Here is a 111,656-nt window from a genome sequence, read left to right on the forward strand (position 1 = left end):
CCCATAGGTTCGATCGTAGGCTGACCGGGTGGCCGATCGGCAATCGTTCTCCTCATCTGGGGGATCAGAGGACCCCTCCGGCCTGACGGGCAGCAAGGTGGCCACCCGCGACCAGCTGCTCGCCGGACGGCGTCGGCGGTCGCTGGCCGAGGTCGGTGAGGCGGGTGCGGAGATCGCCCGACACCTCCTGGCGTCGGAGGAGGTACGCAGGGCGGCGACCGTGGCGGCGTACGTCTCGATGGGCACCGAGCCCGGCACGGGCCTCCTCCTCGAGCAGCTGCTCGAGTCCGGGCGGCGGGTGATCCTGCCGGTGCTGCAGCCCGACAACGACCTCGACTGGGGGGTCCACACCGGCTCGCTCGTGTCCGCCCGGCGCGGGCTGCTCGAGCCCGCCGGGCCCCTGCTCGGCCCGGCCGCCGTGGCGACCGCCGATCTCGTGCTCGTGCCAGGGCTCGCCGTCTCCCCCGCCGGTGAGCGGCTCGGCCGCGGGGGCGGGTCCTACGACCGCGCGCTGGCCCGGGTGCCGGTCGGCACACCCGTCTGGGTCCTCCTCTACGACTCCGAGGTCGGGGTCCCGGTGCCGGTCGAGCCGCACGACCGTCCGGTGACCGGCGCCGTCACGCCGTCGGGGATCTCGCGACTGCGGCCCACGGCGTAGGACGCGCTAGACTTGGCAGTCGCCGGCGGCGAGTGCTAAACGAGACGTCGGTTCGGCCTTGACCGGTCGAGCTCGTCGAGACCCAGGAGTGATCGTGCCCACCTACCAGTACGCCTGCACCGAGTGCGGCCACGCCTTCGAGCAGTTCCAGTCCTTCTCCGAGGACGCCCTGACGGTCTGCCCCGCGTGCAGCGGCAAGCTGCGCAAGCTCTACAACGCGGTCGGCGTCGTGTTCAAGGGCTCCGGCTTCTACCGGACCGACAGCCGCAGCACCACGTCGAGCGCGTCGAGCGCGTCGAGCGCATCGGGCTCGTCAACGGAGTCGTCCTCGCCGTCGACGTCCTCCTCGTCGGCTTCGTCGGGCGGTTCCGCCACCCCGGCCGCGGCCGCCTCCGCCGACTGAGCGGCTCCTGTGGAGAGCGCGACGCACGGCCGGCGCATCCGGCCTAGCGTCGTGACGTGCCTCGCCCACTCCCCGGTCGCGTCCTCTCGGGCGTACGCCGTCGGCTGCTCGCCCATCGGCGCCTGCTCGCCGGGCTGCTGACCGCCGTCGCGGTCGCGGCCGGCCTGCGCGCCGTCGCACCGCCGGGTCCTGAGACGGTCGCGCTCACCGTCGCCGCCCACGACCTGGCCGCGGGCTCGACGGTCGCGGCCGCCGACCTGACCACGACCGACGTGCCGCCCGCAGCGGTTCCGGACGGAGCGCTCGCCGACGCCGCCGGCGCCGTGCTCGCCGCACCGCTGCGACGCGGCGAGCCGATCACCGACGCGCGACTCGTCGGGCCGGCCCTCACCGCCGCACATCCCGACCTCACGGCGCTGCCGGTGCGCCTGCCCGACGGCGCCATGGCGGCGATGCTGCGGCCGGGCGACCGGATCGACCTCTACGCGGTCGCCACCGCGGGGGATGCGGCGGCCGCGTCCGGCGAGGCGACGCGGGTCGCGGCAGGCGTACTCGTGCTCGCCGTGCCGCCGCAGGAGGAGTCCGCGAGCACCGCGTCGGCGGGACTGAGCGGACGCCTGATCGTCATCGGGGTTGCCGACCCGGCCGTCGCACGAGTGACCGATGCGTCGGCGCGGTCCTTCCTCACCTACGCGTTTGTTCACTAAGGTCCAGCGACCAGGAGGGAACTTCACTCAAATCGACGAGCATGGAGATCAACATGAGCGGTTTCAAGAACTTCTTGCTACGCGGCAATCTCATCGAGCTCGCAGTCGCCTTCATCATGGGTGGCGCCTTCGCCACCGTCGTCACCGCGACGGTCGCGCTCATCATGGACCTCATCGGCAAGGTGGGCGACTCGCCTAACTTCTCCAACTACACCCCGAGCGGCATCCACGTCGGCGCATGGCTGACGGCGCTCATCTCGTTCCTCATCCTGGCCGCCGTCGTCTACTTCCTGATCGTGGTGCCCTACACCAAGGCCAAGGAGCGCTACTTCCCGACCAGCGACGAGCCCGGCACGCCTGAGGACGTCGCCCTGCTCACCGAGATCCGCGACCTGCTCGCCTCGCGCCCGACCGTCTAGCCGCACCGAGCCGGGGAGCGCCGGTCAGGAGCCGTGGTGCGGAGGCACCTGTGCCCTGAGCCAGGCGTCGGATCCTCGATCGTCGATCTCCGGCTCGTCTCGCTCGTCCCCCGTGGTCTCGGGGAGGACGTCCCCGAAGATCCGCGCCAGCCGACGCTTCCGCTCCCAGTCGGACTCGGCCCCCTCGCCGCGACCGGGGTCGGATCCGGCCGCGTCGGTCACGTGCAGAGCCCGACGTACTCGCGGTCCTTCTTCTCCTCCTCGGAGAGACCGCCCGCCTGGTCGCCGCCGGTCGGGGACGCGGACGTGGACGTGCCATCGGTCGGGGTGGTGGACGGCGTGGAAGGGCTGGACGGCGCGGACGGCGACGCCTGGTCCGTGGCGCCCGAGGTGGGCTTGCCACCGGGGACGTTGTCGACCCGGATCGAGTTGGCGGTGAGGACGTCGCCGAGCGCCTTGTCGTTCTTGATCCGGTCCCAGATCGTGTCCGCGTCGGAGGTCCACAGGACCCGGCCGCTCTCGTCACCGGTGCCGTAGACGAACGGCACCGTGAGGAACTCGACCTTGTCGAGCCCGATGTTCTTGAACTGCAGCGCCAGCCCGGCCATCTCCTTGAGGTTGCCCAGCCCGGTCGAGCCGACCTCGGAGAGCTCGAGCGACTTCGTCGCGGCGCGCAGGAACTTCACGACCTTGAGCGGGTTGGCGAGCGTGTTCGCCGACATCACCTGGCTCACCATCGAGGCGATGAACGCCTGCTGGCGTCGGGTGCGGCCGATGTCGGAGCCGTCGCCGATGCCGTGCCGCACGCGGACGTAGGCGAGCGCCTTGTCGCCACTCACCTTGTGGGTGCCGGCCTCGAAGGTGGTGTTGGTGTAGCTGTCGTGGAACGTCTGGGGGACGCAGATGTCGACGCCGCCCACGGCGTCCACCATCCCCTTGAAGCCGCCGAAGTTGACGACGACCGAGTAGTCGATCGGGATGCCGGTGTCGTGCTGGAACTGGCTGATCGTGCACGCGGGGCCGCCGTAGGCGAACGCGGCGTTCCACATCGTCCGGCTCGAGCCCGGGATGACCTCGCCGCTCTTGTCCTTGCAGTCGGGCCGCTCGACCAGCGAGTCGCGCGGGATGCTGATGCCGTAGGCGTGCTTCCGGTCGCGCGAGAGGTGCAGCAGGATCGTGGTGTCGGAGAGGCCAGCGGTCTTCTCGTTGTCGACGCCACAGCCGTCGCAGTCGCGGGAGTCCTCGCCCATGATCAGGATGTTGATCGGGTCCTTGGGGCCCGTGAACTGCACCTTCTTCGGCGCCTTCTCGACGAACTGGTCGCCGTAGTCGGCGATCGTGAGGTTGCCGTTGAGGTCGCGGTAGAGATAGGCCACGCCGAGCGCGGTGACGATCGCGAGTACGACGAGGGTGCTGGTCACGACCTTGAGGACGGTGTGGCGGCGGCGCACCCGGGCCCGGCGGCGGCCGCCGCGCGTCGTGCGTGACGCGGTGCGCCGGGCGATGCGCGGGTCGACCGGGCGCTCGACGGTGTCGTCGATGCCGCGGGCCGAGGGGTCGCCGACGTGGGCAGGCTGCTGCTCGACGTCGGTCATCGGTCACCATCACTCGGGGTCAGTCGCGGGCGTGTACCTCACGCGTCCATCGAGAATGTACGCGGGTGGGTCAATTGTGACCGGCAGGGCCGGTGATCCCCAAAAACCCGCGCGACGGGTGGCGGTTTCGTCCCGGGCCGAGCCCGATGCCAAGATGTCTGCGTCCCGCCCCTATAGCTCAGAGGATAGAGCGCCGGTTTCCTAAACCGGGCGTCGCAGGTTCGATTCCTGCTAGGGGCACCACAGGTCGCAGGTGCCACCCCGTCTCAGACCCCGGGGCCCCGCTCGTCGCGTCCGTCCGGGTCCTGCCGCTCACGAGGGATCGAGGTCGGCCCTTGCGGGTCCACGTCGAGCCGCTCGCGGTCGTTGGCGACGTCCGCGCTGCGTCGTCGGTCGATCACGAAGGCGGTGATGTACCACCCCGCCCAGAGGACGACGATGAGGATCGCGATCGGCAGCAGCAGCCACATGCTCATGACGACGCCTCCGTCGGTCCAGCGCCTCGGGCTCGTACGGCGGGCAGCACGTCCTTGCCGAACGCCTCGATCATCTCCCGGTAGTGCGGGCCGATGTTGGCGACGTAGATCTCCTCGAAGCCGGCCTCGACGTACGGCTGGAACGACTGCACGTGCCGGTCGACGTCCGGTCCGCCCACGATCGCCTCGCGGGTCTGCTCGCGGGTGACGAGCGTCGAGGCCTGCTCGAAGTGCTTCGGCGACGGCAGCACCTGGGCGAGCTCACCGGGCAGACCGGCGTTGGCCCACAGCCGGTGGGCGTGGTCGACGCCCTCGTCCTCGGTCGGGGCGTACGCCGCCTTGAAACCGGCCATCGCGGGCTTGCCGCCGGACACCTTCCGGAACTGCTCCAGCAGGTCGGTGTCCGGCGTGGTCGTCACGTAGCCGTCGCCGATCCGGCCGGCGAGCTCGGTCGCCTTGGGGCCGAACCCGGAGACGTAGACCTCGGGCATCTCGTCCGGCAGCGTGTAGATGCGGGCGTTCTCGACGGTGTAGTGCCGACCGCGGTGGTCGACCTCCTCGCCGGTCCACAGCTTGCGCATCACCTCGACGGCCTCCTCCAGCATCTCCAGCCGGATGTCGGCCGAGGGCCACGGGTCGCCGTGGATGTGCTCGTTGAGCGCCTCGCCGCTGCCGACGCCCAGCCGGAACCGGCCCTCGTGCAGCACCGCGGCGGTGGCGGCGGCCTGCGCGGTGATCGCCGGGCTGATCCGCATCGTCGGGCAGGTCACCGCGGTGGTCACCGGGAGCTTCGTGGCCTGCGCCAGCGCGCCGATCACGCCCCAGACGAACGGGCTCTCCCCCTGCTCGTCGTTCCAGGGGTGGAAGTGGTCGCTGATCCAGAGCGCGTCGAAGCCCGCCTGCTCGGCGAGCACGGCCTGCTCGATGAGCTCGTGCGGTCCGTACTCCTCGCAGGACAGGAAGTAGCCGATCTTCATGGCGCGCCAGTACCCCGCCACCCGAGCCCATGCACCACCCGAGTCGGCAGAAGCTCCCGCCCCACAACGGCCGAGTCGGCAGAGGCTCGCCGTTGCTTGCGAACTTCTGCCGACTCGAGGCTCGGAGAGGGGAGCTTCTGCCGACTCGGCGGTCAGTAGACGAAGGACGCGACCTGCAGGCGGAGGTCGGCGGCCATGCGGGCGAGCTCGTCGGTCGCGGTCCGCGACTGGGCGACGGCCTGCGTGGTGCTCGCGGCGGCACTCGCGACGCCACCGATGTTGAGCGCGATCTCGCTGGTGCCGGTCGCGGCCTGGGCCACGTTGCGGCTCATGTCCATCGTCGTCGCGGTCTGCTCCTCGACAGCCGACGCGATGGTCAGCTGGGACTCGTTGATGGTGCCGATGACCTCGGTGATCTGGCCGATGGCGTCGATGGCGCCGCTGGTGTCGGCCTGGATCGTGTGCACCTTGCCGATGATCTCCTCGGTGGCCTTCTGCGTCTCCTGGGCGAGGTCCTTGACCTCGTTGGCGACGACGGCGAAGCCCTTGCCCATCTCGCCGGCGCGGGCCGCCTCGATGGTGGCGTTGAGCGCGAGCAGGTTGGTCTGGGCGGCGATCGAGGTGATCGCCTTGACGACGTTGCCGATCTCCTCAGAGGAGGTGCCGAGCCGGCGGACGCTGTCGTTGGTGACCTGGGCGGCCGAGACGGCGGTCGAGGCGACGCGGGCGGCCTCGGTGGCGTTGCGGGCGATCTCGCGGATGGAGGCGTCCATCTGCTCGGAGCCGGCGGCGACCGTCTGCACGTTGCCGGAGACACGCTCGGAGGCGTCGGCGACGACGCCGGCCTGGACGCTGGTCTCCTCGGCCGCGGCGGCGATCTGCACGGAGGACGCGGAGAGCTCCTCGGCGGAGGCGGCCACCGCGTCGGCACTGCCGACGACACCGGCCATGACCTCGCGGAAGTTGGTCTGGGCGCGCTCCAGCGCGGCAGCCATCTGGCCGATCTCGTCCTTTGTGGTCACGCCCACGGGCTGGGTCAGGTCACGCTCGGCCATCGCCTCCAGGGCGCCCTGCACCGAGCGGATCCGGCGCTGGATGGCGCGGGAGATCACCAGGCTGAGGGCGATCGCGAGCAGCAGGCCGACGACGAGGATGGCGAACTGGCGCACCACGCGGCCGTCCGCGTCGTCCACGGCGGCCTTGGCACTGGTCTCGAAGAACTCGATGCCGGTCGCGTCGGCCGCGTCCATCGAGTCGGCCATCGCGCTGACAACGGGGGCCATCTTGGCGTCGTACGCCGCCGTGAAGGCCTTGTCGTCGTTGAGGTTCATGGCGGCCGAGAGGTCGTTGTCACGCACCTGCTTGAAGTCGGCCCACGCCTTCTTGAACGTGCCCCACCAGGGGTACGGCTTCAGCATGGCGTCGACCTGGGCGATCCCCTTCTCGACGTCGGCGTCGTTGGAGGCGATGTCGGCCCTCCACTTGCCCCGGGCCTCATCGGTCGTCTGCGTGGCGAGCATCGCCACCTGCATCCGCGCCTTGATCTCGTTGGCGTGGATCTCGGCGAGCGGGGTGGCGACCGCGCCCTGGGTGTCGGCGAGCGTGGTGATCTCGTCGCTCGCGTGGTGCAGGCTCGATGCGGCGTAGATGGTGCACGTGATCGCGACCGCGCCCAGGACCGCGACCGTGGTCAGCAGCTTGGTCTGGATGCCGCGGTCGGCGAACCAGGCGACGAAGCGACGGGCGACGCCGAGACGTCGTACGTCCGGCAGCGTTGCGGCACGGGGCGGAATGCTCACGGCAGTCATGGAGGACCTCGGGGGACGATGGGGCCAGAAACGTGACCGAGCCGGTCACCGATGCTCCCTTCGGCCGGGCCGCCCCGGACCTGAGCGACGCGCCTGAGTGACGCGCGTCCGGCTCAGGAGATCCGCTCGAAGCGAATCCCCGCCCGCTGAAGTCGCTCGAGCAGCCGGTCGCCCACGGCCTGGGCCGTGGTCACCTGCCCCGCGGTCGGCGGGTTGTCGTCGAGGGCGAGGGAGAGGGCCGTCTCGGCGAGCATCTTCGAGGTCTCGGTGTAGCCGGGGTCGCCACCGGACACGCGGGTGTGGATCCGGCGGCCGCCCGTCTCGCCGACGAGGTCGACGGTGAAGTACGACTTCTCCCTGCGCCGCTCGGAAGGCCCGTCGCCCTGGGGCAGCCGGCGCCCGATCGCCTCGCGCAGGGGTCGCAGTTGGGCCGCTGCGGCGATCGCGCCGACGACCGCGGCGCCCCCGACCGCGTAGCGCAGCGTCTTGGTCCCGGCGAAGTGCGAGTAGCGGAACTCGGGGCCGTACGCCGGCAGGGCCCGGCCGCTACGGGCGATGATCACGGGGTCGATGGTCGGCAGGGGCACCAGCCAGTAGCCCAGCTCGGCGTCGCGCCCCGGCCGGCCCTGGACCGACCGCGACGAACGATCGCCCGGCCGCTGCTCGGCGCGCCGGCGGGCCTTGGCCGCCTCGGCCATCGGGCGGGCGCGGGCGAACTGGCCGAGCGCGGAGTGCAGCGTCCCGCCCGAGGCTGCCGCGTTGCTGCGCACCACGCCGCGCACGGTGAGCGGCTCGGTGACCGGGCCGCTCCTCTCGAGCTCGCGGACCAGGTGCAGGACGCCCAGGTCGTGCGGGACGGAGTCGAACCCGGCCGCGTGCACGAGCCGGGCTCCCGTCCGCTCGGCGGTCGCGTGGTGGGCGACGAACATCCGGTCGACGAACTCCGGCTCACCGGTCAGGTCGACGTAGTCGGTCCCGGCGTCGGCGCACGCGCGCACCACCGCCTCGCCGTGCTGGAGGTAGGGGCCGACGGTCGTGGCGACGACGCGGGTGCGCGCGGCCACCGCCGCGAGCGACGCGGGGTCGGAGACGTCGGCGTGGAGCAGCGGCAGGTCGGCGTACGCCGGCCCGAGCCCTGCCCGCACCTGCTCCAGCCGCTCCTGGTTGCGGCCGGCCAGCCCCCAGCGCAGCCCCTCGGGGGCGTGCTCGGCGAGGTAGGCGGCGGTCAGCGCACCGGTGAAGCCGGTGGCACCGAGGAGGACGATGTCGAGATCCCGGTCGAGATCCCGGTCCAGATCCCCGTCGAGGTCTCGGTCGGGGCTGGGGTGCTCGCGGTCCGTGGTCACCGGGCCACCTTGCCATGACTCCGGGCGGTTTCCTACCCACCAGTAGGCTCGGGTCGGGACCTACGTCCCGAGTTTGCCGATGCGCGTCACCTCGCCCGGTCGTCCTCGTTGGTGAGGCGGGGTCGAACGGTCGCATCGCGGACGCGGAGGAGGGGACATGCAGAGCATCGAGGTGGAGCTGGGCGACTTCAGCCTGCGTCGCCGCTCCCTGCTCGTCTCCCACGTCGCCGCTGACCTTCCGCGAGGACTGGAGCCCGGCGAGCAGGTCCTCCTGCACGACCGCGTGCGTGGCTACTTCTCTGCGCACGTGGCCGACCTGGACTTCACGGCGGGTGACACCGTCTACCGGGTCGCGATCCGGAGGGGCCTGACCGACGATCAGGCGCTCGAGCGGATGCGCGGGACCTTCGCGCCGACCGGGGGACGGATCACGAGGACGGACCTCGTCGACCTGCTCGGCCAGCTCCGCGGGACCGTCGCGGCAGCTCCAGCGCCGGTCCCGGCGACGGCGACCCGTCGCAGCGGCGTCAAGTAGCCGCACCTGGCCCGTTCGGGCTACCCGATGCGGCGTTCGGGCGATCCTGGGACCGGTGTGCCCATTCACCTGCGGAGACGCTGTCCGGATCGGGAGAATCTCCCCCATGGGTGGTCATATCCGCGTGTTCCTCGTCGACGACCATGAGATCGTCCGACGGGGTGTGAGGGATCTGCTCGAGTCGGAGGGCGACATCGAGATCGTCGGCGAGGCGGCCACCGCCGCCGGCGCGACCGAGGCCATCCTCGCCGTCCGCCCCGACGTGTGCGTCCTCGACGCCAACCTGCCGGACGGGTCCGGCATCGACGTGTGCCGCGACGTGCGGGCGGTGGACCCCTCCATCAAGGGCCTCATCCTGACGACGTACGACGACGACAGCGCCATCTCGGCGGCCATCCTGGCCGGTGCGGCCGGCTACGTCCTCAAGCAGATCGAGGGCAGCTCGCTGGTCAGCGGCGTCCGTCTCGTCGCCAGCGGCCACAGCCTCATCGACCCCGTGGTCGCCACCCGGGTCGTCGAGCAGGTGCAGTTCCACCGCCGCTCGGTCGACCTGCTCACCGACCTGACCCCGCAGCAGAGCAAGATCCTCTTCCTCATCGCCGAGGGACTCACCAACCGCCAGATCGCCGAGCGCCTCTACCTCGCCGAGAAGACGGTCAAGAACCACGTCACGGGGCTGCTCGCCCGGCTCGGCGTACGTCACCGCACCCAGGCGGCCGTCCTCGCGCTCAAGCTGCGGGGCGAGGGCCAGGCGGCCGCGCCGGTCAGCATCCCCCGCTCGCGCCCGGTCGTCCCCGTCACCGAGGCCGCGATCTAGAGACACCGGATCCCGGGTCCCGCCCTCGTTCCAGGCAGGGCCCGGGATCAGTCGTGTCCGGGGGCGGCAGCACAGGTGACTCAGGGTTCGCCCCGCTGGACGTCCGTCGGAGCGGACTGCCAGAAGGACGAACCCTGAGCTGCACCTGGCGGTCAGGCGGCCAGGACCTCGACGGCGCGGTCGGAGTCGAGGACCAGGAGCAGGCTGTCGGCGAGCGGCCGGACGGCGTGGACGACGTCCTGGACCTTGGCCGGCAGGTTGGACGGGATCGGCTCGAAGCTGAGCCCGTCGGTGTCGACGACGTCGCCGATGTCGTCGACGAGGAGGCTGATGACCTCGCCGCGACTGCGCACGATCACGTTCATCGGCAACCGCTCCCCCGTGCGCGGCGGGAGGCCGAGCCGGAAGCGCAGGTCGACGGCGGTGACGATCTGCCCCCGCAGGTTGATCAGGCCCTTGACGCCCTCGCTCGCACGCGGGACCGGGGTCATCGGCTGGTGCCGGAGCACCTCCTGGACGTCGTCGACGTCGACGCCGAAGAAGAGCCCGTCGATCCAGAACGTGCAGTACTGAGCCACGTCGGTCAGCGCCTTCATGCTTCACTCCTTCCGCACACGGCGGTCGCGTTCATGGGGATCACGCGGACACTCCGGCCCACGCGACCACCGAGTCGAGGTCGACCAGGTCGGTCACCCGGTCCTGGACGACGGCGGTGCCGGTCACGCCGGGACGGTTGCCGACGGGCGAGGACGACACGGCGGTCTCGACGACGTCGAGGACGCGGTCGATGACGATCCCGACCGCGCGGTCGCCGATCTCGTGCACGACGACCGACATGGTGTCCTGACCGTCGGACGTGTCGGGCAGCCCGATCGCCGGGGCGAGCCGGACCAGCGGCAGCAGGCCGCCGCGGTATTGCACCACCTCGGCGCTCCCGGACCGCTCGACGCGATCGCGGCCGAACTCCTCCAGACGCGCGACCGCGGCAAGCGGCAGCGCGGCCCGGCGTCCGCCGGCGAGCTCGAGCACGAGCAGTGCCCGGCGGTCGTCCTCGGTCGAGCGCAGCTCGGCCGTGTCGGCCACCGTGGGGTCGATGCCCTGCTCACGGGCCAGGCCCGTGACGTCGAGGATGAGAGCGACCCGGCCGTCGCCCATGATCGTGGCGCCGGCGTACATCGCCAGGCTCTTGAGCTGGCGGCCGATCGGCTTGACCACGATCTCCTGGGTGTCGTGCACCTCGGAGACGCAGAGGCCGAACCGTACGTCGTCGGCCTGGAGCACGACGACGGTGAGCGCACCGAGGTCGCCGCGGCGGGCCGCCGCGTTCTGGCCCTCCGGAGCGAGCGCCTCCCCGAGGGAGACGAGCGGCAGCAGCCGGCCGCGCAGGCGGAGCACCGGTGCGCCGTCGAGGCGCTCGAGGTTGGGGTCCCCGACCTCGAGCCGGACGAGCTCGACCAGGTTGGCCTGCGGGATCGCGTAGCGCTCCATACCCTCGCCGACGACGAGCGCCGGGATGATCGCGAGCGTCAGCGGGATCCGCACGCGGACGGTCGTCCCGCGACCGGCCTCGGTCTGCAGGTCGACCGAGCCGCCGATGCGCTCGATGTTGGTGCGCACGACGTCCATGCCGACGCCACGCCCGGAGACGTTCGTGACCTCGCTGGCCGTGGAGAACCCCGGCCGGAAGATCAGGTTGACGATCTCGCGCGAGTCCATCCGGGCGATCTGCTCGCGCGAGACCACTCCGCGGGCGATCGCGACGGAGGCGATCGTGTCGGCGTCGATGCCCTTGCCGTCGTCGGTGATCTCGACGACGACCTGGCCGGACTCGTGGAAGGCGCGCAGGTGCAGCCGGCCCGAGCGAGGCTTGCCGGCGGCGGCCCGGTCGTCGGGCCGCTCGATGCCATGGTCCATGGAGTTGCGGACCAGGTGGGTGAGCGGGCCCTTGAGCGCCTCCAGGAGGCTCCGGTCGAGCTCGGTCTCGTGGCCTTCCATCACCAGGTCGACCTCGCGACCGAGCTGGTGGGACAGGTCGCGGACCATCCGCGGCATCTTGGCCCAGACCTGGCCGATGGGCTGCATGCGGGTCTTCATGACCGACTCCTGCAGCTCGCTGGCGACCAGGTCGAGCCGCTGGCTCGCGCGGGTCAGCTCGACGTCCTCGGCCAGTGCGGTGCGCTGCAGCAGCTGGTTGCGGGTCAGCACGAGCTCACCGACCAGGTCGACGAGCTGGTCGAGCAGGTCGACGTCGACGCGCACGCTGGCGTCGACGATCGTCCGGCGCTCGACCGGGTCCTCGTCGGCCGGGTGGGCCGGCTCGATGGGCTCGACGGGCTGGACCGGCTCCGGAAGGTGGACCGGCTCGGCGGGCTCCTCGGCGACGGGCGGGACGACCGGCTCGGCCGGCGTACGCTCCTCGCGGCTGGCCGGCACGGAGACATCGGTGTCCGTCGGGCCCGTCACGTCAGGCGCGTCGGGGCGCTCGAGCAGGGCGACGGCCTGCGCCACCCCGTTCACGGCCCCGTTCGCCGAGCCGTTGACCGTGCCGTTGACAGCACCGCTGACAGCACCGTTGACGGGCTGGGTCACTGCCGCGACGGGGGCCTCGGCCACGTGGCCGGCCAGCAGCGCCTCGATCGCCGCGATGACGGGATCCACGTCGACCGACGGGTCGTCGTCCCGGCCGGTCCGCTCGATCACGTCGAGCAGCGCGCGGACGGTGTCGACCATCCGCAGCAGGGCGCCGGTGAGCGGCTCGGTCATCGTCCGCTGGCCGTCGCGCAGCTGCGACAGCAGCGTCTCGCCGACATGCGTGAGCCGCTCCAGCCGGCCGAGCGCTAGGAACCCACTGGTCCCCTTGATGGTGTGGATCGTGCGGAAGATGCTCGACAGCAGCTCCCGTGATCCGGGGTGCTGCTCCAGCTCCACCAGGTCACGGTCCAGCTGGTCCAGGTTCTCGTGGCTCTCCACGAGGAACTCGGCGATGATCTCGGCGTCGTCGTCCATGTATACGGCCTCCTCGCCTGGTCTATCGGCGCTGGGCCACGGCTCCTGAGCCGGTCCGGCGGCCGAGTCGGCAGAAGTTCGCGTCCCTGGAAGGCCGAGTCGGCACGAAGTGCACGGGACTCGGCGGGTCAGGGGCGCGGGCGGAGGACCTTCGTGAGCTCCTCGGACAGCGACGCGACGGCGTCGCCGCTGGGCGAGGCCGACTCCTGGTTGCTGGCGGCCAGCTCGACGAGCAGCTCGGCGCGGTGCACGGCGACCGAGCGGGGCGCGTCGATGCCGATGCGGACGACGTCGCCACGGACCTCGAGGACCGTGATCGTGACGTCGTCACCCACGACGATGCTCTCGCCGACGCGACGGCTCAGGACCAGCATGGGTCCACGCTATCGTGCGCGCCCTAGCCGAGCAGCGGGGCGGCCACCGGCAGCGACGGGTCGTCCAGGATCACCTGGGCGGCGCGGCTGGTCACCATGTTGACCACGATCGGCGCGCGCAGGTTGACCGTGGTCGACGCCAGGTCGCGGCCGGCGTGCACGACGAGCAGCACGAGCGCGTCGTCGGCGGTATCCAGGCCGAGCTCGGCGGCCGCCTCGTCGTCGATCTCGGGCGCGTACGTCGGGTGGAAGTCGCCCGGAGGCACCACGAGGAACCGCAGGTCGGCGTGGTCGAGGGACCGCAGGGCGCTGAGCACGCCCGACTCGTCCAGCGGCTGCAGGGCGAACCGTTGGGCGGCCGGGAAGCCCGGCATCGGTCGGACGAGTTCGATGACGGGCACCGACGGCGTGTGCGCCGACGGTCCGGACGGCCTGGTCATGGTGGCGATCATCGCAGGAAGTCCAAGAGACTGGGCTGGATGGTCTTGCCGGTCGCCGCCAGCGCGGCCTGGTAGGCGACCTCCTGCGTCTGCAGGTCGACGGTCGCCGCTGCCAGGTCGACGTCCTCGACATCGGTGAGCGAGGTCGTCAGCTGGAGCACGGACTGATTGGCCAGGTCACTGGCGTGGGTGATGCGGTTGTAGCGCGCACCCTCACTCGCCTCGGCCCCGCTGAGGTTGGTGAGGTCGTCGGCCAGGTTGGCGATGCCGTCCTGGATACCGGCCGAGTCGCCAAGGCGCAGCGACTTGGAGAGGTCGGCCAGGTGGCTGAAGACGTTGTCCCCGTCCGCCCCGAAGGTCTCGATCCCGTCGGCGTCGACCCGGACGGTGACGTCGGCGCCCACGCGTCGCATCACGGATCCGCCGTCGCCGGCATAGGTGCCGTCCTCCTTGAAGGCGAGCGACCCGTCCGTCGTCCCGCCGAAGACGGGACGGCCGAGGTACTGGGTGTTGGCCTGCTGCAGCACGCTCTCCCGGATCTGGTCGACCTCGGTCGCCAGCGCGTCGAGCGCGGCCTGTGACAGCGAACCGGTGTTGCCGCCCTGGAGACCGAGCGTGTGCGCCCTCGTCACCTGGGTGACGATGCCGCTCAGCGTGCTGTCCACGGTGCCGAGCCAGGCGACACCGTCGGCGGCGTTGCGGATGTACTGGTGCTGGTCCGCGAGCGAGCTGCGCACCCGCAGGGCGGTGCCCGTGTCCGCGGGCGAGTCCGACGGCCGATTGATCCTCTTGCCGGTCTGGAGCTGCTCCTGGACCTTGGCCATCCGGTTGAGGCCGCTCTGCACGGAGGTCAGCGACCGCTGGGAGAGCATCCGCTGGGTCACGCGAGTGATCGCCATCAGTGGGTCACCCCCGTGCGGTTGATGAGCGTGTCGAGGAGCGAGTCCAGGACCGTCATCACCTTGCTGGCCGCCTCGTAGGCGTGCTGGGCCGCGACCATGTTCACCGTCTCCTCGTCCAGGCTGACGCCTGCCATCTGCTCGCGCTCGTCGTCGACCTGACCGGTGAGCGCCTGCTGGGTGGTCGTCTGTCGGTTGATGCTGGCGACCGTGCCACCGAAGCTCGTCACGAGGGCGGCGTAGTCGGACCCGACGGTGGTGGCCGTGCTCAGGGCGTCGGCGTTGCCACCGTCCTTCGCTCCGCCGGAAGAGGCGGCGAGCAGCTTGCCATCGGTGAACGCGACGGACAGGGACCCGGCCGGGTCCGCCGGGTCGAGTGTGAACAGGTCGCCTCCGGCGACGCCGTTGAGGTCCTTGCCCGCGCGGTGCTGCGCGTTCATCTGGTCCATGAAAGTCGTGGCGATGTCGTCGAGGGACTTCTGGTACGCCGGCAGGGTGTCGTTCAGCGCGTCCAGGACGCCACCGAGCTCGCCGCTGACGCCGGCCGGCACGGGATCACCGGCGATCGCAAGCGCCGTCGGGGTGCCGCTCGCGGTCAGCTGCCGGGCGGTGTCGCCGGTGACCAGTGCGACGCCGTTGACCGCGACGTCGTACTGCCCGTCGGGCTGCACCTTCACTTCGGCGCCCGTGAGCTTGGCGAGGTTGAGCGCGAGCAGGTCGCGCTGGTCCGACAGCGAGCCGACGTCGGTCTTGTTGACCTGGGCGATCCTGATGGTCTTGTTGAGGCGCGCCAGCTCGGTGGCGGTGTCGTTGACCTGCTGGACGGCGGTCGCCGCGTGCATCTGCTGGTCGGCCATCTCGGTGGTGACGTTGTCCGACTGCGTCTTGAAAGCGCTCGCGACGGCGCCCGCCTTCTCGAGGACCACCTGGCGCGCGGCCGCGCCGCCGGGGTCGGAGACGAGGTTCTGGAACGCCGAGCGGAGATCGAGGAGCGCAGCGGAGAGCCCGTTGGGGCCTGGCTCGTTGACGCCCGTCTCGACCCGGTTGAGGATCGTCTGCTGGGTCGACAGGTAGGACAGCGAGCCGTTCTCGCGGCGGGAGCGGGCGTCGAGCAGCGGGTCGACCAGGCGGGAGACCGACTGCACGGCGACGCCGTCGCCGTGGCCGACATACTGCGACCACATCGCCGGCTGGTCGGGCGCCGCGACGGCGCCGGACTCGGCCCTGCGGCGGACGTAGCCCTCGGTGTTGACGTTGGCGATGTTGTTGTTGGAGACGTCGAGCGCGACCTGCTGGTAGCGCAGGGCGCTCAGCGCGGTGTTGAGGCCACCGAAGGTGCCGACCATCGTCACAGGCTCCGATCGATCAGGTGGCGGGTCGGCGTAGCCGCAACCGCCGCGCCGTCGGGGGTGTAGCCCTCGGTGGTGCCGCTGATGGCGAGCAGCGTCTCCTGGGCGGAGCGGTAGCCGGTCGTGATCAGGCCCTTGGTGGCGTCGGAGAGGTCAGCGATCTGGCGGGTGATCACCAGGAATGCCTCACGGTGGTCGAGCAGGATGGTGCGCCACGGCTCCTCGGCCGCCTCGGCGAGCATCGACAGGCCCGGGTTGGTGTCGAGGCCGACCTCGTGGGCCGCCTCGTCGGTGGCCATCGCGCGCAGCACCTCGGTCTCGCGGAGCGTCACCAGGACGTCCTCGACCTCGCGGTTGGCGCGGCTCAGCCATCCGCTCTGGCCGCCGGCCAGCACAAGCTTCTCGACCTCGAGCTTGTAGGCGAGCAGCTCGAGCAGCTCACGCTCGCGCCACAGGATGAGCGACAGCTTCTCCATGTCCGGACCTTTCGATTCTGGGACCCTCCCGTCGGGTCTCAGAGGACAGATCGCCCGGTCCGGACGAAAACTGAGGCCTTGTTGCCATCGGGTTGATTTCGCACCGGAATGGCCACGTCTAGTCATCAAGTAGTCCGTCCGGGTGGTGCGGGAGGTGGTCTGACTAGGACCAGGGGCCCCATTTCATGGTGCGAACGAGGGAAGTCCGTGGATTTCGCCTCGTTTTGGTCAACAGGCTTGCAACAGTTCTCCACGTGACTGCTACCCACGACGGCCTCGGCGTCGACCACCTGATCACCAGCAACATGCCGCTGGTCGGACACATCGTCCGCGAGACGATGGGCCGGGTCCCGTCGCACGTCAACCGCGACGACCTGACGTCCGCCGGCCTGACCGCGCTGGTCCAGGCCGCCCAGGCCTTCGACGCCGAGCGGGGCGTGCCGTTCGAGCGGTACGCCGCCACGCGGATCCGCGGGGCGATCGTCGACGAGCTGCGCAGTGTCGACTGGGCCTCCCGCTCGGTCCGCCGCCGGGCCCGCGATCTCGACGACACCCGGTCGCGGCTCGCGTCGTCGCTGGGCCGCACGCCCTCCGTGGCCGAGGTCGCCAGCGCGATGGGCCTCTCCCCCGACGAGGTCGTCGCCAACGACGACGACGTCAGCCGGGCCCAGGTCCTCTCCCTGCAGGGGGCGACCACGTCGTCCCTCGACGAGCTGCTGCCGACCCAAGCGCCCAGCCCGGAGCAGCTGGTCGAGCACCAGGAGAAGCTCGCCTACCTGGTCGAGGCGATCGCCGAGCTGCCCGAGCGGCTGCGCGTCGTCGTGCAGGACTACTTCTTCGCCGAGCGTCCGATGGCCGACATCGCCGCAGACCTCGGGGTCACCGACTCCCGCATCTCCCAGATGCGCGCCGAGGCGCTCGTGCTGCTGCGCGACGCCCTCAACAACGCCCTCGAACCCTCGCTCGTCAAGCAGTCCGGCAAGCCCGGCGGCTGCGCGAGCCGCCGACGCGAGGCCTACTTCGCCGCCGTCGCCGCGCGCCACGCCGAGGGCGCCCGTCGCTCGCCGCAGGTCACCGCCCAGCTCTCCCGTCAGGTCGCCGCGCCGGTCGCCCCGGCCCCGCGCCGACTCGACGTCGCTGGCTGACGCTCCACGTTCGTCCCGCTCCTCGGCCCGCTGCGCTCGCAGCGGGCCGAGGGCCATTTCGGGGCGACCGGGCCGGCACGTCCGACTTCTTCTGAAAATTCTCGCGATTCCGGCTCAGACCGGTCCCGCCGGGGCCGAACAACCCACCGGCAGGAGACCACGGACGGACTCCTCGAACACACCCAGGCTTATTCAGGAAGGAACCTCTCATGAGCCTCCGCATCAACACCAACGTCGACGCCCTGACCGCGTACAACAACCTCAACAAGACGCAGCAGTCGCAGTCGACCTCCAACGAGCGTCTCTCCTCGGGTCTGCGGATCAACCGCGCCGCGGACGACGCCGCCGGTCTGGCCATCTCGCAGGGCCTGACCTCGCAGATCAACGGCATCGGCCAGGCCGTCCGCAACGCTCAGGACGGCATCAACGTCGTCCAGACCGCTGACGGCGCCCTCTCCGAGACGCACTCGATCCTGCAGCGCATGCGTACCCTCGCCGTCCAGTCCGCCAACGACTCGAACGACACCGCATCGCGCAACGACATCCAGACCGAGGTCAACGCGCTCAGCACCGAGCTCGACAAGATCGCGGACAACACCACCTTCAACAACATCAAGCTGCTGGACGGCAACTTCACCAGCAAGAAGTTCCAGGTCGGCTACGCCGCCAACGACACCCTGGACGTCAACATCAGCCAGGGCGCCAAGGCCGCCTCCGGCGTCTTCGCCGCCGGCAGCTTCGCGGGCACCGCCGCCGCCGTCGTGCTGACCCACGGCGGAGTCGTGACCACGACCACCGCCACGATCAGCAACGCCGACACCGCCGCCGCCGCGGCTGACAAGCTGAACAACGACGCCGCGTTCAAGGCGAACTACTCCGCGAGCGTCGACAAGAACGGCGCCCTGGCGATCACCGCCAAGGACGGCATCGCCACCGCCTTCACCGCGACGGGTGGTGCCGGTACCGGCGTCACCGCCGCGGCCGGCACCGGCGGCGGCTTCAAGGCCACCGACCTCCTCGGTGGCTCGGTCGACCTGACCAGCCAGGTCAACGCCGAGGCGGCCATCGGCAAGATCGACACCGCCATCCAGAACGTGTCGACCGCCCGCGCCACCCTCGGTGCGACGCAGAACCAGTTCCAGCACCACATCAACAACCTGACGGTCACGCAGCAGAACCTGCAGGCCTCGAACAGCTCGATCCAGGACACCGACATGGCCCAGGAGATGAGCAACTTCACCCGCACGCAGGTGCTGCAGAACGCCGGCATCTCGATGCTCGCGCAGGCGAACCAGTCCTCGCAGGGCATCCTCAAGCTCCTCGGCTGAGCCTGAGGCTGCGCCCAGGCGCAGCAGCAACACCCCGACGGGTGCTGCCGGCGATCCCGGCAGCACCCGTCGTCCGTTCTCTAGAGCAACTCCGAGGAGCAAGCGATGGCGAGTGCAATCACCTTCACCGGCCTGGGCAGCGGGCTGGACTCGGCCAGCATCATCAGCCAGCTCATGGCCATCGAGAAGGCGCCCCAGGACCGGCTCAAGACGACGCTCGCCAGCGAGCAGACGACGGTCGGCGCCCTGCAGGGCCTCAACACCGCGCTCGTCGCGCTCCAGAAGAGCGCCGACAGCTTCGCCACCGGGTCGACCTGGACCAAGCTCACCGCCACCTCGTCGAGCACCGCGGTCAAGATCTCCGCGTCGAGCTCCGCCAGCCAGGCCAGCGTCTCCATGACGGTCAACGACGTCGCGACCGCGGCCAGCAACACCTACACGACCGCGGCCGGCCTCTCCGACACCGTCACGTCGGCGACCAGCCTGGACGTGAAGCTCTCGGACGGCACCACCGCCTCCGTCGCGCTGGCCGACGGCAAGCTCTCGACCGTGATCAGCTCGCTCAACGGGCTGAAGGACGCCAACGGCACCCCGCTCCTGAACGCCACCGCGGTCAGCACGGGCAACGGCCAGTACCGCCTGGTGGTCAGCCAGGTCGCCACCGGACAGGGCAACCTGGACATCACCGAGCCGTCCCCCGACGGCATCCAGCCGGCCGGCGCCCTCATGGGCGGTCCCGACACGACGATCGCCGGCGGCCGCGCCGCCGGCACCGACGCCGACATCACCGTGGGCGGTGTCCACCTGGCGCCGCAGCGCAGCAACACCTTCACCGCCCTGATGCCCGGGGTCGACGTCACCCTCACCGCCGCGGCGAAGGGCGCCGGCCCGATCACGCTGGCCGTCGCCGACGACGGCTCCAGCCGAGCCGGCGCGCTGAGCGCGTTCGTCAGTCAGATCAACGGCGTCATCGACCAGATCGCCGACACCACGTCGTACGGCGTCATCGTCGCTGGACAGGCGCCCTCCGGCGGCGGCGTGCTGCCCGGGGACACGACCCTGCGGGCGATCTCCGACCAGCTGCTCAACACGATCTTCCCGGGTGGCGGCGCGACGCTGGCGAAGATGGGCCTCGACCTCAACACCGAAGGACACCTGACCTTCGACCAGTCGAAGTTCCAGACGGCCTACCAGACCGATCCGAAGGGCGTTCAGGACGCCTTCATCGGCGCGAACGGCTTCACCTCTCGGGTCGGGAGCATCGCCAAGTCGCAGAGCGACTCGAGCACGGGTGCGCTGACGCTGACGATCAAGAGCGAGAACTCGCAGATCGACCGCTACAACGACGAGATCGCGGCCTGGGACGAGCGGCTCGCCATGAAGCAGACCTCGCTCACCAAGCAGTACACCGCCCTCGAGACGGTGCTGAGCAAGCTCCAGAGCCAGTCCAGCTGGCTGACGACGCAGCTCAAGAGCCTGACCAGCAGCTCGGACGACTGAAGGCCCGGAGGGAACGATGAACTACGCCAAGCAGAGTGCACGGAACGCCTACCAGGGCAACGCGGTGGCCACGGCCAGCCCTGCCCGGCTCCTGGTGATGCTGTTCGACCGTCTCGTGCTCGATGCCGAGCGCGGCGAGGCCGCGCTCGCCGCCGGTCTGCACGAGGAGTGCAACTCCCAGCTGCAGCACGCGCAGGCGATCGTGACCGAGCTCCAGTCCACCCTCGACGTCGACAGGATGCCCGCCGGCGCCGAGATGATGGCGCTCTACGACTACCTGCAGCGCCAGCTCGTCAGCGCCAACATCGCCCGTGACCGGGCGGCTGCGGCCGAGGCGGTCAAGATCGCCCGCGAGCTGTGCGACACCTGGCGCCAGGCCGCCCTGCTGGCCGCGGTGAGCGCCTGATGTCGGACCGGCTGACGGCCTGGGCCGCGGTCCTCGACGAGCTCGAGCGGTCGGTCGCGGACGCGCAGCGCTCGCTCGCTGCCGGCGGGACCGAGTCGTACGCCGCCTGGCAGCCGCCCGCGGACCTCGGACCGCTCCCCCTCGAGCTCGCCGACCAAGCCTCTGAGCTGGTCGAGCGCCAGCGACGCACCCTCGACGAGGGCGCCCCGGTGCTCGCCGCCGCGCGCGGCGCACTCGACTACACCCGGCGCGCACGCCGCGCCGCCGTGCCGGCCACCCACCGGGCCGCCACGTCGGTCTACCTCGACGTCACCGCCTGAATCCGGACGCACCCCAGCGTCGCTTGGCCCGATCGGGCAAGCGCCCGGGACCCCCGGGGCCCGGTGGACGGAGTCCGAACGGACCTGCCGGCGGGTGCCGGCTCCGGCCTAGCATCGCCGTGTTCCGTCGCGACCCGCGACGCCGGGCGAGGAGGTGCTGATGGCCGAGCGCGACGCCATGCCGGCGGCTGAGTGGGAGCCGGCCCTCGACCGACTCGAGCTCCAGGTGAGCCGGGCCGAGCAGCTGGGCGTCACCGACGCCGACCTCGACCTGCGGCTCCCCGCGGCGCTCAGCACGATCCCGCGCTACCTGCTCGACCGCGCCCAGAGCCTCGTCGAGCGACACCAGCGACTGGTCGGCGAGCGGTCCGGGCAGGCGCGGCACGACGAGCGGCCGATCGACACCCGGACGCTGCACGACCGGGTCGGTCACCTCACCACCGGCGCGCGGTCGCCCGTCTCCCCGGACTTCCTCGAGGCGCTGCAGGTCGAGCTGCCCGCGGACTAGCGCAGCGCGGCGACGAGACGACGCGGCAGCTCCGGCAGCGGCACGACCTCGTCGGCCAGGCCGGCGAGCGCGACCGCGCCCGGCATGCCCCACACCACCGAGGTGGCCTCGTCCTGGACGATCACCCGCGCACCCCGAGCCGTCAGCGCCCGGACGCCCACGAGCCCGTCCTGGCCCATACCTGTCAGGACGGCGGCGAGCACGCGGCCGCCGTACGTCTCCGCCGCGGAACGGAACAGGACGTCCACGGCGGGGCGGCAGAAGTTCTCGGCCGGCCCCTGGTCGAGCCGGACGCGGACGCCGCCTCCGCCGGACGCGAGCCGGACGTGGAAGTCGCCCGGCGCGATGAGCACCTCGCCGGCGCGGAGCACGTCGCCCTCGGCCGCCTCACGCACGGCGAAGGGCGTGCTCCGGTCGAGGCGCTGGGCGAGCATCGTGGTGAAGACGGCAGGCATGTGCTGCACGACGACCACCGGCACGCGAAGATCGGCCGGCAGCTGCCCGAGCAGGCCGGCCAGCGCGTCGGGGCCGCCCGTCGAGGAGCCGATCACGAGCACCTGCGGCGAGCCGGCGGCCGGCTTCACGGGGGCGGTGACGGGCCGCTGCGGGACCGGCCGCGGCGTGAGCATCCGGACGCCGGCGAGGGCGCGGATCCGCGGGACCAGCTGGTCGCGCACGCTGGCCAGGCCCTCGGCCACCGAGCCGGTGTTCGACGGCTTGGTGACGTAGTCCGAGGCGCCGCGGGAGAGCGCGTCGAGGGTTGCCGAGGCTCCCCGCTCGGTGAGCGTGGAGAACATGATGATCGGCAGCCGGCGGTGCCGCTCGCGGATCCGCACGAGGGCGCCGAGCCCGTCGAGCCGTGGCATCTCGATGTCGAGCGTCACGACGTCCGGCGTCAGCTCCTCGACGAGGTCGACCGCCTCGAGACCGTCGCGGGCGGTGCCCACGATCTCGATGTCGGCGGCCCCTGAGAGCGCGGTGGAGATCAGGCGACGGATGAGGGCGGAGTCGTCCACCACCAGAACTCGGATCACGCGACGACCATCGGCCCGCCGGAGCCGCTCCTGAGCCTGCCGCGACGCACGGTGCAAGATGGATCACGCCCGCAGGTTCGGCTCAGGAGCGAGAAGCGCCGTCCGATCAATACGCCGTGACCATCTCCTCCTCGAGCTTCCAGCTGATCGCCGCCCTCGTGCGTCGCGAGACGGCGATGGTCTACGACGCGGGCAAGGAGTACCTCGTCGAGGCTCGGCTGATGCCGCTCGCCACGGCCGCGGGCTGCCCCGACGTCGAGGCCTACATCGCGCGGGTCCGCACCGACCTGAGCGAGCGCCGCAACGCGCTGGACGCCCTCACCATCAACGAGACCAGCTGGTTCCGCGACCAGACGCCCTACCAGGCCTTCACCGACCTGATGCTGCCGAAGCTCCTCGAGAGCCGGTCGCTCACGCGTCGGCTGCGGATCTGGTCGGCGGCGTGCTCGAGCGGCCAGGAGGCCTACTCGATCGCGATGCTGCTCGACCAGCACCTGCCGGCCGGCTGGACCGCCGACATCCTCGCGACCGACGTGTCCACCGCGATGCTCGCCCGCGTCGACGCCGGCCGCTACAGCCAGGTCGAGATGAACCGCGGCCTACCCGCCGCCACCCTGGTCCGCCACTTCGCCCGGGCCGGGACCGAGTGGGAGGTCAGCCCGCAGCTCAAGCGGATGGTCCGCACCCAGCACCTCAACCTGGCCGACGCCTACGCGTTCACCACCGTCGGGACCTTCGACGTCGTGCTGCTGCGCAACGTCCTGATCTACTTCGACACCCCGACGAAGTACGACGTGCTGCGCCGGATGCGCCCCCACGTCGCGACCGACGGCTACCTGCTGCTCGGCTCGTCGGAGACGACCCTCGACATGCCGCCCGACGTGGCGGCGCTCTGGAGCCGTGAGCAGCTCGGCCGGGTCCCGTCGCTGCGTCCCGCGGCCGGCGTACCGCGCACCGCGTCGACGCACACGCCGACCAGGCCCTTCGGATCCTCCCTCACCACTGCCACCACCACTTCCGCACGGATCGGAGCCTGACATGCGCGCGATGATCATCGACGACTCCCGGGCGATGCGGAGCATCCTGCGCCGCATCGTCGCCGGCCTGGAGTTCGAGACCCTCGAGGCCGGCGACGGCCAGCAGGCGCTCGACCTCTTCGAGTCCGGTCAGGTCCCCGACCTGTGCCTGGTCGACTGGAACATGCCGGTCATGGACGGCTACACCTTCATCACCCGCGTGCGCGCGAACAAGGAGTGGCGCCACGTCACCTTGATGACGGTGACCACCGAGAGCGAGCAGGGCCAGATCGTGAAGGCGCTCGCGGCCGGCGCGCACGAATACGTCATCAAGCCCTTCACCCCCGACGCGATCGTCGAGAAGCTCGAGCTGCTCGGCCTGCTGCCCGTGGAGGCGCTCGCATGACGCTCGCACCCGCACTCACCGACGTGCACGCCATCGTCGACCAGGTCTGGACGAGCTTCCTCGGCGAGGTCGAGCCGCTCCTGCCGGCCGACGTCGCACCGGGTGGGCCGTTCCCCGCGGGCCAGGCCTGGTCGGCCGCCGTGTCGGTCTCCGGCGGCTGGGACGCGACGGTGACCGTCGAGCTGTCCGCCGCGCTCGCGGTGTCGCTGACCACCACCATGCTCGGCCTCGAGGGGCCCGAGGCCCCCGACGACGCCGACCTCGCCGACGCGGTCGGCGAGCTCGTCAACATGGTCGGCGGCAACCTCAAGAGCCTCATGCCCGGACCGAGCGCCCTCTCCCTGCCTGCCGTCGCGGCCGGCCGCGCCGCCCACGCGTCGGGCGCGACCGAGATCGCGTGCTTCGACGGGGTCTGGGCCGGCGAGCCGGTCCGGGTCACCGTCCACGTCGTCACCGACGCCCCCGTCGACCTCCTCCCCCAGCCCATCTCCTGAGACTGGAGTCATCCCACATGAAGATCATCGTCGCCGACGACAGCAGGGTCATGCGCCAGATCGTGATCCGGACGCTGCGACAGGCGGGCCACGGTGGCCACGAGATCGTCGAGGCCGAGAACGGCCGCGACTGCCTCGAGAAGGTCGCCACCGAGCAGCCCGACCTGGTGCTCTCGGACTGGAACATGCCCGAGATGAACGGCATCGACTGCCTCGGCGCGCTGCGCGCCTCCGGCTCGCAGGTGCCGTTCGGGTTCGTGACCTCCGAGGGTTCCGAGGAGATGCGCCAGCGTGCCGCCGCGGCGGGCGCCCTGTTCCTCATCGCCAAGCCGTTCACCGCCGAGACGTTCGGCGATGCGCTCAGCGAGGTGCTCGGCTGATGCCGTCCCACCTCCCGCTGCCCAAGCAGATCAAGGACCTCTTCGAAGGCGTCCTCGGTCGGGACGTCACGCTCTCCCCGTCGGCGCCGTTCGCGCCCGGCCCGAAGGCGCCCGCCAGCGTCGCCGTGTACGTCGACGACGCGCTGCGCATCACCGGGCTGATCGTGTGCGACCTGCGCGTGTCGGCGTACGCCGGCGGAGCGCTCGGTCTGGTCCCGCTCGGGGGCGCCGACGCCGCCGTCGAGGCGGGGGCGCTCACCGAGACGCTCGCGGAGAACCTCTACGAGGTGCTCAACATCGCCGCGTCGATGTTCAACGAGCCCGGCGCCGACCACCTGCGCCTGCACGAGCTGCACCCGGCCGGCGTACCGCTGCCGCCGCTGGTGCGGGCCCAGACCCTGACGCTGGGCCGCCGTGAGGACGTGTCGATCGACATCGCCGGCTACGGAGCCGGACAGCTGTCGGTCGTCATGGTCGCCTGATCCCCTCGGTCCTCCCGGGCCCCAGGCCCAGGACGTCCTGCGGGGTGGTCGCTCAAGCAGCCACTCCGCAGGACGTCTTCTGCATTTCCCTCAGGTGGGCGCGCGATGCGCCGAACCGTCACGTGAGCACGGACTAGCTCGCCCAGATCGCCGACGGACCGGCACTCGACCAGCCTTCATCCCCGGAGGGGACAGCCGTGTCTTTCGCCGTGTCCGATGCGGTCAGCCTTGCGCTGCACACCGCGCTCAACGGACTCTCGCAGCGCCAGAACGTCATCGCCGACGACATCGCCAACGTCGACACGCCCGGATTCCGGGCGCGGTCCGTGGAGTTCGAGTCGAGCCTGCGCGAGGCGATCGACAGTGGCTCCTTCGAGGCCGGCCGGTCAGGTGCCTCCCCCGTCGCGGCGACCGAGGTGCCGAGCGACACCCCCGTGGGTGCCAACGGCAACAACGTCGACCTGCGCAAGGAGACCATCGCAGCGATGCAGACGCAGTACAGCTACCAGATCCTCGGCCGGGCGATGACCGACCACCTCGCTCTGCTCAAGACGGCGGCGGGCTCCTGATGGGCGCCTTCGACATGCTGAGCATCGCCAACACCGGTCTGGGCGCGCACCAGACCTGGCTGGACGCGCTGGGCGGCAACATCGCCAACGTCAACACGATCAAGCCGATGACGGAGAACGCCTACCAGGCCAAGTTCGTCGTCTTCCAGCCCCGTGCCGACGGCGGCGTCGACGTGGCCGGCCTCGCGCAGAGCAGCGCTGAGGGCCGGGTCACCTCGATGCCCGACAGCCCGCTCGCCGACGCGGACGGCTACGTCCGCGCCCCCGACGTCGACATGGCCAGCGAGATGAGCCAGCTGATCATGGCCCAGCGCGGCTACCAGTCCTCGGTGCAGGTCACCAAGACCGCCCAGGACACCTACGGCTCCGCCCTCAGCATCGGGGAGGGCCGATGAGCTCGATGGGCATCGAGGCGCTGAGCTTCCCGCAGCTCCCGTCCACCCCGACCGTCGGCGCCACCGACACCACGCTCGGCGCCGACCGGCCGCAGGGCCCGGACGGTCCCAGCGGCGACTTCGGCGACCTCCTCGTCAAGAGCCTCGACTCGGTGGAGTCGATGGGCGACAAGGCCTCCGACCTCTCCGTCCAGGCCGCGACGGGCGACCTCAACGCGATCCACGACTACACGATCGCCGCGACCGAGGCCCAGGTGGCGACGCAGCTGACCGTCGCCGTCCGCAACAAGGCGGTCGAGGCGTTCACCGAGATCATGCGGATGAGCGTCTGACATGCGCGACAACATCACCCGCACCCTCTCGCGCTACCTGCGCGCCTTCAGCGACTTCACCAACGGCCAGAAGGCCGTCGCGATCGTCGGCACCGCCGCCCTGCTGCTGGCGAGCTTCCTCGTCTTCCGCTGGGTCGCCGCGCCGTCCTACGCACCGCTCTACTCCAGCCTCTCCGGCGAGGACGCCTCGGCGGTCGTCGACGAGCTCGACAAGGAGGGCGTGAAGTACGAGCTGACCAACGGCGGCACCACCGTGATGGTGCCGCAGGAGCAGGTCTACTCCGCCCGCGTCGCCCTGTCCGGCAAGGGGCTCCCGGCCTCCAGCGACGAGGGCGGCTACTCGCTGCTCGACAACGCCGGCCTCTCCACCTCGGAGTTCCAGGAGCAGACCTCCTTCAAGCGCGCGATGGAGGGCGAGCTCGCCAAGACCATCGAGGCGATCAACGGCGTCGACACTGCTGTCGTCCACCTCGCGCTGCCCGAGAAGCAGGTCTTCACCGACGAGCAGGACCCGGCCACCGCGTCCGTGCTCGTGAAGACCCGGGTCGGCAGCAGCCTCACCGACGAGCAGGTCCAGGCCGTCGTCCACCTGGTCGCGTCCAGCATCGACGGGCTGGACCCCAAGGACGTCACCGTCGCGGACGCGACCGGCAAGGTGCTGACCCTGCAGGACGACACCACCGCCGGCGCGGCCAGCAACCGGCTGCAGCAGGTCAACGAGTTCCAGGACCAGATGCAGGGCCGGATCCAGTCCGTCCTCGACACCGTCGTCGGCCCCGGCCACTCGACGGTCAACCTGACCGCGGACCTCGACTTCGACCAGGCCACCACCAAGACCAAGAAGTACACGTACAACCCGAAGGTCGTCCCGCTCTCGCAGTCCGAGAAGACCGAGAAGTACAACGGCAACGGCACCGGCCTCAACAGCGCCGCCGGCGGCGTCGTCGGCCCCGACGGGCAGATGGACACGACCACGACCAGCGGCGGCGGCGCGTCGACGTACGAGAACGGCAGCAAGACGCAGGACAACGCGGTCGACACCACCGAGGAGGAGCGCGTCGCCGCCCCGGGCGGCGTCAAGTCGCTGCACGTCGGCGTGATCCTGGACGCGGCCTCCATCGGCACCGTCCAGCCGCAGGACCTGCGCGACGTCATCGCCGCCGCCACCGGCATCAACACCACCCGCGGCGACACGATCGACGTGAGCAGCATGCCGTTCGACCACACCGCCCAGAAGACGGCCGCGAAGGAGCTGGCGAAGGCCGACGCCGCGAAGGCGAACGCGCAGCGGATGACGCTCTACCGCAACATCGGCATCGGCGCCGTCATCGCGCTGATCCTGCTGCTCGTCTGGCTCCGGTCGCGCCGCCGTGCGAAGGCACGCGTCGAGGCGACGTCGTACGTCGTCGAGCAGCTGCGTTCGGACGCCGCCGCCCGGGCGCAGGCCGAGGAGATCCCGGCCACCCAGCTGCTCGGCGAGCTCGAGCCGCCGGCCGCGCCGAACCCGGCCGACGAGATCCGCGTCGAGCTCAACGCCCTGGTCGAGCGCCAGCCCGAGGACGTCGCCGCACTGCTGCGCGGCTGGCTGGTGGAGCCCAAGTGACCACCGCACCCGGCTCGCTCCGCCACGCACTCCCCACCACCGATCGGGAAGCCCGATGACAGTCGCAACGATGACCCCGGCACTCGCCATGATGTCGGCGAACGGCAACAGCTCGCTGGCCGGCACGCTCGGCCTGCGCAAGGCAGCGATCCTGCTCATCCAGCTGGGCCAGGAGCGCGCCTCGGCGGTGCTGCGGCACCTGTCCGACAGCGAGGTCGAGGCGGTCACCGCCGAGATCTCCCGCCTCGACGCCATCTCGTCGGCCGAGACCGACGAGGTGCTCGGCGAGTTCCACGGGCTGATGGTGGCGCGCTCGCACATCGCTCAGGGCGGCTTCGGCTTCGCCCAGCAGCTGCTGCAGAGCTCCATGGGCGACGAGCGCGCCCAGGAGATCATGGAGCGACTCCACGCCGCAGCCGTCCAGATGCCCTTCCAGTTCCTGCACCGGGCCGACCCGGCCCAGCTGCGTGGCTTCATCGCCGAGGAGCACCCGCAGGTGATCGCGCTCGTCCTCGCGCACATGACCCCGGACAAGGCGTCGCTGCTGCTCTCGGGCCTGCCCAACCACGTCCAGGCCGTCGTCGCCCACCGCATCGCGGTCATGGACCGCACCTCCCCCGAGATCATCCGGGCGGTCGAGTCGGTCCTGGAGCGCAAGCTCTCCTCGATGCTGCAGCCGACCGAGGTCTCCCGGGTCGGCGGCGTCGACCCGCTGGTCAACATCATCAACCGCTCCGACCGGCCGACCGAGCGGCTCATCGTCGAGGGCCTCGAGGGCCTCGACCCCGCGCTCGCGGAGGAGGTGAAGAGCCGGATGTTCATGTTCGAGGACATCGTCGGGCTCGACGACCGCTCCGTGCAGCAGGTGCTGCGCCAGGTCGACACCGGCGAGCTCGCGCTCGCGCTCAAGGGCGTCAGCGCCCAGGTGCGCAACAAGATCACGGCCAACCTCTCCGAGCGTGCGGCGGAGAACCTCCTCGACGAGGTCGAGCTCCTCGGCGCCGTACGGCTGGCCCAGGTGGAGGAGGCCCAGCAGGGCGTCATCCGCACCATCCGCCAGCTCGAGGAGCAGGGCCAGATCACCGTGCGCCGCGGCAACGACGAGGAGTTCGTCGTCTGATGGGCGTCGTGACGCCGCTGCCGCTGGCCGACCTGCCCCGGTCCGGGTGGGCCGACGGGACCGAGCTGGCCCGGACCGTGCTCGCCGAGGTCGCCGAGCGGGCGCGCACCGAGGCCCAGGCCCAGGGGTACGCCATCGGCTGGGCGCGCGGTCGCCGCGACGCGGCCGCCGCCGCCGCCGAGCAGGCCGCCGCCGATGCCACCGCCACCGCCGAGGCCGAGGCCCGGCGCGAGGCCGAGCACCGCGCGGCTGTCGCTGCGCTCGCGTCCGCCGCCGAGCAGGTGCGCGACGCGCTCGCCGTCCTCCAGGAGCAGGTCGCCGCCGAGGGCACCGACCTCGCGCTCGCGCTCACCGAGACCCTGCTCGCCCGGGAGATCTCGACGCTCACCGACGCCGACGTCGTCCGCCGGGTGCTGGCCGCGTCGCCCGCACCGGCGGCGAAGGTCCGGCTGCACCCGCTCGTGGCCGGCTCGGTCGACGCGAAGGAGCTCGCCGACGCGGGCCTCGTCGTCGTGCCGGACCCGACGCTCGACACCGCCGACGCCGTCGTCGAGGGCGACGGCTCGGTCACCGACCTGCGCATCGGAGCCGCGATGGAGCGGCTCCGCGAGGCGCTCGCGTGACCCGCCCATGAGCCTGCTCACCAGCACCGTCGCCGAGCGCGCCCTCGCCGCGGCCCGGCCGTTGACGCTGGGCACCGTCACCGAGCTCGTCGGCCTGCACCTCGTCGTCTCCGGGCTCGAGGTCGCCGTCGGCGACCTGGTCGAGGTCGCGGCCCGCGGGGCCGGTCTGCTTGCCGAGGTCGCGGCACTGCGCCCGGGCTCGGCGGTGTGCCTGCCGCTCGGGCCGGTGGCCGGCGTCCGGATCGGCGACGTCGTGCGCCACACCGGCGGCCCCCTCCAGATCCGGGTCGGCGACGAGCTGCTCGGCCGCGTGCTGGACGGGCTCGGCCGCCCGATCGACGGCGGCGAACCGATCGACCACCTGCCGCAGGTCGGCGTCGACCTGGCCGCCCCGTCGGCGTACACCCGGCCACGGATCCAGACCCCCCTTCCCCTCGGCGTGCGCGCCCTCGACGCCCTCGTGCCCTGCGGCAGAGGTCAGCGGATCGGCATCATGGCCGGCTCCGGCGTGGGCAAGTCGTCGCTGCTGTCGATGATCGCGCGCGGCGGTGACGCCGACGTCAACGTCATCGCGCTGGTCGGCGAGCGCGGCCGCGAGGTGCGCGAGTTCCTCGACAACGACCTCGGCCCGGAGGGGCTGGCCCGCTCCGTCGTCGTCGTCGCGACGTCCGACGCCCCCGCCGTCGAGCGGATGCGCGCGGCGTTCGTCGCCACCCGGATCGCCGAGTCGTTCCGCGACTCCGGACGCGACGTCGTGCTGATGATGGACAGCGTCACCCGGGTCGCGATGGCGCAGCGCGAGATCGGCCTGTCCGCCGGCGAGCCGCCCGCGACCCGCGGCTACCCGCCCTCGGTCTTCGGCCTGCTGCCGCGGCTGCTCGAGCGGGCCGGCACCTCGCCCGCCGGGTCGATCACCGGCCTCTACACCGTCCTCGTCGAGGGCGACGACCTGCAGGACCCGATCGGCGACACCGCCCGGTCGATCCTCGACGGTCACGTCGTCCTGTCGCGCTCGCTCGCCACCGGCGGCCACTTCCCCGCCGTCGACGTGCTCGAGTCGATCTCCCGGCTGACCGGCGCCGTCACCACGCCCGACCAGCAGGTCCTGGCCCGACGGCTGCGCCGGCTGCTCGCGGCCCACCGCAACGTCAAGGAGCTCGTCGAGATCGGCGCCTACGCGTCCGGGTCCGACGCCGACGCCGACACCGCGCTGGCGCTGCTCCCCCGCATCGACGCGTTCCTGCGCCAGCGGATGGACGAGCCCGCCGGGGACACCTGGGCGGCGCTCGCCGAGCTGCTCGGCTGACGCGCCTCGGCGTCCCGCACCGGTGACACATCGGTGACAGAACGGTGACAGTCCTCCTCAGGTGCCCGGCGGCCGGGCCGATGGACAGGTCGAGCAAGGAGCGCTCACCCCGTCTTGCCGATGGATCGGCAGCCACCCGAACCAAGGGACAGGACCGTCTCCATGCCGTACGCCGGGTCGAAATCCGGTCGCCGCGAAGACCTCGGCCTCAACGCCGTCGCCCGTGTGCGCGAGGTCGCTGAGCAGCGCTCCCTGCTGCAGATGCAGCGGGCCCTCACCGACCGCGACGACTGCCGCCGCGAGCTCGACCGGCTCGAGCTGCAGCTGAGCTCCGCGGCGTCACTCGAGGCCGACATCCTCGGCTCGACCGGCAGCCCGGGCGCGCTGCTCACCCTGCGGATGACGCTCGGCCAGCTCGCCGAGTCGAGCCGGCTCGTCCGCGACGAGCTCCACTCCGCCCAGGGTGCGGCCGACGCCGCGCGTGGCCGGTGGGAGCAGGACAAGGCCGAGCTCGCCGCCGTCGCGCAGCTGCTGGAGCGGCGTACCGCCGAACGGCGACGCGAGGCGCGCCGCGCCGAGGACCGCCAGACCGACGAGACCGCCGCCCAGGGCTGGCTGCGCCGCACCGACGGAGGCCACCGATGAGCATCGCGACCGTCACCGACCGGATCCAGCAGATCCAGTCCCAGATCTCCCAGCTGCAGACGACGCAGGGCAGTGATCCCACCTCGGCCGCGGCGTTCGCGACCACGCTCGACGAGGCGTCGGCCACCGGCGACGTCGCTCGCGTCTCCGCCACGGACCCCACCGCCGCCACCGCCGTCACCGACCCGACCAGCACCGTCGCGCCGACCACGTCCCAGAAAGCGGTGGTCGACGAGGCGAAGCAGTACCTCGGTCTTCCCTACGTCTGGGGCGGCACCTCGAAGTCCAAGGGCGTCGACTGCTCGGGACTGGTGCAGTCGGTCTACAAGAGCCTCGGCTACGACCTGCCGCGCCTCTCGGCCGACCAGGCCCGCTCCGGCCGTCCGGTCGCGTCGATGGCCGACGCGCAGCCCGGCGACCTGATCGCCTGGAACAACAGCTCGCGCAACAGCGGCGCCGACCACATCGCCATCTACATCGGCAACGGCAAGATGATCGAGGCGCCGCACACCGGCGCGCAGGTGCGGCTCGCCGACGTTCCGTCCACACCCGACTACATCCGGCGGATCCTGCCCGACTCTGTCAACGGCCCCGCGTCGCGGGCCGGGCTGGACGCCTCGCGGGCGTCCTTCGACCTGCAGTCGCTCCGCTCCGCCGCCGAGAAGCTCCCCGGCGGTGCGTCATGACCGTGACACCCTTCGCCGCGACCGCCACCCCGACTCCGGCCGCCAAGGCCGGGCGCCCGGGCAAGGGAGTGTCCGAGGAGACCGACGCCGCGCCCGACGCGATGGACGCCTTCCTCGCCACCCTCAGCACCGCGCTGGCCGCCGTCGCCCAGCCGGTCCAGCTTCCCGCCGCCGGGGCGACCCCCGCTTCCTCCGCTTCCTCTGCTTCCTCCGGGACCCCCGCGGGGGCGACGCCCGCCGGGCTCCCCGCCGGTGCCGGCACCTCGCTGGCCTCGGCCGTTCCGGGCATGCTCGCCCCCACCGGCTCCGTCAGCGGTGAGCCGTCAACCGTTCCGGCCGGCCAGACGGTTGCCCCGTCACCGCTGGACGCGGCAGCCACCACCGGCGGTGAGGCAGCACCCGTTCCGACCGGCCAGACGGTTGCCCCGTCACCGCTGGACGCGCCCGCCTCCGCCGGCGGTGAGGCAGCACCCGTTCCGACCGGCCAGGCGGATGCCCAGCCACCGCTGGGCGCAGCCACCGGCGCGAGCACCGTCACCGGCGCCGAGGCCACCGCCACGACCCCCGGCGTACGCCGACCCGGTGACGAGCAGCCGACCGCGGGTGACCAGGGGGCCGACGTCGCACCGCCGCCCGGGGTCACGCCGATGACGGCCACGTCCCAGACCCAGCAGGGTGCCGACGCCGCGACCGGCAGCCAGAAGACCACGGCGGTGCTCCGCCAGGTGTTCCCCGAGGTCACCCGCGTGGCGACCCATGCCGGGCCGGGCACCCACCGCATCTCCATCACGCTCAACCCGGAGAACCTCGGCGAGGTGAAGGTGACGCTCGTCGTCCGAGCGGGTGGCGTCCACGTGCACCTCGCTCCCGAGAGCGGCGACGCCCACCAGGCGCTGCTGCAGGGCGCCCCGGAGCTGCACCGGCTGCTCGAGGTCACCAACGGGGACGCCCGGGTCGTGGTCAAGGACGGCTCGACCGGCGCCGACCCGCAGCGAGGTGGCGACCCGCGCGGCGACACCCAGCGCGGCGACACCCAGCGCGGCACGGACGGACGTCAGCCGACGCCGCACCAGGCCGCCGGCGACCGCGACGGCAACGGCCGCGACCGGTCCCGCGGACGGCAGGCCGCCGCCGCCGTCGACGAGCCGCTGGCCGCGCGCCCCACGACCGACCGGGGCAGCCGCCCCGCCGCCGACCCCGGTCGTCTCGACCGGCTGATGTGAGGAGGACCCATGTCCGTCACCGCCACCGAGAGCGTCAACCCTGGCCTGCTGGCCATGGCCGGCTCGCCCGCCGACTCCGCGAAAGGAGCTGCTGACCAGGACATGTTCATGCAGCTGCTCGTCGCGCAGCTGAAGTACCAAGACCCGATGAACCCGGCCGACACCACCCAGATGATGTCGCAGAACGCGCAGTACAGCGCCCTGCAGGAGATGCAGAAGGTCTCCGCCGGCATGAACCAGCTGCTCTCGGCCCAGCTCTCCTTCGGCGCCGCCGGGATGCTCGGCCAGCAGGTGTCGTACCTCGACGCCAACGGCGTGTCCCAGTCCGGCGTCCCGAGCGGCGTCAGCTTCCTGCCGACCGGCCCGGTCCTCACCATCGACGGCGCCGATGTCCCGGTCAGCTCCATCACCTCCGTGGGGACGCCGTCCGCGGCGCTCCCCGCAGCAACGTCCACCTCCACGTCCACCCCCGCCTGACCCCCGACAACCCAGGAGTCCACCATGCTTCGCTCGCTCTTCTCCGGCATCAGCGGCCTGCGCGTCAACCAGACCATGCTCGACGTGACCGGCAACAACATCGCCAACGCCAACACCACCGGCTTCAAGTCCAGCAGCACCGTCTTCCAGGACACGCTCTCCCAGATGCTCACCGCGGGTGCAGCGGGCAATGCCCAGCGCGGCGGCACCAACCCGATCCAGGTCGGCCTCGGCGTCCAGATCGCCGGCACCTCGGGCAACTTCACCCAGGGCTCCAACCAGACCACGGGTCGCCCGACCGACATGATGATCAACGGCGACGGTTTCTTCACCGTGCAGGACGGCAACAGCCTCACCTACACCCGCGCGGGCGCCTTCCACTGGGACGACGCGGGCAACCTCACCGCGGCCGACGGCAAGTTCGTCATGGGCTACGCCGCCGACCCGACCACCGGCCTCGTCGACACCACCAAGCCGATGGCCCACGTCAACCAGTTCATGAACGGCATCGGCACCGCCACCCCGAAGCTGCTCTCCTACGAGATCAGCAGCGACGGCATGGTCCGCGGCGTCTACGACGACAACAGCCAGCACAACATCGGCCAGATCGCGATCGCCGACTTCGTCAACCCGCAGGGCCTCAACAAGGTCGGCGACACCCAGTTCGCCGCGTCGGCCAGCTCCGGCACCCCGACGTACGGCGTCCCCGGCCAAGGCGGCAACGGCACCCTGACCGTCGGCAGCCTGGAGATGTCCAACGTCGACCTGGCCCAGGAGTTCACCAACCTCATCCTGGCCCAGCGCGGCTTCGAGGCCAGCTCGAAGGTGATCACCACCTCCGACCAGGTCCTCGAGGACCTCGTGAACATCAAGCGCTGACCGGCTCAGGTAGGGCCGACCACGGCCGAAGAGTCAGGAGACCCGCCACGGACGGCAGGTCGGCACGGCAGACCGCACAAGGATGGTGCAACCCATGATCACGCTCACCCGGTTCTCCGGTTCGGTGTTCCTCCTGAACGCCGATCTCATCGAGCGCGTGGACAGCACGCCCGACACGGTCATCACGCTCATGGACGGCAAGAAGTACGTCGTCTGCGAGCCGATGAGCGAGGTGCTCGACGCCGTCGTGGCCTACCGGGCCGAGATCGTCTCGGTCAGCGCCCTGCTCGAAGCCGCCCATGCCGCCCGCCAGCTGGCGCCGCCCACGCCGCGCAACGAGTCGAGGACGCGGCTCGCAGCCGTCGTACCCGTGGCAGCAGACAACCGCGCCGGAGGAGACGTCTGATGGATCCCGCACCCGCGATCGGCATCGGCCTGGGCTTCGCCGTCATCATCGGCTCCAACATCATGGAGGGCGGCAACCCGGCCAGCCTGTTCATGCTGCCGGCCATGCTCCTGGTCATCGGCACCACCGTGGCGGTCTGCGTCGCCGGTGGCACGATGCAGGACGCGAAGAACGTCGTGTCCAGCTTCAAGCGCGCGTTCACCAGCAAGGTCGAGCCGGCCGGCGCCATGGTGCCGGTCGTCGTCTCCCTCGCCGAGCGTGCCCGCCGCGAGGGCCTGCTCGCCCTCGAGGACGGCCTCAAGGACATCGAGGACCCGTTCCTCGTCAAGGGCGTCACCATGGCCATCGACGGCACCGACCCCGAGGAGGTCCGCGACATCCTCGAGGCCGAGGTGCACGCCAAGAAGGCCGAGGACAAGCACGCCGCGAAGTTCTTCTCGGACGCCGGCGCCTACTCGCCCACCATCGGCATCATCGGCACCGTCATGGGCCTCGTGCACGTGCTCGAGCAGCTCGCCGAGCCCGAGAAGCTGGGCCACCTCATCGCCGGCGCGTTCGTCGCGACCCTGTGGGGCGTCATGCTCGCCAACGTCGTGTGGTTCCCGATCGGCAACCGGCTCAAGCGGCTCGGTGCGCTCGAGGCGGCCCGGATGGAGATGGCCATCGAGGGCATCTCCGCCATCCAGGCGGGCTCCAACCCGCGCCTGGTGGCCGAGAAGCTGCGCTCGCTGGTCCCCGCCGGGGAGCAGGAACGCGAGGCGGCCTGATGGCCAGGAAGCGCCGCGAGGAGGAGGAGGAGCACGAGGAGGGCGCCGAGCGCTGGCTGGTCACCTACGCCGACATGCTCACCCTGCTGATGGTGCTCTTCATCGTCCTCTTCGCCATGTCGAACGTCGACACGCAGAAGTACGAGAAGCTCAAGGCCGGCCTGGCCGACGGCTTCGGCCGCTCGGTCAGTGTCCTCGACGGCGGGCAGAAGACGATCCTCGACAAGGGCAACATCGAGGACGACGCCTCCAGCTACGCCCAGGCCGTCGAGGCGCTGCCGCAGAACCCGGCACAGGTGCAGGCGATCGTCGACAAGTCGGCGCAGCAGCGGATCCAGCGCCAGTACGCCGACGCGAACAACGAGGCCGACCGGCTGAAGTCGGTCTGGCGCCGGATGCAGGCGGCCCTGCGCGCACGCGGCCTGGAGGAGGACGTCCAGGCGAAGATCGACGAGCGTGGCCTCGTCGTCAGCCTGGTCTCCCGCCACGTCGTCTTCGCCCCCAACATGGCCGACCTGACCGTCCGCGGTCGCAACATCCTCGACACCCTCGCGCCGGTGCTGGCGTCGCTGACCGAGCCGATCGAGGTCGACGGCCACACCAACCAGGTGAAGGTGAAGCCGAAGTACTACCCCAGCGACTGGGAGCTGTCCTCGGCGCGAGCCATCACCGCGCTGCGCTACCTGGAGGAGACCCGCCACCTGCCGGCCCGCCGGCTCACCGCGTCGGCCTTCGGCCACACCAAGCCCCTGGTCGACCCGCACACCCCAGGCTCCCAGGCCGTCAACAAGCGCGTCGACATCGTCGTGCTGTCCCAAGTGCCCGCGGAGACCCGCGAGAAGCTCACCGAGATCGGAGGAACCCTATGACCGTCACCGCCATGCCGAAGGGCGAGGAGGAGCAGGCCGAGCAGGACGGGAAGAAGGGCAAGCGGGTCAAGCTGATCGCCTTCGTGCTCGTCCTCGTCGTCGCCGCAGCGGCCGGCTACTTCCTGGTCCTCGCGCCGAAGAAGGGCGGCACCCCGCCGAAGCCCGTCGCCGGCGCCGTGCTCCCGCTCGACTCCCAGCAGGTCAACCTCGCCGCCGGCCACTACCTGCGGCTCGGCATCGCCCTCCAGCTCACCGAGAAGGCGGGCGAGGAGGTCGACGGCAGCAAGGCCCTCGACGCCACGATCGACGTCTTCAGCGGGCTGCCCGTCGAGGAGGTCACCAAGAAGGGCGGCCGTGAGGCGCTGAAGAAGAAGCTGCTCGCGGACCTCGAGAAGCGCTACGAGGACGAGGTGATGGACGTCTACTTCACCGAGTTCGTCACCCAGTAGGGGGCCCACCCGGGCTACCCGGACATCCACCGTTCGGGCCATCTGGGACCGTCCGTTCGACGGTCCCGGTTCCGCTCAGGTGTCCCCTCGCACCGCCGATCTGCCGGGCGTGACAGTCGCCACCCCTCCGACGCCCCGGCAGCGTCGGCGTACCCGGACCTCTGAACCGGTCCCCTACGACTTCCGCCGGCCCATCCAGCTCTCGCGTGAGCACTCGCGCACGCTCCAGCTCGGCTTCGACGGATTCGCGCGGCAGGCGACGACGGTCTTCACGTCGTCCCTGCGGACGGTCTGCTCGGTGACCCTCGCCGACATCGAGCAGCGCACCTACGCGGAGTACGTCGACTCGCTCGGCCAGAGCACCTACATGACGCTCTTCTCGGCCGAGCCGATGCCGGGCGTCGGCATGATCGAGATGCCGCTCTTCGCCATCTTCTCCAGCGTCGACCACATGCTCGGCGGCCCCGGCTCGGCCACCCAGCCCGACCGCCCGCTCACCGAGATCGAGAGCGGCGTCGCCCGCGGGCTCGTCGAGCGGCTGCTGTCGGAGATGCGCTACTACCTCGCGCCGGTCGTGCCGCTCGAGCCGACCGTCACGGGTGTCGAGTACAACCCGCAGTTCGCGCAGGTCGCCGGCACCGCCGACGTCATGGTCGTGGTCACCTTCGAGCTCAAGATCGACGAGCGCGACCACCGGATGACCGTCTGCCTGCCCTTCAGCGGGCTGCTGCCGCACCTTACCAGCGTCAACCAGGCCGGCCCGGTCTCCGACCGCGAGCGCACCCAGCGGGCCATGTCGGCCCAGCTGCTGCAGCAGCAGTTCGGCAAGGTGCCGGTGCAGGTCGGTGTACGGCTCCGGCCCACCATGCTCAGCCCCGACACGATCAGCGCGCTCCAGCCCGGCGACGTCGTCCGGCTCTCGCACGCCGCCGCCCTCCCCCTCGACGTCACCGTCGCGGGCGAGACCTTCGCCCATGCCACCGCCGGCGCCCGCGGGCAGCGCCTCGCCGCCCTCATCGTGGACACCCCCAAGGAGAACAACGCATGACCAGCCCTGAGTCCGGCTCCGCCATCGCGGCCGCTGCCGCCGAGGCCACGGCGACCGCCGCCGCCGAGGCCGCTGCCGAGGTCCTCCCCGCCGTCGAGCCGCTCACCGCCGGCCCCGCGCAGCCCGGTTCGCCGCACGTCGTCGCCGCCTTCGCCGGCGCGGCGCTCGCCGACCTGGCGGCCCCGGTGCCGGGCCGGATCGCCATCCTGGTCGGTCAGGACCTCGTCGACGCGCTCGCCGACAGCCCGCTGGGTGGTCTCGACCTGCACGCCGCCGTCCAGCCCGCACTCGAGGCGGTCGCCGGCCGGCTCGGCAGCCAGGTCCGCGACGCGCGCACCGTCTCCCTCGACGACCTGGTCGCCGAGCTCGCCGCCCCCGGCGGCGCCTTCACGACCGTCCCGCTCATCGGCGTGGGCATCGACGCCGCCGTCCTCGTGACCGACGACGCGCTGGCCGGGCCCCCTGCTGGTGGGTCCGCGAGCGACGCGGCCCAGCCTCCCGCTGCTCGAGTCGCGAGCGCTAGCGAGCGTATCGAGACCATCGAGAACACCCCCGCCTTCACCGCCCCGCTCGACGAGCAGCCGCGCCGCCCGTTCACCGCGATCTCCGGCCACCGCGGCCTGGAGATGCTGCACGGCGTCGACATGGAGGTGACCGTCGAGCTCGGCCGCACCCGGATGACCGTCCGGGAGCTGCTCGCCCTCTCGCCTGGCACCGTGCTCGAGCTGGACCGGGCCGCGGGCAGCCCCGCCGACCTCCTGGTCAACGGCCGGCTGATCGCCCGCGGCGAGGTCGTCGTGGTCGACGAGGACTTCGGTCTGCGCGTCACCGAGATCCTCGACGACGCCGCCGCAGTCTGAAGCACACACGATGGACATGCTCGGGCTCGTCATCCGCCTCATCTGCTCACTCGCCCTCGTTCTGGGCATCCTCCTGCTCATCGCCCGGTTCGCCGGCAAGCGCTTCCAGGGCCGCACCGGCGCACCGGTGCAGGTCGTGCACCGCCAGCCGATCAGCCGCGGCAGCTCGGTCGCGGTCGTGACCGTCGGCACCCGGATCCTGGTCCTGGGCAGCACGGAGCAGCAGGTCACCCTGCTGGCCGAGCTGGAGCCCGACGAGCTCGACCTGCCCGAGCCGGCACCTGACGCATCGAACGACGACGCGCCGAAGGACCGTTCGGAACCTCAGGTGGGCGGGATCGGACCGCTCGGCGGCTCGATCCTCTCGCCGCAGACCTGGAAGCAGGCGCTGGCCGCGGCCAAGCGCGACCTCCTTCCCGCCACCGCCGCGCCCATCACCGCGCCCATCACCGCGCCCATCGCCGCGCCCATCACCGCGCCCATCACCGCGCCCATCACCGCGCCCATCACCGAGGCAGCCGACACCCCGGAGATGCAGACGTCATGACCTTCCACAGACGACTCGGCCGCCGCCTCTGGCTGGTCGGGGCGACGGTCAGCGCCCTCGTCCTCGCTCCGGGTGCGGCGTACGCCGCCCCGAAGGGCCCCGACGGCCCGCGGACCCCGGCCGGCCCCACGGTGTCGGTCAACCTCGACGGACTGACCGACAAGCCCAGCAGCAGCCTCGTCACGATCATCGCGCTGACGCTGCTGTCCGTGGCCCCGGCGATCATCCTGACCTGCACCAGCTTCACGAAGATCCTGGTGGTGCTCGGCCTGACCCGCAACGCGCTCGGCCTGCAGCAGAGCCCGCCCAACCAGGTGCTCGCCGGGCTGGCGCTCTTCCTCAGCCTCTTCATCATGGCGCCGGTGCTCTCGGCCGTGAACGACGCCGGGATCCAGCCCTACCTCAACGGCACGGCGACGACGAGCCAGGCGTGGGACGCCGGCATCAAGCCGCTGCAGAGCTTCATGCTGGACAACACCGACGACGACGAGCTGAAGCTGCTCACCAGCGTCGCCAAGCGCGACCTGCCGAAGAACCGCGACGACGTGGCACTGTCCACGCTGGTGCCGGCCTTCGTGCTCTCGGAGCTGAAGGACGCCTTCATCATCGGGTTCATCATCTTCATCCCGTTCCTCGTCATCGACATCGTGGTGAGCGGGGCGCTGATGGCGCTGGGCATGATGATGATGCCGCCGGTGATGGTGTCGCTGCCCTTCAAGCTGTTGCTGTTCGTCCTGGTCGACGGATGGGCGCTCGTGATCCGGGCGCTGGTCGGGAGCTACGGATGATCGCGCATCTCGCCGGCCATCTCGCCGGCCATCTCGCCGGCCATCTGGTCGGCATGGAGCTGACCGACACCGCGATCATCAGCATCGCGCTCAAGACGATGCTGGTCGCCTTCAAGCTCTCGGCGCCGATCCTGGCGACGTCGCTGGTCATCGGATTCACGATCTCGCTGTTCCAGTCGATGACGCAGATCCAGGAGTTCACCCTCGCCTTCGTGCCGAAGGTGATCGGGGTCGGGATCGCGCTGCTCGTCTGCGGCAACTGGATGCTGCACACGATGGTGACCTTCACCCAGCAGCTCTTCGAGAGCATCCCCTCACTGCTGTCATGAGGCTGCGATGACGATCACCGTCCAGGGCGCGCCCCTGATGGCCTTCCTGCTGGCCTCGGTCCGGATCGTGGCCTGGCTGGCCGTCGTACCGCCCTTCTCCTCGAAGGCCGTGCCGTCCATGGCGAAGATCGTCATCGCGCTGGGGCTCTCCTTCGTGGTCGCGCCGTCGCTGGCGGAGGGCAGGCTGCCCTCCTCCACGCCGGAGCTGCTGATGGTCGTGGTCACCCAGGTCGCGGTCGGCCTCGGGATGGGCTTCGTGACGATGCTGCTCTTCAGCGCGGTCTCCACCGCGGGCGCACTGATCGACGTCTTCGGCGGCTTCGCGCTGGCGGCGGCGTTCGACCCGCTGTCGATGAACCAGAACACCATCTTCGGCAGCTGGCACCAGTGGCTCGCCACGGCGCTCCTGCTGGTCAGCGGCGGCCACCTGCTCGTGATCGGCGGCCTGCTGGAGACCTTCTCCTTCCTGCCGCTGACCGGCACGCCCGACTTCGCCGGGTGGCAGCCCGTGCTCATCACGGCGTTCCAGATGTTCTTCACCGTCGCCGTCCAGATCGCGCTGCCGCTCATCGCGGTGCTGTTCCTCGCCGACCTCGCCCTGGCCCTGCTGACCAAGGTCGCCCCGCAGCTGAGCGCGATCAACATCATGTATCCCGCCAAGATCGGCATGACCCTCCTCCTCGTGGGCCTCTCGTTCCCGGTCCTCCCCCACGCCGTCGACAGGCTGGTCGACTACTCGCTCCAGGCGATGTCGACCATGTCCGGGGCCTCCTGATGTCGTCGGGCGAGGACAAGACCGAGAAGCCCACCGCCAAGCGGCGCCGCGAGGCCCGCAAGGACGGCCAGGTCCCGCGTACGCCGGACCTCGGCGGCTGGCTCTCCGTGCTGGTCCTCGGGCTGGCCATCGGGCCGTTGCTCGACCACGAGGTCGGCGCCTGGCGCGAGCTGATCGTCGCCTCGCTGCGCTCCGCCGAGCGGCCCAGCGTGCCGCTCGCCCTGCACCTGCTCGGCAACGGCGCGCGGCACGCGTTCTTCTCGATCCTGGTCGTCTCCGGGATCGTCATGGTCGTCGGCGTGGTGTCGGCGGTCGGCCAGGGCGGCCTGGTCGTCTCCCCGAAGCTCGTCAAGCCGTCGTTCAAGAAGCTCGACCCGATCCAGGGCTTCAAGAAGGTCTTCGGGCCGAAGGCGCTCTGGGAGGGTGCCAAGATGCTGCTCAAGAGCGCCGTCGTGGCGGTGCTCGGCCTGCTCGCCGTGAAGTCGGTGATCCCGCTCGTCGGCGGCCTGGTCCCGATCGACACCACCATCGCCGTCGTGCACGACAAGGCGCTCGGCCTCGTCCGCAACGTCGCGCTGGCCGCGCTGGTGATGGCGGCCGCCGACTACGCCGTCCAGCGGCGGCGGGTCGAGAAGAAGATGCGGATGGGCAAGTCCGAGGTCAAGCAGGAGCACAAGCAGTCCGAGGGTGACCCGCTGGTCAAGAGCGCCATCCGGGCCCGCCAGCTCGCCGCCGCCCGCAACCGGATGATGGCCGACGTCGCCACCGCCGACGTGGTGCTCACCAACCCGACCCACATCGCCATCGCGCTGCGCTATAACGGCGAGGCCGCCCCGCGGGTCGTCGCCCGCGGCGCCGGCGCGATCGCCGCGAAGATCCGATCGGCCGCCGAGGAGGCGAGCGTCCCGCAGGTGCAGGACGTCCCGCTCGCGCGGGCGCTCTACCGCTCGTGCGAGGTCGGTCAGCAGATCCCGTCGGAGCTGTGGACGGCCGTCGCCCAGGTCCTCGCCTTCGTCATCAGCCGGCGCCGCTCCGGGCTCCAGGGCGGCCAGCACCGCAGCCCCCGACCGGACCGGCCGCTCCCCGACGTGCTCCCCGCGCGCCAGCGGCGTCGCCCCGCCCGCTCCGGCTCCTGACCTCCCGGTGCGGGCCCGCGGCACCCGGCTCGACAACTGCTGGCAGATGCCGGATTCCAGGGCGCCCGATCTGGCACCTGCCAGCGGTTAGTGCGGGAGGTGGGACCAGTTGGCGCGGACGCGCTCGAGGAGCGCCCGACGGCCGTCCGGGCGGTAGAGCGACTCCGCGACCAGCTGCAACCACGGACCGGGGTCGGACGGGACCGCTCGGCCGAGCGCCTCGTCAGCGGCGCGCAGGATGAGGTGGGGCTGGTTGAGCACCTCGGTCGCAACGTAGCCCCGGCGCTCGAGCTTGAGGTCGGCGAGGCCGCGCGCGCACGGACGAGGGCCTTGCGCTGCTGCCGGGCCTGCTGGTGGTCGGCGCCGTCGTACTCCTGGAGCAGGTCGGTGCCGACGACACGGAGGTCGGCCCTTGCGACGAAGCGGCCGTAGGGGTCGAGGATCTCGGGCTGGGGCTCGACGTCGATCCCGCACACGACGTGGAGGAGGCGGAGGAGGGTCTCCCACGCCGACTCCGACCGGCCGTCGGAGAGCCGGAGGGCGGCGCGGGTGGGACGGGCCCCCCGCACCCTCCGGCCGGCCGCGTCGACCAGCTCGGCGAGCGTGCTCTTGCCGAGCTGTCGGGCCGAGTCCAGCAGGACGACCAGGTCGAGCGTGGGGAGGAAGCGGCTCGTGGCGACGATGCAGTCGGGCACCGGGACGACGCGCACCCCGTCGATGGTCACCGCCAGCGGCGCCGAGGCGTGCCGGCTGATCGCCAGCTGGGGCCGCGCCACGGTGACCGCGCCTGGCACGGTTCCGGTGGCGGCGAAGCGCGGAAGACCCGGTGTCGGCGTCGGCATCCACAGGCCGTGCACCTCGGCCGCCGTCAGACCGGTCCAGGCAGCACCCGCCGGCATCACCTCCTGCCACGCCCGCAGCTCGGCGAGCAGCTCCGCACGACCGCTCAGCCCGCTCGGGATGCGCACGCCATGGCCGACGCTGGTCCACCCCACTCCTCGTCGGCGGGGATCCTTCGGGCAGTCGCTCACGGCTGCCAGGCTCGCCGCCACCGCCGACGATGCGGAGGCGTGCCCCATCGGCCTGTGGAGAGCTGCGCATGATCGGCAGGGTGTGGACGGGAAACGGCTTCGGACGGTGCCCTTGCCGGGACGCGGTTCAACTGACTGCTGTGAAGTGCCGGATCGCCGGCACCCGATCCGGCATCCACCAGCAGTTCCTGCGCCAACCGTGGCCCCACAACCGCTCAGGTCGCCCGTCGCACGGCCGATCACCTCCTCGAGGACCGCCAGGATGGTGGTCGAGCACGACAGCGCCACGGACGGCACTGACCTTGGACAACCGGCCCTCGGGCCATGCGAGAGAGCCGTCCCCCATGAAGTCGCTGACCAAGCTCGGCGTGCCGATCGGCATCGTGATGATCGTCGTGATGCTCGTCGTCCCGCTCCCGGCGGTGCTGCTCGACCTCCTGATCGCGCTCAACATCACGGCGGGTCTGTTGATCCTGCTGACCGCGATGTTCGTGCCGCGGCCGCTCGACTTCGCGGCGTTCCCGTCAGTGCTGCTCGTGATGACGCTCTTCCGCCTGGCACTCAACGTCAGCGCGACCCGGCTGGTGCTGCTGCACGGCTTCGCCGGCAAGGTGATCGACACCTTCGGCCACTTCGTGGTCGGCGGCTCGCTGATCGTCGGGCTGATCGTGTTCGCGATCCTGCTCGTCATCCAGTTCGTCGTCATCACCAACGGCGCCGGCCGCGTCGCCGAGGTGGGCGCGCGGTTCACCCTGGACGCGATGCCCGGCAAGCAGATGGCCATCGACGCCGACCTGAACTCCGGTCTCATCGACGAGGACGAGGCCCGCCGGCGCCGGGCCGAGGTGCACGCCGAGGCCGACTTCTACGGCGCGATGGACGGTGCCAGCAAGTTCGTCAAGGGTGATGCGATCGCGGCCATCATCATCACGATCGTCAACCTCATCGGCGGCTTCGCGATCGGCGTCGCGCAGGGCGGGATGAGCTTCTCCGAGGCGATCAACACCTACTCGCTGCTCAGCGTCGGCGACGGCCTTGTCTCGCAGATCCCGGCGCTGCTGCTGAGCGTCGCCACCGGCCTCATCGTCACCCGCTCGGTCAGCAACGGCGACATGGGCTCCGACATCCTCGCCCAGATCCTGCGGCGCAAGCTGCCGCTGCGGATCGCCGGGTTCGCCGGCCTGGCGCTCTGCCTCATCCCCGGCCTGCCCAAGCTGCCCTTCATCGTCGCCGGCGGCCTGATGCTGCTGGCCTCGAGCCGGGTCGACGAGAGCGAGCCCGCCGAGCAGCTCGCCCCGGCCGCCGAGCTCGAGCCCTCCCCCGACTCCCCCGAGATGCTCGCGCAGGACATCCTGGTCGACCCGCTCGGCCTCGAGCTGGCCGCCGACATCATCGACCTGGTCGACGCGAGCACGGGCGGCGATCTGCTCGACCGGGTCAAGGCGCTGCGCCGCAAGGTCGCCGGCGACCTCGGCGTCGTCATCCCGCCGGTCCGCACCCGCGACAACCTCGAGCTGCCGATGAACACCTACGCGATCACCCTGTTCGGGGTGGAGGTCGCTCGCGGCCAGGCGCCGCGGGGCACCGTCCTTGCGATCAGCGACGACCTGGCGGCGTTGCCCGGCACCCCGACCCGCGAACCCGTCTTCGGCCTCGACGCGAAGTGGATCCCCGCCGAGATGCGCCACCAGGCCGAGATCTCCGGCGCCACCGTCGTGGACCGGGCCAGCGTCATCACGACCCACCTCGCCGAGATCGTCAACACCCAGGCCGGCCGGCTCCTCGGCCGCGAGGACGTCCGGCTGCTCACCGACATCGTCAAGCGCAGCCACCCCGTCGTCATCGAGGAGCTCACCCCCGCGCTGCTCACCCTCGGCGAGATCCAGCGGGTGCTCCGCGGGCTGCTCGACGAGCAGGTGTCGGTGCGCGACCTGGTCAGGATCTTCGAGGCGCTCTCCCTGCGCGGGGCCGTCACCAAGGACACCGACCAGCTCGTCGAGGCCGCCCGTACCGCCCTCGGCCAGGCCGTGGTCGCGCCGTACCTCACCGATGGCGTGGTCTCGGCGATCAGCTTCGACCCGCGCCTGGAGCAGAGCATGCTCGAGGCCCTGCGGAGCACCGACCAGGGCGCCGTGCTCGCCCTCGACCCCGAGCTCGCCCAGAACATGCTGGTCCAGCTGCACAACCTGGCCACCGCGGGCGAGGACACCGGCGTGCGGCCGGTGCTGGTCTGCGCGCCGCAGCTGCGGGCTGCCATACGCCGCCTGGTCGCTCCGGCACTCGACCGGCTGCCGGTCCTCTCCTACTCCGAGATCGCCGGCGTGCACTCCGTGCAGTCCCTCGGCAGCGTGAGCGCGGTGCGGGCCGACGCGCCCGGCGCGGTGCTCGCCGTCTCGGCCTAAGGCTTCGCCCGGCCCGCGGACCGGGCCGTACGATGCCCCCGTGGCAAGCTTCCCGGCCGACGAGCCGACCGCCGTCGTCGACGTCGCACAGCGAGACCGGGCCGACCGGACCCGGGTGTCCCGCAGCTACGGCTACGTCGGCGGCGTCTGGCTGACCGTCCTCGTCTTCGGGGCCGTCGCCGTCGTGTGGTCGCAGCACGTCGGGGTCGGCTTCAAGGACCCCGGCGGCCGGATGTTCGTCGGCAAGTTCAGCTACTCGCTGAGCGCCCTCGCCATCGCCCTCGTCGCGGACCTCGCGTGGCGGTGGTGGCGCAGCCGGTCGAGCAGGGGTCTGGCCGCCACACTGGCCGCGCGGTGGACGCCGGAGCGGCTGCTGCTCATCGTCAGCGGGCTGCTCGCCTACCACCTCGTCTACTTCAGCTATCGCAACCTCAAGAGCTGGGACGCCTTCAACACCCCCCGCGACGACTGGCTCCTCGACGTCGACCGGCAGCTCTTCGGGGGCCACAGCCCCGCCGTGCTGCTCCACGACCTGCTCGGCACGCACACGTCGGCGTACGTCCTGATGGCGGTCTACAAGTCGTTCACCTACCTGACCGCGACGTCGGTGGTGATCGCGCTCGCCTTCAGCCGCACGGTGCGGCGCGCCTACGTCTTCCTCGTCGCCGCGATGTGGACGTGGATCCTCGGCACCGCCAGCTACTACCTCATCCCGAGCCTCGGCCCGTTCGCGAGCGCGCCGAACGAGTTCGCCGGGCTCCCGCACACGTCGATCACCGACACGTGGGCGCAGTACCTCGCCCAGCGCGAGACGTTCCTCGCCGACCCGACCGCCCCGGGGTCGTTCGTCAGCATCTCGGCCTTCGCCTCGCTGCACACGGGCTTCACCGCACTGGTCTGCTTCATGGCGTTCTACTACGGTCACAAGTGGCTGGGCACGGCGCTCGCGGTCTACCTGGTCGCGATCATGGTCTCCACCATCTACTGGGGCTGGCACTTCACCCTCGACGACCTGGCCGGTCTGGTCATCGGCGCTGTCGCCGTCGCGCTCGGGCACCTGATCGTGCGGCCCGACCGCCCATGACGACGCTCGTCGAACCGACCCGACGCGAGGTCCAGCTTCGGGCCGGCCATCCCGTGGCCGTGTCCTTCGTCGTCGGCCTGCTGCTCCACCTGCTCTGGCTGCTCGTGCTCGCCAACAGCGGAGGCGACATCGCGGCCCAGGACGCCTGGGCGGAGTTCGCCCGGGCGCACCCGGGCAGCGCCTACAACCTCTCCTGGTACGGCGGCATGCATGCCGCGTCCTACAGCCTGGTCAGCCCCTTCGTGATGGCGGCGCTCGGCGTACGCACCACGATGGTGGTGGCCGGCACGATCTCCTCGGCGCTGCTGGCGCTCCTCGTCGTGCGCAGCAAGTCCGTGCGACACCCGCTCGTCGCGTCGATCGTCGGAGCGGCCTCGCTGGCGGCCAACGCGGTCTCCGGTCGGGTGACCTTCGGTCTGGGCATGATGTTCGGCCTCGGCGCCCTCGCCGTCGTGTTCGGGTGGCCCACCGACTGGCGCACCGAGGGCTGGCGCTACCGGCTGCCGCGCGGGGCGCTCGCCGCTGTCCTCGCCGCCCTCGCCACCGCCAGCTCGCCGGTCGCGGGCCTCTTCCTCGGGGTGGCTGCGGCCGGTCTGTGGCTGGGGCGCCGCCACGCGGCCGCCTACTCGCTCGGCGTGCCACCGGTCCTCGTCGTGGTGTTCATCGCCCGCATGTTCCCGTTCTCCGGTCGCCAGCCGATGAGCTGGACCTCGATCATCCTGCCCGTCGTCATCGGTGCTTGCGTCGTCGCGCTCGTCCCCCGGCGGTGGCGTGCCGTCCAGCTCGGAGCGGCGGTCTACACGGCGGGAGTCGTGCTCTGCTGGCTGGTCCCGTCACCCGTCGGCACCAACGTCACCCGGCTGGCGCTGATCTTCGGCGGAGTGATGCTGACCGCCGTCGCGACGACCGGAGGCCTGCGCCGGCGCACGGCACCCGCGCTCGTGCTGGCGCTGATCACGTCGGCCGCCTGGCAGGTCAGCATCGCCGCTCGCGACGTCGTCACCACCGCCCCCGACGCCGCCTGGTCGGCCGACATCCACGCGCTGGTCCGCCACCTCGAGCGCACCGACGCCCGGCTCGGCCGGGTCGAGGTGGTGCCGCCGAAGTCGCACCGCGACGCGGCCGCCCTGGCGCCGTACTTCAACCTCGCCCGCGGCTGGAACCGGCAGGCCGACGCCGAGCGCAACCCGCTCTTCTACGACGGCGACGTCCCGCTCACCGCCGACGCCTACCGGAAGTGGCTGGACCGGTGGGCCGTCCGGTACGTCGTCCTGACCCCGGGCCGCGCGGACAACGCCGCCGTCGAGGAGGCCACGCTGGTCCAGGGCGGGCTTCCCTACCTGCGACCGGTCTGGTCCAACGCCTCCTGGCGCGTCTTCGCCGTCGAGGAACCCCGCCCGCTCGTGGACCCGCCCGGCGAGCTCATCTCCTTCGACCAGGCCCAGCTGACCGTGCGCGTCGTCTGGCCCGCGAAGGTGTGGGTGCGGATCCCGACGTCACCCTGGCTGACCCTCGTCGACGAGTCGGGCCGGGTGGTCCCGGCGCCCAGGACCCCGGAGGAGAACGTCGCCGGCTGCCTCTCCGTGCTCCGCGTCCCGGGCACCCCGGAGGACGACTGGGTGGTGCTGGACGCGCCGCATGCCGGGATCTACCGGATCACCGCCCCCTACTCGCTCCGACGCGGGACAGCCTGCCCGACGCCTGAGTCCTGAGTTTTACTCCTGCGTCCTGGCGACGTGGGTACCGGTCGCCCGGGAGGGATGACATGGCTACGTTCAGCATGGTCTTGATGATCGCCGTCGTGATCGGCGTGGTGGTGCTGATCCTGCTGTTCGAGCGCAGGCGGGCACGGCAGATCGAGCGCGACCTGAAGGCACGCGCGCAGCCGCGGCACGCACCGGGAGGGACCGAGCCGCAAGGGGTGCAGCCGCGCGAGAACGACCGGCGGGAGAGCTAGCCGCCGGCGCGGCTCAGCGCCTCGTCGAGCGAGGCCAGCAGGTCCGCGGGGTCGCGGTAGACCACGACGGCCCCGGCCGTGCGCAGCTCGTCCTCACCGAACCCGCCCGAGAGCAGCCCGATCGTCGGGATGTTCGCCTGCGAGGCGGCCTCGACGTCCCAGGTGGCGTCGCCGATCATCAGCGCCCGCGACCCGGACACCCGGTCGAGAGCGGTCTCGAGCAGCTCCGGGTCCGGCTTCGACTCCGAGGCGTCCTCGCTGGTCGTCCACGCGTCGGTGCGGTCGTCGGCGTCGAGCAGCTCCAGGGCGTGCTTGGCGTGCTTCGGCTGCGACGAGCTGGCGAGCACCACCTCGAGGCCGGCGGCGCGCAGCCCGTCGAGCAGCTCGCGGGCGCCCGGCAGCAGGCCGGTCTCGCCGATCAGCTCGTCGTACGCCTTGGTGTGCCGCTCGGTGAGCTCGTCCCCGAACCGCTCGGCGATCTCCTCCGACGACACCGCCGGGATGAGCCGGTCGCCGCCCATGCCGATGTGGCGGTGCAGCTTCCACACCGGGACCGGATGCCCGACGCCGGAGAAGGCGCGCGCCCACGCGATCGTGTGATGGTAGGTCGAGTCGAGCAGTGTTCCGTCGATGTCGAGCAGTGCCACCTCGAAGCCCATGAGGACCGCTACCCGCCAGCCGCCGAGGACATGCCGGGTTCCTGCCGGGCACCGGCCGCGACTGCCGGAGCCGTCGTACGTGCGCGTCGGGCGAGTGGGGTACCGACCCGGGTCCGGCGCCTGACCGGACGTCAGTGACGCGTGGGAGGAGACGACACATGGGAGACGCTGCAGAGGACCGCGCCAAGGCTGCGGAGCTGCCGGAGGGCGACGTGATCGCGGTGCTGCTGGAGCAGCACGCCCAAATCAAGGACCTCTTCGCCGAGGTCAAGCGCGCGAACGGCCCGGACAAGAAGGAGAAGTTCGACGCGCTGCGGGCGCTGCTCGCCGTCCATGAGACCGCTGAGGAGCTGGTCCTGCGTCCGGTGTCGGCCGAGCTCGCCGGTCAGGACGTCGTGGACGCCCGCAACCGCGAGGAGGCCGATGCCAACGCGGTGCTCGCCGACCTCGAAGGCATGGACGTGGAGAGCCCCGAGTTCGACATCAGGCTCGAGGCGTTCCGGAAGGCCGTCGACGAGCACGCGGAGGCCGAGGAGAAGGACGAGTTCCCCGAGATCCTGGCCGGCTGCGACGAGGAGCGGCGCCGCGACCTCGGCCGCAAGATCAAGGCCGCCGAGGCGATCGCCCCGACCCACCTGCACCCCGAGTCGGACCCCGGCTCGACGAAGCAGAAGCTCGTCGGCCCCTTCGCCTCGATGGTCGACCGGGTCCGCGACGCGATCTCCAAGGCGGTCTGAGAGGTGGGCGACCTCACCGGGCGCGTCGCCCTGGTGACCGGTGGTGGCAGCGGCCTCGGCCGCGCCACCAGCCGGCTCCTGGCCGCCTCGGGCGCACACGTCCTCGTCGCCGACATCGACCCGGCGGGCGCCGAGCAGACCGTCAAGGAGATCGACGAGGGTACGGCGGAGGCCGTCACCCTCGACGTCACCGACCGTGCCTCCGTCGACCGGGTGGTGGCCGAGGCCGCCGAGCGCCACGGGGCGGCCTTCGACCTGCTGGTCAACAACGCCGGGACCGACCGCGGCGCCGACCTGGTCGACGTCGACGACGACCAGTGGCACGGCGTCTTCGGCGTCAACCTGCACGGTCCGATGTACCTGTCCCGCGCGTTCGTGAAGCACCGCATCGCGAACGCGCCCGACACGCTCGGTGACATCGCCTGCGTCGTCTCGATCAGCGCGCTGACCGTCGGCGCCGGCGCGGGTGCCTACAACTCCTCGAAGGCGGCGCTGCTCAAGCTCGTCGAGGTGATCCAGACAGAGGCCCGCGAGCGGGAGTGGCCGGTGCGGGTCACCGCCATCAACCCGGCCGCGATGGCCACCCCGATGATGGACCAGTGGGGGCTCCCCGATGAGCGGATGATGGACCCGGCGATCGTCGCGAGCCTGATCCGGTATGCGGTCACCCTGCCGCCGGAGAGCGTGCTGCAGAGTGCCGTGATCACGCTCCGCAACGAGAGCTACCCCCGATGAGCGGGCTGGCCGGCCGTCGTACGGTCGTGACCGGCGGAGCCGGCTTCGTCGGCTCGTGGCTCTGCGAGCGGCTTCTCTGCGAGGGCGCGGTGGTGTGGTGCGTGGACGACTTCTCCACCGGTTCGCCGGACAAGGTCGCCCACCTGAGCGCGCACCCGAACTTCACGCTCGTCGAGTCCGACGTGAGCAGGGGCGTGCCCGACCCCGGCAACGTCGACCTCGTCATGCACCTCGCCTGCGCGGCCTCGCCCGTGCACTACCTGCGGATGCCGCTGGAGACCCTTCGCGTCGCCAGCGACGGGACGGTCAACGCCCTCGAGCTGGCCGAGCGGTACGGCGCGCGGTTCGTCCTCGCCTCGACCTCCGAGGTCTACGGCGACCCGCTGGAGCACCCGCAGCGCGAGTCCTACTGGGGCCACGTCAACCCGATCGGCCCGCGCAGCGTCTATGACGAGGGCAAGCGGTTCGCGGAGGCGACCACCGCCGCCTACCAGCGCACCCGCGGCGTCGACGTCGCGATCGCGCGGATCTTCAACACCTACGGCCCGCGGATGAGCCTGGACGACGGTCGCGTCGTCCCGGCCTTCCTCAAGCAGGCGCTGACCGGCGAGCCGCTGACGGTCGCCGGGGACGGCTCTCAGACCCGGTCGCTGTGCTGGGTGGAGGACACCGTCGACGGCCTGGTCCGGCTCGCCTGCTCGACCGAGCGTGGGCCGATCAACCTCGGCAACGACGAGGAAACGACGATGCTCGACCTCGCCCGGACGGTGGTGGAGCTGACCGGCTCGCGCTCGACGATCTCGCACGTCGAGCTGCCGGAGGACGACCCGCGGGTACGCCGCCCCGACATCTCCCTCGCCCGTCAGGCGCTCGGCTGGGTGCCGACGATGAGCGCCGAGGAGGGGCTCAAGCGGACGGCCCGGTGGATGGAGGAGACGCTGGCCGGCTGATCGCCGGACGTCCTGCGATGTGGTTGCTCCGGCCGCCAGATCGCAGGACGACCCACACCGTCAGGCGGTCCGGTTGCTCAGACCACCAGGTCGCAGGACGCCGTACGCCGCCATGAGGACCTCGTCCACGGTGATCTCCAGCAGGGCCGGGTCGGGGTCGGCTGCGTGCGGGTCGCCGACACCGGTGCCCTGCCACAGGACGGTGTGGGGGCCCGGCGGCGGGCCCCACCGGCTCGGGGGCGTCGGCCCGAAGAGCAGGACCGAAGGGGTGGCGTAGGCCGAGGCGAGGTGGGCGACACCGGTGTCGCCAGCCACGACGAGCCGCGCATCGGCGACGAGCGCGGCCAGGTGGCCGAGGTCGGTCCGACCGGCCAGCACCGCCTCGGGACGGAGGCCGGCCAGCGAGGCGACCCGCTCGGCCAGGTCCCGCTCGTCGGGCGAGCCGGTGACCACGACCTCCTCGCCGGCGTCGCGCAGGGCGGCCGCGACCGCAGCGAACCGCTCGGCCGGCCATCGCCGGCTCCCCGACGCCGCGCCGGGATGGACGATCGCGGCTCGTGCGACCGGTGGCGCGCAGGACGGTGGACGGAGGAGGACGTCGTCCGGATCCGCCCGGACGTCCCAGGCCGAGGCGACCAGCCGGCACCAGCGCACCCGCTCGTGCTCGTCGGGGTTCCACGTGCTCAGGTCGTAGGCCAGCAGCCGCCCGGGTGACAGGGCCTCCACCAGCGACCGGCTGGCGAGGCCGTTGCCGTGCAGGTCGATGCCGACCTCGGGGGGCGGGCCGTCCCAGGCGACCGGCTCCAGCTCGGCGGTCGGGATCAGCCGGTCGACGGCGTCCACCAGCTCGACGAGCGGTCGCTGCGACCCCGGCGCGGCGAGCACGATCTGATGACCGGGCAGCGCGCGGCGCAGGGCTCGCAGGGCCGGGACGCCGGTGAGCAGGTCGCCGAGGCCGATCGCCCGATAGACGAGGGCCCTCACACGAGGCACGCCCTCACGAACGGGCCAGGTCGACCAGCGACGTGGTCGATCGACCGTGCAAGTAGGGCAGCACGACCGCCTGGCCGCCCCACTCCCGGAGCAGCGGCGCCTCGGGCAGCTCGGCGCCGGCGTAGTCGCCGCCCTTCGCCCACACGTCAGGCCGCACCCGCCGGATCGCCTCGACGGGCGTGTCCTCGTCGAAGATCACCACGTCGTCGACGCACTCGAGGGCGGCGAGCACCCGGGCGCGGTCCTCCTGCGGCACGAGCGGCCGGGTCGGGCCCTTGAGGCGTCGGACCGACTCGTCGGAGTTGAGGCAGACCACGAGGCAGTCGCCCAGGGCGCGCGCGGCCTCGAGGGTCGCGACGTGACCGGCATGGAGCAGGTCGAAGCAGCCGCCCGTGGCGACCACAGTGCCGCCCTCGGCGCGCACCCGGTCGGCGACGCCGGGCCCGGTCTCCACCCGCCGCCGCGAGCCGTACGACGACGCGCCACCCGCCTCGACGAAGGCGGCCGCGGCGGCCACCGCCTGCTGGACGGCCTCCAGGGTGACCGCGCCGCCGGCGAGCGCGGCCAGTGCGGCTGTGGCGAAGCGGTCCCCTGCTCCGCAGGTGTCCGGAGCGTGCACCGCCGGAGCGGGCACGATCGACGGCGACTCCTCGCCGCGGCTCAGCAGAGCACCGCCCGCGCCGAGCGTCACGCACACCGCCTGGACCTGCCACTCCTCGACCAACGCGGCCGCGCGTCGGCTGACCCGGGCCAGCGGCGACCCGCCGGCCGTCGGGACGATCGGGACGGTCGCGACGGCCGCCTGCTCACCGCTCATCGCCTCGTCGCGGTTGGGGGTCGCGAGGTGGACGCCGGCGACCGGCACAGAGCCGCGCGGATGCGGGTCCCAGACGACAGGGCTGCGCAGGCCGGAGAGCGCGTCGCGCAGCCCGGGCACCGACGTGACGCCGTTGCCGTAGTCGGAGACCAGCACCCCCGACGCGCCCCGGATCGCCACCAGGGCAGCGGCGGTCACACCCCCGATCCGCCCGGGCGAGCCCTCGTCGAGCCGTAGCAGGGCGCGGCCGCCGGCGAGGACGCGGCGCTTGACCGGCGTGCTCCCGTCGTGGTCGAGGGCGACCACCCGCACTCCCTCGTCCTCGAGCAGCGCGGTGAGCCGTTCGGCAGCGGGGTCGGCGGACAGCGCCGTCACCAGGGTCACCTCGTGGCCGTCGGCGGCGAGCAGCGCGGCGGCCAGCGCCGCCCCACCCGGACGCGGGTGCTCGGCGAGGTCGGACAGCACCGGCGCCGGGGCGTCGGGCATCAGCCGGCCGGCCCGGCCGACGAGGTCGACGTCGAGCAGCGAGTCACCGATCACGACAAGGGGGCTGCTCATCCGGCCAGGTCCTCCAGCGAGCGGCGCGTGCGCGAGGCTCCGACGCCGAGGGTCCGGTCGAGCGCGGCGCACACGATGTGCAGGCCGACCAGGTGCAGCTCCTGCACGGTGGCGGTGTAGGGCGCGTCGACGGCGCAGACCGAGGTCGCCTCGGCGGCCAGCGCGTTCGGCAGCGGTCCGGTCATCGCCAGGACCTCCATGCCGAGCCTCTGCCCGCGACGAGCGGCCGCCACGATGTTGGGCGACGTGCCGCTGGTCGACATCAGCACCAGCGCGTCGCCGGCCCGGCCGTGCGCCTCGACCTGCCGGGCGAAGAGCTCGTCGGCGGGGTAGTCGTTGGCGATGGCCGTGAGCGACGACGTCTCCGCGGACAGGCAGATCGCGGAGAAGGGCGGCCGGTCCTCGCGGTAGCGCCCGACCAGCTCGGCGGTCAGGTGCTGGGCCTGCGCGGCGCTGCCACCGTTGCCCGCGGCCAGCAGCCGCCCGCCGCGCTCCAGGACGCCGGCGAGCCGGACGCCCCAGTCGTCGAGGACCTCGACGCAGCGGCCGAAGCGCTCCAGCGCGCGGGACAGCTCGGCGAGGTGCTCGTGGTCGCACGGGGTCGCGTTCATCGGGCGATCTCCTTCTCGCTGATGGCCCGGCCACGGACCACTTCCTCGTAGACGGCCTCGGTCCGGGCCACCACGTTGGACCAGTCGTAGAGCGAGACCGCCCGCTCCCGGCCCGCCTCGCCGTAGCGCCGGCGGCGCTCGGGGTCGTCCAGCAGCTCGCCGAGGACGTCGGCCAGCGCCTCGGGGTCGCGCGGCGGCACCAGCTCGCCGGTGCCGCCGGGGACGATCGTGTCGAGCAGTCCGCCGACGGCCGAGCCGACGACCGGCCGGCCGCAGGCCATCGCCTCGAGCGGGACGATCCCGAACGGCTCGTACCACGGCACCGTGACCACCACGTCGGCGCTGCGCATCAGATCCGGGACGTCGGCGCGCGCCAGACCGCCCAGGAAGACGACCCGGTCGGTGACCCGGAGCCGTTCGGCCAGCTCGCGCAGCCGCTCCACCTCGGGGTCGACGTCCAGCGCGCTGCCGGCCGGGCCGCCCGCGATCACCAGCTCGACGTCGCGGCCGTCGTGGCGCAGCCGGGCGAGCGCCTCGATGGCGTTCCCGATGCCCTTGCGGGTGACGAGGCGACCGACGACGACGAGGCGCTGCCGCTCCCGGGCGCGGTCCGAGCCGCCGACCGCCGCCCGCTCCGACGCCCGCGGACCGGGCGTGAACAACGAGGTGTCCACGCCGCACGGGATCACGTCGGCGCGGCACGCCGGCATGCCGAGTGCGGCCAGCTCGTCGACCTCGTCCCGGCAGGTCGCGATCACCCGGTCGACCTCGCGGCACAGGCGGCGCTCCAGGCCGACGCGGCCGGGCGGGCTGGTGTCGAGCCGGCCCTGGTGGCGCCTCTTGACCGACCCGAGCGCGTGGAACGTCTGCAGGACCGGGATGTCGGTGCCGACGACGCCCGCGACCGACGCCAGACCGCTCATCCAGAAGTGCGCGTGCACGACGTCGGGCGGATCGACCCGCCAGGTGTCGCCCAGCCGCTGACCGAACTCGGTCATCAGCGGCAGCATCTCGTCCTTGGGGACGTCGGTCGGCGGCCCGGCGAGGACGTGGTGGACGACGTAGCCGTCCGATGTCGAGAGCCGCTCCGGCGCGGAGACGTTGTCACGGCGGGTGTGCACGACCACGTCGTGCCCGCGCCGCGCCAGCCCGGCCGCCAGGGCCGCGACGTGGACGTTCTGGCCGCCGGCGTCGGCCCCACCGAGCGCGGCGAGCGGGTTGGCGTGCTCGGAGACGAGGGAGATCCTCATGAGACGAACCTTTCCGACTGGTCGGGGTAGCCGCACAGGTCCACGACGGCACCGACGACCTCGCGCGGCTGCACCGTGGCGAGGCAGGGGTGGCCCGGCACGGGACAGGTGAGCGCCCGGGTGCCGCGGCAGGGGGCGCCCTGGTCGCCGAGGAGCACCGACCGGACGCCGTACGGCGCCCACCGGACCGCGGGGACGGTCGGTGCGAACAACGACACGACGGGAGTGCCGACCGCCGCTGCGAGGTGGGCCGGGCCGGTGTTGCCGACGACGACCGCGGCGGCCCCGGCCAGCACACCGGCCAGCTCCTCCAGGTCGAGCAGCCCGCCCAGGTCCTGGGCCTCGCCGTCGGCGACGTAGGCGGTGAGGTCACGCTCGCCCGGGCCACCGGTGACGACGACGTGGAAGCCGAGCTCGGTCAGCCGGGTGCAGGTGGAGCGGTGGTGCTCGGCCGGCCAGGCGCGCGCGGGCGCGGAGGTGCCGGGGTGGAGCACGACGTAGGGGTGCGGGAGGTGCTCGGGCGGCCGGACCGGCCGGATCGCGAGCCGCCCGTCGTCCCCCTCGGGCAGCTCGGCGCCGCACGCGCGCGCCAGCGAGAGGGCCCGCTCGGGTTCGGGGAGGTCGTCGTCGGGCCCCTCGAGCACGTGCCGGACGTCGAGCAGCGAGCCCGGGTAGTCCACGCTGATCGCGCCGATCCACGGCACGCCGGCCAGGCGCAGGACCAGCGCCGTCGGCAGCGGCGACTGGTGGAAGCTGGTGAAGATCACCGCCCGGTCGAAGCGCCCCTCGGCCACCCGATCCCGCAGCGAGTCGACCGCCTCAGGGTCGACCGGACCGGGGTCGGCGACCACCCACGGCGCCTCCCAGCACAGCACCTCGTCGACGCCGGGCAGCAGCTCGGCCGCCGTACGACCCAGGGGCCCGGCGAGGAAGGTGACGTGGTCGCTGCCGGCGGCGAGGGCGCGGACGGCGGGTCCGGTGACGAGGACATCACCCATGGAGTCGAGGCGGACGACGAGCGTTCTCACCACTCACCTCGCTGGACGAGGTCGACCGCCTGACCGAGCGATCCGGCCGAGAGCGGCGCCGCGGCGACCTCACCGGGGAGGGTCACGTCGGTCGGGACGAGAATGCCGGCCATGCCGGCGGCCTCGGCCGCGCCCAGGTCGCTGCCGATGTCGCCGATCATCACCGCCCGGTCGGGCCGTACGCCGGTGTCGGCCAGGGCCTGCTTGAGCAGTCCGGGCTGCGGCTTGCGGCAGTCGCAGCCGTCCTCGGCCGCGTGGGGGCAGTAGTAGAAGCCCTCGAAGGGGCCGAGCAGCGCCTCGACCCGCTCGTTGACCGCCTCGACCTGCGTGCGATCGATGAGGCCGCGCCCGACGCCGGACTGGTTGCTGACGACGACGAGCCGGATCCCCTCACGCCGGAGCCGGTCGAGCGCCTCGCGGACGCCGGGCAGCGGCCGGACCTGGGCCGGGTCGCCGTTGTAGGGCACGTCCTCGACGAGCGTGCCGTCGCGGTCGAGCAGGACGAGCTCGGGCAGTCCGCGCCACGGCGCCGCGCCGCGATGCCGCATCGCCCCGCGGACGGAGTGCCAGGTCGCGGCGGCCGGGATGGCGGCGCTGGTGACCAGCATCCGGCGTACCTCCGCCCGGTCACGCGGCCCGGGCAGGATGCGGCGCAGCGCGAACTCGGCGGTGCCGGCCAGCCAGGCAGAGGCGCCGAGCACGGCGAGGCCGCGCCGCCGCGCGAGGAGCCCGACGGTCGCCAGGGCGAGGGAGCCGGTGATCGCCACGTGCCGCCACCGCCGACCGACGGGCGCGTCGGCGCGCTGCTGCCAGCCGGGGCCGTGGATCGCCCGCATCAGGTAGTCGTCGGCGTTCCCGCGCTGCTGACGCAGGCTGGCCAGGTCGTCGGCGGGCCGGACGGGGTGGGTCACGTGGCGTCGGCCGGTCACCACGCGCCCGCGCTCGGCGCCGAGCCGGAGGGCCAGGTCGGCGTCCTCGCGGAACGCGCGCGGGAAGCGCTCGTCGAAGCCACCGACAGCCGACAGCTCGTCGCGTCGGTAGCTCATGTCGGCGGTGATCCAGCGGGACGTCTCGAGCCCGGCGGTGCCGCGCTCCCAGTCGGTCGAGCGGCGGTCGGTCGGCAGCGGGACGGTCAGCCGTCCCTCGACACCCGCCACCTCGTCGTCGGCCTCGGCCAGGTCGTCGAGGAGCAGGGCGTACCAGTCGTCGTCGGGCAGCACGTCGTCGTCGAGGAACGACACCCACGGGGTGCGCGCGTGCCGCCAGCCGATGTTGCGGGCACGCGCGGGTCCGCCGCCGCCGGTGCGCACGACGGTGATGTCCAGCGGATAGGTCGCCACGTCGACGGGGATCGCGTCGGGCTCGGGCCGGTCGTCGACCAGGATCACCGGCACGTCGACGGTCCGCGTCTGCCGCACGAGCGCCTCGAGGAGCACGTGCAGGCTGGGCCGGCCCATCGTCGGGACGACGACGGTGGTGATCATCGGGCCACCGCCGGACGGCGTACGACGAACGGGCCGATCGCCAGCATCGAGACCGGTGCTGAGCCGAAGCACTCCAGCGCGTCGCGCGGGTCGTCGACCATCGGGCGTCCGGCGGTGTTCAGGCTGGTGTTGACGACGACCGGCAGGCCGGTGCGGCGCTCGAACTCCGCCAGCATCCGCGCCACGAGCGGCTCCCGCTCCGGGTCGACGGTCTGCACGCGGGCGGTGCCGTCGACGTGGACGACCGCCGGGATCCGCTCGCGCCAGGCGGGATCGACGTCGTGGACGAAGAGCATGAACGGTGAGGGGATGGGGCCGCGCGAGAAGATCTCGCCGGCCCGCTCCAGGCGGACCATCGGCGCGACCGGCCGGAACTGCTCACGGCCCTTGACGTCGTTGAGCCGCTCGAGGTTCTCCCGGCGGCCGGGGTGGGCGAGCAGCGAGCGGTGGCCGAGCGCGCGCGGACCGAACTCGCTGCGACCCTGGAACCACGCGACCACGCCGTCGGAGGCGAGGCACTCGGCGACCTCCGCGGCGACGTCGGCGGGACGCTCGTAGGCGACCTGGGCCCGACGCAGCCAGGCCTCGACCTCGTCGTCGGACCAGCCCCTGCCGAGGTCGGCGCCGGTCATCGGCACGATCGCGTCGCCGGCCTGGGCCGCGACGTGCAGGGCGCCGCCGAGCGCGGTGCCCGCGTCGCCGGCCGCCGGCTGCACCCACACCTCGTCGTAGCCGCTGCTCTCGTGGAGCACGGTGTTGGCGACGCAGTTGAGAGCGACGCCGCCGGCCAGTGTCAGCCGCCGGTTGCCGGTCCGCGCCCGCAGGCCGCGAGCCAGGTCGAGCAGCACCTCCTCGAGCCGCTTCTGGACGCTGGCGGCCAGGTCGGCGTGGTCGGAGGTCCACTCCTCCCCGCTGCCGAGCCGCTTGGCGAAGGTCTGCCAGTCGATCCGACCAGTCTCGAAGCCGCCCTCGTCGGTGGCGAAGACGAGCGAGCGGAGCTGGTCGAGGAAGCGCGGCTCGCCGTACGACGCCATCGCCATGACCTTGTACTCGTCGCTGGACCGCAGGAACCCGAGGTGGTCGGTGAGGTCCTCGTAGAGCAGCCCGAGGGAGTGCGGCAGCCGCTGCGTGTGGTGGATCGTGAGCCGGCCGTCCCCGCCGTAGGTCCCGGAGAGGTGGCTCGCGCACTCGCCGCGGCCGTCCAGGACGAGCACGTCCGTCGGCTCCCCCTCGCCCACCCACGGCGCGGCGAGCGCCGACGACGCAGCGTGCGCGACGTGGTGCGGCACGGTCCGCACCTGGGCCGGGTCGAGGCCCGGCAGGGCGGTCGACAGGAAGCCGGGCGCCTCGCGGGCGTAGGTCTGCCGCAGGTGGTCCCACGGGTCGAAGAGGCCCATCTCGTCGGCCGGTCGGGCCAGGTCGACGTCGAAGGAGTAGGTGACCGCGTCGAGCTCGCCGACGTCCAGGCCTGCTTCGTCGAGGCACCAGCGCGCCGCGAGCTCGGGCAGCTCCCAGGCCGCGAACGGCACCGGCCGGTGTCCGTGCTTGCGCCGCGAGAAGCGCTCCTCCTCAGCCGCTGCCACCGTGACGCCGTCGACCACGAGCGCCGCGCTCGGGTCGTGGAACAGCGCGTTGATACCGAGAACCCTCATCCGGTTGTGCTCCCTCTACAAAGGCCCTTCCCGAATCCACGGAGCTGGCTCCTCAACTCCGCGTCCGTGGGCCGGTGACCAAGAAGCGTCTCGACAAACGCTTCTCCTCGGCTGCATCCGGCGGGGCCGGCCAGGGCACTCGGGGAGCATGCGGATCTTGCTGTGGCATGTGCACGGCTCGTGGACCACCTCGTTCGTCCAGGGCACCCACGACTACCTGCTGCCGACCACCCCGGACCGGGGCCCGGACGGGCTCGGCCGGGCGCGCACCTGGGACTGGCCGGCCTCGGTCGTCGAGGTCGCGCCCGGGGACCTGCGCGACGCCGCCGTCGACGTGGTCGTGCTGCAGCGGCCGCACGAGCCGGAGCTCGCCGAGCACTGGCTCGGGCGACGACCCGGCATCGACGTCCCGGCCGTGTACGTCGAGCACAACACCCCTCCGGGCGACGTACCCGACACCCGGCACCCGCTGGCGGACCGTACCGACATCCCGGTCGCCCACGTGACCGGCTTCAACGACGTGATGTGGGACTGCGGCCAGGCACCGACCACGGTCATCGACCACGGGATCGTCGACCCGGGGCACCGCTACACCGGTGAGCTGGCCCGCTCGGCGGTCGTCGTCAACGACCCGGTCAGGCGTGGCCGTTCGGTCGGGGCGGACCTGATCCCCGGGCTGGCGGCCGCGACCGGCGTCGACGTCTTCGGCATGCGGGTCGACCAGCTCCCCCCGCGGGACGGGCTGGCGGTGTTCGAGGACCTGCCGCAGGAGGCGATGCACACCGAGCTGGCCCGCCGCCGGGTCTACGTGCACACCAGCCGGTGGACCTCGCTCGGCCTCTCCCTGCTCGAGGCGATGCAGCTCGGCATGCCGGTGGCCGCGCTCGGCACAACCGAGGCACCCTTCGCGGTCCCGCCCGGCGCGGGCGTCGTCACGACCAGCCGAGGCGAGCTCGTCGAGGCGGCCCGGCGCTTCGTCGCCGACCCGGCGGCCGCCCGCGCAGCCGGCGAGCTGGCCCGCCGGTCTGCGCTCGAGCGTTACGGGCTGAAGCGGTTCCTCGCCGACTGGGACGAGCTGTTGCGGGACGTCGTCAGTTGACCGAAGGGGGCCGCACCGGTCCCCTCACGACCCCCGACTGACCACCAGTCCCCGATCGGGCCGGGCCGGCATCCGCCGCGGGTCGTACGCCGGCCGGGAGACCACCCGAAGATCAACCTCGGCCAGCGCGCCGACCGTCTCGGCCAGCAGCCGCACGGTCAGGGGCTCCCCGGGGCAGCGGTGACCGGTGGCCGGGTCGCCGCCACCCTGCGGGACGTAGCCGTAGGAGTCGGGATCGTTGTCCACGAACCGGTCGGGGACGAACGCCTCCGGGTCGCGCCAGGTCTGCGGGTCGTGGTCGGTGCCGATCACGTCGAGCATGATCCGGTCGCCCTCGCGCAGCTCCACGGGGCCGGCCTTCACCGGGCATCGCGCGCGACCCGCGAGCGCCGGCACGAAGGGGTAGAGCCGGCGGGCCTCGTGCCCGAACGCGATCCGACGCCGCTCGGCATCGGGCCCGGTCAGCGAGTCTCGCCACTCGGGGTGCGTGACGAGCGCGAGCGCGGCGAAGGTGGCCGGCCATGCGACCGCGACCGTCGGCCGCAGCACGTTGAGCAGCTCGACCCCCGCGACCCGCGACGGCAGGTCGCTGGCCGCGATCACCGCCAGTGCCGTGTCGGCGGGTGGCGTCCGGCGGCCGCGACGCGTCTCCTCGATCAGCCGGGCCGCCCAGCGGTCGGCCACCAGCCGGGCCCGCCAGCCGCGCGCGTAGGCGGCGCCGGCGAAGCCGAACCCGTCCACGATCGCGGCGAGTCGCCGCGACCAGGCCCGCTCCTCCCGCGCGGGGAGTTCGACGCCTGCCCAGCGCAGCACGGCAGCGCCGTACGTCTCGACCAGCTCATCGAAGACGACCACCTCGCGCCCGTGCCACCCTGCGGCACGGCGGCGCAGGTCGGCGCCGATCGCGCTCGCCAGCGGGCCGATCCGGTCCTCGTCGAGCAGCCCGAGGAACATCCCCTTCCGCTCCGCGTGCGCCTCGTCGTCGAGGCCGTGCACGGCGCCCCGGCCGAAGATCAACCCGGCGAGCGGCGCGGGGATCGCGCGCCCGCGCCGGACCCGCGAGGTGTCGTAGAAGAGGCGCGCGCCCTCGGCTCCCCGCACCACGGCAGTACGCCGACCGAGGAGCGAGCCCTCGAAGGCGTCGGGGTCGTCGTGGCGGAGCCGCTCGGCGGCGAGGGCGCGGTAGCCGTCGCGCCACAGCTTCAGGGCGAGGTCGTCGATGGGGCTGGCGGGCATGCGGAGTGGTACCCACCGGCGCGGCGCGTAGGACCTCGGGAGCACGGGTACACGCGGCCGGGACCCCACACCGACGACTTCCGGAGGTCCCCGTGAGCGACCAGACCGACCACTACGTCCCCGGCGCTCCCGGCTCTGAGCCGCCCGCTCTGGACGAGCCCACCGAGCCGCGCGCGCCGCTTCCGCCCAAGGCCGACCAGACCGGCCCCGACGTCCGTACCGCCACCGGCGCCCTCGCCAACAAGGACCAGGCGGTCAACGCGCAGCAGGGCGAGTGGCTGACCACCTCGGTCGGGGCGCGGCTGCGCGACACCGACCACTCCCTCAAGGCCGGCCCGCGCGGGCCGACGCTGCTGCAGGACCACCACCTGCGCGAGAAGATCACGCACTTCGACCACGAACGCATCCCCGAGCGCGTGGTGCACGCCCGCGGCTACGGCGTGCACGGCGTCTTCACCGCCTACGGCAACGCCGACCCGGTGACCTGCGCCGACTTCCTGCAGAAGGGCCGGGAGACGCCCGTCTTCACCCGGTTCTCGACGGTGCTCGGCTCCCGGGGCAGCGCGGACACGGTGCGCGACACGCGTGGCTTCGCGACGAAGTTCTACACCGACGAGGGCAACTTCGACCTGGTCGCCAACAACATCCCGGTCTTCTTCATCCAGGACGGGATCAAGTTCCCCGACGTCATCCACGCGGGGAAGCCGCACCCGGACCGTGAGATCCCCCAGGCCCAGAGCGCGCACGACACCTTCTGGGACTTCGTCTCGCTGCACACCGAGGCGCAGCACCACACCATCTGGAACATGTCCGACCGCGGCATCCCGCGGTCCTACCGGATGATGGAGGGCTTCGGCGTGCACACCTTCCGGCTGGTCAACGCCGCGGGAGAGACGTCGCTGGCGAAGTTCCACTGGAAGCCCAAGCTGGGCGTCCACGCGCTGGTCTGGGAGGAGGCGCAGATGCTCGGCGGCTTCGACCCCGACTTCCACCGCCGCGACCTCGCCGACGCGATCGAGGCCGGCGCGTTCCCCGAGTGGGAGCTGGGGATCCAGGTCTTCCCGGACACCCCGGAGCAGATGTTCGAGGGCATCGACCTGCTCGACCCGACCAAGCTCGTCCCGGAGGAGCTCGCGGAGGTGCAGCCGATCGGGCTGCTGCATCTCAACCGCAACCCGTCGAACTACTTCGCCGAGACCGAGCAGATCGCCTTCCACGTCGGCAACCTGGTCCGCGGGATCGACGTCACCGACGACCCACTGCTCCAGACCCGGCTGTTCTCCTACATCGACACCCAGCTGACCCGGCTCGGCGGACCGAACTTCAACCAGATCCCGATCAACCGCCCGCACGCGCCGGTCAACGACATGTTCCGCGACGGCTTCCACCAGGACGCCGACCACCGGGGTGTCGCGCCCTACCGGCCCAACTCGCTCGACGGCGGGTGCCCCTTCCATGCCGGCGTGGACGACAAGGCGTTCGTCGAGTTCCCGGTCCCGCTGCCGGCCGGTCCGAAGACCCGCGAGCAGGCGGCTTCGTTCGACGACCACTACTCCCAGGCCCGGCTCTTCTGGCGATCCATGTCTCCCGTCGAGCAGGAGCACATCATCGCCGCGTACTCCTTCGAGCTGGGCAAGTGCTACGAGCAGGTCATCAAGCAGCGTCAGCTGCAGTGTCTCGCCAACATCGACGCCACACTGTGCGAGAAGGTGGCCGAGCAGCTCGGGCTGCCCGTCCCCGAGCCCACCGAGCCGCTGACCGAGCCGGACCCGAGCCCGGCGCTCTCGATGGTCGGTGGGACCTGGCCCCCCGACGGGCGGATGGTCGGCATCGTCGTCGCGCCCGGCTCGCCGCTGGAGGACGTCGGCGCGGTGCGGTCGGCGGTGTTCGAGGCCGGGATGGTGCCGCTGATCATCGCCCCGACCGGCGGGGTGCTCGCCGACGGAACGCCGGGGCAGCGGAGCTACACCACCGCCCGTTCGGTCGAGCTCGACGCCCTGCTGGTGGCGAACGGGACGGACGCGCACGCCGCGGACCCGCACGTGGTCCTGCTGGTGCAGGAGACCTTCCGGCACGGCAAGGCGATCGGCGTCTGGGGCGACGGGCCGTCGTCGCTCGCCGCCGCCGGCGTGGACGGGTCCGCGCCCGGCGTGGTCACCGGCGACTCCGCGCTGGACGTGCTGGCCGAGGTCTCCACGCTGATGGGTGGCCACCGGGTGTGGGAGAGGCACCTCCCCCGCTGATGCCGGCGGAGTTCTTCGAGGGCTTCGCCCTCGAGCGTGTGACGGTCGGTGCCGTCGTGCTGCGCGTGCGGCACGGCGGCGCCGGCACGCCCGTCGTCCTCCTCCACGGCCATCCGCGCACGCACACCACGTGGCACCGCGTGGCCGCTCTGCTCGCCGAGCGTCACACGGTCGTCTGCCCCGACCTGCGTGGGTACGGCGGCTCGACGCTGCCGCCCGACGCGCCTGACCACGCCCAGTCCAGCAAACGTGCGATGGCCGGCGACGTGGCCGCCCTCATGACCCGACTGGGTCACGACCGCTTCGCCGTCGTCGGCCACGACCGCGGCGCCCTGGTCGCCTTCCGTGCGGCGATGGACCATCCCGACCGCATCTCCCGCCTGGTCGTGATGGACGGCCTGCCGGTGGTCGAGCACCTCGAGCGGACCGATGCCCGGTTCGCGCAGGCGTGGTGGCACTGGTGGTTCCTCGGCCAGACCGACAAGCCGGCCGAGCGCGTCATCTGCGCCTCGCCCGACGAGTGGTACTCGACGCCGCCGCCCGAGGTGATCGGTCCCGAGAACCACGCCGACATCTGGGCGGCGCTGCGCGACCCGGACGTCGTGCACGGCATGTGCGAGGACTACCGCGCCGGGCTCGGCATCGACCGCACCCACGACGAGAAGGACCGTGCCGCCGGCCGGCGCGTCCGGTGCCCGACGCTGCTGCTCGAGTCGGCGCACGACGACCTCGACATCCAGGGCGACCCGGCCGCGATCTGGGCACCCTGGCTCGACCGGCCGCTCGAGCACGGCGTGGTCGACTCCGGTCACCACCAGGCCGAGGAGGCACCCGAGGACGTCGCCCGGGCGATCGCCGACTTCCTCGCCGCGCCCTGACGGGCTGGTCCGTGCCGGCCGTCAGGCCAGGGGCACGTCGGGCCCGTCCGACCCGGCGATCGACACGTGGTGGCCCGACCGGATCCCGTGGGCCAGCTCACTGATCGACGCCTCGTCGACGGCGGCGATGCCGCGTGCGTGCAGCTGGATCCGCAGCTGCTCCTCGACGTCGAGGCTCGCGTCCGAGGTGTAGAGCCCCGCCGTGGCGTCGACGGCGTCCTGGGCCACCTCCTCGATGGGTGCGCCCAGCTCTCCGTCGATGTCGCGGACCACCTCGAACCTCATGCCTGCCCGCTACCCCGACACCGGCCCCGACATGCCGGGTCCGTCGCCCGCAGTGCGCCGCGGGCCGACGTCGTCACTGGGTGCCGGTGATGCGGTCCAACGGTGCCGGCGTGTAGGGCGAGTGCGCCTCCAGGTAGTCGGCGAACGCGTCGATGTCGAGCCCGCCGTAGTAGACGTCGGTACCGTTCGTGAACGCCGGGAACCCGTCACCGCCGCCCTGCAGGAAGTTGTTGGTGACGACGCGGTAGGAGGCGGCCTTGTCGATCGGCGTGCCGTTCAGCGTGACCGAACCGTCGACCGGACCGGACGGTGTCAGCTGGTAGCTGAACCCGTCGGACACCTGCAGGATCTTGTGGAAGCCGGCGTTGGAGCCGGTGACCTGCTGGGTGAGCAGGTCGTAGATGTCCTGACCGGTCAGCGTCAGCGACACGAGGTAGTTGTTGAACGGCTGCACCGTGAAGGCCTCGTCGAAGGTGACGTCACCGGGCGCCTCGCCGTACGGCGACGCCGCGTAGCTGAGGTCGGCCCGGATGCCGCCCGGGTTCATGAACGCGATGACCGGTGTCTGGCCGTTGGTGACCGTCGACGGGTCGGCCAGCTGGGCGTCGGCGATGAGGTCGCCGAGCGGCTGCTCGCCGGCGGCGTTCGGCGTCCGCGTCACGTCCGTGGTGATCCGGCCCAGGACGCGGCTGGCGATGGGCTTCACCAGCTCGCTGTACTGGTCGATGATCGCGGTCTCGGCCGGGTCCTTCGCGACGTCGCGGGTGACCAGCAGATTGGAGCCCTTCACCGACGAGCGGACGATGTCGCCGGTCCGGCGGCTGTACTTCAGGTCGGTCTCGGTGAACAGCCGGCCGAACGACGACGCCGACGTGACCAGCCGGTCGTGGTGGGCGGGGTCCTTGACGTCGCAGACGTAGGGCTGGTGGGTGTGGCCGGAGATGACCATGTCGATCTCGGGGTCGAGGTTGGCCGCGATGTCCAGGACCGGCGAGCTGGCCGCGATGAGCGACCCGCCCCCGTCGCAGGCGTAGTCGTACTCGGGGTTGACCGTGTACGACGTCCCCGTGGCCGGGTCCGTCCAGGTCTGCGGCGACGGGGTGCCGCCCTGGTGCAGCAGCACCACGATCGCCTTGACGCCCTGCCTCCGGAGCACCGGGACGAGCGCGTTCGCCGTCTGCACCTCGTCGGTGAACTCGAGGCCGGCGACGCCGCTGGCGGTGACGATGTCGGGGGTGCCCTTCAACGTCATGCCGATGAACCCGATCTTGGCGCCGTGCAGCCGCTTGATCGTGTAGGACGGCAGGATCGTGTCGTCGGTCCCGACGTACTTCACGTTGGCCGCCAGGTAGTCGAAGTCGGCCCCGGGGAACTCGTGGGCGGCGCAGGAGTTCTGGTTGTTCGCGCCGTCGCCGTCGTCGATGCAACCGCCGTTCTGCATCCGCTGCAGCTCGAGGTAGCCCTCGTCGAACTCGTGGTTGCCGACCGCGGTGGCGTCGAGCCCGAGCGCGTTCATCGCCTCGATGGTCGGCTCGTCGTGGAACGCGGCGCTCAGCAGCGGTGAGGCGCCGATGATGTCGCCCGCGGCCACGGTCAGCGAGTCGCGGTGGCCGGCCCGGGCCTGCGCGAGGTGGGTGGCGAGGTACTCCACACCACCCACGTCGGTGGTCTCGTCGACCGGCGTCCCGGTCGCGGGGTCGATGTGGTGGCCGGTGACCAAGCGCCCGCCGGAGCCGCTCGGCGGCTGCAGGTTGCCGTGGAAGTCGTTGAACGACAGCAGCTGGATGTCCTGCAGACCCTTGGCGTGGTGGCCGCGGTGATGGCCCTTGTGGTGGTGCCGGTGGCTGGGTCCGTGCTCGTGGTGGTGACCCGGGTCGTGGTGGCCCCGGCCCCCGTGGGCGTCGGCCGCAGGAACGGCGGCGAGACCCAGGGCGGCGCAGGCGGTGAGCGCTCCGAGAGCGCGAAGGGCTGACGTTCGCGGCATGTGTTCCTGCTCCTGTGCGAGTCCCCGATGAACTGACCCCCGAACAATGCCGCGCGAGGACCGGCTTGGGAAGAGACCGATCCCATCAGTCGGTGACGTGCGCGTGAACTTCTCCGGATCCCGAGCCCGTGGTCAGGTGATCTCCGGCAGCTCCTGGGCGGCGCCCAGCACCGCACGGAACGGGTCGCCGCGCTCCGCGAGCCGGTCGAGGACGGTCCGGACGGTCCACCGGTCGGGTCGCAGCAGGGGGTCGTCCAGCTCCTCCCACCCGATCGGCACGGAGACGGGAGCGCCCGGCGCCGGCCGCGGCGAGTAGGGCGCGACCAGCGTCTTGTTGATCGCGTTCTGCGTGTAGTCGAGCCGGGCCAGGCCGCCGCGGGCCTTCTTCTCCCACTTCCAGCTGACCAGGTCGGGCACCACCTTCCCGACGGTGCGCGACAGCTTCTCGACCCACGCCCGGGTGTCGTCGAAGGTGTAGCCGTCGACGATCGGGATCCAGATCTGGATGCCGCGCCGCCCGGTCACCTTCGCCCGCGCGGTCACGCCGAGGTGCTCCAGCGCGGTGCGGTGCAGCCGGGCCAGCGCGAGCAGGTCGTCCCAGGAGGTCTCCTCGCCCGGGTCCAGGTCGACGAGCGCGTACGTCGGCTGGTGAGGTGTGGCCGTACGCGATGTCCACGGGTGCCACTCGAGCGCGCCGAAGTTGGCGACCCAGACGAGGGTCGCGGGCTCGGACGCCACGATGTAGGTCTCGGTCTCGCCCGGGTCGGCGTCGGGGTTGTCCCAGCCCTCGACCCAGTCGGGCGCGTGCGACGGACGTGCCTTGTGCCAGAAGCCCTTCCTCTCCGCGCCGTCCGGGTAGCGGTGCAGGTTGAGCGCGCGCCCCTCCAGGTAGGGCAAGGCGACGGGCGCGATCCGGGCGGTGTAGGCGAGCAGCTCGCGCTTGGTGATGGGCGGGCCGTCCCCGTCGGGAGCCGGGAAGAGCACCTTGTCCAGGTTGGTCACCTTGAGCGAGCGCCCGAAGACCTCCCAGGTGCCCTCCTTGCCGAGCTCGCCGAGCGCCTCGATCGCCTCGTCGGGCAGCGGGTCGGGCAGGAGCGACACGTCGGCCTCGGCCGCCGGCGCGTCCGAGCGCCAGAGCCGGTCGGGGTCGGCCTTGACCTCCTCGTTGGTCCGGCCGCTGACGGCCGAGCGCGGGTGCTCCTCCGGGTCCCATCCGTCGACCGCGTGCTCATCGTGCTTGTGCAGCAGCATCCAGTTCTTGCCACCGTCTCCGCGGTCACCCTCGCGCCGGACCAGCACCAGGCGGCCGTGCAGCTTCGACCCGTGCATCTCGGCGTGCAGCTCGCCGTCGCGCACGGCCGCTCCCGGGTCGTCGGTGTGGACCGGCTCCCAGGTGCCGATGTCCCAGACGATGACGTCCCCGCCGCCGTACTCGCCGTGCGGGATCACGCCCTCGAACGTGAGGTACTCGATCGGGTGGTCCTCGACGTGCACGGCGAGGCGGCGTTCGGAGGGGTCCAGGGTCGGACCCTTCGGCACCGCCCAGCTGACCAGCACGCCGTCGATCTCGAAGCGCAGGTCGTAGTGGAGCCGGCTGGCGCGGTGGCGCTGGACGACGAACCGCCGGCCCTCCCCCTCGGCAGGCGTGCCGCCGCGCGGCTCGCTGGTGCGGGTGAAGTCGCGCTTGCGCCGGTAGACCTCCAGCGGGTCGGCTGCCATGTCCGTCAGGTTCCCACCGGCGCGCCGACCAACGCGATAGCCGCGGACCCGGCCTGGGCACCGGCGGCTGATGGAGGCGACCCTGGAGTTCATCGGCACCGCCACGACGCTGTTGCGCCTCGGCGGCCAGACCCTGCTGACCGACCCCGACTTCCGGCCGCGGGGCAAGCGCGCCTACCTCGGCAACGGCCTGTTCTCCAAGCGCCGCACCGACCCGGCCAAGCAGCCCGACGCGCTGCCCCCGCTCGACGGCGTGCTCCTGTCCCACCTGCACGGCGACCACTTCGACCCGGTGGCCCGTGAGCGGCTGGATCGGGACCTGCCGATCCTGACCACGCCTGCGGCCGGCCGCAAGCTGGGCAGGTGGGGGTTCGGGATGGCCCACGGCATGCAGACGTGGGAGACCACCACGCTGGCCGACGGGCTGCGCGTCACCTCCGTGCCGGGCGAGCACGCGCCGTCGTACGCGCGGGCGCTGCTGCCGCCGGTCATGGGCACCGTCGTCGAGGCGAGCGACGGGGCCGGGCCGCCGTTCCGGGTCTACATCACCGGCGACACGCTCTTCCGCCCGTGGCTGCGGGACGTGACCGACCGACTCGGCCCGCTCGACGCGATGGTCATCCACCTCGGCGGAACCCGTGCCCTCGGGCTGCTCGTGACGATGGACGGCGACCAGGGCGCCGACCTCGTCGAGCTGGTCGGGCCTTCTGTCACCGTGCCGGTGCACTACGACGACTACACGGTCTTCCGCTCCCCGCTCGGCGACTTCCTCGAGGCGTGCCGCTCGCGAGGCCTGGCCGGGCGCATCCGGCCGGTCGGGCGAGGCGAGACGGTCTCGCTCACGAGTTGAGCGTTGACTCGGCGCTCGGATCGGGCACCGGAGGAGCACACCGTCCGCGACCCTCCAGGAGCAGAGCCCATGGCCGACGTCACCTTCGATCTCGTCTCCGTCCAGCACACGTGCGAGGGAGGGGCGGCGTGACACACGCACAGGACGCCTGGCCGGCCACGCGCAGTCCGTTGGTCCGGTTCGCCGAGGCGGTCGAGGGCGCCGGAGCGCTCGACGCGGTGGCCCGCACGGTCCGGCCGCTCGCCGACGCACTGGTCGCCGACCCCACCCGCCGCGACGCGCTCCGGGGCAAGTGGCTCGGGCACGCGCTGCACCCCCTGATGACCGACCTGCCGATCGGATTCTGGACGTCGGCCAACGTGCTCGACCTGGTCGGCGGACCGTCGGCCAGGCCTGCGGCCCGGATGCTGACCGGGCTCGGCGTGGCGACGGCGGTGCCGACCGCGATCACCGGATGGGCCGAGTTCGCCGCCCTGGGCACCGACCGTGACCGGCGTACGGCGAGCGCGCATGCGATCGGCAACGCCGTCGCGATCTGGTGCTACACCGGGTCGTGGGTGGCCAGGCGGCGCGGCAACACGTCGGCCGGCGTCGCGCTCGGCCTGGCCGGCGCCACGGTGGCATCCGTCGCGGGCCTGCTCGGCGGGCACCTGGCGGCGGCACGGAGGGTCGCGACGAGGCACCCGGCGTTCGAGAACGGGTGAGCGGACACCTCTTCGTCGTGCACGGGCGCCTGGAGGCGCTCGTGCACGACGCGGCCGTGGTTCCCACCGACGACGACTTCGCGTTCGAGGACACGTGGAGCCCGGTCCTCGGCGACGCCGACCCGGCCGCGCTGCGGCCCGAGGGCTGGCCGGGCGCGGGCCACGGGCGCTGCGCCGACGGCCGACCGCTCTGGTTCGTCAGTGTCGGGCCGGGGCTGGCCGCCGAGGAGCTCGTCGCGCGTGCGACGGCCATCGCCCGGGAGGTCGCCGACGCCGGCGTGGAACCGGCCCTCAACCGGGTCATGCCGCTGCTCGCGGTCCCCGTGATCGGCATCGAGGGCGGCGGCCACTCCGACGATCGCGGCGAGGTCGTCCGATTGCTGCTGCAGGCCCTTCTCGACGTGGTCGCCGACTGTCCGCTCGACGTCGCCCTCGTCACCCCCGAGCGCTCGGTCCACGGCGCGGCCCAGCACGTGCGCGGCGAGGTCCGCCCCGACCGGTTCGCCGACGAGCAGCTTGACGAGGCGGCTCGGCTCGGGACGCTGGCGCGCAAGGGCCGCCTCGCCCTCTTCTTCGGCGCCGGGCTGAGCGTCCCGGCCGGGCTGCCCGGCTGGCGGGCCATGCTCGACCGGCTCGCGCAGGAGGCCGGGACCGATCCCGAGCGGCTCGGCCGGCTCTCCCGGCTCGACCAGGCGCAGCTGCTGCAACGCCGGCTGCCGCAGCTCGGCGAGGCGGTCGTCCGCTCGCTCGGCGAGCACGACCGACCCTCGCTCGGCCACGCCCTGCTGGCCGACCTGGGCTGTCGCGAGGCGGCGACGACCAACTACGACCAGCTCTACGAGCGGGCCGTCGAGGCGACCGGCCGCCCGCGGCCGGCCGTCCTGCCGTGGGAGGCGGTCGGTGACTCCTGGCTGCTCAAGCTGCACGGCGACGTGTCGCGTCCGGAGTCGGTCACCCTGACCAGGCGTGACTTCGTGCGCTTCGACGCCGACGTCCGGCCGGCCGGTGCGCTGCTGCAGGCGCTCCTGCTGACCCGGCACCTCATGCTCGTCGGCGCCTCGCTCGATGACGACAACGTGGTCCGGCTGCTGCGCGAGGTCGAGGTGTTCCGCGAGGACTGCGGCCTGTCCGGCCCGATCGCCACGGTGCTCGACGTGGACGCCGACGAGGCCCGGCGCGAGCTGTGGGGCGACCAGCTCCGCTGGCTCACCCTGCCCGGCGAGGACCTGCCGTCGCGCGCCCGGGCGTTGGAGATCCTCCTCGACGCGGTCGGCTGGCACGCCGTCGACACCGGGTCCTGGCTGCTCGACCCCCGCTTCGCCGGATTGCTTGACGCCGACGGCCGAGTCGCTGCGGAGGAAGCCCGGCGGCTGCGCCGCGAGGTCGAGGAGCAGGGCGAGGAGTGGGCGTCGGTGCGTGACGCGCTGGACCGCGCGGGAGCCTAGGCGACGGTCGGTCCCGGCCGCTGGCGCCGGCCCGGCCAGTGGGTGCCCAGCTCCGTCGCGGCCAGCCCGATGCCGCTCCCGAGGAGCAGCCCGGCGGCCACGTCCACCGGCTCGTGCGCACCCTGGTGGACGCGCGTCCAGGCGGAGAGCCCCACCACGGCCGTCATCACGGCCGTCACCGGACGCGGGACCAGGGGTGCCAGCATGAGGGTGCTGCAGGCCGAGAGGGCGGCGTGTCCGGACGGCATCGAGCCGCCCTCGATCGGAGCGTCGTCGCGCAGCACCGTGGGCTGGACGTAGAGCGGCCGCGGCCGCGGTCGGACCTTCTTCGTCGCCACCTCGATGCCCTTCTCGACCGGCAGGCAGGCGAGCACCACCACGGCCCACCGGCCCTGCCGGCGGACGGCTGCGAGGGCGGCGACCGCCGGCAGCGTCCACGGCGTCCCCCACTGCTGCGGGACGCGCAGCCACGGTTGGCCGCCGCTGTCGTTGACCCGCTCGAACACCGCGCGCTCACGGCGGCCCGGGACCTTCGGGGCGCGGGCCGCGACGACGGCGTACGCCGCCAGCAACCCCGCGGCGCCCAGCCACCGACCTGACACGGAACCCTCCCTCCAGCAGACACGATCGGGTACCCGCGGGCGGCACCCGCACCGCGCCGCGTCTCAACTCCGACACCGGGCGGCCGATGGAGGGTGGACAGTTCCCGGCCAGATAAGCGAGACCTCTGCCATGCCCACGTCGGCACCGCGCCTGCGCAACCACTCCATCAGCGTTCGACTCGGAGGTGTCTTCGTCCTCTGCGGAGCTCTCATCGGCGCCGCCTTCGCGGCCGACACCGTCACCCAGCACCGGGCGGACCGCACGGACGCCAAGATCGTCAAGATCCAGCAGGCGCAGCAGATCGCCGACGACCTGCTCATCCGGATCAACGACATCACCGGTTGGCAGGGCCTCTACCTCGCCGACGCAGCGGCCTACGGCATCGCCAAGGGCATGTCCGCCGACGACTACAACATCCAGGGCTTCGCGACGTCGCGCAAGGGCATCGAGAAGATGTACGCCGACATGGACCGCAGCGTCATGACCGCTGCCGAGCGCAAGGTCATCGACCGCACCGAGGCCAACTTCCAGCAGTTCTTCGACGCCGATGCCGCGCTCCGCGTGGACCTGCAGCAGCACGGGCTCCGTGCGCTGGCGGGCGTCATGGACAGCATCAACGGCGGTACCGCGGGTGAGGCCTGGTCGGCCACGTACGACGCCGCCGCCGACTACCGCAAGCTCATCGACAAGCGCCTGGCGACGATGAAGAAGACGCAGGCCTCGGACCTGTCCACCGGACGTCACATCGTCCAGCTCACGCTGCTGCTGGCCGTCCTCCTCACCGTCGCACTGCTCGTGCTCGTCGCGCGGTCGATCATCCGGCCGGTACGCCGGCTGGTCGACGTCGTCCAGGTCGCGGCCACCGGCCGGCTCGACGTACGCGCCGAGGACGAGGGCCGTGACGAGGTCTCGCAGATGGGTGCGGCGCTCAACGGCCTCCTCGACGGTCTCGCGACCTCGATGAGGGACCTCGACGCCGAGGCGCGGTCGCTGTCAGCCGCCTCCGAGCGGTTGACCGGAGTCTCGGACCAGATGTCGCAGTCCGCCGCGTCGTCGGCCAACCAGGCCCAGCTCGTCGCCGAGTCGGCCGACCTGGTCTCCAGCAACGTCCACACCGTCGCCAAGGGCACCGAGGAGATGGCCGCCTCCATCCAGGAGATCGCGCGCAGCGCCGCCGAGGCCGCCGGGACGGCCGCCCAGGCGGTCGGCGCGGCCGAGGCGACCAGCGTGACGATCGCCCGCCTGGGCTCGTCGTCCGCCCAGATCGGCGACGTCGTCAAGCTGATCACCTCGATCGCCGAGCAGACCAACCTCCTCGCGCTCAACGCCACCATCGAGGCGGCCCGAGCCGGCGAGACCGGCAAGGGCTTCGCCGTGGTCGCCAACGAGGTCAAGGAGCTGGCGTCGAAGACGGCCCGCGCCACCGAGGACATCAGCCGCCAGATCGAGGCCATCCAGGCCGACACCGGCCAGGCGGTCACCGCGATCAACGAGATCAGCGAGGTCATCGGCCACATCAACGCCAGCCAGACGACCATCGCCTCGGCCGTGGAGCAGCAGACCGCCACGACCAACCACATGGGCCGCAACGTCGGCCAGGCGGCGTCCGGCTCGAGCAACATCGCCGAGGCGGTCTCCGGTGTCGCGAAGGCGGCCAACGAGAGCCACGCGGCCGCCGGCAGCACCAGCGAGGCGGCCGTCGAGCTGGCTCGCACCGCCGGCACGATGCAGGCGCTCGTCGGTCGCTTCAGCTACTGACACGTCCGTCCGACCGGCCCCCTGGCGCGCTCCTGAGCGCGCCAGGGGCCGGTCAGATTCATGCGGTCGGAATGCGGTCGGAATGCGCACCCGGTGCGCACTTCCACCAGTCTCCCGGCGCCACGCGGGCGGAGGCCTGGATCGCTTGGAACCGGCGCAACTGCGACCCCAAGCGGGGCCTCGAGCCGTTGGAGCAAGACGGCTGGGGAGCAACGAAGCGGGCCCGGGCGGTCACACCGGCCCTGACCGACCGACGGTTCCGGGGTGGTGACGACGGCGGCGGATCCCCGCCAGTAGGCTCCGTCGGAAGCTCCATCCCGTACAGGGTTCCGTACATTCCGTAGAGGGTTCCGTAGAGGGCCCGTCGATCGAAGAGTGGAACCCGCGGGCCCTTAGCTCAATTGGCAGAGCAGCGGACTTTTAATCCGTTAGTTGTGGGTTCGAGTCCCACAGGGCCTACTCCGTGAGACCGACCGCTGTCCGCACGCGCATGGCGGAGTTCCATCGTCGCCATCCGATCAGGACCTAGGTCCCGTCCGGACCAGACCCGTTCGGACGATTCCGTGAGGGACCGCGGGAACCTACCGTTTCACCATGTCAGACGACTCGCCGGAGCCAGCGCGCGCCGAAGACCGTGTCTTCGACCTGTGGCTCGCCCACCGCGACGGCGAGCAGCCCACCGGTTCGGCGCGCGAACGCACCCGGGTCCCCAGCTGGGCACCACCCGTCGCCACGCCGCACGTCGACCCCGTGCCCGAGCCGGCTCCTGTCGAGACCGTCGCAGAGCCGGCCTTCGCTGACCCGCTCGGCGCGCCAGCTCCGGAGCCGATCCCGGTGCCGACGACGACGGTCGCCGAGACCCCAGTCGAGCCGGCGCCCGCCCACGCCATGCCGGTTGAGGACACGATCGATCCGACGCCCGCCGACGAGGCGATGCCCGTCGTCGACGTGGCAAGCGACGTCGCCGAGCCCGACATCGAGCCCGACATCGAGCCCGCCGTCGAGCCTGCGCCCACGCAGGACCTCCCTGCCGTCGAGCTGCCGATCCTGGCCGACGAGCCCGTCGCGGAGCCCGTCGCGGAGCCGGTCACGGAGCCGGCCGCAAAGCCCGCGACCGGGCCGACCGACGAGGCTCCCGTCCGGATGACCTTCGCCCCGCGCACCAAGGCCCGGACGGCCGTCGCCATCGGCACCCTGCTGGCGGCCGCGGCAGCGGTGATCGGCACCTTCGTCGCGAGCCGGGAGCAGGACACCCCGAGCATCGGCATCGCCGTGACGCTGTGGGTCCTCACCGGGATCATCTGGGCGGTCCACTCCGGCACCAGCGTCACCCGCATGTCCGTGCGCGGCGGTCAGCTGCAGGTGGTCCAGCACGGGGTACGCACGACCATCGACCTGACCAGCACCTACACGCCCGTCGAGGTGCACGGCCGGCCCGGTCGGCACGGCTGGAAGGTCGTCTTCCGCCGGCGTGACATGAGCCAGTTCGTGATCGACCCGTCGATGGTCGACCCGAACGAGTTCATGCGCGTGCTGCGCTACTACCGCCCCGGGATCGACGAGCTGGCCTAGCGTTCAGGCCGGCTGGTGCACCCCGCGCTCGCCGGCGTCGGTCAGCCGGACCTCCTCGGCCGCCTGCTCCTCGAGCTCCTTGCGGCGCGTCTCGTCGGCCGCGGCCCGCTCGGCGTCGTACTGACCCGGAGGTGAGACGAGCGAGGACGCGCCACCCTCGAGCCGTTCGAGCGCCGACCGGCCGAAGATCTGCTGCAGCGTCGTCGTGCGCTCGGCGCGGTCGCTGCCCAGGAACGAGACGAACCAGTGCATCACCGCGGTGACGCGGTTCTTGAAGCCGGTGATGTAGAAGAGGTGCACGACCAGCCACATCAGCCACGCGACGAAGCCGGTGAGCTTGAGGTTCCCGATCGACGCGACGGCGCGGAAGCGGCTGATGGTGGCCATCGAGCCCTTGTCGAAGTACTTGAACGGGCCCGCCGACGGCTTGCCCTCGAGCCGCCGCTCGATCTCCTTGGCGGCGTGCTTCGCGCCCTGGATCGCGACCTGTGCGACACCGGGCAGGTGGTCGAGGTTGATCATGTCGCCGACGACGAAGACCTCCGGGTGGCCGGGGAGCGTCAGGTCGGGGTTGACCGAGATCCGGCCGGCCCGGTCCAGTGGCGCTCCGGTCTGCTCCGAGAGGGTCTTGCCGAGCGGCGACGCGGAGACGCCGGCCGCCCAGATCTTGGTGACCGACTCGATGCGCTCGACGCGGCCGTCCTTGAACTTCCACTCCAGGCCGCGCTCGTCGACGTTGGTCACCATCGCGCCGAGGACGACGTCGATGCCGAGCTTCTCCAGCGCGACCTTGGTCTTCTCGCCGAGCTTGGCGCCGAAGGGCGGCAGCACCTGCGGCGCGGCGTCGACGAGGATCACGCGGGCGTGCTCGGTGCGGATGTGCTTGAAGTCCCGCTTGAGCGTACGCCGGGCGAGCTCGGCGATCTGTCCGGCCAGCTCGACACCCGTCGGACCGGCACCGACCACCACGAACGTGAGCAGGTGCTCGAACGACTCCCCGCGCTGGGCGGCGAGCTCGGCCAGCTCGAAGGAGCCGAAGATGCGGCCGCGCAGCTCCAGCGCGTCGTCGATGCTCTTCATGCCGGGGGCGAACTCGGCGAAGTGGTCGTTGCCGAAGTAGGACTGCCCCGCGCCGGCGGCGACGATCAGCGAGTCATAGCTCACCGTGGTCGGCCGGCCGAGCAGCTGGGACGTGACGGTGCGGGCCTCCAGGTCGATGTCGGTGACCTCGCCCAGTAGGACCGTCGCGTTCTTCTGCTTGTGCAGGACCTCGCGGGTGGGCGGCGCGATCTCGCCCTGGGAGAGGATGCCCGTCGCGACCTGGTAGAGCAGCGGCTGGAACAGGTGGTGCGTCGTCTTCGCGATCATCGTGACGTCGACGTCGGCCCGCTTGAGAGCCTTCGCGCCGAACAGGCCGCCGAATCCGGACCCGATCACCACAACCTGGTGACGATCTGACATGTCCCTACCTCTCCGTTGCCGCACAGCCGTCCCATTGGAACGTTCAAGACCATTGTGTCGCGGGTTGTCCTCAGGCTCAAAGCGGTACCCCGTCTCCATCGTCACACTCGGGGGGGACGAGGTCACGAGCGCCGTCGGGCTCGAATTGCGCCGCAGTGGTTTGGGACCCCGGAGGCTCGGGTATATCCCCCGAAGCTCTCGGACGTCTCAGCTCCACCGGAGGACCCTAGTGCCGCTCAGTAGACCGGCCCTCACCCTGGCGCCAGGGCCGAAGGGCGTTCAGGACGCGCGCCGCTGGATCGTCCGGGTCTTTCGTGACATCTCCCGCTACGAGCTCCTGGACTGCGCCGAGCTGGGGGTCTCCGAGCTGGTCTCCAATGCGATCCTGCACGGCGCCGACCCGATCCAGGTGCGGGTGCGCGGGACGACCGACCACCCCCGCGTCGAGGTCCGCGACGCCTCCGTCGAGCAGCCTGTCCTGCCCGCCCCGCTCGCCCTCGACCGCGACGACGACCTGCTCCTCACCTTCGGCCGTGGCCTGTCGATCGTCGCGCGCAGCTCCTGCGCCTGGGGCGCCGAGATCGAGGCCGACGGCAAGGTCGTGTGGTTCGAGCCGGCGCCGGACTTCGCCACGGACGGCGTCGACGGCATGATCAGCGTGCTCGCGCCCGCCGCCCAGCCGCACACTGCCGAAGACCTCATCGACATCGTGATCCTGGGCGTGCCGCTCCAGCTCTATGTCGGCTTCCAGGCCCACTTCCGCGAGCTGCGACGCGAGGTCCGCCTCCTCGCCCTCGCCCACGCCGCCGACTATCCGCTCGCCGACGACCTCTCCGACCTGTTCAAGGCCCTCGAGACCGACCTGCACACGGGCATCGGGCTCACCGAGTTCCTCGAGGCGCCGGCCGAGGGCTCACCGTCGGCCGACCTCACCGTGCGGATGCCGCGCTCGGCCGCGCCCACCTTGGAGCGGTTCCTCCACCTCCTCGACCTCGCCGACGAGTTCTGCCGCCAGAAGCGCCTGCTCTCCCTCGCCCGCACGGAGGAGCAGCGGATCTTCCAGACCTGGTTCCTGGGCGAGTACGTCCGACAGGCCTCCGGCCATCACCCCTTGCCGTGGCGCGGCGTCGCCGAGCCGCTCCACCAGCTCGCTCAGTAGACTCGCGGACCGATGGCGGTGGGGCTCGCCGACAACCGCGGCCGACGCCGCCGACAGTCCCTACCTGATGCAGAGGTAGGAGGAGTCCGCACCGATGAGCCCCGAGCGCGAAGACCGGGATCACCACCTGGAGCACTCCGTCGAGGCCGACCTGCACCGGCTGCCGGTCGACTCCGACGTGTCAGCCACGCCCTCGCCACTCCCGCTCCGCGAGCTGGTCGCTCAGCACGCCGACCTGGTGCCGGTCATCGCCGTCGGCGGCGCGCTCGGGTCGCTTGCCCGCTGGGGCCTCTCCGAGGCGCTCCCCCACGGGGCGTCCGAGGTGGCCTGGGGGACGGTGGTCGTCAACGTCGCAGGGTCGTTCCTGCTCGGCCTCCTGATGGCCTTCGTCCTCGACGTCTGGGCGCACCGGCGCTATGTCCGGCCCTTCCTCGGCGTCGGGCTCCTCGGCGGGTTCACCACGTTCTCGACCTACGAGCTGGACGCGCGCGGGCTGGTCGCCAGCCACCATCCGGTGCTCGCGCTGGCCTATGTCGGTGGCTCGATCCTCGCCGGACTCGTCGCGGTCACGATCGGCGTGGTCGCCGGCCGCGTCTGGATCGACGTCCGTCGTACGCCGGAGGGCCGCTCGTGACGGCGGTGCTGGTGGTCCTGGGCGGACTGGTCGGGGCCCCGGCCCGCTACCTGACCGACCTGCTCGTGCAGTCGCGGCACTCCTCGCGGCTGCCCTGGGGGACGCTGACCGTCAACGTGGCCGGCTCGCTCGTCCTCGGCGTGGTGGCCGGTCTGTCCGTCGCGGGCCACGTCTCCCCCTGGGTGTTCACGGTCGTGGGGGTCGGCTTCTGCGGGGCACTGACGACCTTCTCGACGTTCTCCTTCGAGACCTTCCGGCTGCTCGACGAGCGGCGCTGGGGCACGGCGCTGGTCAACGTGGCCGGCTCGATCCTGCTCGGCCTCGCCGCGGTGTCGCTCGGGTTCTGGGTGGGCTCCCTCGGCTGATCGACCGGCTGGCTGTCAGGCCCAGCCCAGCTCGTGCAACCGCTCGTCCGAGATCCCGAAGTGGTGCGCCACCTCGTGCACGACGGTGACCCGGACCTCCTCGACGAGCTGCTGCTCGGAGTCGCAGTAGCGCTGCAGCGGACCGCGGAAGACCAGGATCCGGTCCGGGAGGTCGCCCGCGTAGCGCGAGTCACGCTCGGTCATCGCCACGCCGTCGTAGAGCCCGAGCAGGTCGCGCGGCTCGTCCTCGGGCGGCTCCTCCTCGACCAGGACGACGAGGTTCTCCACACGCGCGGCCAACGACGCCGGGATGAGGTCGAGCGCATCGTCGACGAGCTGGTCGAAACGCTCGGCGGACACGTTGATGGGCACGCCTCCCACTCTGGCAGGAGCCCCGAAATGCGAGAACGAGGTGGTGCCGGCTCGACCGGCACACACCTCGTTGTCGTGAAGCGACCCCGACGGGACTCGAACCCGCGGCCTCCGCCGTGACAGGGCGGCGCGCTAACCAACTGCGCTACGGGGCCTTGCTCTCTGCTCCCTTGCGGGAACGAGGGAACTCTAGCCGATGGTGTCCGGCGCTTCCCAATCGGCGTAGGCACCCGCCGCCGGATCTGCGATCCTCGGGGGAGACACCGTCGAGGAGGTCGCGTTGTACTGGTTCCTGAAGTGGGTCCTGGTCGGCCCGTTCGTGCGCCTGCTCGCCCGTCCCACCGTCACCGGGCACCTGCCGAAGCGCGGGCCGGTCGTCCTCGCCCCGAACCACCGCACCGAGATCGAGTCGGTCGTGCTCGGTGTCGCACTCCGCCGACGGATCACGTATGTCGCGAAGAGCGACTACTTCGACCGAGGCGCACTCGGCGCGCGGCTCTATGGCCTGCTCTGCCGGGCGACCGGACAGATCCCCATCATCCGCTCCGGCAACGGCGTCGCCGATCCGGCCCTCGACGCGGCACGCGGCCTGCTCGACCGCGGTGGCGTGTGGGCGATCTACCCCGAGGGCACCCGCTCCCCCGACGGACGGCTCTACCGCGGCCATACCGGCGTCATGCGGGTCGCGCTCAGCCGCCCGGACGCCACGGTGATCCCCGTCGGGATCCTCGGTGCCGAGACCGTAGGCCTCGGTCGGCCCGGCAGGGTGGAGATCCGCCTCGGCGCTCCCCTCGACCTCAGCCGCTGGCACGGACGCGCGGACGATCCGCAGGCCTGGCGGGAGGCGACCGACGCGCTCATGCGCGAGATCCGGGAGCTCACCCAGCAGGAGTACGTCGACCGCCATCCCACCGTCGACGAGGTCGCGCGGCGAAACGCCGCCTGAACCCGGAATAACCGGAGACTGCGTCCCCTTATGCTGGGGAGACGGCTTCGGTGACAGGCAGGTGATCTTCGATGGCTCTGACGACCATGTGCGCGCGAGACGTGGGCACGACGGCGGTGCTGCGCGCCCGCTCGGCGGTGCGCGAGATCGGGATCATCGCCCTGCTGTACGTCGGCTACTCGGCCGCTCGCACGCTGGCCGACGGCCGGCTCGGCCCGGCGCTGGTGCGCGCGGCCGACATCGCCCATCTCGAGCAGATGCTCCACGTGCCCGGCGAGCTGGAGCTGAACCGCTTCCTGACGATGCACGGCTGGCTCGGGCTGGCCGCCGACTACTGGTACGCCAGCGCGCACTACGTCGTCACCGGCCTGGTCCTGATCTGGCTCTTCCGCCGCGGGCAGGACGTCTACGTGCCGGCTCGGCGCGCGCTCGCGGTGGCCACCATCGTCGCGCTCGGGTTCTACCTGACCATCCCCACCGCACCGCCCCGGATGCTGCCCGGCTTCACCGACGTGATGGCCCTCCACTCCGACATCGGCTGGTGGGGGTCGGACGCCTCCGCGCCGAAGGGTCTCGGCGGGATGACCAACGAGCTGGCGGCGTTCCCCTCGATGCACGCCGGCTGGGCGCTCTGGGTGGCGCTCGGGATCTGGAGTGCGACCCGCTCGAAGCTGCTCCGCGGCGCGGGCGTGGCCTACGCCCTGCTGACCGGCATCGTCGTCATCGCCACCGCCAACCACTGGATCGTCGACGTCGTCGTCGGCCAGCTCATCGTGCTGGCCGTCTGGTTCGGCGTGACCCACCACCGCCGGCGTACGACGACGGTGCCGGTCGCCTCCGAGGACCCGCTCCGCGAGACCCAGGCCGCGTAGGTCCCGTGCCGAGGAGCCGCTCCGGTGCTGGATGGGCGCCGGCCGTCCCGGTCGGTCGGCCCGGCCGTCTGTTGAAAACAGATGACTCGGGCAGCTTCGGGACCGGCTCCGGACCGCCCAAGTCATCTGTTTTTCCAAGTCTCGACCCGGCCCCTACTTCCCGCAGGGCAGGTCCCGGCGTCACATCCGGGCGATCGCCGAGGCGGGGTTCTCGATCGCGTCGGCGACCGACCGCATGAAGCCGGCCGCGGTGCCGCCGTCGCAGACCCGGTGGTCGAAGACGAACGACATCTGGGTGATCTTCCGCGGCACGATCTGCCCGTCGACCACCCAGGGCCGGTCGATGATCCGGCCGAGACCGAGGATCGCGACCTGGGGATGGTTGATGATGGCCGCGCTGCCGTCCACCCGGAAGCCGCCGTAGTTGTTCAGGGTGAACGTCCCGGCGGCGAGCTCCTCGGCGGTGGCCCGGCCGGAGCGGGCCCGGGCGGTGACGTCGCGGATCGCGGCGTCCAGGCCGGCCGTGGTCATCGAGTCCGCGCCGATCACGGCGGGTACGACGAGCCCGCGCTCGCCCTGCACGGCGAGGCCGAGGTTGATCGCGTCGAGCTCGACGATCTCGTCCCGCTCGACGTCGAGCCGGGAGTTGAGGACGGGGTAGGCCTTGAGGCCGGCGACCACGAATCGGGCGATGTAGGCGAGCAGCCCGGGCCCCGGGTCGTCCGCGGTGCGCGCCGACTCCCGCAGCTCCCACAGCGCGGTGGCGTCGACGTCGACCCACACGGTCGCCTCGGGGATCTCTGCGCGGCTGCGGGTCAGGGCCGTGGACACCGCCTTGCGGAACCCGCTCAGCGGGATGCGGCGCTCGCTTGGAGCAGCCGGGGCCGCCGGTGCGGACGGCGCTGACGGCGCGACCGCAGGCGTCGGCGCGGCGACGGGTGCGACCGCCGCGGCCGGCCGGGTCTCGGTGATCGCCCGCTCGACGTCGGCCTTCGTGATGATTCCGCGATAGCCGGTCGGCGCGACGCCGCGCAGGTCGATGCCGTGGTCACGGGCGATCTTGCGGACCAGCGGCGAGATGACGCGGACCGGTCCACGGGTGCCGGGCTCGGCGGCCGGTGTCCTCGCTTGCTGCGCACCGGCGCGGGGACGGCGGCGGCGGGTGGCCCCGGCATGCGCGGAGGTGCCGTAGCCGATGAGGACGTTGCCCGACCCGGCTCGCTCCTCCTCGCGGTAGCGCTCGGCATCCGCGTGCGCCGGCTCGACGGCGGGGTCCGCTCCAGCAGCGCCGCGCTCGGGCGCGCCTCCAGTCGCGCCCTCCGTCGCACCGACGGTCAGCAGCGGCCTGCCGACGGCCAGGCTCTCGCCCTCCGCGGCGTGCAGCGTCACGACGATGCCGGCGAAGGGTGAGGGGACCTCGACGATCGACTTGGCGGTCTCGACCTCGACGATCGTCTCGTCGATCGCGACCTCCTGGCCCTCGGTGACGAACCAGCGGACGATCTCGGCCTCGGTGAGGCCCTCGCCGAGGTCGGGCAGCAGGAACGTCTGTTCGACGGTGGTCACGCTCACGAGTCCTCCCACTGGAGGTCGTCGACGGTGTCGAGGATGCGGTCCACCGACGGCAGCTGGAAGTGCTCCAGCTTCGGCGGGGGGAAGGGGATGTCGAAGCCCGTCACGCGCCGCACCGGGGCGGCGAGCGAGTGGAAGCAGCTCTCGCTGACCCGGGCGGCGATCTCCGAGGCGACCGACGCGAAGCCGGTCGACTCGGCCACGACGACGGCGCGACCGGTCGAACGGACGGCGGCGAACACCGTCTCGTCGTCGAAGGGCACCAGCGAGCGCACGTCGACCACCTGGAGGCTGCGGCCCTCACGGGCGGCCGCCTCGGCGGCGTCGAGCGCGATCGGCACCGACGGGCCGTAGGCGATCAAGGTGGCGTCAGTGCCCTCGCGGCGTACGACGGCCCGGCCGATGCCCGGCTCCTGACCGCGGCCGAGGGCGACCTCGTCCGTGGCCCAGTAGAGCTTCTTCGGCTCGAGGAAGACGACCGGGTCGGGAGAGGCGATCGCCTCGCGCAGCAGCGAGTAGGCGTCCGACGGGGTGGACGGCGCCAGGACCTGGAGTCCCGGCGTGTGGACGTAGTAGGCCTCGGAGGAGTCGCAGTGGTGCTCGACGCCGCCGATCCCGCCGGCGTACGGGATCCGGATGACGATCGGGAGACCGAGCCGCCCGCGGGTGCGGTTGCGCATCTTGGCCACGTGGCTGACGACCTGCTCGAACGCGGGGTAGGCGAAGGCGTCGAACTGCATCTCCACGACCGGGCGCATGCCGTTCATGGCGAGGCCGACGGCGAACCCCATGATCCCCGCCTCGGCGAGCGGGGTGTCGAAGCAGCGATCCTCGCCGAACTCCTGCGTGAGCCCGTCGGTGATGCGGAAGACGCCGCCGAGCGGGCCGACGTCCTCGCCGAACATCAGCACGGTCGGGTCCTCGGCCATGGCGTCGCGCAGTGCCCGGTTGATGGCCTGCGCCATGGTGAGCTTCTGGTGCTCGACGGTCGCGGCGGTCATCGGCCGACCTCCTCTCGGTCCAGCTCGTCGAGGACGATGTCGAGCTGCGCGCGCAGCTGCGGGGTCGGCTCGGCGAACACGTGGCGGAACAGGTCCTCGGGGTTCGGCGCGACGTCCTGGTTGAGGGCCACGCGGGTCCGTTGCGCCAGCTCCTCGGCAGCCTCGGTGAACCCGGCCAGAGTCGCGTCGTCCAGGGCGTCGACGGAGCGGAGGTAGACCTCGAGCCGCGTGAGCGGGTCCTTGGCCTCCCACTCCTGGACCTCGGCCTGGGAGCGGTAGCGGGTGGCGTCGTCGGCGTTGGTGTGGGCCTGCATGCGGTAGGTGTGCGCCTCGACGAGCTGCGGTCCCTCGCCGGCGCGGGCCCGAGCGACGGCGGCCCCGAGCACCTGCAGGAGCGCGGCGGCGTCGTTGCCGTCCACGCGCTCCCCCGGGATGCCGTAGCCGATGCCCTTGTGGGCGATCGATGGCGCAGCGGTCTGGCGGGCCAGCGGCACGGAGATGGCGTACTCGTTGTTCTGCACGAAGAAGACGACCGGGGCGCGGAAGACGGCCGCGAAGTTGAGCGCCTCGTGGAAGTCGCCCTCGCTGGTGCCGCCGTCACCGCACAGCGCCATCACGACGGTGCTCTCACCCCGCAGCCGGGCGGCGTGGGCGACGCCGACCGCGTGCGGGAGCTGGGTGGCGAGCGGCGTGGCCTGCGGGGCGACGTGGTGGATGGTCGGGTCGTAGCCGGAGTGCCAGTCGCCCTGGAGCAGCGTGAGGACCTCGACGGGGTCGACGCCGCGGGCGACGATCGCTGCGGTGTCGCGGTAGGTCGGGAACAGCCAGTCGCCGTCCTCGAGCACCTGCGCCGCGACGACCTGGCAGGCCTCCTGGCCGTGCGAGGACGGGTAGACGGCGAGCCGGCCCTGACGCACGAGCGCGTAGGCCTGGTCGTTGAGCCGGCGCGCGGACACCAGGCCCTCGAAGGCGCGCAGCAGCGCGTCCGTCGGCGGCATCTCGCGGCCGTCGGACGCGACCGCCCGTCCCGACGGGTCGATGAGCATCACCGGATCCTCGGACGGCAGCAGGTGACCTGGCTCACGTGTCATGCCAAGATCCTCGTCCTCGTGGCCATTCGTTTCCAGACCACCGCGGAAGCGAAGACGATGTAGCCTCAGGAGTCGCGTTCGAGGGCAGTCCGTCCAGACCGGGCGCAGGCACACGCGAGAGGGTGAGACAGATGGCCAACGCCGTCGACGGCGTCGACGAACGGATCCTCGACCAGCTGCGCAGGGACGGCCGGATGTCGGTCCGCGCCCTGGCCGAGCGCTTGCACATCTCGCGCGCCAACGCCTACGCGCGGATCCAGCGACTGACGCAGGACGGCGTCATCCGCGGGTTCCACGCCGACGTCGATCCGGTGGCCAGCGGCCTCGGGACGTCCGCCTATCTCACCCTCAACGTGCGGCAGTCGGAGTGGCGCAACATCCGCGACCGGCTCCGCGTGCTGCCAGGGGTCGCCCACCTCGCCCTCGTCGGTGGGGAGTTCGACGTGATCCTGCTCGTCCGCGCCCGTGACAACGCGGACCTGCGGCGCCTGGTGCTGGAGGAGATCCAGGGCATGGAGGGCGTGCTGAGCACTCGCACGCTGCTGGTCTTCGACGAGCCGCAGGTGGTGTCCGAGCAGCCGGACTAACCGGCGACGACGACCCGGGGGCCACGCAGCGCCACGAGCTCCTCCAGCGGCCCGGCCGGAGCGCTCGCATCCGTGACGATGGCGTGGACGTCGGTCACCGACGCGATCTTCCCCAGCCGGGAGCGGCCGACCTTCGAGCCGTCGGCGATCACCACGACCTCGGACGCCGCCCCGATCATGGCCCGCTTGATGTCGGCCTCGGGCAGGTTGACGTTGGTGATGCCGGCGACCGCATCGACGCCGTTGCAGCCGATGAGGGCCAGGTCGGCGTGGATGTGCTCGAGCAGCAGTCCGCCGAGCGGCGCGACCAGGGAGTGCTGGAGCGGCCGGAGCGTGCCGCCGGTGACGACGACCTGGAGGCGCGGGACCGCGGGCTCGAGGCTGAGCGCGATGGCGAGCCCGTTCGTGATCACCGTGACGTCGTGGAGGTCCTCGCGACGGAGCAGCTCCCGGGCCACGCAGGCAGCGGTCGTGCCGACGTCGAGCAGGACGCTCATGCCCGGGGCGATGAGCCGGACCGCCTCGGCCGCGATCGCTGCCTTGGCGTCCGCGGACTCGGTCTCCGTCTCCTCGAAGGACCGCTCCGCGAGGGCCTGCGGGTCGATCGGCATGGCGCCACCTCGGATGCGGCGCACCACGCCGCGCCCGACCAGGCTGTCCAGGTCGGCGCGCACGGTGACCGAGGAGACGCCGAGGAGGTCGCTGAGCTCGGTGACGCCGATGAAGCCACGGCTCCCCACGAGCGTGGCGATCCGCTCGCGCCGCTCCTCGGCGGGGTTCTGCTCCGGCTCGACCACGCGGGCAGGATTCCTTCCCACCGCTCGTGTTGTCAATCCGCAAGCAACTTGCTTTCGATATCGAAAGCGCTCTAACCTCCGTGGTCGTGCAGACTCCCGCCCGCCGACGTACGACGCGCCGCCTGGCCGACGGCCGCGAGCTGGTCTACTTCGACGATCCCGGAAGCGCCCTGCCCGCCGAGCGCCTCGAGGACCGCCGCGACCTGCCGCCGCGCCCGGTTACGGCCACCATGCGGCAGGACGTCCTCACCGGTGACTGGATCTCCCACGCGACCGCTCGCCAGGGCCGCGTCCTGCTGCCGCCCGCCCACCTGGACCCTCTCGCACCCCAGAGCGCCGCGAACCCGTCGGAGATCCCGTCCCCCTACGACGTCGCCGTCTTCGAGAACCGCTCGCCGTCGTTCGGACCGGGCCTTCCCGACCCGTCGGCGGTTCCGGACCTCTCCGGTATCGCGCTCAACCGCACGGCACCGGCCACGGGCCGTTGCGAGGTGATCTCCTTCAGCCCGGAGCACGAGGGCTCGTTCGGCTCGGTGTCCGCGACGCGAGCACGCACCGTCATCGAGGCCTGGGCCGACCGGACCGCGGCCCTGTCGGCACTGCCCGGGATCGCCCAGGTGTTCCCGTTCGAGAACCGGGGAGCGGCCATCGGCGTCACTCTCCACCACCCGCACGGGCAGATCTACGCCTACCCCTACGTCACGCCGCGCACCACGCGGCTGCTCGAGGCCATCGACAGCTACGGGCCGACCCTCCTCGCCGACGTGCTGGCCTCCGAGCGGGCCGGCGAGCGGGTCGTGCTCGCCGGCGAGCACTGGACGGCGTACGTCCCCTTCGCGGCGCGCTGGCCGATCGAGGTGCACCTCATGCCGCACCGGCACGTGCCCGACCTGGCCGCCACCAGCGCCGAGGAGCGGGAGGAGCTGGCCGGCCTCTACCTGCGGCTCCTGCGCGGGGTCGACGCGCTCTACGACGACCCGACGCCCTACATCGCCGCCTGGCACCAGGCGCCCGTCCACAGCCACCGCGACACCGCACGGCTCACCCTGCAGCTGACCAGCCCGCGACGCGGCGCGGGCAAGCTGAAGTACCTCGCCGGCAGCGAGGCGGCCATGGGCGCCTGGGTCGGCGACGTCGCTCCCGAGCAGCAGGCCGAGCAGCTGCGCGCGGCGATCGCGCGCGCCGACCAGGAGGACCCGGCATGACCCTTCCCACGTCCCACGCCTCGGCCGAGCACGCCGTCGACGGGTTCCGGCAGACCTTCGGCCGCGAGCCGGATGGCGTCTGGTCGGCTCCCGGCCGGGTCAACCTGATCGGCGAGCACACCGACTACAACGACGGCTTCGTGCTCCCCGTCGCCATCGAGCAGCGGACCTGGGTCGCCGTGGGGCGTCGTGCGGACCGGGTCGCTCGGGTCGCCTCGGCGGCCGCCGACGACGTCGTCGAGCGCCCCGTCGACGCCATCTCCCCCACGTCGGTGAGCGGCTGGTCGGCGTACCCGCTCGGGACGGCCTGGGCGGTCGAGGAGGTCGCCGCCGAGGACAGCGTCGACGTCTGCGGGTTCGACGCCTACTTCGCCTCCGACGTGCCGCTCGGTGCCGGGTTGTCGTCGTCGGCCGCCCTGGAGTGCTCGCTGGCCCGGGCGCTCTCGGACCTGTGGCGGCTCGACCTCGACGGCGAGGAGCTCCTGCGCGCGACCCACCTCGCCGAGAACGTCATCGTCGGCGCGCCAACCGGCATCCTCGACCAGTCGGCCTCGCTCTTCTCGCGTGAGGGGCACGCTCTCTTCATCGACTGCCGCAGCACCTCGATGGAGCCGATCCCCTTCGACCCGGCCGGTGCCGGGCTGTCGCTGCTGGTCATCGACACGCGGGTCACCCACGCGCACGCCGACGGTGGGTACGCCGCCCGCCGGGCCTCGTGCGAGCAGGCGGCCTCCGCGTTGGGAGTCGCTGCGTTGCGCGATGCCACCCCGGCCGCCCTGGAGGCCGCCCGCGACCGGCTCGACGAGGTCGTCCACCGTCGTGCCCGGCACATCGTCGCGGAGAACCAGCGCGTCCTGGACACCGTGGCCCTGCTCCGCACCGAGGGCCCTCGGGCGATCGGTCGGCTGCTGCTCGAGTCGCACGCGTCCATGCGGGACGACTTCGAGATCTCCGTCCCCGAGCTCGACACGGCCGTCGAGGTGGCGGTCGGGTCCGGAGCGCTCGGCGCGCGGATGACCGGTGGCGGGTTCGGCGGCTCCGCGATCGCGCTGGTCGAGGACGGACTCGTGGCCGACGTGGTCGCGGCCGTCACTGACGCCTTCGCCGCCCGCGGCTATGCCCCGCCCGTGACCTTCACGGTCCGCCCGTCGCAGGGTGCTCGACGCGACGAGGGCGTGCCGGCCGCTCGCTGAGCGGACCGCCGAGCGGATCGGTGACCAGGTCGTCCACGGAGTCGCCGACCGTCCGGATCGTCACCGCTGCCCGCTCGTGCCCGGCGCGCAGGCACTCCGCAGGGGCGACACCGTCGAGCAGCGCCCCGAGGTAGCCGGCCGCGAAGGCGTCCCCGGCCCCGACCACGTCGACGACCTCGACCTGCAGCGACGGCACGAACCACTCCTCACCGCCCACGAACGCCGTCGCACCGACGTCGCCGTCCTTGACGACGAGCTCGGGGACGTCAGGGAACCGGGCGCGGACCTGAGCGGCGGTGCCCGTCGACCACAGCGTCTCGGCCTCGTCGCGACCGACGAGGACGAGGTCGGCCCGGCGGGCGAGGTCGGCGAGCACGGTGCCCGCCTCCGCGACGCCCCAGAGCGCCGGCCGGTGGTTGACGTCGAAGCTCACCAGCACACCGGCCCGGTGCGCGCGCTCCATCAGGGCGACGAGGAACCCCCGTGCCGACGAGGAGATGGCGGCGGTGATCCCGGAGACGTGCAGGACCGACACCCCGTCGAGGCCGACGGTGCCGGCGTCGTCGAGGGAGAGTCCGGCAGCCGCGGAGCCCGCCCGGTAGTAGCGCACGCCGTTGCCGGGGTCCTTGACGTAGAGGCCGGTCGGGCGGCCCGCGTCGAGCCCGACCGCTGCGACGTCGACGCCGCGTGCCCGGAGCTGCCGGAGGATCCGGCGCCCGAGCGCATCGTCACCCAGCCGGCTGAACCACGCCGCGCGATGTCCGAGTGCGGACAGGTGCGCGGCGACGTTCGACTCGGCGCCGCCGGCGTCGACGTGGAACAGCTCCGCATCGACCACAGCGCCGGCGGTGGGGGTCACCACCGCCATCGTCTCGCCGACCGCGAGCAGCCGGCCCGGCCGGAGCTCGTCGCGGTTCACCGTGCCTCCTAGCGGAGGTCGGTGACGGGGGCCGCGTCCATGTCGTCGAAGGCCTGGTTCTCCCCGGCCATCGCCCACACGAACGAGTACGAGGCCGTGCCGACGCCCGAGTGCAGCGACCAGCTCGGCGAGATGATCGCCTGGCGGTCGCCGACGACGAGGTGCCGGGTCTCCTCCCGCTCGCCGAGCAGGTGGATGACGCGCGCGTCCTCGGGGACGTCGAAGTAGAGGTAGCACTCCGTGCGGCGGTCGTGGGTGTGCGCGGGCATCGTGTTCCACATCGAGCCCGGGTGCAGCTCCGTGACGCCCATGACGACCTGGCAGGACTTCACGCCGTTCTCGTGGATGTACTGGTTGAGCGTGCGGCGGTTGGACGTGAGCTGGTCCCCCAGCTCGCGCACGGTGCCCTCCCCCGGCGAGACCAGGGCCGCCGGGTAGGCGGTGTGCGCCGGCGCGGAGAAGAGGTAGAAGTGCGCGCCCGCGTCGCCCTCGTCGGCGAAGGAGACGTCGCGGATGCCGCGGCCGAGGTAGAGGCAGGCGCCCTTGACCATCTCGTAGTCCACGCCGTCGGCGGTGACCGTGCCGGTCCCGCCGACGTTGACGATGCCGACCTCGCGGTGCTCGAGGAAGTGGTCGCTGCGGATCTCCGGGTAGCCCCCGAGCGAGAGGCTGCCGCCGGCCGGCACGGCGCCGCCCAAGACGATGCGGTCGTGGTGGGTGTAGACCGTCCGGATCTCGCCGGGCGCGAAGAGGTCGGGCACGAGGTAGTGCGCGCGGAGGTCGGCGGTGGTCATGCCCGGGACCTGGGCGGGGTTGGTGGCGTATCGCTGTTCCACGGAAGGAGGCTCCTGACTGGGGGACGGTTGTCAGCGGACGAGCCAGCCGCCGTCGACGGGAAGCACGGTCCCGGTGACGTAGGCGGCGGCGTCGGAGGCGAGGAAGACGAAGGCGCCCTGCAGGTCGCCGGGGGTGCCCCATCGACCGGCCGGGATCCGGCCCGAGATGGACCGCTCGCGCTCCGGGTCGGCACGCAGGGCTGCGGTGTTGTCGGTGGCCATGTAGCCGGGGGCGATCGCGTTCACGGTGACGCCGGAGGCCGCCCACTCGTTGGCGAGCGCCTTGGTGAGGCCGGCGATCGCGTGCTTGGAGGCCGTGTACGCCGGCACGAGGACGCCGCCCTGGAAGGACAGCATCGACGCGACGGTGATGATCCGGCCCGAGCCGCGCTCGACCATGTGCCGCCCGGCGGCCTGCGAGAGGTGGAAGACGGCGTCGAGGTTCACCCGCAGGACGGCCGACCAGTCGCTCTCGCTGTAGTCGGAGGCCGGTGCCCGGCGGATCGTGCCGGCGTTGTTCACGAGGATGTCGAGCCGCCCGAGCGCCTCGATCGCCTCGGCGACGTCGGCCTGCAGGTCGGCGGCTGTGGCGGTGCCGAGGTCCCGCCTCAGCACGTGCACCCGGCGGCCCAGCCCACGGATGTGGTCGGCGGTCTCGGCCGGGTCGCCCCGGCCGAGCAGCGCGACGTCGGCGCCGGCCTCGGCGAGCGCGATCGCGGCCCCCTGGCCGAGCCCCCGATTGGCGCCGGTGACGAGCGCGACCTTCCCGTCGAGACGGAACGAGTCGAGGATCATGCGTGCGCCTCCCAGGCAGCGGTCTGGTGGTGGTCGGTCGCGGTGTCGGGCCCGGCGGCGAAGACGGTGGTCAGCTCCCCGATGCCCGCGACGCGGACGGTGACGGCATCGCCGTCGGTGAGCGGCCGGTGGGCGGCCAGGGCGGCGGGGAGCTTCTGCGGGGTCCCGGTGGAGATCACGTCGCCCGGCTCGAGCGTCATCACGGTGCTCAGGTAGTGCACGACGAACGGCATGGGGAAGACCATCGTCGAGGTGCTCTGCGAGACGGTGACGACCCCGTCGCGCTCGACCTCGAGGAGGAGGTCGTGCGGATCGGCGATCTCATCGGGGGTGACGATGGCTGGGCCGAGCGGGCCGAAGCCGTCGAAGCACTTGCCGAGGGCCCACTGGCTCGTGCGCCCCTGCCAGGCCCGGTCGGTCACGTCGTTGAGCAGCGTGTAGCCGGCGATGTGGTCCATCGCCGTCTCCACCGGCACGTCGTGCGCCCGGCGTCCGACCACGAGGGCGATCTCCCCCTCGTAGTCGACGTCGTCGGCCACCCGCGGCAGCCGCACCGGAGCGGTCGGCGCGGACAGGACGTTCGGGGTCTTCACGAACACGTCGGGGAACGGAGGGTCCGCCGCTCGGACGTCGGCACCAGCGGGCACGTGCCCGCGATAGTTGTAGCCCAGGCAGAGGATCTTGCCCGGCGTGACCGGCGCCAGCAGCTCGACATCGGCCAGCCGCGGCAGGTCGTCGGGGGCGGCGGCCGCTGCTGCCGCGCGCGCGTCGTCGAGGGCGGCGGGGTCGGCGAGCAGGTCGACGACCGGCCGCCGGCCCAGGTCGAGCACGCGGTCGCCGCCGACGACGGCGCCTGTGCGTGCGCGACCGCCGTGACGGTAGGTCACCAGCCTCATCGGGTGGTCTCCTTCGAGCCGGCGGCGCTCACCAGTAGGTCCGCCATCCCGGGACGGCCTGGCGGGTGAGTGCCTCGAGGTAGAAGTAGTCGCCCCAGAGGGTGCCCTCGTCGACGCCGATGCCCTTGGGCAGGTCGTAGACGCCGTGCAGCAGCAGGGCGTCGGAGTCCTCGGGCCGTGCGGGCGCGTAGTCGGCGACCAGCGTGGCGAGGATGACGCGGGCCTCGTCGCGCCAGCGGGCCGCTCGGGCCGGGTCGGTCTCCTGGTCGGCCAGCTCCAGCAGGCCGGACGCCGCGATCGCGGCCGAGGAGCTGTCGCGCGGCGCCTCGCTGCCGTCGCCGTAGACCAGGTCCCAGTGCGGGACGCGGTCGGCGGGCAGGCGGGCGAGGAAGTACTCCGCGCAGCGGCGGGACGCCTCGAGCAGGCGCTCGTCGCGCATGGTGCGGTGGTTGAGCGCGAAGCCGTAGATGCCCCAGGCCTGGCCGCGGGCCCAGCAGGAGTCGTCGTGGGCGCCCTGCTCGGTGGCGCCTCGGAGCGGTTCTCCGGTGACGGGGTCCCAGTAGAAGGTGTGGTAGGTCGAGCCGTCCTCGCGCAGGATGTGCAGCAACAGCTGCTCGATGTGGCGCTCGGCCGCGTCGGCGTACCGCCGGTCGCCGGTCTGCTCGCTGGCCCAGGTGAGCAGCGGCAGGTTCATCAGGCTGTCGATGATCGTGCGGCCCCGCTGGTTGGGGTCGGAGAGGTCACCCCACGCCTGGATGATCCCGGCCGGCTCGAGGAACCGCCGCATCAGGTGGTCCGCGGCGAGCAGCGCCGCCTTCCGGGCGTCGTCGTCGTCGAGCAGCCGGGCCGGCGCGACGCACGAGAGCGTGTAGAGGAAGCCCAGGTCGTGGGTGTCGAGGTCCTCGGCGTTGCGCACCCGGCGGTCGAAGTCGGCCGCGTGACCGAGCGCTGCCTCGCGGAAGGCGTCGTCACCCGTCAGCTCCCAGGCGATCCACTGCATGCCCGGCCAGAAGCTGGTCGTCCAGCCCCGGTTGCCCCCCTCGGGGATTCCGGCGTCCGCGGGGCGGATCGGGTAGCGGCCGGCTCGGGTGGTGTCGTCGGGATAGCGGGTGCCGAAGCGGTCGATGTTGCGGCGCACCGTCAGCAGCGCGTCGCTGAAGGCGGGATCGTCGGCGACGCCGCTGTGCAGGGGCGAGGTCGAGGTCATGGGTCTGTGGCTCCTAGGGGGTTACGCGGTGGCGGGTGTGGCGGGCGTGGCCGCGAGCGCCGGCCGGAGGATGAAGCGGCTGTTGGCCCAGACGACGTACAGCACGGGCGCACCGGTGAGACCGAGCGCGATCGCGGGCATCGAGGCGAACACGGCGAACTGGGTCGCGAGGGCGAGGATGCTGAAGAGGCTGAGGTACCAGCGGCGCAGCGCCAGGTAGCTGCCGACGCGGATCACCGTCACCAGGCGGACGCGGGGCTCCTCGCTGACGGCGACGAGGCCGACCAACGACGTCGCGACCACGACCACGGTGAGGACGGCGAGGGCCGGCACGACGGCGACCCCGAGGCCGCTCCCGCCCAAGGCCCGTACGTCGGCCAGGAGCACGACGACCAGGAGGGTCGCGACGGCGGCGAGCCGCACCGGGCGCCCCCAGCCGGCGCGCCACCCGGCCACGAAGGCCCGGACGACGTCGCCGTTCCCGCCCGCGTGCTCACGGAACACCCCGAAGGCACCGGCGAGCGCCGGGGCGCACGACGGAGCCAGCAGGGCGACGAGCGGCCAGGTCGTGACCGGGTCCGTCATCGCCAGCAGCAGCACGACCGGCAGGCAGCCGACGACGAGCAGCAGGTTGGTGACCAGGCCGAGGTAGGCCAGCCCGAAGAGGGCGGCGTAGGTGTCGTGGGAGACGAGCTTCCCCGAGATCGTCGTCATCGGGTCATCCCTTCAGTCCGCTCGAGGCGATGCCCTCGACGAAGTAGCGCTGGCCGAGCAGGAAGATCACCGCGATCGGGATCACCGAGATGGTGAGCCCGGTGAACATGAGCGCGTAGTTGGCGTCGTAGAGCGAGCTGATGAAGCTCTGCAGGCCGAGCTGGATCGTCCAGTTGCTGGGCGTGCGCAGGTAGATGAGCGGGCCCAGGTAGTCGTTCCACGTGGTCACGAACGTGATCAGCCCGAGGCTCGCGAGGGCCGGGACCGAGAGCGGCAGCATGATGCGGCGCCAGATCGCGTACTCGCTCAGCCCGTCGAGCCGGGCCGCCTCGGAGAGCTCCTCGGGGATGGTCTCGTAGAACTGCTTCATGAGGAACACGCCGAAGGCGCCGAAGGCCTGGATGAGGACGATCGCCCACAGCGTGTCGGTCAGGTGGACCTTCGACATCATCACGAACTGCGGAATCATGTAGGACTGCCACGGCACGGCGATGGTGCCGATGTAGAGCAGGAAGAGCACGTCGCGGCCGGGGAACCGGATCCGGGCGAAGCCGTAGGCGGCGAACGACCCGGTCAGCAGCTGCAGGAACGTCACGACCACCGAGAGCAGCATCGTGTTGCGGATCCACGTCACCATGTCGGACTTGGACCAGATGTCGACGAAGTTGTGCCAGCGGAAGGTGTCCGGGATCCAGTTGATCGGGACGGAGAACACCTCGTTGGCCGACTTCAGCGAGCTCATCACCATCCAGAAGAACGGGGTGAGCAGCGCGACGGACGCGATGAGGAGGACGACGTAGACGACCGCCTGGCCGATACGGCGCCCGGGCGTCATGCGGTTCTGCTGCCCTGCCGATGACGGCGTGCCGTCACCGGGGTGCTCGGCAGGCGCGGCGGGCGGGGCGGTGAGCGAGAGGTCCATCAGGCATCCCTCCGCTTGTTGATGAGGAAGACGACGAGGGTGACGAGGAGGCAGAGCGCGAAGAGCACGACCGAGGCGGCCGACGCGTAGCCGAACTGGCTCTCCGTGAAGCCCTTGGTGTAGATGAACTGCGAGATCACGGTGGTCGACTGGCCCGGCCCGCCGTGGGTGAGCACGAGGATGAGGTCGAAGATCTTGAACGAGTTGATCGTCAGGATCACCGTGATGAAGAACGTGGTCGGCCGCAGGCCCGGGAGGGTGACGTTGCGGAACCGCTGCCAGGCGCTGGCGCCGTCGATCCGCGCCGCCTCGTAGAGCTCGCGCGGCACCGTCTGGAGGCCGGCGAGGAAAAGGATCATGTAGTAGCCCATGTCGCGCCAGGTGCTCACGATGGCGACGGCGGGCATCGCCCAGTGCGTGCTGGTCAGCCAGCCCGGCGGGTGGTCCACGCCCACGAACCGGAGCAGTGCGTTGATCGGGCCCGCGTCGGGGGAGAACATGATGTTCCAGACCATCGCGATCGCGACGATCGAGGTGATGTAGGGGAAGAACGCCGCGGTCCGGAAGAACGCCACTCCCCGGAGCTTGGTGTTGAGCAGCAGCGCGAGGCTCAGCGAGACCACCAGCGTCAGCGGGATGTGCATCGCCGAGTAGTAGAAGGTGTTCGTCACCGCGGTGTGGAAGCTGCGGTCGTGGACCAGCCGCTTGAAGTTGTCCAGACCGACCCACTGCGACGTCCCGAAGACGTTCCAGTTCGTCAGGGACATGTAGAACAGCGTCACCACGGGCACGAGGGTCAGCAGTCCGAAGCCGAGGAAGTTGGGCAGGATGAAGCTCATCCCGACCAAGGTGTTCCTCCGGCTGGTTCGTGTTCGTGGTCGCCGGGCGCGGCGCGGTGTCCGTCCGGCGGTGGCGATCGTCGCCATGCGGAGCCTCCAGAGTCTTGCGGTGGACGGGTGGCCGCCCGGAGGGGCGGCCACCCGCACGGATCAGCCGAGGATCAGCCGACCTCGTTCTTGAAGCGGTCCTCCGCCTCGTCGATCGCGTCGTCGGGCGACTTGGAGCCCGACATGATCGCGGTGTGCAGGTCGCCCAGGATCCCCTGGACGGCGGCGGTCTTGTCCGAGGTGGGGTTCTCGGGCAGCGTCTTGTGCGTCGCCCAGGCGAACTTCGAGAGGTCGTCGGTCGGGGCGCCCGGGACGGCGAAGTAGGTGTTGATCACTGCGTCGTTGATGAGCGCCGGCGTGATGCCGATGCCGGCCAGCATGTTGGCCGCCTCCTCGCTGGAGGCGAACTGGAGGAACTTCTCCGCGGCGTCCTTCTTGGCACCGTCGGCGTGCGCGTTGACGGCGAAGCCGGTCGGGTCACCGAAGGTCACCGGGGTGTTGCTCGTGCCGGCCGTGGAGCTGTCCATCTGCGGAACCGGCGCGAAGCCCCAGTTGAACTTGTCGGCCTCACCCGAGGCCTGCTGGCTGATCAGGGTGGCGACGTACCACGAGCCCATCAGCATGGTGGCGGCGTGCTGCTTGCCGAACTCCGCCTGGTAGGTGAGCTGGTTGGCCTTCTCGGTGTTGAAGTCGACCTGGAGGCCGTCCTTCTGCAGGCCGACGGTCCGCTCGTAGGGCTCCTTGAGGTGGGAGAAGTCGCCCTTGAGGATGTCAGCACCCGACTGTGCGTTGGCCAGGCCCTGCACCGTCGACTGCCAGTTGTGGAGGTACGCCGCGTAGGCGCCCTTCGGCAGCCCGGCCTTCAGCTTCTGGAGGTTGGCGACGTAGTCGTCCCAGGTCCAGGACCCGTCGGGGTAGGTGACGCCGGCCTTGTCGAAGAGGTCCTTGTTGTAGAACATCACCCACGAGTCCATGCGGTAGGGCAGGGCGTAGGTCTTGCCGTCGACCTTGTAGGAGTCGGTGCCGCCGATGCCGTCGGGCGCCTTGAGGTCGGAGACGTCGGCCAGCTGGCCGCCCTTGACGAAGGTCGGGAGGTACTTGACCTCCTTCTGGGTGATGACGTCCGGGCCCTTGCCGGCGGCGAGGTCCGCGGTGAGGAGCGTGTTGTAGTTGGTGGCGTCGTACTCCTTCACCTGCACCTTGTAGTCCGGGTACTTCGCGGAGAAGGCGTCGGCCAGCTTCTGGAACTCGGGCGTCGTGGAGAGGCTCCAGCCGGAGACCGTGATGGTGGTCGGGCCGCCCGAAGAGCCGCTGCTCGAGTCTGAGTCTGATCCGCCCCCACATGCGGTCAGCGCCAGTGACGCTGCGGCGAGTGCCGCTACCGCGGCGATGGTGCGCTTCATTACTGCTCCTTCTGGTCTTCTCGGGGACCGGTGAGTGCTACCGGGCCGCGGGGGCGGTCCGGTGATGAAGGTTGCTGCTGGTCGTGTGGCCGTCGGGCCAGGTGACCGTGACCGACCGGAGGTGCTGGTCGGTGATCTCGACCCGGGCCCGATGGGACCGAGGCACGTCCGCGCCCGTCAGCTCGACGAGAACGGCCACCCAGTCACCGACGGCGACTGGAAACTCGAGGGTGGGGATGACCGCCGTCCCCAGCGGGGTGGCGTCGACCCGCGTGTCCAGGGCGGGCGCCCCGTTCCCGCGTACGGCGACGAGGCGGCTCGTGAGGCCGTCGGCGACCGCGACGGCCGCGTCGTCCTCGACGCGTCCGGCCGGGGCCGCCCCGGCGACCGGCCAGCCGCCGATGCGCAGACGCAGGTCGGCCTCGCGCCTGCCCTCCGCGAGGCTCTCCACCTGCGCCAGCCGCAGCTCCCACGGGCCGCGCACGAGCGAGTGAGTCGTCACCCGGCCGGCCACGTCGACGGCCCCGGCGAGGCCCGAGCCGTGCCGCTGCCGGCCGTGGTCGGGCTCGAGCAGGTGGGCGTCCCAGGTGGACGCCGCGACGCCGACGCCGTCGGCCACCTCGACGCCCAGCAGCGTCATGCCGGCGCGGTGGGTCGCCGCACCGTCGCGGTCGACGAGGGCGACCGACTGCTCGACCGGGTCGGTCCAGGCGCGGTCGTCGAGGACCGGCGGGGTCGCGGTGGAGTAGCCGAGCCTGGTGTAGAGCGGTGAGTCGCCGACGAGGACGCCCTCGTCGTCGTGGTCGGTGCCGTGGTTGACGACGCGCACGATCCCGTCCGCTCGCGTCCCGGAGACCAGCCATCCGGCCGCCCGGACGGCCCGGAGGTCGTCGCGCTCGTCGACGGGCAGCGGCACCGACGGCGCGCTCCAGACCGGGTGGCCCTCGGGCAGCGCGACGCCGAGCAGGCCCTTGGCCGCCCAGTAGGGCGAGCCGGGGCCGGAGTAGGACTGCGCGAGGCGGCGCCACTCGCTGTACCAGCCCATCGAGAGCAGGTCGCGCTCGTCCGGGACCCCGTGCGCGGCGAAGTGGCCGACGACGCGGTCGGCAGCGTGCCGCAGCTGTCCGGCCTCGAGCGACGGGACGCCGGCCATGGCCCCGACCCAGAACGGGGCGGCCGCCGCGAAGCGGTAGATGAGGCTGCGGCCCTGCTGCAGCGGCGAGCCGTCGCCGCCGACGAGCGCGACCGCGTCGAGCAGGAAGCGGTCGAGCCGGGCGACATCGGCGGTGGTGCGGTCGCCGGCGAGGTCGGCGGCGCCGGTCATCCGGGACCACAGGACAGGGTAGGTGTGCAGCGCCCACCCGTTGTAGTGGTCGAAGGAGCGCTCCTCGCCGTCCGCGAGCCAGCCGTCGGCGCGGACGAAGGAGTCGTGCCGGGCCAGGTCGGCGGCGATGTCGTCGGCCGACCAGGGCCCACCGACCGAGCGCAGGAAGGTCTGTACGACGGTCCGGAACCACACCCAGTTGGTCTGGGGGTAGGTGTCGTCACCGACGACGGGAGCGAGGTAGTCGACGACCCGCTCCTGCGTCGTGGCGTCGAGTCGGTCCCAGATCCACGGGCGCGTCATGTCGAGGATGAGGGCGAGGGACGCCGCCTCGACCTTGGCCTGCGGGTGTTCGGTGAGCCGGACCCAGGCCTCGGGCGAGCTCCGGTCGACGCCGGCGGTGATGCCGCGGGCGTAGCGCTCGGCCAGCTCGTCGAGGCCCTCGCCCTGGGCGCCGGCCAGCCGGAATCCGGCGAGCAGGAACGTGCGGGCGAACCCCTCCAGGCCGTCGACGGCACGGCCGTAGCCGCCCTCGGCGCCCGGCGGCGTGATCAGCGCGCCGCTCGGGGACGCCCAGGCCTGGGCGCCGTCCAGGAGCCGGTCCGCGTAGGCCAGCCACTGGTCGCGGGTCCAGTCGCTGCCGGTGCGGTGCGAGCCGACACGGCCTGGTCCGTACGACGTCACGCTGCTCCTCGGTCGATGTGGTCGCGATCACCTTTTCGTGATCGATTTGGGAGGCTAGCAACCGAATCCGTTCACAACAAGCCCCTTTCGCTCATTGGTTTTGATTGGTTATGATCGATTTATGAGATTCAGGGGGCCCGTCGCCGGAGTGGTCGAGAGCGCGCTCTCCGCGCGTCCCGCCGCCTCCGCCGACGAGCTGGCGTTGGCGCTGGGCGGACTCCTGCTGCCCGTCGGCGACGCGCTCCCGGTCGCTCCTGCGACGGACCGTGCCGTCTGGGACGTGGTGGACGGGATCGTCGACCGCCCGGCGCTCGAGGACCTCGTCGCGCGGGCCACCGCCGACCTGCACGAGCCGTGGCCGGTGCCCCTCGCGAGCGACGCCGCCCGGGTGCACCGCGACGGCGACCGGGCGACCTGGGAAGCCGCTGCGTTCGCCCGCCAGCACCGGCTCAGTCGGGCCGCGGTCGTGGCAGCGGCGACCCTCGACGACCGGTGGCTCGACCAGGTCGCCGACGGCGTGTGGCTGCTCTGCGAGCAGAGCTCGTGGTGCTGGCCGGCGCACGACGACGTCCGAGCGCGACACGGCTCGGTCCTGGCCGACGTCACCGACCCGTTCCTGGACCTCGGCGCCGGCGAGGCCGTCGCCCAGCTCGCCTGGATCGACCACCTGCTGGCCGCTCCCCTCGACGAGCGCTACCCCGGGCTGCGCGCCCGCATCCGGCACGAGGCGCGGGCCCGGGTCCTGGCGCCCTTCCTGGCACGGCGCGACTGGCACTGGCTCGGCCTCGACGGACACGTGCACAACTGGAACCCGTGGATCCACGGCAACGTCCTCGTCGCCGCCCTGCAGCTCGAGGACGACCCGCGGGACCGGGCCCGGCTCGTCGCCCACGTCGTCGAGGGGCTCGACCGCTACGTGGCCGGCCTCCCCGAGGACGGCGCGATCGACGAGGGCTACGGCTACTGGTGGAACGGTGCGCTCCGCGCGCTGGAGGCCCTGGACGTGCTCAGGCATGCGACGGCGCACCGGGTCGACGCCGCTCCGGCCGTCGCGGCACTGCGCGAGACGGTCTCGTTCCCCCACCGGATGCACCTCGGCGGCGACTGGTACCTCAACCTGGCCGACGGCCAGGCGCGCCCACCGGCCGACCAGCCCTGGCACGCGCTGCACCGGGCGGCACGACGCTCGGGGAACGAGCAGGCGCTCGCCCACGCGTCCTCCTACCGAGTGCCGGGGCGACCGTCGGCCGACGAGTCGACCGGGCTCGGACGGCTGCTGCGCGGGCTCACCGAGGTCGACTGGCTGCGCGCGGAGCGGACCACTCCCCCGCTGCCCCGCGAGACGTGGCTGCCGTCGACCCAGGTGCTCGTCGCGCGCGAGCGGAGCGGCTCCGCGTCAGGGCTGACGCTCGCAGCGAAGGGCGGCCACAACGGCGAGAACCACAACCACAACGACGTCGGGACCTTCGTGGTCGCCTCCGACGGCGTTCCGGTGGTGGTCGACGCCGGCCGGCCGACGTACACGGCGCAGACCTTCGGCCCCGACCGCTACGCGATCTGGACCATGCAGAGCTCGTGGCACAACGTGCCCGAGGTGCGGGGCGTGGCCCAGGCGGAGGGGGCGCACGCAGCCGCGTCGGACGTGACAGCGACCGCGACGACCGACCGTGCGCAGCTCGCCCTCGAGCTGGCCGCGGCCTACCCGGGCGAGGCGCCCTCGTCCTGGCGGCGGCGCGTCCGGCTCGAGCGGACCCCGCACTCGCGCGTCGTGGTCGAGGACGCCTGGGACCTGCCACCCTGGGGCGGCGACGGCGCCGAGCCGGCGACCACGCTGCACCTGCTGCTCGCCGGTGACGTCGAGGTCGTGCCGCAGGGGGCTCGGGTGAAGCCGCTCGACGGCGCGACTCCGGTCCTCGTGAGCTGGGGGGACCTCCCGGCGAGGACGCGAGTGCGCACGCTCGACGATCCGATGCTCAGCGACGTCTGGGGAGAGCGCCTCACGCGGGTCGAACTCGACGTAACCGGCCTGACCACAGCCCGCGTCACGGTAGAACTGGACGCACCGACCACACAGGACCCGAGATGACCGATCAAACGCAGCACGCACCGCTCGCACCGGCACGACGCGCGCGCGTCCTCGCCGCCCTGCACCGCGACGGCGTCGTCCGCATCTCCGAGCTCATCGACAGCCTCGGCGTCGCCCCCGTCACGCTGCGGCGCGACCTCGCCGAGATGGAGCGGGAGGGTCTCCTCCGCCGCGTCCACGGCGGGGCGGTCACCGTGCAGGCGCCGCCGGCGCGCCGTGGGGCCCCGGCACAAGGCGCAGCGCCCGCTGCGGGCGACGACGGCGGCGCGATCGCGGTCCTGGTGCCCTCGCTGAACTACTACTGGCCGGGCGTGGTGCGCGGCATGGAGGCCGAGGCGCAGCGCCTGGGCCTGAAGCTGCTGCTGCGCGGCGCGTCCTACGAGCTGCAGGACGAGCGGCCGGTCCTCGAGCGCCTCATCACCAGTGAGGACATCCGGGGGCTGATCGTCGCCCCGAACACCGACACCGCCCACACCGCGGATGTCGTCCAGTGGCTGGCGGATGCTCCGATCCCGGCGGTCCTCGTCGAGCGCGACGCCATCAGCCTGCCCGGGCACGAGCCGATGGAGTCCGTCACCACCGACCACGCCCTCGGGGCGGGGCTGGCCGCTCGGCACCTCGCCGCGACCGGGCACCGCGAGGTCGGCCTGGTCCTCTCCCGCTTCTCCCCGACCTCGCGCAAGATCGCGGCCGGCTGGCACGCCGCGTGCACGGAGCTCGGTCTCAACAACCCACCCGAGCTGGACGCCTTCCTCCCCGACCGGGCCAGCCCCGAGTTCTCCGACACCGTCAACGCCACGCTCGACGCAGCGCTGGCGAAGGGCGTGACCGGACTCCTGGTGCACTCCGACCCGGAGGCGATGGCGGTCATCGACCTGGCCCTCATCCGCGGCATCTCGGTGCCCGGCGACCTGTCGGTGGTGGCGTACGACGACGAGGTGGCTCAGCTCTTCTCCCCCGCTCTGACGGCGGTCAGCCCGCCGCGGCACGCCGTCGGCGAGGCGGCGGTCGACCTCCTGGCCAAGCGGCTGGCGAACCCCGACCGCCCGGTGCACCGGGTGGCGCTGAGCCCCGAGCTCAACGTGCGGGCCTCGACGGCGGCGGCCCCCGGGGCCTGAGGGCTCGTCTCAGGTGGCGTGGGCGGTCCCGGGCGCAGGCTCGGGACGGTGCACACCGCGCGGCCGGTAGCCGAGCTCGTCGGACAGGCCGAGGACGTCGGCCAGCAGCCAGAGCGTGGCCAGCCACATCTCGGTGCCCTGGAGCCCCGGCACCGTGTCCGCCGAGCGTCCGCCGGGAGCCGTGGCGCGGAAGCCGAACCCGGCCCCGTCCTGCCACTGCCCGAGGACGTCGACCGCGAGCCGCGCTGCCGTCGCTCGAACCTCCTCGGCGCGGTGGCCGGTGTGCCGTGTCAGCCAGAGCGGGTGCGCCACGTCGAGCACGTTGCACGCCGTGTGGCGCCCGGGTCCGAACCACCGCGTGTCCTGCGCATGGGCGAGGACCGTGTCGACGACCCGCTGTGGATGGGGCAGCGGCAGGCCGAGCTGGGCGAAGGTGCCGCGGGTCGTCCGGTAGAAGCCGTTCACCGGCTGCAACAGACCTTCCTCCGCGGTGCTCCGTCCCCACACGCCGGTCATCGGGTCGGCCCGTCGGACGAGCCATCCGATCAGCGCGTCCGAGGTCCCGGAGACACCCGCCTCGCCCATCGCGGCGTTCCACACCAGCGCGGTCGCCCAGGCGTCGACGGCATGGCCGGCACTCCAGGCGCGGTCGCCCCAGGGCAGCGCCTCCAGGGCAGGGACGAGCTCGTCGGCGCTGAGCCGGGCCGCGAAGCGGATCGGCACCCGGAAGCCGGAGCCGAGCAGCGAGAGGGCGTGGCCGACGCTCAGGATGTGGTAGCTCTCGACCGGGTCCGGCCAGCCCGCGCCCGGGCGCCCGCAACGCAGGTCGGCGCCGAGCTCGGCGACCAGACCGGTCGCCTCGTCCTGCCACGCCCGCAGCCGCGCCAGCTGCTCGTCGGCCGGGAGCTGGGTCGGCGCCTCGCCGAGGAGCAGGTCTGCGATCTCGACGGCGTCGCACTGGGCCCGCACCGTCGGCGCGACACCGGGGCGGTCGGCGAAGAGGCCGACGGCGGGGTCCCAGCACCGGGCGATGACGTCGTACGCCTGGTCGCGGGCGCGGTCGGCCACAGCCCGGAGGGAGGCGGCGAGGTCGCCGTCGCGGCCTCGGCCCGCCGCGTCGCTCGCCGCACCGGCCGGCGGGACCCGCCACCGGAGGAGACGTGCGGGGTTTCCGCCGACGACGGCGCCCGCGGGCACGTCCTTGGTCACCACCGCGCCTGCTGCGAGCACGGACCGGTCCCCAACGGCGACGCCATCGAGGACGATGACGTGGGAGCCGATCCAGACGTCGTTCCCGACCGTGATCCCCTTGCTCGTCAACGGCTGGCGGAACACCTCCGTCTCCGGGTCGGCGAAGCTGTGGTTGAAGCCGAGCAGCGACGTGTGCGCCCCGATGCGCACCGCGTCGCCGATGACGACGTTGCCCCGCACGACCGCGTACGGGTTGATCGAGCAGTCCCGGCCGGTCGTGACGGACCCGGTCAGGTAGGCGCCCGCCGCGACGTAGGAGCGCGGACCCAGCACGAGGACCTCGTTGTCGACCGACGCGAACCGGGAGAGCAGGGCCCGGTCGCCGAAGGCCCATCCCGGACGCCGCCCGAGCTGTTCGCCCTGCCACGCCAGCTGACGCTCCTGCTCCGGACCGGGGACGTCGGTCCAGAACGTCCACGGCGAGAAGTCGAAGCCCTGCGCAACAGCCGGGTCCGTGCTCACCCCTGTGTCTGCTGGACGTAGACGAGCGCGAGCCGGGCGTTGTAGCCGCTCGTGCCGTTGGTCCCGAACTCGACGTCCACGACCCCCGGCGCGGTGAGCGTCACCGTCTGCGCGACGGGCGTGGCCGCGCCGGTCGAGGTCCCCGTCCGCCTGGTCGCGGTCCCACCCGCCCTGACCGTGCTGTAGATCTGGGTCGTGTTTCCCGGCCGCGGGGCCTGGACGGCCACGACCTGGTAGGTCCCGGCCGGCAGCGACAGGTGGTAGGTGACCGGCTTGTTGTAGTCGGCGCCGACGTAGGACGAGCCCCAGTCCGTCGGGTCGCCCGCCGCCAGCGTCGTGGCCGCGGTCGAGTAGCCCCACGTCGATCCTGCCGTCGTCCCGTCCCACTTCTGGTCGGTCGAGTCGTTCAGCAGCTGCGGGAAGGTCTGGTGCACACCGGTGAACAGCGACCCCGGCCCCGAGGCCGACGAGCCGGAGTCGATGAAGTAGCGCAGGTCCGCCGGGGCGACCAGGGCGGTGGCGCTGAACCGCTGGTAGACGCCCGAGGCGAGCTTCACGCTCGTCCGTCCGGTCACGTCAACGGTGGCCAGCTCGGCCGTCGCGGCGACGGCGTCGGCCGCGGTGGCCGACCAGGTGACCGGCACGGACGTCCCGTCGAACGACAGGCTCGCGGGAAGCGCGCCGCCGGACGGTACCGCGACGACTCCCATGTCCCGCACGTCGGCGCTGTCGTCCACCCCGACCAGCCGCTCCGCGGCGGCCGCCAGCCTCGCGGCGAGAGCGTCGGCGCCCTCGGTGTCGAGGCCGTAGGGGCGCGGGTGCCGCAGCGCCCACTCGGCGTCGGCGCGGATGTCCGCGAGCGGCTTCCACGTCGCGGGGTTGTAGTCACCCTCGTGGAGCTGCGCGGTCCGCTCGACGGCGGCCCGCAGCGCGGTCGTGTCGGCCTCGGCGGAGTCCGCGTTCGCCTTGACGACACCGACGGCGTCGATGTTGATCGAGGCGGAGTTGGCCGTCTCGAAGGTGACCGTGTGCCGCCCGTTGCGCAGGCCGCGCAGGGTGAACGTCGTCCGCTCGCTGCCGGCGCTCCAGGTCGGGGCCGACGTCGCGACCTGCACGCCGTCGACGACGACGTTCAGCTTCGTGGTGCCGGGGTTGCCGCCGATGATGTCGAGGCCGGTGCCCCGGAACGTGTACGACATCGTGGCGCCCTGGCCGGTCGAGCGGGACGCGGTGCGCTGCCACTCGAACATGCCCTGGCCGTTCACGTGGCTCCACTGGTCGTCGAACTCCAGCACCGGCCGGGAGGTGTCGGCCCAGCTGGTCTGGTGCATCCCGTCGATGATGTCGGTGTAGTAGGGCGTGTAACCGGGGACGGTGGTCACCTCGAGGTTGTCGAACTGGGTGAAGGTGAACCCCGAGCCGAGCTGGATGCGGCCCGTCGCCTGCGGCGTGGGATCGGTGTACGAGGTCACCTCGACACCGTTGATGTAGGCGGTGTAGACGTCGCCCGCCACCTGCACGGCGACCCTGTTCCACGCGCCTGCCCCGGCGGCGAACCTCGTCCCGGGCTCGTCGCCGGCGTTGCCCCGTGCGACGACGCTCCCGAAGCGCTGGAACGTCCAGGCGCCGGTCGGGTCCAGGCGCAGCTCGGCGGCGGAGACGTTCTGACCGTTGGCCGTGCCGCCCTGCTCGCGAGCGCCGACGGTCGCATAGGTGCCCGTCGCGTCGTCGAACCGGACGTCCACGGACACGCGGTAGTTGGCCCAGCGGTTGTCACCGATGGTGGTCTTCGGGTCGCCCCCGTTCCAGGCGCCGCCGGCCATGCCGGTGCCGATCTGCTGGCGCAGGACCCGGCCGTGGCTCCTGTCGGCGGTGGCGACGGACTCGAAGGCGCCGTTGGTGTCGTCGGTGTAGCGCGGTGTGGCGCCGTCGTCCTCGGGCTGGACGTCCGGGGTCCCCGCCGGCTTCGGCTTCGCACCGCGGCTGTCCAGGTAGGACTCGCCGGAGTCGACCAGCCGGTGCCGGCGCGGGTCGTAGGACTTGATGTCGGGCTCACGCGAGTAGTCGAAGTCGTCGGCGTACAGGACGTCGTCGTGCGTGTCGCCGTTGCGACGGCCGGTGCGGTCGGTGTCCAGGACGTCGCGGCCGCCGTTCCTGTCGGTGTACTCCCGCGACGTCGGCAGGTTGTTGCCGTAGCCGTCCCGTGCGGTGAGCGATCCGTGCGAGCCGCGCGTCGCGTGGTCGAGGGTCGTCGCCGTGACGGTCGACCACGGCTTCACCGTGACGGTGTAGGTGCCGTCCGCATCGGGGCGGATCTCCTGGAGCGGCTTGACGTAGTTGGCGTCGTACGCCTCGCCGGCATCCGCGGCGCGCGTCTCCCACACCTCCATCGTCTTGTCCCTGCCGAGGTCCATGCCGTCGGCGGTGACGCGGTAGGTCTTGGTGTACTTGCTGTCGTTGACGATGACGGTGGAGAAGTCGCTGGCGTCGGGCGCGGCCAGCGTCGTGTACGACGCGCCGCCCTGGCGCGCGCCGCTCGGCGGGTTGCCGGTGCCGAGCTCGCTGCCCGAGGCCTGCGGGACCGCCCGCCAGATCCCGTTGGCGTCGGCGTCACCGGTGGGGTTCTCCCACCCGAGGGTGGCGAACTGGGTGAACTGCTGGAGGACGGCCAGGCCGCCGTCGTAGTAGATCCAGCCCGACCACGGGTCGCGGGCGCTGACGAGCTCCTTGGAGGAGTACTGGAAGCCGTCGTAGAACGACCCGATCGCCGGCTGGAAGACGTAGAGGCTGCGGCGGGAGCTGGCGAAGCCGGTGGTGACCCAGTTGGCCATCTCCAGGGGGCTGTTCGTCCCGCCGATCTCCGTGCCGGTGCCGCCCTGCTCGTCGCTGTTGGTGTTGTTGGGGCGGTCGGCGGTGTTCGAGAAGGTGGCCTGGCCCTCGGAGTTCCACACCTCCTTGTCGAGCACCTCGGCGATCTTCTTCAGGTTGCCGTGGGAGTCGTCGGCGCTGCTGTAGTGGAACCCGACGACGTCGACGGCGTCGCGCAGGGACGAGTCGGCGGGGTCGGTCATCTGGTCGCCGAAGTTCGTCGGCGGGGTGCCGACGGTGTCGGCGGCGACGGTCCTGATGCTGTGGAAGAGGTTCGCCTCGGTGGCCGACGCGAAGCCGTTGTTCGGGTCGTCGGCGGTGGCGCCCTCGTAACCCTTCGCATCGTTGCGCAACGACGCGGAGAACTGCTTGTAGAGGTCCTCGTTCGGGTTGCCGGTCTCGTTCGTGTCCGGGTTGATCGAGTCGACCATGATCCCGTACTCGCGGTAGGCGGCGAGCACGGTGTTCTTGAACCAGATGTACTGGTCGGCGTTGCTCTTCACCCACGTCGGGGTGTTCCAGCGCAGGATGCTGACCTGGAGGGGCCTCTTCGCGACCTTCTGCGCGTCTGCGGCGAGCTGGAACCCCGGCTCACGCTGGACGTTCGGGTACTCGTCCCGGGTGCGCATGCTGCCCGGGTTCGGGCCGGTGGACGTGTTGCGGTCGTTGCCCATCTCGATCTTGACCGTGTCCATGATCGGGTGGTCGCCCCCGAACAGCGTCTCGATGAGCTCCCAGTACTTCTCCGGGTGCTCGGCCTTGTAGTCCATCAGCAGCGAGCTGGTGGAGTTGGCCGTCAGGACGCCGAAGCCCTTGAACGTGAGGCCGTTGCGGTTCTGCGCCGCGGCGGCCACGTCTGTCCCCTTCACCGTGATCTGCACGGCGTCCTCAGGCGCGCCGGAGCCGGCCGCCGCGACGGCGGGCGTGGCAGTGGCGGCGAGAACGGCGAGGCTGGCTGTGCCGATCGCGAACCGCAGCGCGGTGCGGCTGCTGCCCTCGCTGCCGTGCGGGCGGGTACGGCCTTCGTTCTGCATCGTGACGTCTCCCTCTCGGTCCGTGCCGGGACCGAGGGACGGGCCGCGATCAACGGCCTCGCTCCCGCCAACGACCTCTTTTGATCGTTTTAGATCGGTCTTGCCCGGCGTTGCTTCAAATTAGAGCAACTGTGTCCGTTGTCACAAGAGTCAGCCACAACTCGACCAAAAGAGGACATCCCGCGCTCGGGCGGGAGCGCGCACGGCGCCGTTGGGCTCAGGTCAGCGGCACGCGTCGCTCGGCGGCCGGCCAGTCGAGACCGGGCCGCGGTTCGAAGCGGCCCAGGTCGCTCGTCCGCCGCAGCAGCGCCCGCATCGCGGCCAGGTCGGGCAGGTCGGCGCCCAGCGCCCGGGCCTGCACCAGGGCGTTGCCGACCGCGGCCGCCTCGGACGGGCCAGCGATCACCGGGAGGCCGCAGGCGTCGGCGGTGAGCTGGCAGAGCAGTGCGTTCTGCGAGCCGCCGCCCACGACGTGCACGACGTCGACGGAACGGCCGGAGAGCTCGAGGGCCGTGCGGAGGTGCCGACGGTAGGCCAGGGCGAGCGAGTCCAGGATGCAGCGCACCAGCGCGGGAGCCGATGCCGGCGTCGGCTCACCGGCCTCCTCGGCCAGGGCCAGCACGCGCTCCGGCATCGGGTCGTCGGCCGTCGTCGGCGCGAGGAGCCGTACGTCGTCGATGTCGACGACCGTGCGCAGTGCCGGCTCGCCGGCCGCTGCGTCGAGCAGGCCCGGCAGGTCGGCGTACTCGCCCGTCGCCGACCACGAGCGGACGCACTCGGAGAGCACCCACAGGCCGGTGACGTTCTTGAGGAACCTGACCGTGCCGTCGAGCCCGCCCTCGTTGGTGAAGTCCGCCCGCCGCGCCGCCTCGCTCAGGACCGGCTTGTCGAGCTCCACCCCGACCAGCGACCAGGTCCCGGAGGAGATGTAGGCGAAGGAGTCCGACCCGGCCGGGACGCCGACGACCGCGGACGCGGTGTCGTGCGACGCGACGGCGATGACCGGCACGTCCTCTCGGAGGTCCAGCTCGGCGGCCAGGGCCGGCCTGACACGGCCGATGATCTCCCCCGGCGAGCGCAGCGGAGGCAGGATCGTGGACGGCAGTCCCAGCCTCTCGACCAGACCCACCGCCCACTCGCGGGTCGAAGCGTCGTAGAGCCCGGTCGTCGAGGCGTTCGTCCGCTCGGCACCGACCTCGCCGGTCAGCCAGTAGCCGAGCAGGTCGGGCAGGAGCAGGAGGGTGCGGGCCGACTCGAGCGCCGCACTCCCCGTGGCGGCCACGAGCTGGAACACCGTGTTGAAGGGGAGCTCCTGCAGGCCCGTGACGGCGTAGATCTCCGGGGCCGGCACCGTCGCGTAGACCCGCGCGGGGATGCCGGCGGTGCGTCGGTCGCGGTGGCTGACCGCGTTCCCGAGCAGCCGACCGTCGCCGTCGAGCAGTCCGTAGTCGACGGCCCACGAGTCGATGCCGATGCCGTGCACCGGCCCGGTGGCGGCGACCTTCCTCAGGCCGGCCAGGACCTCGCGGTGGATG

113 protein-coding genes and 3 tRNA genes (2 of these 116 only partly in view) are annotated in these 111,656 nt (G+C 72.1%); 67 read left to right on the forward strand and 49 right to left on the reverse strand.

Annotated elements, in window-relative coordinates; all coding sequences use genetic code 11:
- Positions 1-5, reverse strand: the beginning of a protein-coding gene (locus BM236_RS08760; RefSeq protein ID WP_091122582.1) for a UTP--glucose-1-phosphate uridylyltransferase. 1,381 nt of this gene lie to the left of the window's left edge; 5 of the gene's 1,386 nt are visible here — the first part of the coding sequence; its start codon is at positions 3-5; the stop codon falls past the left edge of the window.
- A 23-nt stretch (positions 6-28) separates the two neighbouring features.
- Between BM236_RS08760 and BM236_RS08765 the strand changes: the two genes are divergently transcribed.
- The 4 genes from BM236_RS08765 to BM236_RS08780 all read left to right on the forward strand — a co-directional run bounded on the left by BM236_RS08765 (position 29) and on the right by BM236_RS08780 (position 2,187).
- Positions 29-658 (forward strand): 5-formyltetrahydrofolate cyclo-ligase, encoded by a 630-nt coding sequence (locus tag BM236_RS08765; RefSeq protein ID WP_245750222.1) that lies wholly within the window; start codon positions 29-31, stop codon positions 656-658.
- 94 nt (positions 659-752) lie between these two features.
- Positions 753-1,061, forward strand: coding sequence for an FmdB family zinc ribbon protein (locus tag BM236_RS08770; RefSeq protein ID WP_091122862.1), 309 nt, complete (start codon positions 753-755; stop codon positions 1,059-1,061).
- Positions 1,062-1,117: 56 nt separating this feature from the next.
- Complete coding sequence (locus BM236_RS08775) at positions 1,118-1,768, forward strand: SAF domain-containing protein (RefSeq protein ID WP_091122584.1); 651 nt, start codon at positions 1,118-1,120, stop codon at positions 1,766-1,768.
- Positions 1,769-1,821: 53 nt separating this feature from the next.
- Entirely contained in the window at positions 1,822-2,187 is a 366-nt protein-coding gene (locus tag BM236_RS08780; RefSeq protein ID WP_091122863.1) for an MscL family protein, read from the forward strand.
- A 24-nt stretch (positions 2,188-2,211) separates the two neighbouring features.
- On the opposite strand, the gene BM236_RS08785 is transcribed toward BM236_RS08780, so the two are convergent.
- Together BM236_RS08785 and BM236_RS08790 are read right to left on the reverse strand one after the other, a co-directional pair.
- On the reverse strand, positions 2,212-2,409 hold the full coding sequence (locus tag BM236_RS08785) for a lysozyme family protein (RefSeq protein WP_091122587.1): 198 nt from the start codon (positions 2,407-2,409) through the stop codon (positions 2,212-2,214).
- Complete coding sequence (locus BM236_RS08790) at positions 2,406-3,782, reverse strand: LCP family protein (RefSeq protein ID WP_091122589.1); 1,377 nt, start codon at positions 3,780-3,782, stop codon at positions 2,406-2,408. Before BM236_RS08790 ends, BM236_RS08785 begins: the two co-directional genes overlap by 4 nt.
- A 167-nt stretch (positions 3,783-3,949) precedes the next feature.
- On the opposite strand from BM236_RS08790, the gene BM236_RS08795 reads away from it, so the two are divergent.
- Positions 3,950-4,025: transfer RNA gene (locus BM236_RS08795), tRNA-Arg, on the forward strand.
- Between the two features lie 23 nt (positions 4,026-4,048).
- On the opposite strand, the gene BM236_RS08800 is transcribed toward BM236_RS08795, so the two are convergent.
- The 4 genes from BM236_RS08800 to BM236_RS08815 all read right to left on the reverse strand — a co-directional run bounded on the left by BM236_RS08800 (position 4,049) and on the right by BM236_RS08815 (position 8,389).
- A complete protein-coding gene (locus BM236_RS08800) occupies positions 4,049-4,258 on the reverse strand; it encodes a hypothetical protein (protein WP_139230067.1) in 210 nt (69 codons plus the stop codon).
- Complete coding sequence (locus BM236_RS08805) at positions 4,255-5,235, reverse strand: TIGR03557 family F420-dependent LLM class oxidoreductase (RefSeq protein WP_091122594.1); 981 nt, start codon at positions 5,233-5,235, stop codon at positions 4,255-4,257. Before BM236_RS08805 ends, BM236_RS08800 begins: the two co-directional genes overlap by 4 nt.
- A gap of 152 nt (positions 5,236-5,387) precedes the next feature.
- Positions 5,388-7,034, reverse strand: a complete 1,647-nt coding sequence (locus BM236_RS08810) for a methyl-accepting chemotaxis protein (RefSeq protein ID WP_217645270.1) — start codon at positions 7,032-7,034, stop codon at positions 5,388-5,390.
- Positions 7,035-7,156: 122 nt separating this feature from the next.
- Entirely contained in the window at positions 7,157-8,389 is a 1,233-nt protein-coding gene (locus BM236_RS08815) for a saccharopine dehydrogenase family protein (RefSeq protein ID WP_342714163.1), read from the reverse strand.
- A 157-nt stretch (positions 8,390-8,546) separates the two neighbouring features.
- Here BM236_RS08815 and BM236_RS08820 point away from each other — a divergent pair, with 157 nt between their 5' ends.
- Both BM236_RS08820 and BM236_RS08825 read left to right on the forward strand, forming a co-directional pair.
- On the forward strand, positions 8,547-8,924 hold the full coding sequence (locus tag BM236_RS08820) for a hypothetical protein (RefSeq protein WP_091122599.1): 378 nt from the start codon (positions 8,547-8,549) through the stop codon (positions 8,922-8,924).
- 106 nt (positions 8,925-9,030) lie between these two features.
- Positions 9,031-9,741 carry a response regulator gene (locus BM236_RS08825; RefSeq protein ID WP_091122601.1) on the forward strand — a complete coding sequence of 237 codons (711 nt, stop codon included), beginning with the start codon at positions 9,031-9,033 and terminating at the stop codon, positions 9,739-9,741.
- A gap of 152 nt (positions 9,742-9,893) precedes the next feature.
- Here BM236_RS08825 and BM236_RS08830 read toward each other — a convergent pair whose 3' ends face one another.
- The 7 genes from BM236_RS08830 to flgN form a co-directional block, all read right to left on the reverse strand.
- Positions 9,894-10,337 (reverse strand): chemotaxis protein CheW, encoded by a 444-nt coding sequence (locus tag BM236_RS08830; RefSeq protein WP_091122603.1) that lies wholly within the window; start codon positions 10,335-10,337, stop codon positions 9,894-9,896.
- A gap of 40 nt (positions 10,338-10,377) precedes the next feature.
- Entirely contained in the window at positions 10,378-12,747 is a 2,370-nt protein-coding gene (locus BM236_RS08835; protein WP_091122605.1) for a chemotaxis protein CheA, read from the reverse strand.
- 128 nt (positions 12,748-12,875) lie between these two features.
- A complete protein-coding gene (csrA, locus tag BM236_RS19495; RefSeq protein ID WP_091122607.1) occupies positions 12,876-13,121 on the reverse strand; it encodes a carbon storage regulator CsrA in 246 nt (81 codons plus the stop codon).
- Between the two features lie 23 nt (positions 13,122-13,144).
- Complete coding sequence (gene fliW, locus BM236_RS08845) at positions 13,145-13,561, reverse strand: flagellar assembly protein FliW (RefSeq protein WP_091122868.1); 417 nt, start codon at positions 13,559-13,561, stop codon at positions 13,145-13,147.
- A gap of 8 nt (positions 13,562-13,569) precedes the next feature.
- Positions 13,570-14,460 (reverse strand): flagellar hook-associated protein FlgL, encoded by an 891-nt coding sequence (gene flgL, locus BM236_RS08850; RefSeq protein ID WP_091122609.1) that lies wholly within the window; start codon positions 14,458-14,460, stop codon positions 13,570-13,572.
- Entirely contained in the window at positions 14,460-15,806 is a 1,347-nt protein-coding gene (flgK, locus tag BM236_RS08855) for a flagellar hook-associated protein FlgK (protein ID WP_091122611.1), read from the reverse strand. The genes flgL and flgK overlap by 1 nt, the downstream gene beginning before the upstream one ends.
- A 2-nt stretch (positions 15,807-15,808) precedes the next feature.
- Positions 15,809-16,285, reverse strand: a complete 477-nt coding sequence (gene flgN, locus BM236_RS08860; RefSeq protein ID WP_091122613.1) for a flagellar export chaperone FlgN — start codon at positions 16,283-16,285, stop codon at positions 15,809-15,811.
- Positions 16,286-16,539: 254 nt separating this feature from the next.
- Here flgN and BM236_RS08865 point away from each other — a divergent pair, with 254 nt between their 5' ends.
- The 6 genes from BM236_RS08865 to BM236_RS08890 all read left to right on the forward strand — a co-directional run bounded on the left by BM236_RS08865 (position 16,540) and on the right by BM236_RS08890 (position 21,492).
- Positions 16,540-17,430 (forward strand): sigma-70 family RNA polymerase sigma factor, encoded by an 891-nt coding sequence (locus BM236_RS08865; protein ID WP_245750223.1) that lies wholly within the window; start codon positions 16,540-16,542, stop codon positions 17,428-17,430.
- A 209-nt stretch (positions 17,431-17,639) separates the two neighbouring features.
- Entirely contained in the window at positions 17,640-18,758 is a 1,119-nt protein-coding gene (locus tag BM236_RS19500; protein WP_091122618.1) for a flagellin N-terminal helical domain-containing protein, read from the forward strand.
- A 105-nt stretch (positions 18,759-18,863) separates the two neighbouring features.
- Positions 18,864-20,258, forward strand: coding sequence for a flagellar filament capping protein FliD (gene fliD, locus BM236_RS08875; RefSeq protein ID WP_091122620.1), 1,395 nt, complete (start codon positions 18,864-18,866; stop codon positions 20,256-20,258).
- Positions 20,259-20,274: 16 nt separating this feature from the next.
- Positions 20,275-20,664 carry a flagellar export chaperone FliS gene (fliS, locus tag BM236_RS08880; protein ID WP_091122624.1) on the forward strand — a complete coding sequence of 130 codons (390 nt, stop codon included), beginning with the start codon at positions 20,275-20,277 and terminating at the stop codon, positions 20,662-20,664.
- Entirely contained in the window at positions 20,664-20,984 is a 321-nt protein-coding gene (locus tag BM236_RS08885) for a hypothetical protein (RefSeq protein ID WP_091122627.1), read from the forward strand. Before fliS ends, BM236_RS08885 begins: the two co-directional genes overlap by 1 nt.
- 160 nt (positions 20,985-21,144) lie before the next feature.
- Entirely contained in the window at positions 21,145-21,492 is a 348-nt protein-coding gene (locus tag BM236_RS08890; protein WP_091122629.1) for a hypothetical protein, read from the forward strand.
- On the opposite strand, the gene BM236_RS08895 is transcribed toward BM236_RS08890, so the two are convergent.
- Entirely contained in the window at positions 21,489-22,526 is a 1,038-nt protein-coding gene (locus tag BM236_RS08895; RefSeq protein WP_091122631.1) for a protein-glutamate methylesterase/protein-glutamine glutaminase, read from the reverse strand. The two genes, BM236_RS08890 and BM236_RS08895, sit on opposite strands and share 4 nt — an antisense overlap.
- 116 nt (positions 22,527-22,642) lie before the next feature.
- Here BM236_RS08895 and BM236_RS08900 point away from each other — a divergent pair, with 116 nt between their 5' ends.
- The 28 genes from BM236_RS08900 to BM236_RS09035 all read left to right on the forward strand — a co-directional run bounded on the left by BM236_RS08900 (position 22,643) and on the right by BM236_RS09035 (position 43,136).
- Positions 22,643-23,563 (forward strand): CheR family methyltransferase, encoded by a 921-nt coding sequence (locus BM236_RS08900; RefSeq protein ID WP_091122633.1) that lies wholly within the window; start codon positions 22,643-22,645, stop codon positions 23,561-23,563.
- A 1-nt stretch (position 23,564) separates the two neighbouring features.
- On the forward strand, positions 23,565-23,948 hold the full coding sequence (locus tag BM236_RS08905; RefSeq protein ID WP_091122634.1) for a response regulator: 384 nt from the start codon (positions 23,565-23,567) through the stop codon (positions 23,946-23,948).
- Entirely contained in the window at positions 23,945-24,442 is a 498-nt protein-coding gene (locus BM236_RS08910; protein WP_091122636.1) for a chemotaxis protein CheX, read from the forward strand. Before BM236_RS08905 ends, BM236_RS08910 begins: the two co-directional genes overlap by 4 nt.
- Before the next feature lie 17 nt (positions 24,443-24,459).
- Positions 24,460-24,822 (forward strand): response regulator, encoded by a 363-nt coding sequence (locus BM236_RS08915; RefSeq protein WP_091122639.1) that lies wholly within the window; start codon positions 24,460-24,462, stop codon positions 24,820-24,822.
- Entirely contained in the window at positions 24,822-25,304 is a 483-nt protein-coding gene (locus BM236_RS08920) for a hypothetical protein (RefSeq protein ID WP_091122641.1), read from the forward strand. The genes BM236_RS08915 and BM236_RS08920 overlap by 1 nt, the downstream gene beginning before the upstream one ends.
- Positions 25,305-25,501: 197 nt before the next feature.
- Positions 25,502-25,873: a flagellar basal body rod protein FlgB gene (flgB, locus tag BM236_RS08925; protein ID WP_091122642.1), complete on the forward strand. Its 372-nt coding sequence runs from the start codon at positions 25,502-25,504 to the stop codon at positions 25,871-25,873.
- Positions 25,873-26,268: a flagellar basal body rod protein FlgC gene (locus tag BM236_RS08930; RefSeq protein WP_091122645.1), complete on the forward strand. Its 396-nt coding sequence runs from the start codon at positions 25,873-25,875 to the stop codon at positions 26,266-26,268. Before flgB ends, BM236_RS08930 begins: the two co-directional genes overlap by 1 nt.
- Positions 26,265-26,600 (forward strand): flagellar hook-basal body complex protein FliE, encoded by a 336-nt coding sequence (fliE, locus tag BM236_RS08935; protein WP_091122647.1) that lies wholly within the window; start codon positions 26,265-26,267, stop codon positions 26,598-26,600. Before BM236_RS08930 ends, fliE begins: the two co-directional genes overlap by 4 nt.
- Position 26,601: 1 nt before the next feature.
- On the forward strand, positions 26,602-28,203 hold the full coding sequence (gene fliF / locus BM236_RS08940; RefSeq protein ID WP_091122649.1) for a flagellar basal-body MS-ring/collar protein FliF: 1,602 nt from the start codon (positions 26,602-26,604) through the stop codon (positions 28,201-28,203).
- A 70-nt stretch (positions 28,204-28,273) separates the two neighbouring features.
- Positions 28,274-29,323 carry a flagellar motor switch protein FliG gene (gene fliG, locus BM236_RS08945; protein ID WP_245750224.1) on the forward strand — a complete coding sequence of 350 codons (1,050 nt, stop codon included), beginning with the start codon at positions 28,274-28,276 and terminating at the stop codon, positions 29,321-29,323.
- The gene (locus BM236_RS08950; RefSeq protein ID WP_091122652.1) at positions 29,323-29,946 is read left to right on the forward strand and encodes a FliH/SctL family protein; all 624 of its coding nucleotides are present in this window, start codon (positions 29,323-29,325) and stop codon (positions 29,944-29,946) included. The genes fliG and BM236_RS08950 overlap by 1 nt, the downstream gene beginning before the upstream one ends.
- A 7-nt stretch (positions 29,947-29,953) precedes the next feature.
- A complete protein-coding gene (locus tag BM236_RS08955; RefSeq protein WP_091122653.1) occupies positions 29,954-31,252 on the forward strand; it encodes a FliI/YscN family ATPase in 1,299 nt (432 codons plus the stop codon).
- 162 nt (positions 31,253-31,414) lie between these two features.
- A complete protein-coding gene (locus BM236_RS08960) occupies positions 31,415-31,897 on the forward strand; it encodes a flagellar FliJ family protein (RefSeq protein ID WP_175507618.1) in 483 nt (160 codons plus the stop codon).
- Positions 31,894-32,583, forward strand: a complete 690-nt coding sequence (locus BM236_RS08965; protein ID WP_091122657.1) for a C40 family peptidase — start codon at positions 31,894-31,896, stop codon at positions 32,581-32,583. Before BM236_RS08960 ends, BM236_RS08965 begins: the two co-directional genes overlap by 4 nt.
- Entirely contained in the window at positions 32,580-33,806 is a 1,227-nt protein-coding gene (locus BM236_RS08970; RefSeq protein ID WP_091122660.1) for a flagellar hook-length control protein FliK, read from the forward strand. The genes BM236_RS08965 and BM236_RS08970 overlap by 4 nt, the downstream gene beginning before the upstream one ends.
- A gap of 9 nt (positions 33,807-33,815) precedes the next feature.
- Positions 33,816-34,283, forward strand: a complete 468-nt coding sequence (locus BM236_RS08975) for a flagellar hook assembly protein FlgD (protein WP_091122661.1) — start codon at positions 33,816-33,818, stop codon at positions 34,281-34,283.
- A 24-nt stretch (positions 34,284-34,307) separates the two neighbouring features.
- Positions 34,308-35,162, forward strand: coding sequence for a flagellar hook-basal body complex protein (locus BM236_RS08980; protein ID WP_091122664.1), 855 nt, complete (start codon positions 34,308-34,310; stop codon positions 35,160-35,162).
- 94 nt (positions 35,163-35,256) lie between these two features.
- A complete protein-coding gene (locus BM236_RS08985) occupies positions 35,257-35,568 on the forward strand; it encodes a flagellar FlbD family protein (RefSeq protein ID WP_091122666.1) in 312 nt (103 codons plus the stop codon).
- On the forward strand, positions 35,568-36,335 hold the full coding sequence (locus tag BM236_RS08990; RefSeq protein ID WP_091122668.1) for a motility protein A: 768 nt from the start codon (positions 35,568-35,570) through the stop codon (positions 36,333-36,335). The genes BM236_RS08985 and BM236_RS08990 overlap by 1 nt, the downstream gene beginning before the upstream one ends.
- A complete protein-coding gene (locus tag BM236_RS08995) occupies positions 36,335-37,204 on the forward strand; it encodes an OmpA/MotB family protein (protein ID WP_091122672.1) in 870 nt (289 codons plus the stop codon). The genes BM236_RS08990 and BM236_RS08995 overlap by 1 nt, the downstream gene beginning before the upstream one ends.
- On the forward strand, positions 37,201-37,653 hold the full coding sequence (locus BM236_RS09000) for a flagellar basal body-associated FliL family protein (protein ID WP_091122674.1): 453 nt from the start codon (positions 37,201-37,203) through the stop codon (positions 37,651-37,653). Before BM236_RS08995 ends, BM236_RS09000 begins: the two co-directional genes overlap by 4 nt.
- A gap of 109 nt (positions 37,654-37,762) precedes the next feature.
- Complete coding sequence (locus BM236_RS09005) at positions 37,763-38,701, forward strand: flagellar motor switch protein FliM (RefSeq protein WP_245750225.1); 939 nt, start codon at positions 37,763-37,765, stop codon at positions 38,699-38,701.
- Entirely contained in the window at positions 38,698-39,561 is an 864-nt protein-coding gene (gene fliN / locus BM236_RS09010) for a flagellar motor switch protein FliN (RefSeq protein ID WP_091122679.1), read from the forward strand. The genes BM236_RS09005 and fliN overlap by 4 nt, the downstream gene beginning before the upstream one ends.
- Positions 39,562-39,577: 16 nt before the next feature.
- Complete coding sequence (locus BM236_RS09015) at positions 39,578-40,108, forward strand: flagellar biosynthetic protein FliO (RefSeq protein WP_217645271.1); 531 nt, start codon at positions 39,578-39,580, stop codon at positions 40,106-40,108.
- A complete protein-coding gene (gene fliP / locus BM236_RS09020; protein ID WP_091122683.1) occupies positions 40,105-40,896 on the forward strand; it encodes a flagellar type III secretion system pore protein FliP in 792 nt (263 codons plus the stop codon). The genes BM236_RS09015 and fliP overlap by 4 nt, the downstream gene beginning before the upstream one ends.
- Positions 40,893-41,225: a flagellar biosynthetic protein FliQ gene (locus BM236_RS09025; RefSeq protein ID WP_245750226.1), complete on the forward strand. Its 333-nt coding sequence runs from the start codon at positions 40,893-40,895 to the stop codon at positions 41,223-41,225. The genes fliP and BM236_RS09025 overlap by 4 nt, the downstream gene beginning before the upstream one ends.
- Positions 41,226-41,232: 7 nt before the next feature.
- Complete coding sequence (locus BM236_RS09030) at positions 41,233-42,000, forward strand: flagellar biosynthetic protein FliR (RefSeq protein ID WP_091122685.1); 768 nt, start codon at positions 41,233-41,235, stop codon at positions 41,998-42,000.
- Positions 42,000-43,136 carry an EscU/YscU/HrcU family type III secretion system export apparatus switch protein gene (locus BM236_RS09035; RefSeq protein WP_091122688.1) on the forward strand — a complete coding sequence of 379 codons (1,137 nt, stop codon included), beginning with the start codon at positions 42,000-42,002 and terminating at the stop codon, positions 43,134-43,136. The genes BM236_RS09030 and BM236_RS09035 overlap by 1 nt, the downstream gene beginning before the upstream one ends.
- An 87-nt stretch (positions 43,137-43,223) precedes the next feature.
- Here the strand turns inward: BM236_RS09035 and BM236_RS18955 are convergent, their stop codons facing one another.
- Entirely contained in the window at positions 43,224-43,397 is a 174-nt protein-coding gene (locus BM236_RS18955; RefSeq protein WP_175507619.1) for a hypothetical protein, read from the reverse strand.
- A 1,114-nt stretch (positions 43,398-44,511) separates the two neighbouring features.
- On the opposite strand from BM236_RS18955, the gene flhA reads away from it, so the two are divergent.
- The 4 genes from flhA (at position 44,512) to BM236_RS18960 (ending at position 49,610) form a co-directional block, all read left to right on the forward strand.
- Entirely contained in the window at positions 44,512-46,569 is a 2,058-nt protein-coding gene (flhA, locus tag BM236_RS09040) for a flagellar biosynthesis protein FlhA (RefSeq protein WP_091122690.1), read from the forward strand.
- Positions 46,570-46,609: 40 nt separating this feature from the next.
- Complete coding sequence (locus tag BM236_RS09045) at positions 46,610-47,653, forward strand: phosphatase PAP2 family protein (protein ID WP_091122692.1); 1,044 nt, start codon at positions 46,610-46,612, stop codon at positions 47,651-47,653.
- The gene (locus BM236_RS09050; RefSeq protein WP_217645272.1) at positions 47,650-49,365 is read left to right on the forward strand and encodes an MFS transporter; all 1,716 of its coding nucleotides are present in this window, start codon (positions 47,650-47,652) and stop codon (positions 49,363-49,365) included. Before BM236_RS09045 ends, BM236_RS09050 begins: the two co-directional genes overlap by 4 nt.
- Positions 49,366-49,442: 77 nt before the next feature.
- Complete coding sequence (locus tag BM236_RS18960; RefSeq protein WP_175507620.1) at positions 49,443-49,610, forward strand: hypothetical protein; 168 nt, start codon at positions 49,443-49,445, stop codon at positions 49,608-49,610.
- Here BM236_RS18960 and BM236_RS09055 read toward each other — a convergent pair.
- Complete coding sequence (locus BM236_RS09055; protein ID WP_091122695.1) at positions 49,607-50,269, reverse strand: HAD family hydrolase; 663 nt, start codon at positions 50,267-50,269, stop codon at positions 49,607-49,609. The genes BM236_RS18960 and BM236_RS09055 overlap by 4 nt on opposite strands.
- Before the next feature lie 158 nt (positions 50,270-50,427).
- Between BM236_RS09055 and BM236_RS09060 the strand changes: the two genes are divergently transcribed.
- The 3 genes from BM236_RS09060 to BM236_RS09070 are packed head-to-tail and all read left to right on the forward strand — an operon-like array spanning position 50,428 to position 52,691.
- The gene (locus BM236_RS09060) at positions 50,428-51,006 is read left to right on the forward strand and encodes a hemerythrin domain-containing protein (RefSeq protein WP_091122697.1); all 579 of its coding nucleotides are present in this window, start codon (positions 50,428-50,430) and stop codon (positions 51,004-51,006) included.
- A 3-nt stretch (positions 51,007-51,009) separates the two neighbouring features.
- Positions 51,010-51,741 carry an SDR family NAD(P)-dependent oxidoreductase gene (locus BM236_RS09065; protein ID WP_091122699.1) on the forward strand — a complete coding sequence of 244 codons (732 nt, stop codon included), beginning with the start codon at positions 51,010-51,012 and terminating at the stop codon, positions 51,739-51,741.
- Positions 51,738-52,691, forward strand: a complete 954-nt coding sequence (locus BM236_RS09070) for a UDP-glucuronic acid decarboxylase family protein (RefSeq protein ID WP_091122702.1) — start codon at positions 51,738-51,740, stop codon at positions 52,689-52,691. Before BM236_RS09065 ends, BM236_RS09070 begins: the two co-directional genes overlap by 4 nt.
- 60 nt (positions 52,692-52,751) lie before the next feature.
- Here BM236_RS09070 and BM236_RS09075 read toward each other — a convergent pair whose 3' ends face one another.
- The 7 genes from BM236_RS09075 to BM236_RS09105 are packed head-to-tail and all read right to left on the reverse strand — an operon-like array spanning position 52,752 to position 61,084.
- Complete coding sequence (locus tag BM236_RS09075) at positions 52,752-53,684, reverse strand: glycosyltransferase family 9 protein (RefSeq protein ID WP_091122703.1); 933 nt, start codon at positions 53,682-53,684, stop codon at positions 52,752-52,754.
- A 4-nt stretch (positions 53,685-53,688) separates the two neighbouring features.
- Entirely contained in the window at positions 53,689-55,059 is a 1,371-nt protein-coding gene (gene rfaE2, locus BM236_RS09080; RefSeq protein ID WP_091122706.1) for a D-glycero-beta-D-manno-heptose 1-phosphate adenylyltransferase, read from the reverse strand.
- Complete coding sequence (locus BM236_RS09085; protein WP_091122708.1) at positions 55,056-55,670, reverse strand: D-sedoheptulose-7-phosphate isomerase; 615 nt, start codon at positions 55,668-55,670, stop codon at positions 55,056-55,058. The genes rfaE2 and BM236_RS09085 overlap by 4 nt, the downstream gene beginning before the upstream one ends.
- Positions 55,667-56,920, reverse strand: a complete 1,254-nt coding sequence (locus BM236_RS09090; RefSeq protein ID WP_091122710.1) for a glycosyltransferase — start codon at positions 56,918-56,920, stop codon at positions 55,667-55,669. Before BM236_RS09090 ends, BM236_RS09085 begins: the two co-directional genes overlap by 4 nt.
- On the reverse strand, positions 56,917-57,918 hold the full coding sequence (locus BM236_RS09095; protein ID WP_091122877.1) for a glycosyltransferase family 9 protein: 1,002 nt from the start codon (positions 57,916-57,918) through the stop codon (positions 56,917-56,919). Before BM236_RS09095 ends, BM236_RS09090 begins: the two co-directional genes overlap by 4 nt.
- Positions 57,919-57,944: 26 nt before the next feature.
- On the reverse strand, positions 57,945-59,432 hold the full coding sequence (locus BM236_RS09100) for an HAD-IIIA family hydrolase (RefSeq protein WP_091122712.1): 1,488 nt from the start codon (positions 59,430-59,432) through the stop codon (positions 57,945-57,947).
- On the reverse strand, positions 59,429-61,084 hold the full coding sequence (locus tag BM236_RS09105; protein ID WP_091122715.1) for a carbamoyltransferase family protein: 1,656 nt from the start codon (positions 61,082-61,084) through the stop codon (positions 59,429-59,431). The genes BM236_RS09100 and BM236_RS09105 overlap by 4 nt, the downstream gene beginning before the upstream one ends.
- Before the next feature lie 148 nt (positions 61,085-61,232).
- Between BM236_RS09105 and BM236_RS09110 the strand changes: the two genes are divergently transcribed.
- Positions 61,233-62,183, forward strand: a complete 951-nt coding sequence (locus BM236_RS09110) for a glycosyltransferase (RefSeq protein ID WP_091122718.1) — start codon at positions 61,233-61,235, stop codon at positions 62,181-62,183.
- Positions 62,184-62,207: 24 nt separating this feature from the next.
- Here the strand turns inward: BM236_RS09110 and BM236_RS09115 are convergent, their stop codons facing one another.
- The gene (locus BM236_RS09115; RefSeq protein ID WP_091122720.1) at positions 62,208-63,419 is read right to left on the reverse strand and encodes a cytochrome P450; all 1,212 of its coding nucleotides are present in this window, start codon (positions 63,417-63,419) and stop codon (positions 62,208-62,210) included.
- A gap of 92 nt (positions 63,420-63,511) precedes the next feature.
- Here BM236_RS09115 and BM236_RS09120 point away from each other — a divergent pair, with 92 nt between their 5' ends.
- Both BM236_RS09120 and BM236_RS09125 read left to right on the forward strand, forming a co-directional pair.
- A complete protein-coding gene (locus tag BM236_RS09120) occupies positions 63,512-65,662 on the forward strand; it encodes a catalase (protein ID WP_091122722.1) in 2,151 nt (716 codons plus the stop codon).
- The gene (locus tag BM236_RS09125; RefSeq protein WP_091122724.1) at positions 65,662-66,540 is read left to right on the forward strand and encodes an alpha/beta fold hydrolase; all 879 of its coding nucleotides are present in this window, start codon (positions 65,662-65,664) and stop codon (positions 66,538-66,540) included. The genes BM236_RS09120 and BM236_RS09125 overlap by 1 nt, the downstream gene beginning before the upstream one ends.
- A gap of 21 nt (positions 66,541-66,561) precedes the next feature.
- Here BM236_RS09125 and BM236_RS09130 read toward each other — a convergent pair whose 3' ends face one another.
- The 3 genes from BM236_RS09130 to BM236_RS09140 form a co-directional block, all read right to left on the reverse strand.
- On the reverse strand, positions 66,562-66,825 hold the full coding sequence (locus tag BM236_RS09130; RefSeq protein ID WP_091122726.1) for a hypothetical protein: 264 nt from the start codon (positions 66,823-66,825) through the stop codon (positions 66,562-66,564).
- Positions 66,826-66,898: 73 nt separating this feature from the next.
- Positions 66,899-68,809, reverse strand: a complete 1,911-nt coding sequence (locus BM236_RS09135; protein ID WP_091122729.1) for a bifunctional metallophosphatase/5'-nucleotidase — start codon at positions 68,807-68,809, stop codon at positions 66,899-66,901.
- Positions 68,810-68,941: 132 nt separating this feature from the next.
- Positions 68,942-70,528 carry a non-homologous end-joining DNA ligase LigD gene (locus BM236_RS09140; RefSeq protein ID WP_091122732.1) on the reverse strand — a complete coding sequence of 529 codons (1,587 nt, stop codon included), beginning with the start codon at positions 70,526-70,528 and terminating at the stop codon, positions 68,942-68,944.
- Positions 70,529-70,598: 70 nt separating this feature from the next.
- Between BM236_RS09140 and BM236_RS09145 the strand changes: the two genes are divergently transcribed.
- The 3 genes from BM236_RS09145 (at position 70,599) to BM236_RS09155 (ending at position 73,527) form a co-directional block, all read left to right on the forward strand.
- Positions 70,599-71,378, forward strand: a complete 780-nt coding sequence (locus BM236_RS09145) for an MBL fold metallo-hydrolase (RefSeq protein ID WP_091122735.1) — start codon at positions 70,599-70,601, stop codon at positions 71,376-71,378.
- A gap of 128 nt (positions 71,379-71,506) precedes the next feature.
- Positions 71,507-72,082 (forward strand): DUF2231 domain-containing protein, encoded by a 576-nt coding sequence (locus BM236_RS09150; protein WP_091122738.1) that lies wholly within the window; start codon positions 71,507-71,509, stop codon positions 72,080-72,082.
- The gene (locus BM236_RS09155; RefSeq protein WP_091122741.1) at positions 72,079-73,527 is read left to right on the forward strand and encodes an SIR2 family protein; all 1,449 of its coding nucleotides are present in this window, start codon (positions 72,079-72,081) and stop codon (positions 73,525-73,527) included. The genes BM236_RS09150 and BM236_RS09155 overlap by 4 nt, the downstream gene beginning before the upstream one ends.
- Here BM236_RS09155 and BM236_RS19505 read toward each other — a convergent pair.
- A complete protein-coding gene (locus BM236_RS19505; RefSeq protein WP_091122743.1) occupies positions 73,524-74,129 on the reverse strand; it encodes a phosphatase PAP2 family protein in 606 nt (201 codons plus the stop codon). The two genes, BM236_RS09155 and BM236_RS19505, sit on opposite strands and share 4 nt — an antisense overlap.
- A gap of 130 nt (positions 74,130-74,259) precedes the next feature.
- Between BM236_RS19505 and BM236_RS09165 the strand changes: the two genes are divergently transcribed.
- The 3 genes from BM236_RS09165 (at position 74,260) to BM236_RS09175 (ending at position 77,460) form a co-directional block, all read left to right on the forward strand.
- Positions 74,260-75,888: a methyl-accepting chemotaxis protein gene (locus BM236_RS09165; RefSeq protein WP_091122745.1), complete on the forward strand. Its 1,629-nt coding sequence runs from the start codon at positions 74,260-74,262 to the stop codon at positions 75,886-75,888.
- 386 nt (positions 75,889-76,274) lie between these two features.
- Positions 76,275-76,347 (forward strand) — tRNA-Lys (locus BM236_RS09170).
- 135 nt (positions 76,348-76,482) lie between these two features.
- Entirely contained in the window at positions 76,483-77,460 is a 978-nt protein-coding gene (locus BM236_RS09175; protein WP_091122748.1) for a hypothetical protein, read from the forward strand.
- Between the two features lie 3 nt (positions 77,461-77,463).
- Here the strand turns inward: BM236_RS09175 and BM236_RS09180 are convergent, their stop codons facing one another.
- Positions 77,464-78,921 carry an NAD(P)/FAD-dependent oxidoreductase gene (locus BM236_RS09180; protein ID WP_091122750.1) on the reverse strand — a complete coding sequence of 486 codons (1,458 nt, stop codon included), beginning with the start codon at positions 78,919-78,921 and terminating at the stop codon, positions 77,464-77,466.
- 229 nt (positions 78,922-79,150) lie between these two features.
- Here BM236_RS09180 and BM236_RS09185 point away from each other — a divergent pair, with 229 nt between their 5' ends.
- From BM236_RS09185 to crcB, 3 genes are all read left to right on the forward strand, one after another.
- Positions 79,151-80,080, forward strand: a complete 930-nt coding sequence (locus BM236_RS09185; protein ID WP_091122752.1) for an ATP-binding protein — start codon at positions 79,151-79,153, stop codon at positions 80,078-80,080.
- 94 nt (positions 80,081-80,174) lie between these two features.
- Positions 80,175-80,714, forward strand: a complete 540-nt coding sequence (locus BM236_RS09190; protein WP_091122755.1) for a fluoride efflux transporter FluC — start codon at positions 80,175-80,177, stop codon at positions 80,712-80,714.
- Positions 80,711-81,079: a fluoride efflux transporter CrcB gene (gene crcB / locus BM236_RS09195; protein ID WP_091122757.1), complete on the forward strand. Its 369-nt coding sequence runs from the start codon at positions 80,711-80,713 to the stop codon at positions 81,077-81,079. The genes BM236_RS09190 and crcB overlap by 4 nt, the downstream gene beginning before the upstream one ends.
- 15 nt (positions 81,080-81,094) lie before the next feature.
- Here the strand turns inward: crcB and BM236_RS09200 are convergent, their stop codons facing one another.
- Both BM236_RS09200 and BM236_RS09205 read right to left on the reverse strand, forming a co-directional pair.
- Positions 81,095-81,451 carry a metallopeptidase family protein gene (locus BM236_RS09200; RefSeq protein WP_091122759.1) on the reverse strand — a complete coding sequence of 119 codons (357 nt, stop codon included), beginning with the start codon at positions 81,449-81,451 and terminating at the stop codon, positions 81,095-81,097.
- An 81-nt stretch (positions 81,452-81,532) separates the two neighbouring features.
- Positions 81,533-81,606: transfer RNA gene (locus BM236_RS09205), tRNA-Asp, on the reverse strand.
- Positions 81,607-81,731: 125 nt separating this feature from the next.
- Here BM236_RS09205 and BM236_RS09210 point away from each other — a divergent pair.
- On the forward strand, positions 81,732-82,397 hold the full coding sequence (locus tag BM236_RS09210) for a lysophospholipid acyltransferase family protein (RefSeq protein WP_091122760.1): 666 nt from the start codon (positions 81,732-81,734) through the stop codon (positions 82,395-82,397).
- 71 nt (positions 82,398-82,468) lie between these two features.
- Complete coding sequence (locus tag BM236_RS09215; RefSeq protein WP_245750227.1) at positions 82,469-83,269, forward strand: phosphatase PAP2 family protein; 801 nt, start codon at positions 82,469-82,471, stop codon at positions 83,267-83,269.
- 180 nt (positions 83,270-83,449) lie between these two features.
- Here the strand turns inward: BM236_RS09215 and BM236_RS09220 are convergent, their stop codons facing one another.
- From BM236_RS09220 to pdhA, 3 genes are read right to left on the reverse strand one after another with little or no spacing between them, the layout of a single operon-like run.
- Positions 83,450-84,835 carry a dihydrolipoamide acetyltransferase family protein gene (locus BM236_RS09220; protein WP_091122763.1) on the reverse strand — a complete coding sequence of 462 codons (1,386 nt, stop codon included), beginning with the start codon at positions 84,833-84,835 and terminating at the stop codon, positions 83,450-83,452.
- A gap of 2 nt (positions 84,836-84,837) precedes the next feature.
- A complete protein-coding gene (locus BM236_RS09225) occupies positions 84,838-85,842 on the reverse strand; it encodes an alpha-ketoacid dehydrogenase subunit beta (RefSeq protein ID WP_091122765.1) in 1,005 nt (334 codons plus the stop codon).
- On the reverse strand, positions 85,839-86,933 hold the full coding sequence (gene pdhA / locus BM236_RS09230; RefSeq protein WP_091122767.1) for a pyruvate dehydrogenase (acetyl-transferring) E1 component subunit alpha: 1,095 nt from the start codon (positions 86,931-86,933) through the stop codon (positions 85,839-85,841). The genes BM236_RS09225 and pdhA overlap by 4 nt, the downstream gene beginning before the upstream one ends.
- 131 nt (positions 86,934-87,064) lie before the next feature.
- On the opposite strand from pdhA, the gene BM236_RS09235 reads away from it, so the two are divergent.
- On the forward strand, positions 87,065-87,520 hold the full coding sequence (locus BM236_RS09235) for an Lrp/AsnC family transcriptional regulator (protein ID WP_091122770.1): 456 nt from the start codon (positions 87,065-87,067) through the stop codon (positions 87,518-87,520).
- On the opposite strand, the gene BM236_RS09240 is transcribed toward BM236_RS09235, so the two are convergent.
- Positions 87,517-88,317, reverse strand: coding sequence for a DeoR/GlpR family DNA-binding transcription regulator (locus BM236_RS09240; protein WP_091122772.1), 801 nt, complete (start codon positions 88,315-88,317; stop codon positions 87,517-87,519). The genes BM236_RS09235 and BM236_RS09240 overlap by 4 nt on opposite strands.
- Positions 88,318-88,403: 86 nt before the next feature.
- Here BM236_RS09240 and galT point away from each other — a divergent pair, with 86 nt between their 5' ends.
- On the forward strand, positions 88,404-89,522 hold the full coding sequence (gene galT, locus BM236_RS09245) for a galactose-1-phosphate uridylyltransferase (RefSeq protein WP_175507621.1): 1,119 nt from the start codon (positions 88,404-88,406) through the stop codon (positions 89,520-89,522).
- Complete coding sequence (gene galK / locus BM236_RS09250; RefSeq protein WP_091122774.1) at positions 89,519-90,715, forward strand: galactokinase; 1,197 nt, start codon at positions 89,519-89,521, stop codon at positions 90,713-90,715. The genes galT and galK overlap by 4 nt, the downstream gene beginning before the upstream one ends.
- Here the strand turns inward: galK and BM236_RS09255 are convergent.
- The 10 genes from BM236_RS09255 to BM236_RS09300 form a co-directional block, all read right to left on the reverse strand.
- Positions 90,657-91,634: a sugar kinase gene (locus tag BM236_RS09255; RefSeq protein ID WP_217645275.1), complete on the reverse strand. Its 978-nt coding sequence runs from the start codon at positions 91,632-91,634 to the stop codon at positions 90,657-90,659. The two genes, galK and BM236_RS09255, sit on opposite strands and share 59 nt — an antisense overlap.
- An 8-nt stretch (positions 91,635-91,642) precedes the next feature.
- Positions 91,643-92,470 carry a 5-dehydro-4-deoxy-D-glucuronate isomerase gene (kduI, locus tag BM236_RS09260; protein WP_091122776.1) on the reverse strand — a complete coding sequence of 276 codons (828 nt, stop codon included), beginning with the start codon at positions 92,468-92,470 and terminating at the stop codon, positions 91,643-91,645.
- Positions 92,471-92,500: 30 nt separating this feature from the next.
- Complete coding sequence (gene kduD / locus BM236_RS09265; RefSeq protein ID WP_091122778.1) at positions 92,501-93,265, reverse strand: 2-dehydro-3-deoxy-D-gluconate 5-dehydrogenase KduD; 765 nt, start codon at positions 93,263-93,265, stop codon at positions 92,501-92,503.
- Positions 93,262-94,161, reverse strand: a complete 900-nt coding sequence (locus BM236_RS09270; protein ID WP_091122781.1) for a fumarylacetoacetate hydrolase family protein — start codon at positions 94,159-94,161, stop codon at positions 93,262-93,264. Before BM236_RS09270 ends, kduD begins: the two co-directional genes overlap by 4 nt.
- A gap of 28 nt (positions 94,162-94,189) precedes the next feature.
- On the reverse strand, positions 94,190-95,368 hold the full coding sequence (locus BM236_RS09275; protein WP_091122782.1) for a glycoside hydrolase family 88 protein: 1,179 nt from the start codon (positions 95,366-95,368) through the stop codon (positions 94,190-94,192).
- A gap of 21 nt (positions 95,369-95,389) precedes the next feature.
- A complete protein-coding gene (locus tag BM236_RS09280; protein WP_091122785.1) occupies positions 95,390-96,082 on the reverse strand; it encodes a hypothetical protein in 693 nt (230 codons plus the stop codon).
- Between the two features lie 4 nt (positions 96,083-96,086).
- Complete coding sequence (locus BM236_RS09285) at positions 96,087-97,004, reverse strand: carbohydrate ABC transporter permease (protein WP_217645276.1); 918 nt, start codon at positions 97,002-97,004, stop codon at positions 96,087-96,089.
- Positions 97,004-97,843: a carbohydrate ABC transporter permease gene (locus BM236_RS09290; protein WP_245750228.1), complete on the reverse strand. Its 840-nt coding sequence runs from the start codon at positions 97,841-97,843 to the stop codon at positions 97,004-97,006. The genes BM236_RS09285 and BM236_RS09290 overlap by 1 nt, the downstream gene beginning before the upstream one ends.
- Positions 97,844-98,004: 161 nt before the next feature.
- A complete protein-coding gene (locus BM236_RS09295; protein ID WP_091122789.1) occupies positions 98,005-99,294 on the reverse strand; it encodes an ABC transporter substrate-binding protein in 1,290 nt (429 codons plus the stop codon).
- 37 nt (positions 99,295-99,331) lie between these two features.
- A complete protein-coding gene (locus BM236_RS09300; protein WP_091122792.1) occupies positions 99,332-101,302 on the reverse strand; it encodes a DUF2264 domain-containing protein in 1,971 nt (656 codons plus the stop codon).
- Positions 101,303-101,423: 121 nt separating this feature from the next.
- Here BM236_RS09300 and BM236_RS09305 point away from each other — a divergent pair, with 121 nt between their 5' ends.
- Together BM236_RS09305 and BM236_RS09310 are read left to right on the forward strand one after the other, a co-directional pair.
- Positions 101,424-103,388 (forward strand): heparinase II/III domain-containing protein, encoded by a 1,965-nt coding sequence (locus tag BM236_RS09305; RefSeq protein ID WP_091122794.1) that lies wholly within the window; start codon positions 101,424-101,426, stop codon positions 103,386-103,388.
- Positions 103,385-104,506, forward strand: coding sequence for a LacI family DNA-binding transcriptional regulator (locus tag BM236_RS09310; protein WP_091122797.1), 1,122 nt, complete (start codon positions 103,385-103,387; stop codon positions 104,504-104,506). Before BM236_RS09305 ends, BM236_RS09310 begins: the two co-directional genes overlap by 4 nt.
- Positions 104,507-104,515: 9 nt before the next feature.
- Here the strand turns inward: BM236_RS09310 and BM236_RS09315 are convergent, their stop codons facing one another.
- From BM236_RS09315 to BM236_RS09325, 3 genes are all read right to left on the reverse strand, one after another.
- Positions 104,516-106,219, reverse strand: a complete 1,704-nt coding sequence (locus tag BM236_RS09315; protein WP_091122799.1) for an acyltransferase — start codon at positions 106,217-106,219, stop codon at positions 104,516-104,518.
- Positions 106,216-110,121, reverse strand: coding sequence for a 3-keto-alpha-glucoside-1,2-lyase-like domain-containing protein (locus tag BM236_RS09320; RefSeq protein WP_091122801.1), 3,906 nt, complete (start codon positions 110,119-110,121; stop codon positions 106,216-106,218). Before BM236_RS09320 ends, BM236_RS09315 begins: the two co-directional genes overlap by 4 nt.
- Before the next feature lie 217 nt (positions 110,122-110,338).
- Positions 110,339-111,656: the 3' portion of a rhamnulokinase gene (locus BM236_RS09325; protein WP_091122803.1), read on the reverse strand. Its footprint extends 164 nt past the window's final position; 1,318 of the gene's 1,482 nt are visible here — the last part of the coding sequence; its start codon lies beyond the right edge, outside the window — the gene reads right to left on this strand; its stop codon occupies positions 110,339-110,341.

This window comes from Nocardioides terrae, from assembly GCF_900112345.1.
GTDB lineage: Bacteria > Actinomycetota > Actinomycetes > Propionibacteriales > Nocardioidaceae > Nocardioides > Nocardioides terrae.

Excerpts from the sequence above, each read along its gene's own strand:
- flgK (WP_091122611.1), bottom strand. The coding sequence starts at position 15,806 with ATGGTCGGCACCTTCGGTGGCCTCAACACCGCGCTGAGCGCCCTGCGC.
- BM236_RS08825 (WP_091122601.1), top strand. The coding sequence starts at position 9,031 with ATGGGTGGTCATATCCGCGTGTTCCTCGTCGACGACCATGAGATCGTC.
- BM236_RS09225 (WP_091122765.1), bottom strand. The coding sequence starts at position 85,842 with ATGACCGCCGCGACCGTCGAGCACCAGAAGCTCACCATGGCGCAGGCC.
- rfaE2 (WP_091122706.1), bottom strand. The coding sequence starts at position 55,059 with ATGAGCAGCCCCCTTGTCGTGATCGGTGACTCGCTGCTCGACGTCGAC.
- BM236_RS09000 (WP_091122674.1), top strand. The coding sequence starts at position 37,201 with ATGACCGTCACCGCCATGCCGAAGGGCGAGGAGGAGCAGGCCGAGCAG.
- BM236_RS09275 (WP_091122782.1), bottom strand. The coding sequence starts at position 95,368 with ATGACCTCGACCTCGCCCCTGCACAGCGGCGTCGCCGACGATCCCGCC.
- BM236_RS08835 (WP_091122605.1), bottom strand. The coding sequence starts at position 12,747 with ATGGACGACGACGCCGAGATCATCGCCGAGTTCCTCGTGGAGAGCCAC.
- BM236_RS09085 (WP_091122708.1), bottom strand. The coding sequence starts at position 55,670 with ATGAACGCGACCCCGTGCGACCACGAGCACCTCGCCGAGCTGTCCCGC.
- BM236_RS09290 (WP_245750228.1), bottom strand. The coding sequence starts at position 97,843 with ATGAGCTTCATCCTGCCCAACTTCCTCGGCTTCGGACTGCTGACCCTC.
- BM236_RS08780 (WP_091122863.1), top strand. The coding sequence starts at position 1,822 with ATGAGCGGTTTCAAGAACTTCTTGCTACGCGGCAATCTCATCGAGCTC.
- BM236_RS09145 (WP_091122735.1), top strand. The coding sequence starts at position 70,599 with ATGGAGGCGACCCTGGAGTTCATCGGCACCGCCACGACGCTGTTGCGC.
- BM236_RS18960 (WP_175507620.1), top strand. The coding sequence starts at position 49,443 with ATGATCGCCGTCGTGATCGGCGTGGTGGTGCTGATCCTGCTGTTCGAG.
- BM236_RS09305 (WP_091122794.1), top strand. The coding sequence starts at position 101,424 with ATGAGATTCAGGGGGCCCGTCGCCGGAGTGGTCGAGAGCGCGCTCTCC.
- BM236_RS09270 (WP_091122781.1), bottom strand. The coding sequence starts at position 94,161 with ATGAGGCTGGTGACCTACCGTCACGGCGGTCGCGCACGCACAGGCGCC.
- BM236_RS09180 (WP_091122750.1), bottom strand. The coding sequence starts at position 78,921 with ATGTCAGATCGTCACCAGGTTGTGGTGATCGGGTCCGGATTCGGCGGC.
- flgL (WP_091122609.1), bottom strand. The coding sequence starts at position 14,460 with ATGGCGATCACTCGCGTGACCCAGCGGATGCTCTCCCAGCGGTCGCTG.
- BM236_RS08995 (WP_091122672.1), top strand. The coding sequence starts at position 36,335 with ATGGCCAGGAAGCGCCGCGAGGAGGAGGAGGAGCACGAGGAGGGCGCC.
- BM236_RS08985 (WP_091122666.1), top strand. The coding sequence starts at position 35,257 with ATGATCACGCTCACCCGGTTCTCCGGTTCGGTGTTCCTCCTGAACGCC.
- kduD (WP_091122778.1), bottom strand. The coding sequence starts at position 93,265 with ATGATCCTCGACTCGTTCCGTCTCGACGGGAAGGTCGCGCTCGTCACC.
- BM236_RS08805 (WP_091122594.1), bottom strand. The coding sequence starts at position 5,235 with ATGAAGATCGGCTACTTCCTGTCCTGCGAGGAGTACGGACCGCACGAG.
- BM236_RS09030 (WP_091122685.1), top strand. The coding sequence starts at position 41,233 with ATGACGATCACCGTCCAGGGCGCGCCCCTGATGGCCTTCCTGCTGGCC.
- BM236_RS08820 (WP_091122599.1), top strand. The coding sequence starts at position 8,547 with ATGCAGAGCATCGAGGTGGAGCTGGGCGACTTCAGCCTGCGTCGCCGC.
- BM236_RS08930 (WP_091122645.1), top strand. The coding sequence starts at position 25,873 with ATGGGCGCCTTCGACATGCTGAGCATCGCCAACACCGGTCTGGGCGCG.
- BM236_RS08970 (WP_091122660.1), top strand. The coding sequence starts at position 32,580 with ATGACCGTGACACCCTTCGCCGCGACCGCCACCCCGACTCCGGCCGCC.
- BM236_RS09090 (WP_091122710.1), bottom strand. The coding sequence starts at position 56,920 with ATGAGGATCTCCCTCGTCTCCGAGCACGCCAACCCGCTCGCCGCGCTC.
- BM236_RS08955 (WP_091122653.1), top strand. The coding sequence starts at position 29,954 with ATGAGCCTGCTCACCAGCACCGTCGCCGAGCGCGCCCTCGCCGCGGCC.
- fliP (WP_091122683.1), top strand. The coding sequence starts at position 40,105 with ATGACCTTCCACAGACGACTCGGCCGCCGCCTCTGGCTGGTCGGGGCG.
- BM236_RS09100 (WP_091122712.1), bottom strand. The coding sequence starts at position 59,432 with ATGATCACCACCGTCGTCGTCCCGACGATGGGCCGGCCCAGCCTGCAC.
- flgN (WP_091122613.1), bottom strand. The coding sequence starts at position 16,285 with ATGGAGAAGCTGTCGCTCATCCTGTGGCGCGAGCGTGAGCTGCTCGAG.
- BM236_RS08905 (WP_091122634.1), top strand. The coding sequence starts at position 23,565 with ATGCGCGCGATGATCATCGACGACTCCCGGGCGATGCGGAGCATCCTG.
- BM236_RS09050 (WP_217645272.1), top strand. The coding sequence starts at position 47,650 with ATGACGACGCTCGTCGAACCGACCCGACGCGAGGTCCAGCTTCGGGCC.
- BM236_RS09165 (WP_091122745.1), top strand. The coding sequence starts at position 74,260 with ATGCCCACGTCGGCACCGCGCCTGCGCAACCACTCCATCAGCGTTCGA.
- BM236_RS09215 (WP_245750227.1), top strand. The coding sequence starts at position 82,469 with ATGGCTCTGACGACCATGTGCGCGCGAGACGTGGGCACGACGGCGGTG.
- BM236_RS09190 (WP_091122755.1), top strand. The coding sequence starts at position 80,175 with ATGAGCCCCGAGCGCGAAGACCGGGATCACCACCTGGAGCACTCCGTC.
- fliG (WP_245750224.1), top strand. The coding sequence starts at position 28,274 with ATGACCCCGGCACTCGCCATGATGTCGGCGAACGGCAACAGCTCGCTG.
- BM236_RS08790 (WP_091122589.1), bottom strand. The coding sequence starts at position 3,782 with ATGACCGACGTCGAGCAGCAGCCTGCCCACGTCGGCGACCCCTCGGCC.
- BM236_RS09285 (WP_217645276.1), bottom strand. The coding sequence starts at position 97,004 with ATGGACCTCTCGCTCACCGCCCCGCCCGCCGCGCCTGCCGAGCACCCC.
- BM236_RS09140 (WP_091122732.1), bottom strand. The coding sequence starts at position 70,528 with ATGGCAGCCGACCCGCTGGAGGTCTACCGGCGCAAGCGCGACTTCACC.
- BM236_RS09115 (WP_091122720.1), bottom strand. The coding sequence starts at position 63,419 with ATGCCCGCCAGCCCCATCGACGACCTCGCCCTGAAGCTGTGGCGCGAC.
- BM236_RS09295 (WP_091122789.1), bottom strand. The coding sequence starts at position 99,294 with ATGAAGCGCACCATCGCCGCGGTAGCGGCACTCGCCGCAGCGTCACTG.
- fliE (WP_091122647.1), top strand. The coding sequence starts at position 26,265 with ATGAGCTCGATGGGCATCGAGGCGCTGAGCTTCCCGCAGCTCCCGTCC.
- BM236_RS09135 (WP_091122729.1), bottom strand. The coding sequence starts at position 68,809 with ATGCCGCGAACGTCAGCCCTTCGCGCTCTCGGAGCGCTCACCGCCTGC.
- BM236_RS08960 (WP_175507618.1), top strand. The coding sequence starts at position 31,415 with ATGCCGTACGCCGGGTCGAAATCCGGTCGCCGCGAAGACCTCGGCCTC.
- BM236_RS09070 (WP_091122702.1), top strand. The coding sequence starts at position 51,738 with ATGAGCGGGCTGGCCGGCCGTCGTACGGTCGTGACCGGCGGAGCCGGC.
- BM236_RS09015 (WP_217645271.1), top strand. The coding sequence starts at position 39,578 with ATGCTCGGGCTCGTCATCCGCCTCATCTGCTCACTCGCCCTCGTTCTG.
- BM236_RS09060 (WP_091122697.1), top strand. The coding sequence starts at position 50,428 with ATGGGAGACGCTGCAGAGGACCGCGCCAAGGCTGCGGAGCTGCCGGAG.
- BM236_RS08885 (WP_091122627.1), top strand. The coding sequence starts at position 20,664 with ATGTCGGACCGGCTGACGGCCTGGGCCGCGGTCCTCGACGAGCTCGAG.
- BM236_RS09130 (WP_091122726.1), bottom strand. The coding sequence starts at position 66,825 with ATGAGGTTCGAGGTGGTCCGCGACATCGACGGAGAGCTGGGCGCACCC.
- BM236_RS08965 (WP_091122657.1), top strand. The coding sequence starts at position 31,894 with ATGAGCATCGCGACCGTCACCGACCGGATCCAGCAGATCCAGTCCCAG.
- BM236_RS08920 (WP_091122641.1), top strand. The coding sequence starts at position 24,822 with ATGCCGTCCCACCTCCCGCTGCCCAAGCAGATCAAGGACCTCTTCGAA.
- BM236_RS08975 (WP_091122661.1), top strand. The coding sequence starts at position 33,816 with ATGTCCGTCACCGCCACCGAGAGCGTCAACCCTGGCCTGCTGGCCATG.
- BM236_RS09235 (WP_091122770.1), top strand. The coding sequence starts at position 87,065 with ATGGCCAACGCCGTCGACGGCGTCGACGAACGGATCCTCGACCAGCTG.
- BM236_RS08910 (WP_091122636.1), top strand. The coding sequence starts at position 23,945 with ATGACGCTCGCACCCGCACTCACCGACGTGCACGCCATCGTCGACCAG.
- fliW (WP_091122868.1), bottom strand. The coding sequence starts at position 13,561 with ATGACCAGGCCGTCCGGACCGTCGGCGCACACGCCGTCGGTGCCCGTC.
- BM236_RS08890 (WP_091122629.1), top strand. The coding sequence starts at position 21,145 with ATGGCCGAGCGCGACGCCATGCCGGCGGCTGAGTGGGAGCCGGCCCTC.
- galK (WP_091122774.1), top strand. The coding sequence starts at position 89,519 with ATGACCCTTCCCACGTCCCACGCCTCGGCCGAGCACGCCGTCGACGGG.
- BM236_RS09280 (WP_091122785.1), bottom strand. The coding sequence starts at position 96,082 with ATGACGACGATCTCGGGGAAGCTCGTCTCCCACGACACCTACGCCGCC.
- fliD (WP_091122620.1), top strand. The coding sequence starts at position 18,864 with ATGGCGAGTGCAATCACCTTCACCGGCCTGGGCAGCGGGCTGGACTCG.
- BM236_RS09095 (WP_091122877.1), bottom strand. The coding sequence starts at position 57,918 with ATGGGTGATGTCCTCGTCACCGGACCCGCCGTCCGCGCCCTCGCCGCC.
- BM236_RS09025 (WP_245750226.1), top strand. The coding sequence starts at position 40,893 with ATGATCGCGCATCTCGCCGGCCATCTCGCCGGCCATCTCGCCGGCCAT.
- fliS (WP_091122624.1), top strand. The coding sequence starts at position 20,275 with ATGAACTACGCCAAGCAGAGTGCACGGAACGCCTACCAGGGCAACGCG.
- BM236_RS19500 (WP_091122618.1), top strand. The coding sequence starts at position 17,640 with ATGAGCCTCCGCATCAACACCAACGTCGACGCCCTGACCGCGTACAAC.
- BM236_RS09320 (WP_091122801.1), bottom strand. The coding sequence starts at position 110,121 with ATGCAGAACGAAGGCCGTACCCGCCCGCACGGCAGCGAGGGCAGCAGC.
- BM236_RS09035 (WP_091122688.1), top strand. The coding sequence starts at position 42,000 with ATGTCGTCGGGCGAGGACAAGACCGAGAAGCCCACCGCCAAGCGGCGC.
- fliF (WP_091122649.1), top strand. The coding sequence starts at position 26,602 with ATGCGCGACAACATCACCCGCACCCTCTCGCGCTACCTGCGCGCCTTC.
- pdhA (WP_091122767.1), bottom strand. The coding sequence starts at position 86,933 with ATGACACGTGAGCCAGGTCACCTGCTGCCGTCCGAGGATCCGGTGATG.
- BM236_RS08950 (WP_091122652.1), top strand. The coding sequence starts at position 29,323 with ATGGGCGTCGTGACGCCGCTGCCGCTGGCCGACCTGCCCCGGTCCGGG.
- csrA (WP_091122607.1), bottom strand. The coding sequence starts at position 13,121 with ATGCTGGTCCTGAGCCGTCGCGTCGGCGAGAGCATCGTCGTGGGTGAC.
- BM236_RS08990 (WP_091122668.1), top strand. The coding sequence starts at position 35,568 with ATGGATCCCGCACCCGCGATCGGCATCGGCCTGGGCTTCGCCGTCATC.
- BM236_RS09105 (WP_091122715.1), bottom strand. The coding sequence starts at position 61,084 with ATGAGGGTTCTCGGTATCAACGCGCTGTTCCACGACCCGAGCGCGGCG.
- BM236_RS08915 (WP_091122639.1), top strand. The coding sequence starts at position 24,460 with ATGAAGATCATCGTCGCCGACGACAGCAGGGTCATGCGCCAGATCGTG.
- BM236_RS09125 (WP_091122724.1), top strand. The coding sequence starts at position 65,662 with ATGCCGGCGGAGTTCTTCGAGGGCTTCGCCCTCGAGCGTGTGACGGTC.
- BM236_RS09175 (WP_091122748.1), top strand. The coding sequence starts at position 76,483 with ATGTCAGACGACTCGCCGGAGCCAGCGCGCGCCGAAGACCGTGTCTTC.
- BM236_RS08830 (WP_091122603.1), bottom strand. The coding sequence starts at position 10,337 with ATGAAGGCGCTGACCGACGTGGCTCAGTACTGCACGTTCTGGATCGAC.
- BM236_RS09055 (WP_091122695.1), bottom strand. The coding sequence starts at position 50,269 with ATGGGCTTCGAGGTGGCACTGCTCGACATCGACGGAACACTGCTCGAC.
- BM236_RS09110 (WP_091122718.1), top strand. The coding sequence starts at position 61,233 with ATGCGGATCTTGCTGTGGCATGTGCACGGCTCGTGGACCACCTCGTTC.
- BM236_RS09310 (WP_091122797.1), top strand. The coding sequence starts at position 103,385 with ATGACCGATCAAACGCAGCACGCACCGCTCGCACCGGCACGACGCGCG.
- BM236_RS08800 (WP_139230067.1), bottom strand. The coding sequence starts at position 4,258 with ATGAGCATGTGGCTGCTGCTGCCGATCGCGATCCTCATCGTCGTCCTC.
- BM236_RS08980 (WP_091122664.1), top strand. The coding sequence starts at position 34,308 with ATGCTTCGCTCGCTCTTCTCCGGCATCAGCGGCCTGCGCGTCAACCAG.
- fliN (WP_091122679.1), top strand. The coding sequence starts at position 38,698 with ATGACCAGCCCTGAGTCCGGCTCCGCCATCGCGGCCGCTGCCGCCGAG.
- flhA (WP_091122690.1), top strand. The coding sequence starts at position 44,512 with ATGAAGTCGCTGACCAAGCTCGGCGTGCCGATCGGCATCGTGATGATC.